Source organism: Fibrella rubiginis, assembly GCF_017353185.1.
GTDB lineage: Bacteria > Bacteroidota > Bacteroidia > Cytophagales > Spirosomataceae > Fibrella > Fibrella rubiginis.
The window spans coordinates 288358-403700 of sequence record NZ_JAFMYV010000004.1; the positions used below are offsets into that span (position 1 = coordinate 288358).

A 115343-nucleotide genomic window follows, 5' to 3' on the forward strand; every position below is an offset into this window, starting at 1 on the left:
GGTCGTAGTATTTACGGACGTAATAGCCGGTGGTTGAGGCGTTTTGCTTGCCAAACTCGTTCCGCGCATCGGTGTTGGCGGGGGTTGAACCGGGCTTGATGTAGATCGTGGTGGTGGTGCCATCGGCCTTTTTCCACTGGTAGCCGTCATACACAATCGTGGCCGTCAGGCGTGGGTCGCGGTTGGCGTAGGGCGTTTTTTCGCTGAAACCAGACCCCGCTTCCGTGATGGCTTTTCCGTTGGTGGTCAGGTAGCTATCCACCAGTTCCTGCGTAGGGGCAATGTTGTTTACCCGGTCGCCGATGCTGATGGGCACAAAGTCGCGAAAGTTGCCGTGGGTGCGTGTCTCCGGCGCAAAACCCAGGCTCAGGATACTCTCCTGACTGTTTTCGTTTTGCGGCAAAAACAGTCCTTCATAGCTTGGAAACAGGCCGTAGGTACCGTTGGCGGTGTTGTCGATCAGTTGCTCACAAGCCGTAGCCACCTCGGCCCAGCGACTTTCGTAGAGCAGTGCCCGCGCCTTGAGCGCAATGGCCGCTCCTTTGGTGATGCGCCCTTTGTCGGCGGCAGCATACTGCACGTTGGTAGGCAGGTTGGCCGCGGCAGCATCCAGTTCGGCCAGCACAAACGCCAGCACGTCGGCGCGGGGAGTGCGGGCCACCGTGCGCGATTCCTCGATGCTGATGTCTTTGGTAAACAGGGGCACGTCGCCATACCAGGTCATCAGCTGGAAGTAATGAAATGCCCGAATAAACCGCGTTTCGGCAATAATCCGTGCTTTCAGTGCCGCATCGATACTCGGAATCCGGTCGATGTTACCGAGCAGGATGTGGGTGGTTTTGATGCCGCCGTAGTGAAAATCCCATTCGCCTTTGATGCGCCCCAGGGCCGGGTCATAGCTGCCGCGCGCAATGGAGTTGGCCCCCTGGAAATCGCCCAGTTGGTTGTAGGCATTGTCGGAGAGGGCGTCGTTGGCAAAAAACAGATCGGCCGTAAACATGCCCGAATAAGCCGTGTTCAGCACCGTCAGCGCCCGGTCGGCGCTGGTCCAGTAGGTGGCTTCGGTAAAGCGGTCGGTGGGTGCCAGATCAAGGTCTTTGCACCCCCCCAGCCACAGCGCCGCCGCCAGTAGGGTTATGTAGGTTGGTTTCATATAGTTTAATGCACAATGTATAATGAACAATGTACAATGGCTGGCGCAAGCCTACTCTCTAGTTAACCATTGTACATTGTTCATTATACATTGTTCATTTAGTTAAAAGGATATATCCACGCCCAGGCCGTTGAACTTTGGGTTGGGGTATACCCGGCCCGAGTTGACGTTGCCTCTGGTGCTGTTTAAACTGTTATCAAATTCGGTGGCTTCGGGGTCGATGCCCACCTGCATTCGGGTCAGCGTGATCAGGTTTTGACCCGTGTAGTAGATGCGGAACCGGCTCACGCCCAGCTTGTTGGTCAACCGACCGGGTAGGGTGTAGCCTATTTGCAGGTTCTTCAAACGGGCGTAGGCGGCATCCTGCAAAAACCGGTCTGATCCCACGCCCCAGTTGTTGCGCGACGCCCCACCCAGCGTGAGGCGCGGGTAGGTGGCGTTGGGGTTGGTGGGGGTCCAATAATCGGTTTGGTGCTTGAAAATGGCATCCTGATACGGCCCGTGGAAGGCTTCAACGGCCTCACCCCGCAAAAACAGCGACCGCTGCCCTACGCCCTGCACAAACACGTTGACGTCGAACCCTTTCCAGCCCACGTTGTAGGTGATGCCGTAGGTGTAGCGCGGAAACGGGTTACCCAGCACCACGCGGTCGGCCTCGTCAATAACGCCGTCGCCGTTTTGGTCTTTGTAGCGCACGTCGCCGGGGCGCAGGTCGCTTTGCGACACAAACGAGTGGCGCGGCTCGGTCTGGATCTGCTCCAGGTTCTGGAGGTAGCCGTTGCTCTGGTAGCCGTAGTACGACCGCACCGGCAACCCTTCGCGCAGGATGATAGCCAGTTCACCGATGTAGTTGATATTGGTTTTCCCATCCACCGACACCACCCGGTTTTTGCTGTCGGCCAGGTTGAGCGTCAGCGTGTGGCGCACCGGGCCGGTATTCTGGCGTAGCGTGGCGGCTAACTCCCACCCCTCGTTGCGCACCTGCGCTGCGTTGTAGTTGGGCACCGACCCGCCATATAGCCCCGGCACCGACGGCGTGATGAGGATATCTTTGGTCAGCTTGTTGAAATAATCGAGCGAGAACGTGACCCGGTTGCGCCACACCGACGCGTCGAGGCCGAGGTTAAACGTCTGTGCCCGTTCCCAGGTAATGTTCGAATTGGCCAGCGTCACGCCCGTACCGGCCACGCCTGCGTTGTTGAAGGCATAGGCGTTGGCGTAGTTGAAGTAGGTGCTCTGGTACTGGAAATCACCCACGTTCTGGTTGCCCAGCACACCGTAAGACGTTCGCAGTTTCCAGTCGCCAAACTGATCGCGGAAGCCACGGGCGAAAGGCTCTTCGGTAATGCGCCACGCCAGGGCTGCCGAGGGGAAGAAGCCCCAGCGGTTGGCCTTCGCAAACCGCGACGACCCGTCGTAGCGGAAGTTTACTTCGGCAATGTACTTATCGGCGAAACTGTAGTTGACCCGCCCAAACAGGCTGGAAAGAGCATTTTGGGCGGTACGCTGGTTTGAGTTGTAGGAGAAAGGCTGCACAATGGTCCGCGAGATATCGGTGCCCAAATCGTTATCAACATCCTTTTTGAAGAGGCCGTTTGCTTCCGATGTGAATCCTTCGTTGGATGCACCCACCAAGGCGGCGATGTTGCTTTTCCCAAACGTAGCGTCGTAGTTGGCAATAAGCTGCACGTTGGTAAACAGCGACTTGTAGGTCTCGTCTTTCACCGTGGCGGTGTTGTCGGTGCCCCCCACATAGGGCAGGTAGTTCACCGCCCGCCGGAACTCATACTGGTGGTTGCTGTTCAGTTCGCCGCCGAAAATGCCCCGTAGCTGGAAGCCCTTCGCCACTTCCCATTCCGCCGACACGTTGCCGTAAACATTGTCGTTGTCATATTTCCGGTAGCCACCCTGCTCCAGCCGCCCCAGCGGGTTGCTTTCCGACAAAATCGGCGAGAGCACGTAGCGACCCAGCGAATCGGTGATGGGGTAGGTCCGTGGCATCCGGGCGGCGTCCACAATCAGTACATCAGTGTTGAAAGCGTGTTCCTTGATCTCGTTGCGGGCGTAAGACAAAATGCCCGTGAACTTCACCCTGTCGATCTGATGCGTCAGGTTCATGCGGTAATTGTAGCGCTTCAGGCCGTAGTCGGGGCCTTTAAACAGGCTGTTCTGGTTCAGAAACCCCGCCGACACGTGGTAGGTTGTCTGCGCATTACCGCCCGACACGCTCAGGTTGTGGTTCTGCTGCGGAGCCTGATTTTTCAGGATTTCGGTTAAAAACCACGGGTAAGAACCCCGCTGCTGGAAAGCGGCAATCTGGTCGGGGGCAAACTGCGGGGGCAGGCCCGAATTTACCAGTGCCTCGTTTTTCAGCATCGCATATTCCCAGGCCTCTACCGACTTGCGTAGCAGCGTGGGGGTTTGGGCGCCATACGTTCCGTTGTAAGTGACGATGGTGCGGCCTGTTTTCGAGCCTTTCTTGGTCGTAATTAAAATTACCCCGTTGGCCGACCGCGACCCATAGATAGCGGCTGAACCGGCATCTTTCAACACCGATATGCTCTCAATATCCGACGGGTTAAGCACGTCGAGCGAGCCCGGAATACCGTCTACGATCACCAGCGGGCTGTTGTTGCCCAGCGTGCTGATACCCCGAATGTTGATGTTGAGCGGCGCCCCCGGCTCACCCGACCCCTGCTGCACAATCAGGTTGGGCGACACCCCCTGCAACGCCTGCGACATGTTGGTCACCGGTCGGCCTTCAATGGCCTGCTGCCCTACCTGATCCACTGCACCCGTGACCGAGGCACGGCGTTGGGTGCCGTAGCCTACCACCACCACTTCGCTCAGGGCTTTGGTGTCGGGAACCAGTTTCAGGTCGAAGGTGGTGCGGCTGCCTACTTCCAGTTCCTGCCTCACGTAGCCGATGAAGCTAAACACCAGCACCGACTGTGGCCCGGCCACGCTGAGCGAAAACCGGCCCTGATCGTTGGTGGTAGTGCCGTTGCTCGTGCCGCGCTCAATCACGCTCACCCCCACCAGCGGCCCGCCGTTTTCGTCAATTACACTACCCATTACGGTCTGCACCAGCCGGTCGGCGGCCACCGTCATGGTTGCCACGTCGCGTTCGGCAAGGCCAAACGTACCCGTAGTGCGCAACGACGACACGCCCCCGTCGATCAGCCGCTGCGGCAATTCGGTGGTGGGACGACTGTGGTCGGGCAGGATCGAATAATACTTGTCCGAGACCCGTTCCGAGCGCAGGCTCACGGGCTGTAGCAACCGCCGGAGCGTTTCGTCGAGATTGTTGGTCTGAGGCAGGTCGGCGCTGACCAGCTTGTTACGCACCAGGCGGCTTTCGTAGGTAAAGAAAACCTTGTGTTTTCGCTCTAAATCGGCCAGTACGTCGCCCAGTGGCCGTTGTCGACCCGCGCCGGGTCGTTCGAGCCGGTGCCGGGTGGAGGCCGTTTCCTGGCAAAACCCAGCTGTTTGCTGGCATAGTATCAGCGCAAACAAGCTGTAACTCAGTTGTCGATGGAGATATGGTTTCATACGCTTTTCGGAAGGGAGTCTTCTGTTCAGGGGTTTTCAGTTGGCTTTGCGCGTTGGCGTAACCCCCCGCCCTGAAGGGGGCCTGCTGGCGCAAGATCATGCCTGCGGCGAAGCTACAGATGCGCCAGCAGGCTCCCTTCAGGGCGGGGGGTTACGCCAACTGAAAACCCCTGAACGGAAAACTCCTTTTATTGCGGTTTCAAAATGACCCGGCCGGGCTGCCGCTCTACGGCGAGGTTATAGGATAGTGAAAGTGTGCGGAGTACTACGTTGAGGTCGTTGTTGGGCAGGGTGCCGGTCAGCTCACGGCGGGCCAGTTCGCGGTTAGGCACAATCACCCGCACACCGTAGAAATCCTGAATCCGTTCGGCTACCTGACTCAGCGGCGTGTCGGCGAAGACGAGGCGGCTTTGGCGGTAGGCGCCGGCGGCTTCAGGCACCGTGACCACCTTTCGTCGGATGGCCGTGTCGCCTTCGGCCAGGGTAGCCTGCTCACCGGGTTTCATCAGGAGTGGGTTGGCGGGCTGTCGGGGGCGAACCAGTTGCACCGACCCTTCGCTGAGCACCACTTCGGTACGGCGGCTGCGGGCGCTAACGTTGAATTTGGTGCCCAGCACCCGCACGTCGAGGTCGATGGTGTGGACCGTGAATTTATGGTCGCTGGTGGTGTGGCGTACGCTGAAATAGCCTTCGCCATCCAGCCACACCTCGCGGTCGCCGTTACCAAAGCCAAAGCGGGGCACGCGCAGCACCGAGTGGGCGTTGAGCGTCACGTCCGACCCATCGGCCAGTTGCAGGGTTTTGGTTTGGCCGTAAGGCGTTTCATAGCGGTCATAAGCCCAGCGGCCCCGCGTGAGGTAGCCCAGGCCAAGTACCAGCAACAGCGAGGCCGCAATGCTCAGCAACCACCGCGGCTGCCGCCAGACCGAGTTCTCACTAACCGTAAACACCGGTGCCGGACGGTGACGCGGATACGGCTGCCCCTGCATAAACTGCTCATACTGAGCCGTTGCTGTCTGCGTATCGGGTTCATATTGACCATGATCGGCTTCAAAGCGGGCCAGCAGCTGGTAATACACTTCCATGTTGCCGTCGGTACGGAGCCAGTCTTCTACCGCCTTTTTCTGGAGCGGTGTGGCCCGACCCGCAAACAGGTCATAGAGTGTACGTTCGATAGAGGGTCCGTTCATAAACAAACGATTGAGTAGCAGGCAGTGAAAAAGTCGGGAAGTTGATTAGAAGACAAGGCTGGGCAGGAAGACCCTATATCAGTTTTTAGTTTAGAGTTTTCAGTTGGCTGACGCGTGGCCCTTCGACAGGCTCAGGGTGACGGCGACGTTGAATTAACTCGAGAAGATTGTTCTATTGGCCTGTCACCCTGAGCCTGTCGAAGGGCCACGCGTCAGCCCCTAGGACGCGAAGCCAACAGAAGACTCCAAACTGAAAACTATAAACTGCCCTACGATCAGCGCCATCACAAATTCGGACCGGAGCATGTGGCGGAGGGTGTTGAGGGCGCGGCTGATGTTGGCTTCCACGGCTTTGACCGAAATACCCATTTCGGCGGCAATGTCGCGGTAAGGTTTTTGTTCGAAGCGCGACATCAGAAACGTGCGGCGGCATTGCGGGGGCAGGTCGGCAATGGTCTCGTTTATTTTCTGGTACAGCTCGTCGAACTGCACCATGTCGGCGGGCGTCTGGGTTTCGCTCGAAAACACGGGCGTGACCGAGTCGGGCAGGGCTTCGTCGGAATCGTTCTTGCGGCTCAGCTCCCAGCGCAGGTAGTTGTAGGACCGGTTGCGGACGGCCATAAACAGGTAGGCGCGGTAGGAGGTCGTAATTTTCTCGTATCCCTTGTCCGTCCAGAGCGCGCAAAACACCTCACCCACAATGTCTTCGGCCACTTCGCGCGAATACACAAACCGCAGGGCGTGGTTGCACAACAGCCGGTAATAACGCCGGAACAGCCAGGCACAGCCCGCCGAGGGGTCTGTCTGAAACAATTGGCGGGCCAGTACCTCATCGTCGAGCATAATGGGTGGCGGTGCGTCAGGGGCCAGTGCGCCGACAGGTAGTCGGTCGGGTAGCGGTTGGGGCATAACGAAGACTTGAGAGCGTAGTACAATTTACAGACAAGTTTGCACAGAACTACCCTACATCAGCAGTACGACAGAAGTTGAACAGGGAGGTTCTTTCAGGCGTGGGGCTACCCCGCTCTGTATAGGGTAGTGCCTCACCGTTTAATAAAGTAGCAGGGTCTGTGTTAGACAAATAGGTAACATTATCGCTGGTAATCAGCCTCCTAAACACCTATACCCTATGGCATCAGCAGCCGTGTTACCCCGATTTATTAACGCCGGCGAGGAGGTTGTCGCCGATTTGAACGAAGATCTACGGAAGAAAAACCAGAAGGCATTTTACGTATCAGACGTTACCGACCCCACCGGGAAATATCAGTATGTAGACCTGGTGCAGGAGGGGGGCGGGGTGCTGGGCATTGCCCTGCTGGGTTACACCTACGTACTGGAACGAATGGGCATCCGATTTCTGCATCTGGCTGGCACCAGTGCCGGAGCCATTAATACCATGATGCTCGCCGCCATTCAGTCTGAGTCTATCGACGAGATTAAATCACCGGTGGTACTCCATTACCTGAGCAGCAAAAAACTGTTCGATTTTGTCGACGGCCATCCAATTACCCGCTGGCTGATCCGCAACATTGTTGGTTACAAGGACTACGCCGCCAAGACCATCAATTCCATCCTATTTAGCCTGGTGGCAGGACTGTCTCTACTATTGGTGAGCAGTATGTTGCTTTGGCAAAGTTCAAAAAGTGTGCTCTGGCTATTGGTATGGGTGGTACTGGCCGTGGTATCGGGCTTAATCATATATGGTAAGAACCGCATCAGCGACGGCATCCTGAAGCAGTTTATGCAAAGCAAAGACTTTGTAAAAATGCTGTTGGGTACGTTGCTGCTCATTCTAACCTGCTCAGCTCTCCAGTTTTCGTTGGTATTAACCTATCACATTGCGTTGGAGGGGACCATACTGTTTGTGGTACTCGCCTTGTCTTTCTGGCGAACATTTACCGGTAAACACCTGCCTTTCATCCAGAACGCTATGGGGGGCGTGTTAACCATCGTGTTTATCCTCTGGGCCTTGAATCGCGCGGGAATAACCTTGACCCTGCTCTCTACCGCCGACACGCCCGGTACCCTGGCCCCCTATACCTTTTTATCTATAGCCGGGGTGTCGTTGTGTCTGTTCTTTATCTTGTTTATCGGCAGTGTGGTACTGTTTCTACTGGCCCGGTTCAACGGGAGTCAGTTTGGGGTTAATCCGGGCGAAAATTTCCGCGATTGGGTTACTGACCTGCTGCGCGACGGGGCCATTGAACAAACCGAGATCCGGGCCGACACTGGCACTACGGTAGTAATTCGCAACAACCCTAATCAGGTGGAAACCATGCGCGATTTTGAGCGTGTGATGAGCCAGCGCCCTACGTTGGTGTATCGGGGTAGCGACCCTACCATCAGCATCGACGACCTGATGAAGTACGACCCGGCCAACCCACCCGTCACGTTCATCACCGCCGAAATTGCCACCGAAAACAAGATTGAGCTACCCCGCATGTGGCCCCTGTTCTGGGCGTCGGAAAATAACGTCTGCCCCGCCGACTTTGTGCGGGCTTCTATGTCAATTCCGGTTTTCTTCGAAGCCTTTCGGGTGAAAAACATTCCCAAACGGCAAGGCCTCTGGCGCGATCTACTGGGCTATGACCGGTGTCTGCCCGACGACGCCGTGTTTATGGATGGGGGTATTCTGTCCAACTTTCCTATTAACATCTTCTACCGCCCCGACGTGAAAACGGCCCGCCTGCCAACCTTCGGTATCCGCCTCGACGACCGCGCCGCCACCACCAAATCATCCTTCGATTCGCTGGGGAGCCTGGTCATGAGCATGTTCAATACCTCGCGGTACTACTACGACAGAGACTTCCTGATCAAACACCCACAATATGCCAACTGCATTGGTGTAATCGACGTTCGTGAGTTCGACTGGCTAAATTTCAACCTCAGCAACGACGACAAGCTCAAGCTCTTCCGCAAAGGAGCAGAAACCGCTGCCCAATTCCTGCGCACATTCGATTGGAACGATTACAAAGCCAAACGCCAGGATTTCCAGAATGGTAAGGTGACGCCCCCCGCCACGCCCTTTACCATGCCCGCCCAGTATACGGCCACCGACGCCCGCCGCATATGGCCGAAGGAAACAGCAGTAAGTAATGGCAATAAGCAGTAGGTAGTGCCCACCCACACGCCCCCTCTCATCAACACACCCGCACAGCCACTAGATTGATTACCGCGTTGATGCACAGAGCCAGCCCAAACGACAGCCCGACGGAGAATTCGCGGAGGAAAAACGCTTGTAGAAACAGAAAAGTGGTAAACCCAAACAGGCCAATCATGATGCCACGCAGGCTCACAATGGCCCCGTTGCTTCCCTGCGACACGTGCGTAAACACCGCCAGAATAGACGTGATAATGGGAAACGGCGTGAGAATACCACTCCAGGTTGGCCCCAGCAAACGGGCCAGGGCAGTGATCGTGAGCATAAACAGCGTAGCCACCACCATCCTGATAACCAGATTATAAGGCAGTCGCCGGGGTTGTACCGACTGGTTGGTGGGCACGGGAAACAAGCGCAACGTCAGGGCCACGCAGGCCAGGACAATACCATAAACAACGGGCAGGCTCAGGTGGGTCTGGGTGAACAGCAGGGCTACCGACACGTAGACGGCATAAGCCATGGGCAAGGTCAGCCACCAGCTAAACCGGCGCGACAGCAGCGCGTAGCTGAGGCAGAACGCAATTAAGGACAGGATGCCCGTGAGAACGCCCGGCGCCGCCCGAATGCCGAAGGCCTTGCCCTGTTCCAGAATAAAAAATAAGAGAATCGGCCCGGCAATCCACGGCATGCTGGCAATGACGCCACCCACCTTATTGCCCCACCGCCGCCCCGCCAACGTAACCACCGCCATCACCAGCGGCATCAGGAGTAGCTTGGTGAGGAGAAGGGACATTGTGATTTACGACTTACGATTGACGAATTACGATTTTTGCTTTCGCCAGAGCAAGTTTGTGCGAAAGCAAAAATCGTAATTCGTCAATCGTAAGTCGTAAATCACATAATTCGATCCGCATTTTCGCTCGCAAACGCCCCCCAGGCACCTTTCTTGGTCGTTTTCGACGACCGGACGGGCAGGGCGTTTTCGTGGAAATGGTGGCAGACGGCGATGGCCAGCGCGTCGGTGGCGTCGAAGAATTCGGGGTTGAGGTCTACCTGCAACAGGTGCGCTACCATGTGCGAGACCTGCTCTTTGGCGGCATTACCGTTGCCCGTTACGGACTGTTTCACCCGGCGGGGGGCGTATTCCACGATGGGAATGCCCCGCGAAAGAGCAGCGGCCATCACCACCCCCTGCGCCCGGCCCAGCTTGAGCATCACCTGCACGTTTTTGCCAAAAAACGGATCTTCGATGGCCATCTCGTCGGGCTTGTGCTCTTCGATGAGGCGCACCATCGTTTCGTGCAGTTTCTGAAGCTTCTGCTGGTGGGTGGTATATTTGATGAGGTTGATCACCCCGTATTGCAACATCCGCATCACGCCCGCCCGAATCGAGATCACGCCGTAGCCCGCAATGCGGGTGCCGGGGTCGATGCCGAGAATGATTTTCTCCGGTACTTCAGGTTTGAGGACGTTTTTTTGCAGGGCCATGTATGCAAGGTAACGTTATCCAAACGCATTCGATGCCCGGACTAGCCAAAAAAACCACTTTCTGGGCCAAAACAGGCATCTTTTGTCTTCTTCTGGGCTTCATTGCCTACACACTTAAACACCAGGTTGTCGACTGGTCGGCCCTCGGCAGGCAGTTGCGCCACACCACCTGGACCTCGCCCTACGCGCTGACGCTACTGGTACTGGTGCCGCTAAACTGGACGCTGGAGGCCTTAAAATGGCAGTGGCTGGCCCGGCGTGTAGCGCCTTTGTCGTTTTCCGAAGCACTGGGTGGCGTACTGGCGGGACTATCGCTCGGCATGGCACTACCCGGCCTGGGCGACACCGCCGGACGGGTGCTGTCTATCAGAGGTACCACCGGAAACGGCAGCGAAGAAACACCCAACCGGGCGGGTGCCGTGGGGGCAGCCATGGTGTCGGGCGGGATGCAGTTTTATGTGGCCGTGGTAGTTGGGGCGGTAGCCTGGGCGGTACATCTGGCAAAAACCCCCGTTCGAAACACGCCCGGTGGGCAGGCCCTGCTGGCGCTGCTTGTAGTACTCAGTGCGGCGGGTGTGGTGCTCAATTTTTACCGAAACCGCTTTGTCGACTGGTCGGTGCGGTGGCCAAAAATAGGGCGTTACAACGCCTATTGGGCCATTATTGGACACTATAGCCATGCTGATATGGCCGTCACGTTCGGGCTGGCACTGCTGCGCAACGTCACGTTTTCGGCCCAGCTTTTTGCCGCCTTTCGGTTATATGGCATCACTCTCCAGCCGCTGGATCTGGCGGCGGGCGTGGGGGTTATTTTTCTGGTGAAAACCGTAACGCCTGCCTTCAACTGGCTGAGCGATCTGGGAGTACGTGAAGCCGCAGCCCTCTGGGTGCTCGCCCCCTATGCCCTGCCCGCCCCCCTGCTGCTCACGGCCACGCTTACGCTCTGGATCGTCAACATTCTGCTGCCCGTGGGGGTTGGGCTTTTAGTTATCAGCCAGGGAGTGATAAAGAAGTCGTAAGTGGGTTGTATAGGAGTGGCTTGGCGTGGGTTGGCCCTTCGACAGGCTCAGGGTGACAACGAACTTGAATCAACTCAGGAAAATTGTTCAATTGGCCTGTCACCCTGAGCCTGTCGAAGGGCACGACGCGCCAAGCCACTAAAGCGCCAAGCCACCAAAGCGCGAAGCCAATCCGCGCAACTCCTGTACAACTCCCCTAAACCCTATGATTGCACATTTGCTTCTTTTCCTGGCTGCTTTGTTGGGTGGCGGACTTAACGCCATTGCCGGTGGTGGCACCTTCCTCACGTTTCCGTCACTTACGTTTGCCGGGGTACCTCTGCTACAGGCCAACGCTACGAGTACAGTTGCCCTATGGCCGGGCTCAGTGTCGAGCGCCATTGCCCTGCGTCACGACTGGGCCACGTACAAAAATCGGCTGGTGGTGTGGCTGCTTATCAGCTTGCTGGGCGGACTAGCCGGGGCCTTACTGCTGCTCCGCCTCTCGCCCGATGCGCTGGGTAGAATCTTTCCTTATCTATTGCTGTCGGCCACGCTGCTCTTTGCGTTTCGGTCACGGCTGGAGAAGCGGGCCGCGGCCCCTAAACCGGTAGCAGGCTGGGTGCAGGGCATAGTACTGTTTATAGTTGCCGTGTATGGCGGCTTCTTCGGTGGGGGTATTGGTATCCTGTTTATGGCGGCGTTCAGCCTGCTGGGTATGCGTGACATTCACCATGCCAATGCACTTAAAACACTGCTGGTCAGCGTCATCAACGGCATTTCCATCGTCACCTTCATCATATCAGGTGTAGTGGTCTGGCCATTGGCACTCATTATGGTGGGCGGTTCCATCATTGGCGGCTACCTGGGTGCCCGCTTCGCCCGACGTATTCCCGCTGCCGCCCTCCGCATCGCCGTCATCACCATTGGGCTGGGGCTGACGGTGTATTTCTTTTTAAAATAGTGTGTAGGGAGTGGTGTGTGGCTTTGTGTGGGAGTGGCTTCGCGCATCGGGCCCTTCGACAAGCTCAGGGTGACAGGGCACTAAAACAATCATCCTAATTTGATTCAACGTCCCTGTCACCCTGAGCTTGTCGAAGGGCCCGATGCGCGAAGCCACTACAGCGCGAAGCCACTCCCTACCACTTACTTCGGTTCATCACCGAATTTCTCATTGCGGCCGGTTTTGTCCTGTTCGCCGGTGAGGGCTCCTTTCGCCATTTCAAAGAGCTTCATCATCTTACCACCCGGACGGTCCCAGTATTCACCACCATGCGGCGCCACTTTCACCAGACAAATGCGCGGATCTTCTTTGCCGCCGGGAAACCAGGTTTTCAGAAAATCGTCCCAAAGCTGATCGATTTTGGCCCGGTCTTTCACCACTTCGGCACGCCCCTGCACCGACACGTAGGTTTCAGAGCCGGGATCGGCGAAGCCAAGGGCTACGTTGTTATTGTTTTGAATCTCGGCAATCTTGTTGGAATCGTCGTAGGTGAAAAACCACATCGTACCGTCAGGGTCCATCTGGTGCGTAGCCATGGGGCGCGTGTGGAAATCACCATCGAGTTCCTGAGAGGTCATCATCGTGATCCGGATGTCTTTAATCTTGTCGCGAAGGAGATCGAGTTCCTGCGCTTTGAGGCCTGCGGTTTGTTGGGCTTGCATAAACTATAGTTTGTTTGACAATACCCTACCTAAACTGTGGATCAGTATACATCGCTGACAAAGACTGATTCAGCGGGAAAAGCAGGATTAATGTACAATGTTGCTTACGCCAGTGTACCAGAGACGCGTAAGCAACATTGTACATTGTACATTGCTCATTGTACATTAACCCTCCCCTATCTTGCCCGCATGATTTGGATACTCTGGGCCCTGGCCATTGCCTACGCTGCCATGACGCTGCTGCTTTGGCAAACCTGGCTGCGCATACCCCGCTACGTACCCACGCCGTTGCCAGACGCCCCCCTCCCCCGCCTGACAGTAGTTATTCCCGTCCGGAACGAAGCCACTACCTTACCCCATCTGCTTACCGACCTAAACGGACAGGATTACCCTCATTTTGAGGTTATTGTGGCCGACGACGCCTCGACCGATGCAACCGCTGACCTGGCCCGTACCTACGCCCAAACGGCCCGATACCCGCTCTCGGTGCTGTCGCTGCACGATGACCCGCTGGTGGCTTCACCCAAAAAACGGGCTATTGCCCAGAGCATCGCGCAGGCAACGGGGCAGCTCATTGTTACTACCGACGGCGACTGCCGGGTGGGGCCGCACTGGCTGGGGCTACTGGCTCGTTTTCAGGCCGAAACCGGGGCCAAACTCATCAGCGGTCCGGTAACGTTTACAACCAACCGTACTGTTTTTGGTCAACTGCAAACGGTAGAATTTGCCAGTCTGATTGGTGCGGGAGCGGCCACGATGGTGCTGAAAAATCCGACCATGTGCAACGGCGCTAACCTTTGCTACAGTAAATCGGTTTTTGAGGAAGTGAAGGGGTTTGCGGGTATCGACCAGGTGGCATCGGGCGACGATGAACTCCTGATGCACAAGATTGCGGCCAAATTTCCGGGGAGTGTACGGTTTTTGAAACACCCCGACGCGATTGTTGAAACAGGCCCCCACGCGTCGCTAAAGGCGTTTTATCAGCAACGCAAGCGGTGGGCGGGCAAGTGGCGGGCCTATTCGTCGCCCTTCCCGACGCTGCTGGCGGTGTTTGTTTTTCTGTGTAATCTGACGCCCGTCGCCGCGTTGGTGGGTGGACTGCTGGGCTATTTCCCGGCGAAAGCCGTGCTGGGCATTGTGGTGTTGAAATGGGTGCCCGAAGCCTTATTTTTGGGCGCGGTACTGCTCTTTCTGGGTAAGCGAAAGGCGCTGTGCTGGATTCCGCTTACCCAGTGGTTATATCCCTTTTACGTCGTCTTTTTCGGCCTCGCCGCCCAACGCCGCGGCTTTGTCTGGAAAGGACGGAAACTAAACTGATTTACGATTTGGGATTTACGAATTACGATTTATTGCTTACGCCAGAGCAGTCATTCGCTGGCGTAAGCAATAAATCGTAATTCGTAAATCCCAAATCGTAAATTCCTTCTCATGCCCCTATTCCTGCACAAGTCTAACTTCCTGTTTCGCACCGTGTATCCCGATTTCTGGTGGCGAATACCCGTGACCGACGGGCAGGACCCCACCATCTACCTCACCTTCGACGATGGGCCGATTCCGGGGGTGACAGAGTTTGTGCTGGGGCTGTTGGAGGAATACGCCGCGCAGGCCACGTTTTTCTGCATCGGCGACAACGTGCGCAAACACCGCGACGTGTTTTACAAGGTCATTGAGGCAGGGCACATGGTGGGCAATCACACCTTCAATCACCTCAACGGCTGGAAAACCCACGACGAGGTCTATTGGGCCAATATCCGCAAGTGCGAACGGCAAATGAACGTACCCACGCCGCTGTTCCGGCCACCCTACGGACGCATCAACAAAAGTCAGGCGGAGGGTATCCAGAATGACTACTCGGTAGTCATGTGGGATGTACTGACCGGCGATTTCGACCAGAGTTTATCACCCCAAACGGTGCTGCAAAAAAGCATCCAGTACACCGAGCCGGGGTCTATCGTGGTGTTTCACGATAGCGTTAAGGCCTGGCCAAATTTGCAGTATGTGCTGCCCCGCTACCTGGCCTATTTTGCCGAACTGGGCTACCAGTTTCGGGCGTTGCCGGTGAAGAAAAACGCCAGCCGCCCCCTCATTCTGCCGCGTTATGCCTGACCGGCCACAGGTGTCTGTTTTGGTGGCCGCACGAAACGAGGCCGCAACCATCGAAGCCTGTCTGCATGCCCTGACCGCGTTGAACGGCCCTGCTGGTGGTTATGAAGTTCTCATTGGCAACGACGCATCAACCGACGAAACGGCCCCAATTGTAGCCCATTTTATTGCCGACAAACCCCGTTTCCAGCTCCTGGACATTCCCCCCGGCGATACGACGCGCCTGAACGGCAAAGCCCGCGTACTGGCCGAACTTGCCCGCCACGCCACGGGCGAATTTCTGTTCATCACCGACGCCGACGTGCGCGTACCACCCACCTGGCTTACGGGTATGCTGGCCGAATTTGGACCGGAAACGGGCATTGTCACGGGCACTACGCTCGTGGCGGGACGGTCGATCTGGGCGCGGCTACAGGCGTTGGACTGGCTACTGGCATTTGGCCTCATCGAGGTAGCCACCAACCTGAAATGGCCCATCACCGGGTCGGGTAATAACATGGCCGTACGGCGTACCGCCTATGATGCCGTGGGTGGCTTCGGGGGACTGCCGTTTTCGGTGGTTGAAGACTACACGCTGTTCCAGGCCATCGCGGCAAGGGACTTCGGGTTTGGCCACCGCCTCCGGCCCGACGTTCTGGCCGAGACCTTGCCCCCACCAGACGCGGGGACCTTTTTACAACAGCGCAAGCGCTGGATGCGTGGGGCGTTTGCACTGCCGCCGTTGCTGTTGGGTGGCGTGCTGTTTCAGTACCTGCTTGTGCCTTTCCTGCTCCTGTTGGCCCTTTTTGCCCCGAAACTGGCCGCGCTGATCTACCTCGGCAAGCTGCTTTTCCAGACCGTAATCCTGTTCTGGACACTGGCCCGCACCAACCAGCAACGCCGCTGGCCCGACGTATTTTTATTCGAGCCGTACCAGGTTATTTCAGGCATTGCGTGCATGGTGTATTACCTGTTGCCGGGTCCGGTGCGGTGGAAAGGGCGAACGTATACATAGCGTGAAAGGTGGCTGCGCTAGTGTATAGAGGGCACGGGTTGGCTTCGCGTTGTGGTGTGGCTTCGCGCGTCGGGCCCTTCGACAGGCTCAGGGTGACAGCCCATCCTATGCAGTTCAGGTATGTTGATTCAAGTTCGTTGTCACCCTGAGCCTGTCGAAGGGCCCGCCGCGCGAAGCCACACCACAACGCGAAGCCACACCACAACGCGAAGCCACACCACAACGCGAAGCCACACCACAACGCGAAGCTACCCCATCAATTTAACCAACGAATCCCCTCAACTGCCGGGCAGCAGTACCCGGTCAATGACGTGCACAACGCCGTTGGTGGTCAGGATGTTAGCGCGGGTGATGGTGGCGGCATCGGTGCCGTTACCAAGTCCGGTGAGGCGCAGATCACCGCTGACGTCAATGGCTTTTCCACCCAGCGTCGGGATCTTACCCGGCTTTTTGGCGTCGCTCGATACCACGATACCCCCCGAAACAGGGTATGCTTCGGGCACGAAATTGGTCGAGAATACCCGCCCCTGCGTTACGTGATACTGCAGAATAGCGGCCAGTGCCGCTGGCGTGGCAGCATTGATGTCGGCGAGGGTTTTGTAGGGCGTAGTCGTTTTGAATGCATCGTCGGTGGGCGCGAACACGGTGAGTGGTCCGGCCCCCGACAATGCCCCTGCCAGGTTGGCGCGGGTAACGGCCGCCAGCAGGAAGGTGAAGTTGGGATTACCCTTTACGGCATCGACGATGGTACCCGTAGCCGGCACGAGCACATTATCAATTATGTGCATGACCCCGTTGGTGGCGCCGATGTCGGGCAGGGTCACGCGGACACCATTGACCGCCACGGCGGGCTGCCCAAAATCGAACTTCGAGACATAGGCCGTTCCGTTGAGCGTGGCCGTTTCGCGGTTGATACCCACCGGCACATCGGCTGAACGCACCACCGTACTGAGTACGTGGTAGCGCAACACGCCGCCCAGCACGGCGGGGTCCATTTTGGCGATAGCCGCCGAATCGATGCCCGCCGCCGCAAACGCCGCGTTGTTGGGGGCAAACAGGGTCAGGTTGGCTCCCGACAATGCCTGCGTGAGGTTGGCCCGCGTAACGGCCTGCGCCAGCCGACTAAAATTCTTGTCGGACGTGACAATCTCGACCAGGCTTTTGGTGCCCGGCGTGGGCGACGGACTGCCAAACGGTTCCTGTTTATTACAGCCAGCCAACACCAAGCCGACCAATAAACTACTGTATATCAATGCGTTGATTTTCATAATCTGCGAAGAATGGGCTTGAAAGCAGCCTGCTTAAGTAGCAGGCTGCACATGGCAATTAATAACCCGGATTCTGGGTCAGGCGGGCGTTCAGGTCGATTTCGTTTTGCGGAATGGGCAGCAGTTCGTGTTTGCCCACCACAAACTTGGTCCCCAGCACATCGCGGGCGATACCCCAGCGCACGATGTCCTCGCGGCGGCACTGCTCAAACGACAGTTCCAGGCGGCGTTCGTTGATGATCGACTGAAAAAGCTGCGCCCCCGTCGACGCTGTCAGGGCAGGCAGTTTTACCCGCGCACGCACCTGATTGACCGCCGCCACGGCTTCGGGCGAGAACGTGGTACCCTGCTGATTAAGCGCTTCGGCATACATCAGCAGCACGTCGGCATAGCGAATCACGCGGATGTTGATCGACGACCCCTGATACTGACCGATATCGTCGCCGGTACCGCCGGGCGTCAGGTTCGAGTATTTACGGTGCTGCCAGTCGGTGCGGGGGTAGGGCGTAGCTTTTTTCTCCGGGTACCAGGTGTCGCCGGGGCCGAACATAACCAGCCGTTTGCGGAGGTCGTTGTCGGGGTAGGCCGCCACAATAGCCGTTGACGGGCTGGTGTTCTGAAATGCCGTGATGCCGTATTCAATGGCCCGGAAGGTGCCCTCGCCAATGCCTGTTCCGTCGTTACCCCAGTTGCCGGTGCCACCCGTGCGGTCCTGCCCGGCAAAAGACACCTCGAAGAGCGACTCTCTGTTGAACTCCACGTATTCACCCGCCGCATTGGTTTCCACGAAATTATCGCTATAGTCGGGCATCAAACCCAGCTTGGTCGGGTTGGCCGTGGCGTAGTCGACCAGTTCTTTCAACTTGCCGGCGGCCTCGGTAAATTTCTTTTGAAACAAATACGATTTACCCAGCAACGCCTTGGCCGACAGGCGCGTTGCCCGGCCCAGGTCATTGCCCGTATAGGCTTCGGGAAGGGCCGCCTCAGCGGCTTTCAGGTCGGTTTCTATCTGTGTCCAGACGGCTGCTGGCGTGGCCCGTTCTTTCCCACCCGATTCGGTCGAAAACGTTTTGAGTTGCAGCGGAACGCCGCCATAGTTGACTACCAGATCGAAATAATACAGTGCCCGCAGAAACTGGGCTTCGGCAGCCAGCCGCTTGGTGGTGGCCGAAGCGGGCAGACGCACCAGATTGTCGAGCACGAAGTTGCTGCGCTGAATACCCCGATACAGCCCCCGCCACAACGACAGTACCGTATCGCTGCTGGCATTGAAACTGTAGGCCGTCAGCGTTTGCCCGTCGGCATAGAGGGGGTCATTACCCCGGATGTCGTCGCTGAGGAGGTCGAAGAGGAAGAAGTATTTGCGCTTGTAGGTGTCCTCCTGTTGCAGGGCTGCATAGATGGAATTGGTGGCGTTGATGGCGTCATTTTCGCTCGTAAAGAACGTACCCACCGACAGCTGATTGGGATTGGTGGCGTCGAGGAACGTGTCTTTGCAGCTCTGGAACGTACCCAGCACCAGCAGGGCCGCCAGCCCCAAATGAGTGATTATCTTTTTCATCGCTGAGGTGTTTAGAAAGCCAGTTGAATGCCCGCCAGGAACGACCGGGCTACGGGGTAGTTGGCGTTGTCGATGTTGCGGTTCAGGTTCGAGCCGTAGCTGGGGTCGCCCGCGTTGGGGTCCTGCCGGTAGCCCGACCCAATTTCGGGGTCATAGCCGGTGTAGTGCGTGAACGTGAGCAGGTTAGTCGCCGTGGCATAGACCCGCAGGTTGCTCATGTTGCCCAGTTTCGACCGGATGGCCGCCGGAAAATTGTAGCCCACCGTGAGGTTGCGGAGCCGCAAAAACGAGCCGTCTTCAATGTACCGGTTCGATACCTGCCCGTTGTTGGCGTCGTTGGAATTGGCGCGGGGCACCTTGCCATTACCCGGATTTGTCTCTGACACCCAACGGTTTAGCGTGTTGGCGTCGTAATTGAAATTCCGCTGCATGCCCTCCGTCCAGTAGCGGGCGGCGTTGTAAATCTGCGACCCGTAGACCCCGTTAAACTGCACCTGCACGTCGAAGCCCCGGTAGCCCGCCCGGCCGTAGAAGCCGTAGGTGAACTTGGGAATCGGGCTGCCAATCACGGTCTGGTCGGCGTCGTTGATGATGCCGTCGCCGTTGAGGTCTTTGTATTTGATGTCGCCGGGACGCAGGCCACCGCCATAGGTCGAGGCAGAGTTACCGTCGGCGGCGTTGGCGTAGTACAGGTCCGAGTTGTTCTGGATGATCCGGTCGACCACCAGGCCGTAGAACACGCCCACGGGTTGGCCCACGGCGGCGCGGGTCAGAAACCGGTTCGAGTTGGAGTTGTCGGCCCCGCCGGGCAGAAACGCCGTCTGGTCACCGTTGAGGTTGAGCGACAGCACCCGGTTGTTGACAAACGAGATGTTGCCACCCAGGCTCCAGTCTATGCCGCCGCTGTTTTGCTGATACTGCGCGGCCAGTTCAAGCCCCTGGTTCTTCACCCGCCCCACGTTGAGCGTTGGCCGCCCGTCGATCCCCGTCGAGGCCTCGATGGGTGCCTGAAGCAGGATGTCGCTGGTGACTTTATCATACAGGTCGATGGACCCCGACAGCCGGTTGCTGAAGAAACCGAAGTCCAGGCCCACGTTGGTCTGGGCGGTGGTTTCCCACTTCAGGTTGGCCGTGGCGGCGTCAGACACCGTGCCCCCGCCCGACACGTAATTCTGTCCAAAGAGGTAGCGGGCGTTGATGTTGATCGTTTGCTGGTAGCGGTAATCGCCAATGTTCTGGTTGCCGATCTGGCCCCAGCCCGCCCGTAGCTTCAGTTCGCTCAGGGCCGGGATGCGGTTTTTCATGAACGGCTCCTCGCTCACCCGCCAGCCCAGCGAGGCCGACGGGAACACACCGTAGCGGTAGTCGCGGGCAAACCGGCTCGACCCGTCGCGCCGCACATTGACGGTGAGCAGGTAGCGGTCGTTGTACTCATAATTGATCCGGCCCAGCAACCCCACCTGCCGCGTTTGGCCGTTATTGCCGTTGTAGAGCGTAACGGTACCACCCGCGTCGGCCACCCGGATGCGGTCGCCGTCGGGGAAGCCGAGTTTTTGCGCCTCGAAATAGGTGCGGTTTTCGCTCCGCGCCACGTAGCCACCCAGGACTGTGAAGTAGTGCTTGTCGATGCGTTTTTCGTAGCTAACCGTGTTTTCCACCAGCCAGCCTACGCTTCGGTAGTCATTCTGATACAGCGAGTTCTGCCCCGGTGCGCGGAAATCATACGAGCTGGAATAGTAGACGGGGTTGTAGTTGGTGGTGGTGCCCAAATACAGGTTCACCCCGGTATTGAGCCGGTATTTCAGGCCCGGAATAAATTCGTATTCCAGAAAGGCGGTGCCGTAGCCGGTGTAGGCCAGATTGCGGTTGTCATTGATGATCAGGTCGCGGAGGGGGTTGCCGGCATCCTGCCCGTCGCGACTACGTTCGTTGCCGTTGAAACCCAGCGTGTATTTGGGGTTCAGGTTGTAGATAGCCAGTGCCGGTGAGGCCTTGGTGATGGAGGCCGTGGTGCCGCTGGTGCCGCCGATGTTTTGCAGGCGATTTTCTTGAGCAAAATAAATGGTCGAGCCAATTTTAAGCCGCTTGTAGGTAACGTCGCCGTTGATCCGGGCCGAAATACGCTCAAAATCGGACCCCTGCACAATGCCGTCCTGCTTCAAATACCCCACCGACGCCAGGATACGGGCGTTTTCGCTGCCCCCGGCCACCGTCAGGTTGATGTTGCGCAGGGGAGCCGCCCGGTACACCGCCCGCTGCCAGTCGGTGTCGATGCGCTGGCCCCGGCGGGTCGAATCGTAGGCGTCGTAGAGGGGCAGGTTATCCAGGTTGGCCAGCGACGGCACCCGCTCCGACCCCACCTGCAAAATATTGCCCGGCCTGCCCGACAGCCACGCGCTGCTGTTGTTATCGGCCGTGCCGTTGTCTTTGGCGTTGTTGCTGACGGTAGCAAAATCGCGGGTACCCAGCAGGGGCAGGAATTTGATGGCCGACTGTGAGCCATAATAGCTGTCCAGTGTAATAGTGGGTTTGCCTGCCTTGGCCCGCTTGGTGGTTACGATCACCACGCCGTTGGCACCCAATACCCCGTAAATGGCCGTGGCCGACGCGTCTTTCAGCACGTCGATACTGGCAATGTCGTTGGGGTTGATGTTGTTGATGCTGCCGGGATAAAATCCGTCGATGACGTAGAGCGGGTCTGAGTTGTTGATCGTACCCGTGCCCCGCACGTTGACCTTCACACCGTTGCCGGGCACCCCCGAATTGCTTTGCACGTCGACCCCCGCAATACGCCCCTGCAGGGCCTGATCGGCGGTTTGGATGGGTACGTTCTGAATGGTTCTGATATCAACCGAGCCGATGGCCCCCGTCACGTCGCGGCGTTTTTGTTCGCCATACCCCACCGATACCACCTGCACTTCGTTGAGCGTACGGGTATCGGGCAGCAACTGCACGTCGATGGTGCTTCGGTTGCCCACGGCGATTTCCTGGCTGGCGTAGCCCACGAAACTGTAGATCAGGGTGGCCGTTTCGGGCGCGTTGAGGGTGTATTCGCCGTTGGCGTTGGTGGTGGTGCCGCGGGTGGTGCCCTTAATCGACACGGTTACGCCCGCCAGACCCAGCCCACCTTCGTCGGTGATGCGGCCTTTGATGGGAATGTCAGCTTGTTGATACATCCGACCAAGCGGATCGGGACGTGGTGTGGCCGAGAGGGACACAGGCCTGAGCACAACTAGCCCAAGCAGCGCAAGCGGTACCAGGTACTGCTTCGTTTGCATAGCGTTGACAGTTTAGGGTAAGGAACTGACTACCACAGAATATACCGGCGAGCAGGCCAATCAACGGGCGGTACACGAGGCACGCTCGCAGCTATCTGATTTCAGGTAAAGGGTGGCTTAACTCTGCTTTTCCCATAAATTTTGTTGAATAAAGCACATTTGACTAAAAAATTTGAATTAATGAACTGTTTATCAGCCATATACATACGATAAAAATAGCCAGCTAAGCCATCCGCCGTGTTTGCTGTTTGGTCTAGTTCATTCTTATAAGATGAAGGGAGATTGTAGTGTAGCTAGGCGCTTTGGTGGCTTCGCGCTACGGGCCCTTCGACAAGCTCAGGGTGACAGGGCACTAAAACAATCATCCTAAGTTGATTCAACGTCCCTGTCACCCTGAGCTTGTCGAAGGGCCCGTATCGCGAAGCCATCAACAGCGCGAAGCCATCAACAGCGCGAAGCCACCAACAGCGCGAAGCCACCACAACCTTCATTCATTTTATAAACAGGCTCCTCAGCCCGACCTTACCGGGCATTGCCGTTTCTTTGCAGCATGTTAACCTTCATCGACACACACGCCCACGCTTACGACGATAAATTTGAGGCCGACAAACTCACCGACGGCCAACCCCACGGTACCCGCGACGACATGCTACAGCGGGCCTTCGCGGCGGGTGTTTCGGAAATCTGGATGCCCAACTGCGCCGCCGACACCATACCCGGCATGATGGCCCTCGCCACGCAATACCCCGACCGCTGCCGACCCATGATGGGCCTCCACCCCACCTACGTGAACGAAACCGTTGACTCGGAACTGGCTGAGGTAGAAAAACAGCTAAACGCGCATCCGTTTCTGGCCGTGGGCGAAATCGGGCTGGATTTTTACTGGGACATGACCTTCGTCGATCAGCAGTTTATGGCCTTCGAAACGCAGTTACGCTGGGCCGCTGAACGGGGCATGTTCGTCTCGCTCCACACCCGCTCCGGCCACGACCGCAACGCCATGATGGAAGCCGCTGATCTAATTCAGAAATTAGCCTTGCCAGCCCCAAAAAGTGGCATACGGGGCATCTTTCACTGTTTTGTCGGCACCCTCGACGAAGCCCGCCGCGCCATCGACATGGGCTTTATGCTCGGCATCGGCGGGGTAGCTACTTATAAAAACGGTGGCCTCGACAAGGTCATTCCCCACATCGGCCTCGATCATCTCGTACTCGAAACCGACGCTCCCTACCTCGCTCCCGTCCCTTTTCGCGGCAAACGCAACGAACCCGCCTACGTCCCCTACATCGCCGCCCGCCTCGCCGACATGACCGGAAAGAGCGTAGACGAAGTGGCGGAGGTGACAACGCGAAATGCCAAATTAATGTACAATGTATAATGAACAATGAACAATGTTGCTTACGCTAGAGCAGTTACGCTTGCGTAAGCAACATTGTTCATTGTTCATTATACATTGTACATTCTCTTCTCTTCCTCCCCCATGTTCCAACTCAACAAAGCCGAAAACCCTGTGGGGTCTGTGCTGGTGATCTACACCGGTGGCACGCTCGGCATGGTCTACGATTACCGCGCCGGACCCGACAAAGCCGGGCAATTGCGCCCGTTTGATTTCAGTCAGGTGATGGACCGCGTGCCCGAAATTCAGCGGCTCGACTTCGACGTGTCGCTCATCACGCTCGACCCCATCATCGACTCGTCGGATATGAAACCGGCGGTGTGGGTGCGGCTGGCGCAGGCCATTGAGGCGCACTACAACGAGTTCGACAGTTTCGTGATCCTACACGGCACCGACACGATGGCCTATACGGCTTCGGCGTTGAGTTTCATGCTCGAAAACCTGGGCAAGCCCGTGATCCTGACCGGCGCGCAACTGCCCATCGGCGTGGCCCGGACCGACGCCCGCGAAAACCTGCTGACCGCCCTCGAAATCGCCGCCGACCGGCCCGACGGTCGCCCCGCCGTACCCGAAGTGTGCATCTATTTCAACTCGCTGCTGCTGCGGGGCAACCGGGCCAAAAAGCGCGAGAGCGTCCATTTCAACGCCTTTCACTCCGAAAACTACCCCCACCTGGCCATGGCCGGGGTACGCATCGAGTACAACCGCCCGTTCATCGCCCCCGCCGACGTGTCGCACCCGTTCAGCATCCACACGGTGATCGACGCCAACGTGACGGTGCTGAAGCTATTCCCCGGCATCACGCCCGCCGTAGTCAACGCCATTTTGGCCATTCCGGGGCTGCGGGGGCTGGTGCTGGAAACGTTCGGGTCAGGCAACGCCCCCACCGATGCGTGGCTATCCGAGGCTCTCAGCGCGGCCATTGGGCGGGGCTTAGTGGTGGTCAACGTGTCGCAGTGCGAGGGCGGGCGCGTGACGCAGGGGCAGTACCAGACCAGTTCGCGCCTCCAGGAAATCGGCGTGGTGAGCGGGGCTGACATGACCACCGAAGCCGCCATTACCAAGCTGATGGTGCTACTCGGCCAGTTCCCCTATCCCGGCACCGTAGCCCAGCAACTAGGCACGTCGCTGCGAGGCGAAATGGCTAATTAGGCACCTTAGTTAGAGTACGTTTCAATCTTGTGTAGCTGCTTATCCCGTAGGGATTTAACAGCGTAGCGTCGGTAGAAAAATGGCCCTGAAGCGCGTCTGCGTGCCGTAGGTACGCCACTGGTAGCGTACCGATGGGACGAGCAGCTACGCAAGATTGACATCTACCCCCTTAGTTAGGTAGGCTGGGCCGCTGTCGCAGAATCCGTTAATGTCTCACAACCGTTCAATTACTTTGACCTGAATAATCGAAACATTTTTTGCCATAGCGTTGCGTAAGACAGACCAGAAAGGTATGATTGTAGCACCGTCAGCCACTGGTCGAATCAGGAAGTAAAGGTATTGGCAAAACACCTGCACTTAATGCTCTACCCGCTGATAATCAGTGCGATCAACGTTAAGCTAAGTTTCGTACTCTAACATGTTGAGTGTTTGCTTGTCAAGTGCTTGCAAATTAGCGTCTTGGCGACTGTTCGTTCGGCAGGTTTCGGCTGACAGCGTGAATATCAAAATAAAATTCACATCAACACTTGCTTAGTCAATGGAAATCGTAATTTTTATAGTTATTGTCGGTGTTTTAAGCTATCTGTACCTAGAAGAAGAAAAGCGAAAAGAAAGGCAAAGATGGGCAGAGTGGTGGGAGGAAGAACGAGAAAGGCAAAGACTTCAAACAGAACGCGAAAAGCAAAAAGCTGAATGTTTGCGCCAACGAAGAATAGATGAGGAAAAAGAGCGAGTAAGGCAGCAGGCCGAACAGGAGCGTAGAGTTCAGCAGGATGAAACCGCAGAAAGAGAACGCGAGGCTGCACAAAGATCTAAACAAGAAGTAGAAGCCCGTAGAAAGCGGGAAGCCGAACAACAAATACAAGCCCAAATCCAGGCTACAGAAAGAGCGAGAGTAGAGAAAGAAAAAACCCAAAGAGCAGAGCGTCAACTTTTACAACTCAACCTTTCCTCTGAACGAAAAAACAATTACGAAAAATTCGCGCAGGTTTTACAAGAAAACAGTATATTGACTTTGTATCATTTTACAGATAGGGCTAACATCTCATCAATCAAAGAGAATGGAGCCTTGCTATCTTGGTGGTACTGTGAACAAAATGACATTAATATTCTTAAACCAGGTAGCGATGAGACTTCTAAAAGTTTAGATCGGCATTATAACCTTCAAGATTACGTCCGGTTAAGTTTCACACCTAACCACCCGATGATGTATGTAGCCAAGTTGCAAGGTAGAATACAAGACCCAGTTGTGCTGAAAATCAATCCAGAGATATGTTTTTTTCAAGAAACGAAGTTCTCTGATATGAATGCCACCAAGACAGGCCACAAGTGCGGCCCGACTATAGAAGACCTAATGCGGATCAGATTTGCAGTTGTCAAACAAAATACGCATTTTAACCTGTCCGATGAGGATAAACCGCACTATCAAGCCGAAGTATTGGTTAAGACTCGTCTACCAATAGAATGGATTACGAACATTAATGCTTTTTGAGATGATATTCGTTGACAGCAAAAAAAAGTCGGAAAAAACATTGCAGAAGCTGTACCCTAACGCAGTTATCGCCGACGTAACTTCTAAAGCTCCCACTGCTTTGGTAAGACTTAGTCCCTTCTATCCACACGGTAATATTCCTGTTCCGTTCTCCAACGGATTAACCTCACAATCCGTAGAAGGAGTTTGGCAAGGTCTGAAAGTATTTCAGGGTGCAGATATAGACATTGCAATGTTTCACAACAGTTCAATGAAAAATATCAAACGAACTGTAAGAACATTTGGTATTCCTTTAGGCCACCGAAAAGGAGTGAACAGCACAGAGCTTCTGCCATACCTCGAAGCACGTATCCAAATCTACTTACCAACATATCGTTGGGTTTTAGAAAATAAGGTAAAGGTTATCATTGATAAACTTAGGGTAGCGAGTCAAGAAAAGGATATTGTATTATTGGATTATGATACCAATGAAGATGTTTTTAATCCTAAAAAACCGCTTTCTCACGCCCAACTGATAAAGATGTATGTTGAAGGTAATTATCCTTCGACTGATGTACTACTTTCAAAGTTGAAGGCGCAATCAAAAAAGCTGGAACCCAAAGTTGAAAGAGCCGAGTTAGCAGTAAAAACGAAATCAAAACAGAAGCCGGTTTCTAAGAAGCCACGTGCCAGCAGCGTGAAGACCCCTAAAACGAAAGCTGACGAGCAAATTGCTATTCCTTTCTAAGTCGTTCGCTCCGAGTGAGCAGGTCACGGGCGACAGTCAGCAGGCCGCAAAGTCAGGTTTTTCAGCCCAATGCCCCCATGCGTAAATATCTCGCTACGCTCGACATCAACTCATGGGGGCGTTGGGTGGACAGTAGAAGCAGTAGTTCGGTCGCTCCGGCGACAGGCCGCACGTCTCGATAGGTAGGCTTTAATTCGTTCGGTGGGTTGCGGCTGATAAGTCGCACTTTAGCGTTATGGAGTTCTAACACAGCAAGTTCAAATGCCCAGTGACCAAGAGGTATCATTTTTTGAAGTATTTATGGAAAAACTTTTCGATGACAAAGTAAGGGTTAATCTTGAATACGCCCATCACCAACAGGATACTTATGAGTTCTATGATAATTCAGCTCTCGAGGAATTTGCAACAGTTAGAAACAGACTGAATCATTGGTTCTCAAAATATCCCGATGGTGCAAAAAAGCAACTAAAGCGTGATTTGCAATCAAACTTTGATTCTGCTTTCTTTGAACTTTTCGTACACGAGCTTTTTACAGAGCAGGGATTTTGTTTAACTACTCATCCTATAGTGCCAAATTCTACCAAGAATCCTGACTTCTTAGCCAAGAAAGGTGAATTAGAAATATATCTAGAAGCAAAGGTGGCCACTGACGAATCAAATGAGGAAAGGGCGCTAAAGGCTAAACAGAACATAATCTATGATGCTATCAATCAAATAAACTGCCCTGACTACTGGATTAGCATCAGAGAAATAACCTTCTTATCTAAGAAGCAAGCTAAGCTTGGCAGAATTAGGCAATCATTTGAAGAAAATATAAGTAAGTACGGTGCGCTTCTGTCTACTGAAAGAGAAGATACCTACTCTGAACGACAGGAGAAATACATAACCTACGCAGATGAAAATATTAAAATCGTCATCTCGTTATGGCCATGTTCGATTAAAAAGAGCCGCCCCATCGGTTCGTATCTCGGCGGCAGTTATATGGGTGGTTGTGAAGAATCTATAAGAAGTGCGATAAAGGCGAAAGGCTACCGGTATGGGAACCTTGATAAACCTTACATCGTCTGCATAAATTCTTTAAGCTATAAGCACACCCGTACCGAAGATGTCTATGATGCCTTATTTGGCCGCCAAAGAGTTAAATTATTTGAGGATTTAAACAACCTAAATCAGGAGCTAACGGGCAGCAACGACGGGATTTTTGATCAATCTTCTAAACACTCATATTCCTCAGTTTCAGGAGTATTTGTAACGAGAGTGTTTCCATCTAATATACACCTGGCTAATCACTGGCTGGTTAAACATCCATTCTCAAACAATGAGTTTGACTTTAATAATCTTGCGCTAAGTTTTATTCAAGTCAGTGGGAATAGCCTTAAAGAAGTGCCAAAAATGACAATAGCCGATATTATGCAGTAGGGCGACTGTCTGACAACAGACCGTACATCCCGAAGGAGTGTTCGCAGCCAACCTAGCCAGTATGTAAAGGTTCAGGTACGTTAGTTTTAGTGAGTTGTGCGCCTATCATCAACGCCTGCGGTCGTTGGGGCAGGCGCACAACATCCATTTCCAGTCTGCGAACGAACGGGCCGTTTAGGTGGGTTTGGCGCTTGACCGCGTAGAAAGCGCTTTGGCTGTATCTTTGAAAAGGGTTGTTAGCTCCAGACCACCTGTTCATCGTTATTCCATTCATCATGCGCCTTCTGCTGCTCAGTTTACTCATCGTTTGCCTTTGTGCCCTCACCATTCGTAGCCTCCATGCTCAGCAAAAGCCCGCCGACGCGCCTTTGGGTTTTGAAGAATATGACCCCGTTTCAACGCTGAAAGTGCCTGAGCACAAGATCACACGGGCCAAATACCCGTTCATCGACGTGCACAACCACCAGTGGAACATGGACGACGCCAGTCTGAAACCGCTGCTGAGCCAGATGGATAGCCTCAATATGGGCATCATGGTCAACCTGAGCGGGCGGGCCTGGGGGTCAGAGGCGGAATCGGACAAGTTTTTTACAAAGTCGCTGGCCAATATCAAGCAGACCAACACGCCCCGGCTCATCTTGTTTACCAACATTCTGTTCGACGGCATCGGCACGCCGGGCTGGACGGAAGCCTCGGTGAAACGCCTGGAGGCCGACGTGAAAGCGGGTGCCCACGGCCTGAAAATCTACAAGAATCTGGGGATGGATATCAAAGATGCGGGCGGCAAGCTGGTGGCCATCGACGACCCACGCCTGGACCCCATCTGGGCCAAATGTGGCGAACTGGGCATTCCGGTACTGATTCACACCGCCGACCCGAAGTCGTTCTGGGACCCGATGGACCGCTACAACGAACGCTGGCTGGAACTGAAACTGCACCCCAGCCGGAAGCGGGGAGCCAACTCGGTAAACTGGGCCAAACTGCTTGACGAACAGCACCATATCTTTCAAAAGCACCCCAAAACCACGTTCATCAACGCCCACATGGGCTGGTACCCCAACAACCTCGGCAAGCTCGACAGCCTCATGCGGGTATATCCCAATATGATGCTCGAAATTGGCGCGGTCATTGCCGAACTAGGCCGTCAGCCCCGCGCGGCGCACGCCTTTTTTGTGAAGCATCAGGACCGCATCGTGTTCGGTAAAGACAGTTGGGTACCCTCGGAATACGCGACGTATTTCCGCGTGCTGGAAACCGCCGACGAATATTTTCCCTACCACAAAAAGTACCACGCCTTCTGGCGCATGTATGGCATGGCCCTCCCCGACGAGGTGCTGAAAAAAGTGTACTACAAAAACGCCCTCCGCATCATTCCGGGGCTTGATAAGCGCTTGTTTCCGAATTAAGTTTAAAGTTTAAGCTGTAAGGTTGCTGACGCATGGCCGGAACGCCGGACCGCCTTACACCTTGAACTCTCCCTCTCCTATGCGATACCTCATCCTCCTTCTCCTCCTCGCCACCTCGCCCGTTTTTGCGCAGCATGAGCCACCCGTGCGGGTTATTTTCGATACCGACATGGGGCCTGACTACGACGACGTGGGGGCCATTACCATGCTCCACCACTATGCCGACGCGGGCAAGGCCGAGATCCTGGCTACGGTAGCGTCGAGCAAATACCCGCGTGTGGGGCCGGTGCTGAGTGTGCTGAACACCTATTTGGGTCGGCCCAACATACCCATCGGCGTGCCCAAAGGCTGGGCCGTGACCGATGCCGATAAGCAGCACTGGTCCGACACGCTGGTGGCCCGCTACCCGCACGCGCTGAAGTCCAACGACGACGCGCCTGACGCCGTGGCCCTTTACCGGCAGATTCTGGCCAAACAGCCCGACCGCAGCGTAACGGTGCTCACGGTGGGTTTTCTGACCAACCTAGCCAACCTGCTCAACTCGAAACCGGATCAGTATTCCAAACTGACGGGCCGCGAACTGGTAATACAGAAGGTACGGAATCTGGTGAGCATGGCGGGCAAATTTCCGTCGGGCTACGAATACAATGTTATGCGTGATTCTACCGCCTCGAAAACGGTCTATACCCAATGGCCCACGCCGATGCTGCTGAGTGGTTTCGAGATTGGCGAGGCGATCAAAACGGGGCTGCCCCTGGCCCGGAACACGGCCATCAAAAACAGCCCTATCCGCGACGTGTTTCGCATTAGTATTCCGCTGGACCCTAACGATAAAGCCGGGCGCATGAGCTGGGACCAAACCGCCGTGCTGGTAGCCATTGAAGGCCCCGAACCCTACTACAGCACCCAACAGGGCCGGTTAGTGATGGGGCCGGGCGGCAGCAATACCTGGGACAGCACCGGCAAAGGCCATGCCCATCTGGTCGTGAAACGCCCCCCCGCCGACGTGCAGGCCCTGATCAATGGGATGATGATGCGGTAAGGTGAAGGGGGTTCAACGTTTAAAGTCCAATGTCTAAAGTTGCTCCGCGATCTGTGTAACTCGCGGAGCAACTTTAGACATTGGACTTTAAACGTTGAACTACCTCCTATTATCCCCCCCCTCCATCATGCTCAGGTAGCTGTAGTAGCGGCTTTCGGCGATGTCGCCATCCTCTACGGCGGCTTTAATGGCGCAGCCGGGCTCGTTGATATGCAGGCAGTTATGAAACCGGCACTGGTTCAGGCGGTCTCGCATTTCGGGGAAATAATGAGCAATCTCCTCCTTCGACGTTTCGACCAGACCCAGTTCTTTGATGCCCGGTGTGTCGATGATAAACGTGTCGGGCGTCAGTTCAAACATCTCGGCGAAGGTGGTGGTGTGAACGCCCTTGTTGGCAAACGTCGACACTTCGTTGGTGCGCAGGTCGAGCGTGGGGGCAATGGCATTTACCAGCGATGATTTGCCCACGCCCGAATGCCCCGACAGCAGGGTGATTTTTCCGTTCAGCAAGTCCCGGAACGCTTCGACGCCATCGCCCTTCGTGGCCGACGTAGCCAGGGTGTTGTAGCCGATTTTTTCGTACATATCCTGAATTTCGCGCTGATGATCAAGCCCTTCGTCGTTCAGAATGTCGGTTTTATTGAAGACTACCGTGGTCGAAATACGAAACGATTCGGCGGCCACCAGAAACCGGTCGATGAAGCCGAGCGAGGTGCGGGGCAGGGTAAGCGTAGCCAGCAAAACGGCCTGATCGAGGTTGGCGGCCAGGATATGCCCATGCGCCGTTTTGTGCACCGACTGCCGGATGATGTAGTTCTCGCGGGGTTCGATGTCGTAGATAATCGCCGTATTTTCGGCTTCGTCTTCCACGTCATACTGCACCCGGTCGCCCACGGCAATGGGGTTGGTAACCTTCAAATCTTTTATTTTGAATTTTCCTTTGAGCCGGGCATGGTAAATATGTCCGTCTTCACTGCGGAGGTCGTACCAGGAACCGGTCGAGCGTATGATTAAGCCTATAGACAAGGGTTGCGAGCGTTACTGTAGATGACTGCTGCCACTGGCAAATCCCCGGCAACAACCAGTATGGGGGTAACTCATTCTGGTAAGGCAATGGTTTCCGGCACCCTAAATACTACACGTTTGCCCGCCTGAATAGCACCTTTCCTGACTAAAAAAAATACGCAACCAACCAGCCAGATATACTTAGTATGTCATAAGAATTAGTTTATATTTGTTACCCCACGCTATTATGCGATAACACCTATGTCAGTCGAAAAGACGAGTACCCGCTGTGTTTGGTTGGTTGACGATGATGATGAAGATCTGTTGCTCATGCGGGCAGCGTTTAATAGTGTGGACCCCGGCATCGAGATTAGGACCATGGCGGATGGCGACGAATTACTGCCACAATTGCAGCGCACTCAGCCGTTTCCAGACCTGATTTTAATTGACCTCAACATGATTTATGTTGACGGATTTGAAGCGCTCAGGCAAGTACGGGCTTTATCACAGTTCAGTCATTTACCGGTTGTTGTGCTCACAACGTCCAGCAACGTAGCTGACCGGCAGAAGTCAACCGCGCTGGGGGCCGATGATTTTCATACCAAACCTGACAGTTTCACCGATTTAGCCCAGCTGGCGCGCGACTTAACGCGCCAATGGTTGCCCGAACCACTCGCTTAGCTATGCTCACTACGCCATTATCAGCCACAAGCCAGTCTGTTGTTGACCGGTATAATGTTACCATCACTGGCCAGGGCACCCAGCCCATGCTATTTGCCCATGGCTTTGGCTGTGACCAGAGCATGTGGCGGTTTGTGGCCCCTGCTTTCGAGGCCAGTTATCAGGTGATTTGTTTCGACTACATCGGCCACGGACGCACCAGCATGGACGCCTACAACCGCGAACGCTACGCCAGCCTGCACGGCTACGCGCAGGACGTACTCGATATCTGTCATGCACTGGACCTGCACGATGTCATCCTCGTGGGGCACTCGGTGAGCGGCATGATCGGTGCTTTGGCGGCCATTAACGAACCGGACCGATTTAGCCGGCTGGTTATGGTAAGCCCGTCGCCCCGGTACATGAATGACGAGGGCTACCATGGTGGTTTTGAACGGGAAGACATCGAAGAGCTTCTCGATACCATGGACGGCAATTTTTTTGGCTGGGCCACCTCTACTGCCCCGGCCATTATGGCCAACAGCGAACGGCCTGAGCTGGGCAACGAACTGGGGCTTACGTTTTGCCATACCGACCTGGAAGTAGCCCTGCAATTTGCCAAAGTCGTTTTCTATGGCGATAACCGCAAAGACTTGCCGAAGCTGCAAACACCTTCGCTTATTATTCAAACGCTGGAAGACATCATTGCGCCGGTTGAAGTGGGCGACTATATGGCCAACCACACGCCCAACAGCACACTGCATGTGATCGACGCCACCGGCCATTGCCCCCACATGAGCGCTCCCAACGAAACCATCCAGTCTATCGAGCAGTACCTTCGTCAACTTAATTAGGGAACTACGCTTAGGTCATGCACGAAATAACGGCTCTTCTTCCATGTGGCATATTCGTAATGGATGCAGAGAGCAGATTCGTATCGGTCAACCCATTTGCTTGTGAACTGACAGGCTACCATGCCGATGAATTAATTGGCAAGCGAATGGACATTCTATTGAGTGTGGCCAGCCGGATTTATTTCCAAACCCACATTTACCCCCTGGTTACCCTATACAATAGTGCCAACGAATTGTATGTGACGATCCAGACCCGGCAGCGGGTGCCCATCCCGGTACTGCTCAACGCTGCTGCACATACACATGAGGGTCAATTGCTGATCTACTTCACGTTTATACCCGTACACCAGCGGCGGTTGTATGAAAAAGAAATACTGGCCGCTAAAAAAGCCGCCGAAGATGCCCTGCTGCGCAACGATGAGTTGCTGAAATTACAACAGCGGCTGGAACAGCATCAGGCCGAACAGGACCGGCAACTGAGCCAGCTTCAGCAACGCAATAACGAACTGGAGCAGTTCAGCAAAATCATCACGCACGACCTCCAGGAACCACTCCGCAAGATCAACGTCTTTGCCGGTTTGCTGGATAACGAACAGCCCGACGCGCTAACGTCTATGGGCAATACGGCCCTGACCGGCATTGGTAAAGCCAGCAGTCGGCTGCGTACGCTGATCGGCGATCTGCAACTCTATTTTACCCTGACAAGTCAGCAGGCTGAAATTGAGTCTATTGACCTTCAACCTGTTATAGAAGATATCAGTCAGGAGTACGAATCAATGGGGGTGCACTTCGACCTGAAACCGCTGCCAACGGTGGTCGGTAACAGAGAGGGGCTGACTAGTCTGTTCAGGCATTTGGTCGACAATGCAGTGAAGTTCCGGCAGGTGGGTGATACCCCCGCCATGGTGCGCGTGAGTGGCACGGTGGTAGGCCATAACAGTTTCCGCACCACGCCAGACAAATACAACTATGTGGATTACGCCCGCATTACGGTCAGCGACAACGGCATTGGGTTCGATAATCAGCAGCGCGACGAGGTGTTTAGAATCTTGAAAAAGCTGCACCCCCGCACGCCGGGTATGGGCCTGGGGCTGGCTGTGTCAAAAAAAATCGTCGAGTTGCATAATGGTCAGATTTCGGCGGAATCGGCCGTGGGGAAGGGTACCAAAATTACGGTGTTGCTGCCGATAGCGTAGCTTTACATCATGAAATTCCTGCGCATCCTGCTCAAAGGGTTACTTGGGCTGCTGGCCCTTGTCGTGCTGTTTCTGGCCGTCAGCCTATCGCCCAACGACCATACCCCCTACCAGCAAACCGAGTTCTACCGCCAGACCAAGGCCCGGCTCGACAGCCTGCCTGCGCTGCCCACACCCAAAACGGGTATCCGGGCGGGCTGGGCAAAGGCGAACCTCACCCCCGCCTACACCACCCCCACGGGCGGCTACGGAGCGCGGCAGGGCAAGCACTGGACCACCGTGGCTGATTCGGTCTGGGTGCGGGCCATCGTCCTCGACAACGGCAACGGCCCCGTAGCCATCGTGGCGTCGGATCTGCTCATTACCCCACCCAGCGTGAGCGAGCAATTGCGCAAACGCCTGCCGGAGGTGGGCCTGCGCTGGGAGTCGGTTTATTTCGGCACCACCCACAGCCATAACAGCCTCGGCGGCTGGGCACCGGGTCTGGTGGGTAATCTCTTTTCGGGTAGCTACGACGGGCGCGTTGTCGACCACATCACCAACACCATTCTGGCCGCTTTAAAAAAGGCAAAAGCCGTTTTGCAGCCCGTCAGCGTGGGTTTCCGGGCTGTAGATGCACCTCAATTTGTGTACAACCGCCTCGATGAGACCAAGCCCGTTGACCCGTTTTTCCGGCTGGTGCAACTAAAGCAAACGGGTGGCGCGGGCCAAACCGCCACGCTCTGCACCTATTCGGCCCACGCCACCATGATGGACATGTTCAGCTACCAGTACCTCACCCGCGACTGGCCGGGGCAGGTGGTAGACGGTCTTGAGCGCGAAACAGGTGGCTTTGCCCTGTTCATGGCCGGGGCCGTGGGCAGCATGGGTCCCAAAGGACCACCCACGGGCAAGGATTTTCCGCTGGTGAAACAGTACGCGTCGGAGATGATGACCCGCCTGAAACCCGAACTGACGCAGTTCCAAACGGGCACCGACAGCACCATGGGCCTGCTTACACTACCCCTTACCCTGCGCGACCCCGCCCCCCGTATCATCGGCGACTGGCGCATCCGGCCCTGGCTGTTCCATGCTATCTACGGCCGCTACCCGTCTGATCTGAAAGCCCTGCGCCTCGGCCCGGTTCTGCTGCTCGGCACCCCCTGCGACTTTTCCGGCGAACTGCTGCCTCCCCTGGTAAAAGCCGCTCAGCAACAGGGGCTTAACCTGATCGTGACCAGCTTCAACGGCGGCTACGTGGGCTACATCACCCCCGACGCTTATTACGAAAAAGATGCCTACGAAACCCGCGTCATGAACTGGTTTGGCCCCCAGAACGGCGCTTACTTCTCTGAGATGATGGGGAAAATGATAGAGAAGGAGAAGTGAATTATTGTTTGATTAACAGCATCTTAACTCAGATTTATAAGCCGCTTAATGTCTACAGTTGTTACAGTCTATACTTTTCAACGCACAAACGATGTAAGCGCTATGAAACTGACATTACTCCTGCTATTCGTCTGCCCTCTTCAACTATGGGCACAAGCCGACAGTGTGCAAACCCTGCGGCGGGAAGACCTCAAACTCATTGAAAGCGAGCTGCAGCCAGCCTACTACGGTCGGTATGGTACTACGGTTCGGTCGCAGTATATGTATGACGGGCTGGACATCAAGGCCAAGCAACTAGCTCCCTATATCATGGCCTCCGGTGAACCCACGGCCATTCAGGAATTCAACAAGTATATCAGCAACCGGCACACCGGCGGCTGGCTCATTGCTGGCGGCATCACAGCCATGCTCGTAGGTACGATAGTTGGCACGTCCAACAGCCCCGTCAACGTTCAAAAGCCTATAATATGCCCAACAGGCATGGTATGCTATGGAACTAGTTCAGGATCATCGGGACCAGTCTACGCCGGGGGCATTGTTGGCTACCAAAATGGTGTTGATTCGCAACGTGAAGCGGCCGTAAGTGCAGGATTACTTACCGCTTTGACCGGATGTATCCTGACGGGCATCGGCTGGGGATTGTATACTCCCGGCAAGCACGTCCGGAAGGCGGTACAGTTTTATAACCGGGCATTGAAGCAACGGCAGGGCATTTCGTGGCAGTTGCAGCCCTATTCATCCTACAGCAGTGCAGGGGTTGGATTGGCAGGGCGGTTTTGAATCTATGTCTAGCGGAGCGTTGCTCCACTGTGTGAACGAGTATAGCTAATATTCACACAGCGGAGCAACGCTCCGCTAGACATAGACCTTTACCCCTATTTTCTTCCGAAAAACGTCCGCCAATGCCCGCAAGCCCCATCCTTCCGTGCGGCGGTGGCCGATGGCGATGACCGCCATGCCCGTTTCATCGACAGCGGCCTGCGTGCCTTTTCGGTATTCGCCGGTGAGGTACAGACCTACGCCGCGCTCATGCGCTTCCTGTACCAGGGCCGGGTTCATGGCTCCCACCACCGCCACTTTTTCCGGCACCCGCACCGACCCAAATTCGGCCCGGTCGTAGCCACCAAACAGGCTGTCTATCAACTCGGTCCAGTTAGTAAACGAACGGGACGGAACCGTTCCCATCATGCCGATGGGGCGCGGCGGCAGGTGGGCATCGGCAAGGTCGGGAGCCGTTTTATAGCCCAACGTTTCCAGCTCAAAAAGGCCCAATGCAGCCGCCATTGGCTTGTTATAGCCCGTCGTCAGGGTTTCGTCGAAGGGCAGGTGATGATACAAAACGCCCACGTTGGGCGGCAGCGCAGCCTGATTGAGCTGCCACGGACGGTGGAGCCATAGCGCATCCAGGTTATTTTTTTGCACCCAGTTACCCACCTGCGGCGGGGGTTCCAATGCCAGACCAATTCGCTCAACAGGTCGGTCTGAGGGCACGTAGATTCCTCCCTGCTCACTGACCGGAAATTTATCAGCGCCGAGTTCTGTTCTCAGCCAATCGTCAATATCGTGTAGGGTCATCTGGTTAAGCTATGAGGGCGCCTTTACATCAAACGGATTATTAGCTAACCTGTCAAGAAAAGTCACTAAGTGGCCATCAGGAACGGCTAGCAATACGGGCGCGGTCCGGGTTCGATTCCCGTATCGGTCACCTACCGTTTCCTCAATCGGGCTGGTAATCACCAAACTATTCCTGTACGTTTGTATCGTTAATTGCACCGCGCCCTGCGGTCGCCAACGCCGATGAAGCTCACCTGCTAATTGCCTTCGGGCAATCTCTTCCTGCCAGAACCTGCCGCCCTCCGGGCCGCGCTGGCTATGTCTATCCATTCATGTATCATCGGTAGCTGCCCGTGGGCGGCTCAATTTCCTCTTGTCTCCAATGACCAGAATCATCCGGTTATTACTGGCTGCGTTGCGCGGCACAGAAACCAATTTTACGTCCGGCAACATCAACCGGGCTATTTTCATGCTGTCGGTACCCATGATCCTCGAAATGGTCATGGAAGCCCTCTTTGCCATTGTCGACGTATTTTTCGTGGCTAAAATTGGCACCGAAGCCGTGGCTACTGTGGGCCTGACCGAGTCGGTACTCACGCTGGTGTACTCCATTGCCATTGGCCTAAGCACCGCCGCTACGGCGCTCGTGGCGCGGCGCATCGGCGAAGAAAACCCCGACGGAGCCAGCAAAGCCGTAGGACAGGTGATCTTTATTTCGCTCACCTTCGCGGTGCTCATGGGCGTTCCCGGCCTGGTTTTCGCCGACGACCTGCTTCGGCTCATGGGGGGCGATGCGCAGCTTATTGCCAACGGCAGCGGCTACACGCGCGTGATTTTCATGTCGGCACCGGCGATCATCCTGCTCCATACCCTCAGCGGATGCCTGCGCGGCGCGGGCGACGCCTCTGTAGCGATGCGGTCGTTATGGCTGGCCAATGGCATCAACATTGTGCTGTGTCCGGTGTTCATTTTCGGGCTGGGGCCGTTTCCCGAACTGGGCGTGATGGGGTCGGCGGTGGCGACTACGCTGGGGCGGTCGGCTGGGGTGCTGTACCAGTTTTATGCCCTGGCAAAGATGAATGGCCGTGTTTCAATCAGCCTGACCTCGTTCGTGCCCGATTTTGGCGTGGTGAAAACCTTGCTTGGTCTGGCGGCGGGCAGCACCGGTCAATTCCTGATCGGGTCGGCAAGCTGGGTGTTTCTGACCCGGATCGTATCGACGTTTGGCGCTGACGTGGTAGCGGGCTATACCGTGGCTATCCGCATCTTCGTCTTCACGATTTTGCCCTCATGGGGCATGGCCAACGCGGCGGCTACGCTGGTGGGGCAGAACCTGGGCGCGGGCCAACCCGACCGTGCCGAAACGTCGGTGTGGCGGGCGGCGTTCTGCAACCTGCTGTTCCTGCTGCCCATCGGCCTGTTGCTGTACCTATTCGCCGAAAACGTGGTCGGCTTTTTCAGTCATGACACGGCTGTGCTGACCATCGGCGCGCAAAGTCTGCGGGTCTTCTGTCTGGGTTTTGTGTTCATGGCCTACGGTATGGTGGTGACGCAGGCCCTCAACGGCGCGGGCGACACCCGTTCGCCGATGCTCATCAACATCCTTTGCTTTTGGGTAATCGAGATACCGCTGGCCTACGCCCTGGCCAACTGGCTGAACTGGGGGCCTTCGGGCGTATTCTGGTCGGTGGCTATTTCCGAATCGCTGCTGGCCCTGGCAGCGGTCTGGGTGTTTCGGCGGGGCCACTGGCGCACCGTAGCCGTCTGAGTGGAGGAGAGGAGTGTGCGGAGTGCTTCGCGCTATAGACCTGATTCGGCTGGCACTTCAACTACGCTCCGGCTCAAAGCCAGTCGTTGCCACGTTGTCTTTTGGCCGCCGATGTTGCTTGACTCTGCCGTTGTATGCCGTTGTCGCCGTTGTCGCCGTTGTCGCTTGGCTCCAGCCGGGGGCGCCCAGCCGAGTGACAACAAAGTTGATTCAAGTTCCCTGTCACCCTGAGCTTGTCGAAGGGCACCGAGCGCGAAGCACTCCGCACACTCCTCTGGCCAAACTCAAACTGAAAATTCAAAACCCTTGTTAATTAACTATATGATCGACAACCATAAAAACCCTGAAACCGCTGTGCTCGTTGCCGTGGCTACGCAAAAGCAGACGGCTGCACAGACGCGTGAATACCTCGCCGAATTGGCCTTCCTGGCCGAAACGTCGGGGATTATAACGAAGAAAACGTTTACCCAAAAGCTCGAACACCCCGACCACCGGACGTTTGTGGGTAAGGGTAAGCTGGACGAAATAAAGACCTACATCCTGGCCGAACCCGTCGACACGATCATCTTCGATGATGACCTCTCACCCGCGCAGGTGCGGAACCTGGAGGCCGAGTTTACGGATGTGAAGGTGCTGGACCGGAGCCTGTTGATTCTGAACATTTTCTCGATGCGGGCGCAAACGGCCCAGTCACGGGTGCAGGTAGAACTGGCTCAGTACCAGTATCTCTATCCACGCCTGACCAAGATGTGGTCGCACTTAACGAACCAGAAAGGGGGCGTTGGGATGCGCGGTCCGGGTGAGACCGAACTGGAAACCGACCGTCGGATTGTGAAAGACCGGATTGCGTTTTTGAAAGAAAAGCTGGAGAAAATAGACCGGCAGAGCATGACCCGCCGCAAAGAGCGTGACCGCCTCGTGCGTGTGGCCCTGGTGGGCTATACCAACGTGGGCAAGTCGACGCTGATGCGGGCTTTGGCTAAGGCCGATGTGTTTGCCGAAAACAAGCTCTTCGCCACGGTTGACTCGACCGTGCGGAAGGTGGTATTGGGCAACATCCCGTTCCTGCTGACTGACACCGTTGGGTTCATCCGCAAGCTGCCCACGATGCTCATTGAGTCCTTCAAATCGACCCTCGATGAGGTGCGCGAAGCTGATATTCTGCTGCACGTAGTCGACGTGTCGCACTCGTCGTTCGAGGAGCATATTGAGGTTGTCAACAAGACCCTGGCTGATCTGGGCGTGGCCGACAAGCCGACGGTGCTGGTATTCAACAAAGTAGATGCGTTTGTGCCGAAGGAAGAGTGGGCACCGGAGTTTGACGAAGACACCGAAGGCGAAGTGCCCGTAGAAACGCGCCGCAAGACGGCCCTGGAGTACCTGAAGCGCACGTACCTGACCAAACAGGCTGAGCACGTGGTGTTTGTGTCGGCCCAAACCCGCGAGAACATCGACGAGTTGCGTGTGTTGCTCCACGATATGGTGAAACCGCAGCACTTCCAGATTTACCCCAACTGGCTCGACGTACCCCTCCTCGAATCAGCCACCCTCGGCGGCGACAATCAGACCAAAGAGGAATTGCCAACAAAGCAGGAAAGTTAATCGTACGTGGCTACGCGCGGGTTGGCTTCGCGCTCTAGGCTACGCGCCGCGGGCCCTTCGACAGGCTCAGGGTGACAGCCCATCTGATGCAGTTCAGTCAACTTGACTCCATTTCCCTGTCACCCTGAGCCTGTCGAAGGGCCCGCGGCGCGTAGCCTAGAGCGCGAAGCCAACCCACACGAAGCCGCACTATTTTTATGGTTGCTCTGACTACCCCATTCGGAACAACCCCACTTTTTTCGCATTTTTGCACCCGCGTCGGGTCAACCACCCGGCGTTTTTGTTGCCACATTGGCAATCAGGCACTGTAGTTCAACGGATAGAACCGCAGCGGCGGACCGAGGCGTTTCCTAAACGCTAGATCCGGGTTTGTTAAGTGTAGAGAGTAACCAGGCACTGTAGTTCAACGGATAGAATAGGCGTTTCCTAAACGCTAGATCCGAGTTCGATTCTCGGCAGAGCCACGAATGAAAAAGCCCCTCAGCTTGTGATGAGGGGCTTTTTTATTTGCCTAGATGTTTAGCCATTATTATGATATGCTCGACTATGGCGCTTTAATTCTTGCACTGCTTCCTCTTTCGTTAGAAGCCCTAAGTTCTCAACGTAATCATTGATTACAACTTGTAGCATCTCATCGGCCTCCGACGCTGTATTGCCGTAAGCAGTCAGATTGAGTGACGGTATGAATACTACATATTGGTTTCCAGATAGGAAAAGCAATCGGCTCAAACCAGCATAGGTGTCTTTCCGTATTGGATCGAATTGGGACAATTCTTCTTGCCAGTTCTCCATATGTCAACAGTCAGGGCTCTAAGATTTTTGTCATCCCGACGACAGGAGGGATCTACTTTCCTAATGCGTAGTTGTGAATCGGGAAAGTAGATCCCTCCTGTCGTCGGATGACAAAATAAAATGACAAAAAACGCTTGAAAGGCCGCAAAACCCACCCCTAATCCGCTACAGCAATCGCCACCATGTTCACAATTTCGCGGACGGTGCTGCCGAGTTGGAGGACGTGGACGGGCTTGCGGATGCCCATGAGCACGGGGCCGATTTTTTCGATACGGCCAATCTCTTTCAGCAGGTTATAGGCAATGTTGGAGGCCGCCAGGCTGGGAAAAATCAGGACGTTGGCGGGCTGCTCGGCGAAGGGCGAGAACGCGTATGATTCGCGCATAAGCTCCTGATTGAACGGTAAGTGCGCCTGCATTTCACCATCCACAACCCAGTCGGGGTGGCGGGCCTGCAAGATGGCTGTGGCCGCCTGCATCTTCTCGGCATCGTCGCCGGTGGCGCTGCCGAAGGTGGAGTACGACAGCAGCGCAATGCGGGGCTCAATGCCCAGCCGGCGCACGGCATGGGCGGTGGTTTCGGCAATCTCCACGATCTCGTCGGTGGTGGGGTTCATGTTCACCGTGGTATCCGATAGGAACAACGGCCCGAACCGCGACAGCAGCACATACATACCCGACACCTTACGGATACCCGGCTGCCGACCAATCACCTGCAGGGCGGGCCGGAGCGTTTGGGGGTAGTTGCGCGTGAGACCCGAAATGAGCACGTCGGCCTCACCAATTTCCAGCAGCACGGTGCCGAAATAGTTGCGGTCGCGCATGAGGTTATGGGCTTCAACCAGGGTCAGACCCTTACGCTTGCGTTTTTCGTAGAGCAACTGCGCGTACTTCTCCCGCACTTTATCCTGCTTCGGCGACCGGTGGTCGATGATCCGCGTGTCGCCAAGGTTCATGTTGTGTTCGGCGAGCATCTTGTTGATTGTCTGTGGGTTACCAAGCAAAATGGGGATGGCCATTTTCTGTTCGCGCACCTCAGCCACAGCCCGGAGCACACTCAGGTTTTCGCCGTCGGTGAAGACTACGCGCTTGGGCGACTGCTGGGCCTGCCGCGTCAGGCGACGGATAAACGAGTTATCGAGACCCTGCCGCCTCGAGAGTTGCATGTCGTAGTCGGCCCAGTCGGTGATGTATTTCCGCGCCACGCCCGAGTCCATGGCGGCCTTCGCTACGGCGGGGGCTACGATGGTCAACAACCGCGGATCGGTGGGTTTGGGCAGGATGTACGTCCGGCCAAACACCAGGCCATCAGTGCCGTAGCTGCGACTAACCGCCTCTGGAACAGGCAGTTTAGCCAGTTTCGCCAGGGCACGTACGGCGGCGAGTTTCATGGCTTCGTTGATTTCGGTAGCCCGCACATCGAGCGCACCGCGGAAGATGTAGGGGAAGCCCAATACGTTGTTTACCTGATTCGGGAAGTCGGACCGGCCCGTAGCCATAATGATGTCGGGGCGGGCGGCGGTGGCGGCTTCGTATGTGATTTCGGGGTTGGGGTTAGCCATCGCAAACACGATAGCACCGGGGGCCATACTCCGAATCATGTCTTGCGAAACGACCCCGCCCACGCTCAGGCCCAGAAACACGTCGGCCCCCACCATGGCGTCGGCTAAGGTGTAGCCCTCCGGGTGGCGGTCGGTGGTGTATTTGTACTGATTGCCTACCAGGTTGGTACGGTCTTTGGTCAGCAAACCGTCTTTATCGAATACTGTAATATTCTCCGGCGAGACCCCCAGATCAACGTAGAGGTCGAGGCAGGCAGTGGCCGCAGCACCGGCACCGTTGACCACCAGTTTGATTGTATTGATCTGTTTACCAGCTATTTCCAGGGCGTTCAGCAGGGCCGCGCCAGACGTAATGGCCGTGCCGTGCTGATCGTCGTGCATGACGGGAATGTTCAGTTCGGCCCGCAGTCGCCGCTCGATTTCGAAGCATTCGGGGGCTTTGATATCCTCCAGGTTAACCCCGCCAAAGGTGGGTTCCAGGATCTTCACGGTGCGAATAAACTCCTCTACGTCGGTGGTATCCAGTTCAATATCGAACGCGTCGATGTCGGCGTATATTTTGAAGAGCAGGCTTTTACCCTCCATCACCGGCTTAGACGCCACCGCACCGATGTTGCCTAAACCCAGCACGGCAGTACCATTACTGATGACGGCCACGAGGTTGCCTTTGGCCGTATAATCATAGGCCCGTTCGGGTTGATCGGCGATGGCGAGGCAGGGTTCGGCTACCCCCGGCGAATAAGCCAGTGACAGATCGCGCTGATTCTCCGTCTCTTTGGTGGGGGTAATTTCAATCTTTCCGGGACGGCCCTTGGCGTGGTAATGCAGGGCGTCTTCGCGGAGTTTATTAGCTGAAGAAGTGTTCATAAAGGCAGTTCAACGTTCAATGTCTAATGTCCAACGTTGCGCTGCTGTCACACAGTTTGGGGCCGAGCCGACGCACATTGGACGTTAGACATTAAACATTGAACAATAATGTACTGTCAAAATTACACCCTTCCCGGCCTTAAACGACCACTTTTTCAAGTTTCTCTACCTCGCCGAAGGCGCGGGTCATGGCGGTACGGTCGAAGGCTTTTTCGTTGTTGGCGAGCCAGATGGTGGCCACACCGTTGCCGATAAAGTTGGTGATGCTGCGCGCCTCCGACATAAACCGGTCTACCCCCAGCAGCAGGGCCAGGCCTTCTACGGGGATCACGTTGATGGCCGTAAGCGTACTGGCCAGGACCACAAAACCACTGCCCGTAACACCTGCGGCCCCTTTTGAGGTCACCATCAGGATGCCGATGATCGTGGCCAGCTGTTCCCAACTCAGCTGAACGTTGAAGACCTGCGCCAGAAAGATCGTGGCCATGGAGAGATAAATCGTGGTGCCGTCGAGGTTGAACGAATAACCCGCCGGAACCACCAGCCCCACTACTGATTTAGCGCAACCCATGCGTTCGAGTTTTTCCATCAGCGAGGGCAACCCCGCCTCTGAGGACGACGTACCCAGCACGATCAGCAGTTCTTCACGGATGTAGCGCAGGAAGCCCAGCAGGGGCACTTGGCACGAGCGCAGAATAAGACCCAGCACCCCGAAAATGAACAGGGCCATGGTGGTATACACCGTGCCCATGAGCTTAGCAAGGGGTAGCAACGTACCCAAACCGAACTTGCCGATAGTGTAGGCCATACCGCCAAAGGCACCGATGGGAGCCAGCAGCATTACCTTGTGCAACCCCGCGAAAATGACCTTCAACAGCCGATTCATCACGGTCACAATACGCTCACGGCCACCGTATTGACTTAAAATAATACCGATCACGATGGCCGCAATCAATACCTGCAGCGTAACGTTGTCCATCAGAAATTTCCACCAGCTGAACGCCTGGGCGGTCTTGGTGTACTTGGAAATATCACCTCCCTTTAGTGCCGACGTCACCACGCCATTGCCGGGGCGGATGACATTGGCCACGACCACGCCGATGAGCAGGGCCACGGTGGTCACGACTTCGAAATAAAGCAGGGCCTTAGCTCCTACTTTGCCCACCTTTTTCAGGTCGCCCATGCTGACGATGCCGAGCGTGATGGTGAGGAAGATGATGGGGCTGATGAAGAGCTTGACGAGGCTAATGAAACAGCCACTCAGAAACTCACTGATGGTAGCTCCGATGGTGAGTTCCTGCCCCATGAACCGGCCTTTGATGGGCGCATCCAATATGGGCAGCAGGGCCAGATCAGGCCGAAAATGACCCAGCAACACGCCCAGCGTGATGGCCGTGAGTACCCAGAACGTGAGGTTCGTGACGAGTTTTTTCATAAGAGACAGGACGGGTTTTTTGACAGGATGATCAGGATTTCAGGATTGGCAGGATTGGCAGGATTGGCAGTCGTTGTCGCTTGGCTCCGCCGGGGGCGCCCAGCCGAGTGACGTGTATCTGAGGGCCTCCGGCCCGTAGCTTGACGTTGAGTCCCGTTAGCCCAACTGTTCTAAAATCTGAGTACGGGCCGGAGGCCCTCAGATATACGTCACTCGGCTGGGCGCCCCCGGCGGAGCCAAGCGACAACGAAGGACAGGAAGGAGTTTTGACAGGATGATCAGGATTTCGGGATTTACAGGATTTTCTCTTTGCTGCACAGCAGTTAGCGGTAGTAAAAGAGAAACTCTGTAAATCCTGAAATCCTGGTCATCCTGTCAAAAAAATAATCCCGCAAAAGTCATAGCAAATAATAGATCAAGTAGATACCTAAGAATGAAAGCGGAATGCCGAGGCCGACCATTTGGGCAGCCAGGGACGGGTTAAGGTTGTATTGCGTGGCCAGCACGGCGGCGGTGTTCATTGGCCCAAGCGCGGATCCCAGCACACAGAGGTCGGGCATCCAGCCGCGTTGACCAAGCAGCAACTTGTAGACAACGAACACCAGCAACGGAGCCAGCAGCAATTTATAGCCTAAACCCAGCAACAGGGCGTTTTTATGCTGCTTTGGCACTCGAAATCGGATTTGCATGCCTACCGACAGCAAGGCAATAACGGTAAACGGGCTACTCAGTTTAGTCAGCAGATCACGCACAAAAAGTGGATGAACGTAGCCCAGGCCGTTAGCCAGCAGGGCCACCACAAACGCCAGAAACGGCGGAAACCGGACCATATCACGCAGCATTATTCGTACCGAAGGTTCCTTTGCCGCCAGCCAGGAGGCCAGACCCACGCCGAAGGTAACGCAGATCACAAATGTCCCCGCCTGACTCATCAGGATACCCGCCTCCAGCCCCGCCCGGCCGTAGAGCCACTCGAAAATGGGGAAACCCACAAACGATATACTACTGATACCGCCCGTGAGCAGCAACGCCCCCAGCGTGGCCCGGTCGAAACCAAGCCGATTGCCGATAGTCCAGATGAACGCGCAACCACAACCAAAAACAAGGTATGGAGCCAGTATGGGCAGTAATAACCGACTAGCGAAGTGCAACTCGGCCACGTACAGCAGCGTCAACGCAGGAATGAACACCCCCACCAGCAGCCTGTTCAGCACCAGCGGCGCTGTATCAGGCAACCACCGCCGCAGTGCAACACCAAGAAGGAGGCAAGTCAGCAGGAGAGCGAGGGAAGTCATGTTTTAGTGGGTGAATAGCTTTGCGCTGAAGGCTTGGTGCTGGTGTGGGCTTCGCGCTGGTTGCCCTTCGACAAGCTCAGGGTGACAGCCCATCTAAAGCAGTTCAGTGAACCTGACTCTGGTATCCTGTCACCCTGAGCTTGTCGAAGCGCAACCAGCGCGAAGCCCACACCAGCACCAAGCCTTCAGCGCAAAGCTATCCACTCATTAAAATGTTATCGTGGCGTTGGCGTAGTAGTAGGCCCCATTGAAGCCGAACTGGCTGACGTTGCGGCTGTAGGGAATTTCGCCGTTGGAATAAGCGGCCGAGGTGGCAATGACTTTGTCGGGGTAGACGTCGAAGATGTTGTTGCCGCCGAGTGAGATCGACAGCGTTTTGATGGGATTGTAGATCAGCGTCAGGTCGATCAGGTTTTTGCCGCCGAAGGTTTGGCTTACGTGGGGCTTACCCGCGGGTTTTTCCCAGGCCGTTACCTCACCGAAGTACGACGAGCGCACGTTCAGGCCCACTTTGCCGTAGCTGTAACCCAGGGAAAGCAGGATTTTCTGGCGGGGCTGTGCCGTTTCGATCAGGCCAATGCTCACCGTGTCGATTAATAGAATCGGCTTGGGCGTATCCAGTTGCAGGGCCGCAGGAGTGGCTTTAGTGCTCGTGATCTTGGTCTGGTTCAGCGTGAAAGCCAGGCTGGCGTTGAACCGGCTGCGGGGACTGAAATTGTGCTTATAGCTCGTTACGAAGTCGATGCCTTTGGTGGTCGTGTTGATTGCGTTGGTGAAAAACCGAATCTCACTCAGCCCCGTAAACCGCGTTTTCAGGGCCGCAATGTCCTTTATAATTAGCCGCTCACTCTCGATTATCCGGTCGGTGATGTCGATCTGGTAGGCGTCGAGGGTCACGATAAAATCATTGCCAGCTTTGGCAGTCAGGCCCAGGTTGTAGTTCCACGACGTTTCGGCCTTGGGGTTGTCAATGCCAATTTGTGCCAGGCGAGTGTCGGTGCTGGGCAGTTGTTTGGTTTGCACAATAGCCCCCGACTGCACCGTAGAGGTGGTTTGGCTGTTGAACGTCTGCTGCAGCGACGGTGCCCGGAAGCCCTTGTTAATCGACCCGCGGAGCGACACGCTTTCGCTTAGTTTGACCCGCGCCGCCAGCTTGCCCGACACGTTTGAGCCAAAGTCGCTATAGTTTTCGTAACGCAGGGCAGCGGCTACGAGCAGGCGGTCGCTGAGGTCGCTTTCCACGTCGGCATACAGGCCCAGGTTGCTGCGGGTGGTGTTGGTCTGGTCTTCGGGCGCAATGCCGGGGCGGCCACTCGAACCAGGCGCTTTACCCTTCGTTTTCGCCAGCGGTCCCACGCTATACGACTCGGCACTACCCTGCGCCAGTTCAAACTGATCCACGCGATATTGTCCACCCAGGGCCAGGTTCAACGATTTTGTACCGAAAAGACCCGTGTAGTTCTTCGACAGGTTAGCTTCCGTGGTACTCTGCCCAAACGCCGACCGGCCCACGTAGAAATTAGTGGGCGAGGCGGCCCCCAACGATGGATTGGTGGTGTTATTGGCCCACATGTCGAGGTAGTTGTAGCCGTAGCCGGTGCTGAAATCGAGGTTCCAGCCCGCGCCTACTTTCCGGTTCAGACCCACCACGGTCGAGTAGTCGACGCTGGTGCCGGGCAGTTGGGGTACATACCCATCCGGATAAATTTCGGGCGTCGAGTTGGCGTTGCTGGGCGTAGCATTACGGAAAAACCCGTAGGCCAGAATGTCTTTCCGCGAATAGCCGCCGAAACTGTAGATCGACCAGCCCCGGCTCAGCGGCATGCCCAGGTTATAAAATCCCTGCAACGCTTTGGTCTGGTTGCTGCCATACACGCCCACCGTAAACGGCGACCCCACCGGCCACACACCCCGCAGCCGCCGGATGCTGTCTTCTTTGGCTTTCGTAGCATTGTAGATGTTACCCAGATACGGGTCCGACCGGTTAGTGCCACCCGTATACTGATAATGCATGGTCAGGTTCAGGTAGCTGTTGGGTTTGCCCAGCCGAAAACCGTAATTAACCGCCGCCAGGTAGCCCGCGCCGTCGCCTTTGCTGGTCTGGCCGTACTGCGTTTTCAGGGTACCCACACCGACACTCTTGTTCAGCACCAGGTTTACAATACCCGCAATGGCGTCGGAGCCGTACTGGGCAGCAGCACCGTCGCGCAGGATTTCCATGCGGTCCAGCGCCAGCGAAGGAATGGAGTTCAGGTCGGTGACAACCGTGCCAAGGCCTACCGTCTGATTCAGGTTCAGGGCCGAAAACTGGTGGCGGCGTTTTCCGTCCACCAACACCAGCACTTGGTCTGGCGAAAGGCCGCGGAGGGTGGCGGGGTCGGCGTAGTTGGCCACGCCATTGACGCCCGTCTTGGCCGAGTTGAACGAAGGCGAATTATACTGCACCATCTGCCCCAGGTCTACCTGCCCCGTAGCCTGCAACTCCTTGCTGCTCACCACATCGACGGGCACAGGACGTTCTACATCCGTCCGCGGACGACCCCGTGAGCCAATCACCGTCACTTCCTGCAACAGGTCCGACGATTCGACCATGCGGATCTGCAAGTCGAGTTGATCACCCAGCGTTACCTGCTGATTGGCGTAGCCGATGAACGAGAAAATGAGCACGTCGCCGGGGTTAGCGGCGATTCTGAACTTGCCTTCGCCATCGGTCGTAGCCCCGCGGTTGGTACCTTTAACGGCCACGTTCACGCCCGGCAGGCCTTCATTGCCGGTAGCCGTCACCACGCGGCCGGTATAGGATTGTTCCAATGGGGCGGCGTTGGCTTCGTTTTTTGGCTCCCCTGCCGAGGTAGCCGGGTGAACGCTTAGCAGAATCTGCCCCGCCACCACCGAATAGTCAATAGCCAGGGGCGTCAGCAGCCGGTCGAGCACTACCGACAGCCGTTCGTGACGCGCCGTCAACGACACCCGGCGACTTACCTGAATGGCCGTGGGGCTGTGAATAAACCGCACCTCGGTCTGGTTTTCCAGTCCGGCCAACACATCGCGCAGCTGAACGTTTTCGAGCGTTAGGGTTACGGGTTTGTTCAGCACGTCCTGACTTAAACCGGGCCGTGCCGTAGCAACGGTGATGGCCAGCAATGCCAGCACAAACGGCGCAACGCTCCGCTTCAGGGTGCTTTGCAGCCACAAACGGAAGGGTAAAAAATGATTCATGGTCTTGTTAGTCAACAGGTTAGTAAAGGATTAAAGGTTACAACCGCGTCCGCTGATGAGGATGCGGGTGCCGCGAACGGCGTAATCGGCACCCACGGCGCGGCAGATGAGATCGAGTTGGGTATAGAGGGGCAGGTTGCTGATGTTGCCCGAAAAGGTGCAGGCCGATAGTCCCCCATTGGCCAGATCCATGTCGATGCCGTAGATGTTACTCAGCCGGTCGAGCACGGTAGACAAGGGCACCTCATCAAAGGACAACGCAACAACCGGGGCGGGGGCGTCGGGCACATCGGGTCGGATGGGTTCAGGTTTGGCCACGAGGCCCGTTTGCCAGAGATCATCGCCAAAAACGGTCACTTTCTGGTTGGGCGTCAGCACTACACCAGGGCTGGCCTGCTTGGCCGTGGGGGCGTTGGCAGCTGGCTTTCGGGCAAATACAGAGACTTTACCCGTAATCACGTCAACGTCCACACGGTCAGCGTCGGGGGTGGTTTTCATCCAGAAACTCGTGCCCAGCACCTGCGTCACCACCCGGTCGGTCGATACCCGGAAGGGTCGTTGCGGGTCTTTCGACACGCTAAAAAAAGCACTGCCCGTCAGGTACACGTCGCGGTGGTCAGCGGCAAAGCGGGCGGGATAGCGCACGGCACTGTTGGGCGTCAGCACCACCGAACTGCCGTCGGAAAGGATTAGCCGGAGGGCATGGCTGGTTGTGTTATTTCGTTCAACCAAGCCTGCCGATACGGTTGCCAGCTCGCCCCTGAACTGTCCCGGCGGCACCACAGGCGTGTGGATTGCCCGCCAGCCAAGCCAGCCACCTACGAGCAACGCTGCCGCTGCCGCTGCAACGGTCCAGGACCTGCGCCAGAACGGCGTTCGGCTACCGGTGTTCAGTGGCCGAACGGGCGTTTCGACCAGGGCGTCTGTTGTCGTTTTGGCCTCAATAGTAGCCCACATCCGGGCTTTGATCCGGGATTGTTCATCGGCCGAGAATTGGTAAGCAACCGATTCATTGAGTGAATCATACCATCGGTCAATCAGGCGGAGTTCCTCGTCGGAAGCCTGCCCATCGAGGTAGCGGCGTAACAGTTGTTTGACTTGTGACTGCGTCATTATACAGACCGAATAGCAGGTAAGAGCCATTCATAACCAAGTCGTTTTTGGCGGCAGTTAACCCTAAATAAAAAAGAATATTCGTTGAATAGTTATACAAATGAGCAAGAATATAGAGTTTTTACTTAGAAAAGGATAAGGGGGGATAGTTAGCTACGGTTTTGCTTCGCGCTGTGGTGGCTTCGCGCTCTAGGCTACGCGCCGCGGGCCCTTCGACTAGGCGTCCCCGACAGGCTCAGGGTGACAGGACACTAGAATAATTTCACTGAGTTGACTCAACGTTGGTGTCACCCTGAGCCTGTCGGGGACGCCTAGTCGAAGGGCCCGCGGCGCGTAGCCTAGAGCGCGAAGCCACCACAGCGCGAAGCTGATACTAAACCCAATCTCTACCACTCCCATAGCACCGCCAGCACGACACCATAGGTGCGGAGGTAATTGCGCATGGCCCGGAGCGCATTACCCAGATGATACTCCACTACCTTCTCCGACACGTTGAGGCGGGCGGCAATTTCCGGGATGGTGAGGTGCTCGAACCGGCTGAGGCGGAAAACCTGCTGCGTTTTGTCGGGGAGCGTTTGCAGACCCTGTTCAATAGAGCGAGTCAGGTCCTGAAGGGCCAGCGCATCTTCGGGTTGGGTGGCGGGGTCAGCCATAGACAGGTAGTAGTCTACAAATCGCTCGTGCACCTGCTGCGTCCTGATGTGGTCAATAACGGCGAATTTCAGGGCCGAAAATAAATAGCGGTTTACCTGCGTAATGGCCAGCGTGTCGCGGCGTTGCCAGAGGCTAATAAACAGGTCCTGCACCAGTTCTTCTGCCAGTTCAGGCGAGGCCAGTTTGCGGGCAGCCACCTGAAATAAGTCGGCCCAATACCGGTCATAGAGCTGGGCAAACGCCTGCCGGTCACCGTGTTGCAATGCCGCTACCAATTGTTCATCTGTCTGGACAGATACACTCGTTGGTGCGTTGGGCTTGTTGGCAGGCATAGATCAAAATTACGACGAAATAGGCCTACTTTTTATCCAAAAAAGCCAACACCATCCGAACTGCGAATTGGAGTGCAGGCCGAGTGCCCGGCCTGCACTCCATGGCTAAAACTGACCCTGTAACTCCGGGTACGATTGCGGGGCCAATACGCCGGGTACGTTGCTGTCTTCGGTGCGCGAGGTGATCAACTTGCTGATCGTGTGGCTCTGCATCTGTTTTGCCGGATACGGCTCATGCAGCAGTTGCAGCGCCTCTTTTTCGGTCAGGTTTTCGTGCAGCCAGGCCCGTTCCTGATCGCGGGTAAGCACGCAGGGTTGCCGTTTTTTGGTATTGTGAATAGCGGCCAGTAGCGGATTGGCGTCGGTTGTCAGCAGCGAAAAGGTGGTTAGCACCTCGCCGGTTTCGGGGTCGGCCCAGTCATCCCAAATCCCGGCGATACTGGCAATCGGCTGATCGGTAGTGTTGATGTAGAACGGATATTTTTGTTTGCGCCCATCGGTATGCCATTCGAAGAAGCCTGTAACCGGAATGAGGCAGCGTTGGCCCCGCCCTGCCGCCTGCCGGTACGACGGCTTTTCGTAGATCGTTTCTGAGCGGGCATTGATGGTCTGTGCCCGTAGTTTGTCAGCATCGGTTTTCGATTTTACCCAGTGCGGAATCAGCCCCCAGCGAATGCCCTGAAACCCGTCGGGCTGTTGGCGCGTGATAATCGGGTAGCGCGGAAACGCATAGGCGTTAACGTGGTATTGCGGCCCGGTATGCAGATCGGGCGGCATGGTGGCGCTGAACCTTGTTTCCAGTTCAGGAGCACTTACGGCGAGGGATGTATGGTAACACATATCGGAGCAGTAGACAATGGAGAATGTACAATGAACAATGTACAATGAACAATGGCTGCGCGCACTACACTCAATACGCGCAGCCATTGTTCATTGTACATTCTCCATTGTACATTCTTCATTGTTCACTCCCCACTAGCACCATTTCGGTATTCTACTGTTACTTTGATATGGGAACGCAACCCCTTCCCATATCTTTATAAAGTATGCCTTCAACCGTTCGCGACCTAACCCCCCGGCAAATTGTTGCCGAACTAGATCAATATATCATCGGCCAGCATGAGGCCAAACGCAATGTGGCTATTGCCCTGCGCAACCGCTGGCGGCGTATGAATGCCCCCGCCGACATGCAGCGTGAGATTACGCCTAATAACATCCTGATGATTGGGGCCACGGGCGTGGGTAAGACCGAAATTGCCCGTCGCCTCGCCAAGCTCGCCGACGCCCCGTTTGTGAAAGTAGAGGCGTCGAAATTTACCGAAGTAGGCTACGTAGGGCGCGATGTAGAGAGTATGGTGCGTGACCTGGTCGAGCAGGCCGTGAATATGGTACGGGCGGCCAAAAAAGAGGCCGTGCAGATCCGGGCGCAGCAGATCGTGGAAGACATGATCCTCGACATGCTGATTCCGTCGGTGAAAAGCCCCGGTGTCACCGGCGGCAATCACCTGGGGCTCGAACACCAGGACCAGCAACTTAGCAACGGTGATGCTGACGCGATCACCGACTCAGACGCGGAACTCAACGAGCGTACCCGCGAACGGTTTCGGAAGAAAATTCAGTCGGGCGAACTCGACGACCGCAAGGTAGATATCGACGTACACCAGAACTCGGCTCCCAGCATTGGGGTCATGGGCGGCTCTATTGACGAGTTGTCGATGATGAATATCCAGGAAATGATTGGCGGCATGATGCCCAAAAAGGGTAAAAAGCGCAAGGTGACCATTGCCGAAGCCCGCAAGATTTTGCTGGAAGAAGAAGCCGCCAAGCTCATCGACATGGACGAGGTAAAGGAAGAAGCCATCAGGAAAGCGCAGGACTCGGGCATTATTTTCATCGATGAAATCGACAAGATCGCCACCAACCGGTCGGGCGGCGGGGGTGGTCCCGACGTAAGCCGCGAGGGGGTTCAACGCGATTTGCTGCCCATCGTGGAAGGCTCATCGGTCAATACCAAATACGGCGTCATCCAGACCGACCATATCCTGTTTGTGGCGGCGGGGGCGTTCCACGTCTCGAAACCCAGCGACCTGATTCCCGAATTGCAGGGCCGTTTCCCCATCCGGGTGGAGCTACAGAGTTTGTCGGAGGAGAATTTCTATCAGATCCTGAAAGAACCCCGAAATGCCCTCACCAAGCAATACGAGGCCATGCTGATGGCCGAAGGCGTCACGCTCACTTTCGACGACGACGCCCTGCGCGAACTGGCCAAAATTGCGTTTGAGGTAAACGCCGAAGTAGAAAACATTGGCGCGCGACGCCTGCAAACGGTACTAAGCCAATTGCTCAACGAGTTCATGTTCGACATCCCCGACACCATTCTCAGCGGTTCAACCGTCAGCGTGACGCGGGCATTGGTCCAGGAACGCCTCAACGGCATGGTGAAGAACCGGGATTTGAGCCAGTATATTTTGTAGAGTAAGTCGATACTTGATGTATATCGCACATGGAAAAGAATCGGATAGACCAAATGTGGCGGTATGCTCAGCTGGCTAGGTACAGCAGCCAATCAAACACAGTATCCCAAAGATGAGGCTTAGGCTACGGCCAGCCCCACTAGGCACGGTCACGCAAACTAGTCGACGAGGTAGCTGCAGAGGGTAGGTAACTGTCCCTGCATGACTGGTAAGCGATGGTCATATCTGAGCAGAAGTACGGTATGTTGTACAGACGTGCAACCTAGTCGTTACCAACTACATAGCCTAATATACCTGCTTCGTTAAAATCTATTCAATCAGTTTCCGCTAACAATCGACGTATATACCTGTTCGATGAACAACACCGGGCCGACTACCCAACCGGCCCGGTGTTGAATACCCATGCTGGCAGAACGACGACAGGTTGCCGACGAAGGCAGTACCACCCCTCATCTTTTCGATTCCCCCGCCCCCGCTCCTTCTCTGCGCCTAACGGTCATTGTGCCCGTGCGCAACGAGGAGGCCATTATTGCTCAAACGCTCGACGCCCTACGCAACCAACGCACCCTTGCCGGCCAACCCCTAGACCCTACGCTCTATGAGGTGCTGGTGCTCACAAACAACTGCACCGACAGTTCCTATGCCCGCGTTCGGCAATACCAGCGTGAATACCCCGGTTTTGCTCTGCGCGTGGCCAATATCAAGCTCGAAACCGACCGGGCGCATATCGGCACGGTACGACGGCTGCTCATGGACGAGGCCTGCCGACGGCTTCTGCTGGCGGGTCATCCCCGCGGCATCATTGCTTCAACCGACGGCGACACGCTGGTAGATGCCTACTGGGTGAGCCAGACCATTGCCGAAATAGACGCCGGGACGGATGCCGTGGGCGGGCGAATTCTTACCCATCCAGAACGCAGCCCGGCTCGTCTGCCTCATCTCCGCGACGCTACCTATCGCCATTTGCTGGCCCAGGCCGAAGCCCGAATCGACCCCTGCCCTTATGACCCCTGGCCGCGTCATTTTCAGCATTTTGGGGCCAGTCTGGCCGTTACCTGTCAGGCCTATATCCGGGCGGGACGGCTGCCGGTGGTGCGCTATCTGGAAGACGACGCCTTTGTGAAAGCCCTTTGCCGCATCGATGCCAAAGTGCGCCGTAGCCCGGCCGTACGGGTATATACGTCGGCGCGGTTGCAGGGCCGGGTGGAAGTGGGCTTGTCGTGGCAGCTACAACAGTGGACTTGCCAGAGCAACTCAGGTCTATGTCAGCAGGTCGAGAACCCGGTTATTTCCCTGAGCCGCTTTCGGCTGCGGCACCAGCTACGCCAGGCCTGGTCCTGGCGTTACGACGCTACCTGCACCGCGCAGCTACGCCCCGCCGCCGCTCAACTAGGTGTATCGACAGGGTGGTTGTTGGCGCAAATGGCCACCAGCACCTATTTCGGTCAGTTTTGGGAGATCGCCGAGCGGCAGTTTACGTTGCATAATGAGCAAAACCCGACATCCTGCGTGTCGATCACTGAGGCGATTGTTACGCTGCGGGCGGTGGTGGGGCGGTAAACAAATCCAGCCGGTACTTGTCTTCCCGCCGATGAAACAGGTGCTGGAGAGGCTGACCGTCGCCGGTTTTAGCCATAAACGCATCGTGCACCTGATCGCCGGTAAGGGGGTAATCGTGCACCTGCGGTGTCCAGTGAACCAGCAGCAGGTGCCCACCGGGCTGGAGGTGATCAATTAGTTTCGTCTGTGCCTTCAGCAGGTCTTCCATCGACCAGTAATAACCGACCTCCGACAGCAGGATCAGATCGAATGACTCGTCGGGAAACTCGCCGGGCAATACCATCTGCTCCAGGCGCACCTGAGGCTGATCGGCCAGGCGCTGGCGGGCCTGCTTCAGCGCCGCCTCGCTCACGTCGACGGCCAGTAACCTGCGACAGCGGGGGGCTAACTGCTGCGTGAGCACGCCAATAGAACAGCCAATTTCAAAGCCCGACTCGTAGACAGGCCTGGGCATAGCGGCCAGCGTGGCGGCGTACTTGTCGCGTTCGTAGGGGCTGGTGGCAAACTGCCAGGGGTCTTCGTTGGCGCGGTAAACAGCGTCGAAATAATCGGGGGTGAGGGTGTCTTTGGGCGGGTTCATAGGCGTAGTTTTTCCACGAAAAGCTCGTAGGGCGTATCGAAATGGTTCAGCAGTTCGGGCGATAGGTAAAACGCGGTGGGGTCATCATCAATCATGCGCGTCACCTGCGACCGATGGGCGTTGATGGCGCGTTTTTTCTGAGCTACCACCGCATCTATGGCTACCTGCAGCACCAGCCGTTCGCCGGGTTTGGGCAAATCGTCGGGGCGGCCCAGTTCCCAGAGCCAGATCAGGTATTCCAGTACGCGGGGGCGTTCGTCTTCCGCTAATCGATCAAGCGAAGCGGCCAGCAGCGCATAGGTAGCCCGGTGGTCTGGGTGCGGGTCGCGCTCATACGGCACCAGTATTGTAGTGGGGTTAAACTGCTGAATTATAGCCAGTAGTTGCCCAACGGCCTCATCAAAACCAGCGTCGGACGGCATCGGTACCTGCCGGTCCTTTAAGCGCATAAAGGTGGCATCTTTGTCTGACATGCGTAGCTCACGGAGAGCTTCGCGGGCCTCGGTTTCGCGCAGGTCGCGCAGCCGTTCGGGCGGGTAGCTTGGCGAGTTGGGGTGCGACAGGGTGCCATCACTCACGAAAACGACGTGAACGGGATACCCCGCCTGCCGCAGCAGGGCCAATGTGCCGCCGCACCCCAGCGACTCATCGTCGGGGTGTGGGGCCAGCACCAGCGTGCGGTCCAGCGACCGGGCATCCAGCGGAACGGGATCTTCGCGCAGGACGTTGGCCAGGCTTTTGGGCAGTTGATTAGGTCCAGAGGTCATGCGTTGCCGTGGTTTGGTGGCCCACCCACCGGCCAATATCCACGAGTGTGGCATCGGGAGCGGGTTGACGGAGGTACATAGTCAGGTCGCGGTGAATACGCTCAAACGGCAGCGGACGTAATAGTCCCCGCGCGCCCACGGCCTTTTCGCAGAGGTGCATGACGCGCAGACAGATTTCTTCAATGGCAGTGCGGGTCATGTTGGCATAGGCCACAATCTTGGCCGGGTCGGTCCCGTCGCGAAGCCAGGTGTCGTTGTTGTGCCCCGCCTGCGACAGCCACAAATTTCCCGACTCCAGGCGGTAGGCCATTTCGGCCAGGCGCGTTTGCTGAAACACATCATCGGCCCGCCCCATCGACCGTAGCATGAGCCGCGTGGCTTCCAGCAGCGATTCGGCACCGCCCAACTGCACGGCGGCAAACCGGATGGCTCCGCCGCTGAAATAAGGTTGCTGAAAGTAGTTGCCAGGCTTACCCAGCAGGTCGTTTTCGTCGATAACGATACCCGTAAAATTGAGCTTGAAACTAGCCGACGCCCGCATGCCCAGCGGTTTCCAGAAGCGCTTATCGGCATCAATGACGTCGACCCGTTCGGTGGGGATAATGCACATTTGCCAGCCTGCTTTCTGCCCCTGCCGCATCAGCTCGCCCGTTATCAGGGGGCGACTCACCCAGTTGGCTCCGGAACAAAACGTCTTATAACCCTCCAGTTCGTATCGTCCGCCACCCAGTTCGTGAATGCGAATGCCATCGTCGGCCTGCGTATTCCAGACGCTGAACAGATGATTTTGCCGAACATCGTCCTGCCATTGCTTTTGTTGGTCGGCGGTGCCAAAAAGCTGGGCCAGCAACAGCGCGTTGATGTGGCCTTCATACACCCGTCCCACCGCCAGATTGGCCGCACCAATGCGTTTAAGCAGGGTGAGCAGTTGGGCGGTATGGTTCTGGGCATTATCGAGTGGCTGTCCGGGGAGGGTTATAGCCAGCAAACCCGCGTCGGCCAGCAGTTGAAACGCTTCCTCAGGAAAATTCCCTTCGTCGTCGGTTTCGGGGGCCAGGTCGGCTACGTGGGCCAACACCCCTGCCAATGCTTCGGGGTCCGTATACGCCGATTGCTGCGTAGACTGATTGTGCGTTATCATAGAGGGTTGTTGCCACTACCGGCGCGACAAAAGGTCGCGTTGCGGTGTGTACAGACCTAACTCAGTAGGGAGGAACGTATCCCTGAAAAATGAGGGAGAGGGCAGTCTGGCGCAGCGCTGTTCCGCTATGTGCTGACAATAAGCAGTCTTATAGCGGAGCAACGCTCCGCCAGAGAGCCCTCTCCCTCAGTAACCGTAAACCCAACCAGCCTATGCGTGTTGTCTGGCTAACAGGTTTAAACAAATAGATCAACCAGACATGAAAGTAGGACTTTGGGCATTGCTGGGCGTGGGTGCCGTGGTGGCCCTTCGCAGTGCACAACGCCGCAACCGGCGTATGAGCTTTCTGGGTAAGACGGTGGTCATCACGGGCGGTTCGCGGGGGTTAGGCCTGGTCATGGCCCGGCAACTGGCGCGCGAAGGGGCCAAACTGGCTATCTGCGCCCGTACCCAGTCTCAATTAATTAACGCCGAAGGCGAACTCCGATCATTGGGGGCGCCCGTGTACGCCCACCGCTGCGACCTCACCAACGCCGATGAACTGCGTGATTTCTTCGCGGCGGTGCGGCAGGAATTTGGGCATATAGACGTGCTCATCAACAACGCGGGCATCATTCTGGCAGGACCCTACGCCAACACCACCGATGCCGATTTCCACGACGCCATGAACATCAACTTCTGGGCTGCCTACCACGCCACCAACGCCGTTTTGCCCGATATGCAGGCGCGGCGATCAGGCCGGATCGTGAACGTGGCTTCGTTTGGTGGTAAGGTGTCGGTACCCCATTTACTCCCCTACTCCACCAGCAAATTTGCTCTGGTGGGTTACTCAGAAGGTCTTCGCGCCGAGGTAGCCCGCGACGGGGTGTTTGTAACGACTATCTGCCCCGGCCTTATCCGCACAGGTAGTCCCCGGCAGGCGATGGTGCGGGGGCAGCACGAAAAAGAATATGCCTGGTTTAAAATCGGCGATTCGCTGCCCGGTCTTTCAGCCAGCGCCGAATACGTGGCGAATGAAATCATCGAAGCGGCCCGCTACGGCGAATCGGAACGGATTGTATCGCTGCCCGCCAAATTTGCCGGGGCGGTGCATGGCCTCTTTCCTGGCCTGATGACCGACGTGCTTTCGCTGATCAACACGCTCCTGCCCAACCCTGACCAATCGGGTCACAATAGCCCACTAAAAGTAGGGAAAGACCTGGAAACGAGGGTTTCACAGAATTTCCTCACCACGCTGACCGAGCAGGCAGCCGTGGCGAATAACGAAATGTAGTTTCGTGTTAGGGTATGGCTTCGCGCTGGAGTGCGCGAAGCCATACCCTAACACGTCAGTTGCTACCCACTGCATACCAAACTAGCCTGCTCTACTGCCCTATTCACATCCTGGCGTTTGGTAGCGGGAGGATCGAAGCGGTTGAAGGGGCGCAGTTCCAGCACGAACGTTTCGTCAATGTCGTCCTCACCGACGGGCGTGAAGAGCTTGTAGCCAACCACCGTGACGGGCATAAGGCCATGACGGGTTTTAAACCGATTGAGCAATCCACCCAGCCAGGATTCCACGGTCTCAACGGCTACGCCATCGGCGGGCACAAACCGTACCTCGGCGTGATTGCGGTCGCGGAGGGTCTGGTCTTTAGGGTCGAAGTGACCTTCACAGCTTGAAAACGTGCGCACTAAACCCGTTTTGTTCAGTGCCTCAACCAGAGACAAAATGCCGGGTTCGATGTCAGTTTGCGCTGCCACCCAATGATGTTTTGCGGCTCACAATGCGGCCGGGACCACTGTGGCTGATAGTGCCGCCGGTAGACGCTTTCAGGAAAAACTCGTTGTCAGCGTAAACCCGTACCGTAGCTCCGCTCGACGCCTCGGCCTGACAGGTGTTGGTCTTCAGATCATTAGCCCGCACCGTGGCCCCACCCGATGCACTGGCCGCGACGGTGGTGGCCGATCCTGCTACGTTGGCCGTTGCTCCGGCACCCGCGCTTAGCTCCACATCGGTAGCGGCCACGTCGAGTGTTATTTCCGCGCCCGATTTGCTGTGGATAGCCAGCCGGTCGGCCTTGAACGTACCCTCGCCGGTGAGCTGTGCCCCCGATGCTACCGTAATGTCTGTCAGGTGTTTGGCGGTCAGGTAAGCCTTCACATAACGGCTGGTATTGCGGTCGGCCCGGTCGCGACCCAGCCACCCCTGCAACCGGATACTAAGCTTCAACTCGCCGCCGTCAACCTCGGCGATAATGTCTTCTTTGGTAAAACCACGAGATTCGATACGAACCGACTCGGTATCGCCCTGAGTCAGGAACACCTGCACGCCTGAGCTTACTTTTAGGGTCGAAAAGCCCGAAACGCGGGGCTTTAAAGTCAACTCCTGCGCCTGTAGCCGGACCGTTACCAGCAACAAAAAGGCCGTTACAAGGCCAACAATGTACTTTTTCATACTTGATTTAGTCATTTCGTCCGTTAATATCGCCGCCACCCGACGTTTGTCGACTCACCACCTGCCCTGGTCCGCTGTAGTCGATATCGCCGCCACCGCTGGCCTGCATCCGCAATTCCTTCCGGGCATATACCTTCGCGTCGGCACCACCGCTGGCCTGCACCTGACAAACGTCGGCAATGAGCTTCTGCGCGTGCAGATCGGCCCCACCCGACGATTTAGCCACCAGCCGCTCGGTCGATCCGCTCAGCGTAGCATCGGCTCCGCTGCTCACCGACACTGTCATGTCGCGGGCTTTCACATGCATAGTCAGGTCGGCACCACTGCTCACATTGATGGCTAACTGGTCGGCGGTGAAATCAGTTTGCCCGTGCACATCGGCCCCCGACGAGACATTGATTGCCGACAGGTTTTTCACCGTCAGATAAGCCTTCACATACGAATTGCGGCCCATGCCATGCCAGATTCCTTTCCTGTCAACGCCTATTTTTAAGATCCCATTGTTCATGTCGACCACAATCTCATCTTCGTCAAAGCCTTTGGCATCAATCCGGAGCGATTCGGTGTTGCCCTGCGTCAGAAACACGTCGACGCCGTTGCGGGCACTCAGGGCATTGATATTGGCCACCGCGGGGGTCAGCGAAAGGGTTTGGGCCAGCGTTGCCGAACTGACCAGTGCGCAAAGCGCAGCCGAGAGTAGCAGGGGCATTTTCATACGAAGGGAGTTAATGGTTTAGTGAAAGATGCAGGGGCGGCGCAAAAGGTTGCGTGGCAGGTATAATCGTTTCCCGTTTTACCTTTGCGGCCAGCTTCTGCGCACCCGGCCCGCCACTTATTCATCCGGCCCGCCACCGCACAGCCTACTGCTCTATGACACTCTCCCGTAACGCCAAAATCGGCATCTACATCGCCTTCACCGTCCTGTTTGTGTCGTTTACGTTTTATGCCTGGCAACTGGTGAAAACGCCGAACCTGAACACCCGGGATCCAGACGACAAGCCCTTTTCACTCTATATTCCGAAAGGAGCCACCTACGAATCGGTGCTCGACACGCTCAAAAAGCACCAGATCGTGGAGAACGAAACGGCGTTTCGGTTTGTGGCCAAGCTGATGAAATACCCCCAGCGGGTGAAGGCCGGGCACTATCTGATCAAAGCGGGCATGGGCAACTACGACGCCATCAGTAAGCTCCGCAGCGGTAGTCAGGACCCTATCCAGCTTACGTTCAATAGCAGCATCCGCCTGAAAAGTGAACTGATCGACAAGGTGGGCAACAAGTTTGCCTTTGGTCCTGAAGGCCTGCGCCCACTGCTCAACAGCCCCGATTCATGCAAAAAATATGGCTTCGACACCACCACGGTGATCTGCCTGTTCATCCCCAACACCTACGAACTGTTCTGGACGGTGAAGCCCACGGCCCTGATGGAACGAATGGCGGCTGAATACAAGAAATTCTGGAACGCCGACCGCAAGGCCAAAGCCGCCGCCCTGAACCTCTCGCAAACGCAGGTGCAAACGCTGGCTTCTATCGTACGGGCCGAAACCATTAAAGCTGATGAGCAACCCCGCGTGGCGGGTGTGTACCTGAACCGCCTCAAGCGCGGTATCAAGCTCGAAGCCGACCCTACCGTGATCTTCGCCAACAACGACTTCACCATCCGGCGGGTGCTCAACCGGCACCTTTCCTTCGACAGCCCGTATAACACGTACCGGTACAGTGGCCTGCCCCCCGGCCCCATCAACCTGCCACCCCCCGGCGCCATCGACGCCGTGCTCAATCCCGAGCAGCACGACTACCTCTTTTTCGTGGCCAAAGCCGACTTCTCCGGCTACCATACCTTCTCGCGCAACATGGCCGAACACATGGCCAACGCCCGCATCTACCAGCAAGCGCTGAACCAGCGGAAAATCATGAAATGAAATTAATGTACAATGTATAATGTACAATGAACAATGTTGCTTACGCCAGAGTAGGCTAGCGCATAAGCAACATTGTTCATTGTACATTATACATTGTACATTATACATTCCCAGTAATATGTTCCGCTTCACCGCCGCCCCTTTTCGCGTTCGTTATGCCGACACTGACCAGATGGGGTATGTGTACTACGGCAACTATGGCCGGTTTTATGAAATTGGGCGGGTAGAGGCGTTGCGAAGTCTGGGGTTTCTGTACCGCGAGATGGAGGCCTCAGGGGTGCAGATGCCGGTATACGAGAACACGTCCCGTTATCACAAGCCCGCCCGCTACGACGACCTGCTTACCGTTGAGGTAACTATTCCTGAGATGCCCCGCGCCCGGATTGTGTTTCAATATGCCATCCGGAATGAGGTGGGCGAGTTGCTGAACACCGGCCAGACAACACTCGTTTTCCAACGCATAGACACCGGACGGTTGTGTGGTGCACCAGTAGCCCTGTTAGAACGACTCAAACCTTTCTTTGACCATGAAGTTGGTACGGTATAAGCAACGTAACTCAGCGAACATGTTTGAGAAATTAATGAGCCTCAAGGCGTTATCTGGTGCCCGGGTGTGGCTCCGCGATCACAATGCCTTTCATTCCAAACGTGACTGGTATACGTTTCTTAAGAAAATAACCGATGTTCTGACCGATAATGACCTCAGCGAACGGGCGGCATCGGTGGCCTACAACCTCATTCTGGCCATATTCCCTACCATCATTTTCCTTTTCACGCTCATCCCGTATATACCCAGCGTAAACGAGAATGCGATCATGGATTTCTTTGCCCGCGTGCTCCCCGGCGGTTCATTTGAAACGGTTGGCCCAACGCTCAAAGACATTATCAGTCGGCCAAGGGGTGGGGTGCTGTCGGTTGGCTTTTTGCTGGCGCTCTATTCAGCTACCAGCGGCATGGGTGCGCTGATGAACGCTTTCAACTCGTCGCACGAGGTTTCGGAACAGCGTACGTTTGTGTACAAAAAAGGGGTGGCGGTGGGGCTAACGGTAGCCCTGGCGCTGTCGTTGTTTCTGGCCATCACGCTGCTGGTGGTGGGGGGCGTCGTAATCGACTACCTGGCCCGCTTCGGCGTGTTCAACAACGTCGTTGTTTATTTTACCCTCAAAGTGGCCCGGTATCTGCTGGTGTTCGGCGTATTTGTGGGCGTAGTCTCGGTACTCTACCGCTACGGGCCCGACGTGAACATGAAGTGGACCTTTGTTACGCCGGGGTCGATTACGGCTTCGGTGCTGATTGTGCTGACTACGCTGGCATTTTCTTATTACGTCTCCAACTTCGGCTCGTATAACAAAGTGTACGGGTCAATTGGCACGTTGATCGCCCTAATGATCTGGACAAACCTGGTGTCACTGCTGCTTATCCTTGGCTTTGAGATCAATGTAAATCTGTTCGATCTGGAGGGCGAAAAGAACCCGTCGGTTGCCGCAAAAACAACAAACGCCACCTCCAACAAGTGAAGTGGCGTTTGCAAACCCTAACCCATAAATGTGATACAGAGTTAGGCAGGATACCAAGCTGGCCGTCCTGCCCGCGTCCTGTACCCATTACAGAGTAAAAATTGTGCCAGAAATGGCCGTACCGTCAAAATAATCCTAGTTTTTTCCGATGGCTCAAATCAATAGGGGTACCTGGTATTTTCTGCGTAAGTTTCGTTGTATATAAAAGCGCACCAAGTTGAACGTTGTGAATCGCCAGTCCGTCACCGTGCCTCGTCCGCTGCTGCCTATGGACCCGTTCCTGAATCAGCATCGTCCCTGGGTGTCGGTGATCTGCACCTGCTACAATCAAGCCGATTATGTAGTAGACAGCCTGCAATCAGTTATTAGTCAGCACTATGCCAACATCGAACTGGTCGTTATTGACAACGCCAGTACCGACGATTCTGCCGCCCGGATCGGCGATTTTTGCCAGCAGCACCCCGCCATTCGTTTCGTTCAGAATACGACCAATCTGGGCCTGTGCCGCGCCTTTAATCAGGGCCTGGCGCTCACCACGGGCGATTTTGTCATTGATCTGGCTGCCGACGACGTGCTGATGCCCAACCGCATAGCCCGGCAGGTAGAGCGCTTTTTATCGCTGCCTCACTTCTACGGCGTAGTCTTCAGCAATGCGGCGCTGATCAATGCCGGTGGTCAGGTGCTGGGACATCATTTTCCGCTGAATGCCGCCGGGCATTCAAGCGTGCCCGTACCCAGCGGCGATGTGTTTAAGGCCGTTCTGGACCGTTATTTCATCTGCACGCCCACCATGATGATGCGCCGCAGCATGCTCGACGAGCTGGGAGGTTACGATGAAGATCTGGCTTTTGAGGATTTCGACCTCTGGGTGCGGTCTTCACGCGAGTACCGCTATGCCTACATCGATGAGGTACTAACGCAAAAACGTCGCCTGCCGCACTCGTTAGGGCAGCAAATAAGCCTGCCCGGAAACGCCCTGCTGGAGTCGACGTTACGGGTATGTTACAAAGCCAAAAGCCTCTGCCAGACCCCCGACGAACGGCACATTTTAGCCAACCGGGTGCGGCAGTTTATCCGTAAATGTTTTTACGCCGAACAGCGCGAACTGGCTGATAAATTTGGGCGGCTACTACGCGAAATAGAAACACCAGATTTTGCTACCCGCCTGATTCTCAGGCTAGGACACCTCAAGCTGCCCATCAATGGCGTCTATCGGTACTACCTCACCCGCCGTGCGTTCAAAGCAGGCGCAGGAAGTGAGTTTAAAGTCCAGGGTTTAACGTTTAATGCTTAAAGGTCAAAGTTGCCCCGCGTCAGTATATTCGCGCCTTTAAGCGTTAAACGTTAAACCCTGGACTTTAAACTCACTTCCCGTGCCTGCTGAACTTGTCAAATTATATCCGGAAAACCCTGACCCACAACGGGTGCGTGAGGTGGCGAGGGCACTGCGCGAAGGGGCGGTAGTTATCTACCCGACTGATACGATCTATGGCCTCGGTTGCGACATTCATAATGCCCGGTCCGTAGAGCGCGTGGCCCGGATCAAGGGGATCAAACCGCAGAAGAATGATTTTTCTTTCATCTGCTACGACCTCAGCCACATTGCCGATTATGCGCGGGTAAGCAACCAGGCGTTCAAGCTCATGAAACGGCTGTTGCCAGGCCCTTATACGTTCATTCTCGATGCCACAAATAACGTGCCTAAGTTGTTGAACACCAACAAAAAAACGGTAGGTATTCGCGTTCCCGACAACAACATTCCCCGGCAGCTGGTGCAGGAATTGGGCAACCCCATCATCACGACGACCCTGCGCGACGAGACACCGGACACCGTAGAATACAGCACCGATCCTGAGTTGATTTTTGAGAAATATTACCACGATGTCGACATCATTATCGACGGGGGCATTGGCGGCTATGAACCCTCAACCATAGTCGATGCCACCACCGACGAGTTCAGGGTTGTCCGGCAGGGGTTGGGCGAAGTTGATTGGGAATGAATCTTTTCTCAACTTGAGCCATAGCCTGACCTGTCCCTGTTTTTCATGAAAAAAGCCGTACTGCTGGTTGCGTTTATTGCCATCACGCTAGCCTCCTGTGCCCAAAACAAATCATCCGACAAGTACTTTTTCGCAAAGCCGTACCTGCAGATTGGCCATCAACCCTCTCCTACCTCACTTCAACTGATCTGGCACACCACCGACGTCGATGCTGACTGGGTGGTTGAGTACCGCACCAGCGGCACCAGTGCCTGGACCCGAAGCTCCACGCCGACCCATCGGCGTGTGGCGGTGCGGAGCGTACGGTCGCACCGAATTTATCAGGCCGCGCTAACAGGCCTCAGACCGGGCACCCCGTTCGATTATCAGGTCCTAAAAGCTGGAAACGTCGTTTTTTCGGCTACGGGCCACGCGCCAAAAGCCGTTGATCAGCCGTACCGCTTCGTCGCTTTCGCCGACATTGGGGCCGAAACAACGGATCAGAAGCGGCTGGCTTATCAGGCCTACAGGGCCAATCCGGACCTGGTTGTGGTGCCCGGCGACATTGTGTATGACTACGGTCTGGTGTCGGAATACCGGTATAAATTCTGGCCCATCTACAACGCCGACAAGGCCGACAAGCATGGTGCGCCCCTGCTCCGGTCGGTGGCAATGGTGACGGCCCCCGGCAACCACGACACGGAAACCCGCAACCTGAACGACAAACCCGACGCCCTGGCTTATTACTACTACTGGAACCAACCACTCAACGGCCCGGTGGGCAATGAAGGTGGGCCACTGGTGCCGGTACTTACAGCCTCGAACCGCAACCGGTCGGCCTTTACGCAGGCCGCAGGCAACAATTACCCCCGCATGACCAACTATTCGTTCAATTTTGGTAATGCCCACTGGATCGTCATCGACTCGAACCCCTACGTCGATCTCGCCGATTCCACGCTACGGAACTGGGTGCGAAACGATCTGGCCGCCGCGCAGGGAGCAACCTGGCGCTTTGTCATGTATCATCACCCCGGCTTCAGTTCGTCGCGTACCCACTTCGAGCAGCAGCACATGCGCATGTTAAGTCCCCTGTTTGAAGCCGGCAACGTCGATGTAGTGTTCAATGGGCATGTGCACAACTACCAGCGCACGTTTCCATTGCGGTTTGTTCCCGACCCGGGTGGTGTGCAGATCGTGGCTGGTATGGGCAACCGAATGGCGCGCGGCCGGGCTGTAAACGGCCAGTTGACGCTCGATAAGGTCTTTGACGGAAAGACGCACACCACACCCAAAGGCATTGTTTATCTCATCACAGGCGCGGGAGGACAACTACTCTATGACCCGGAACAAAATGACGACCCCAGTTCTTACCAACCGTTTACTGATAAATTTGCCTCCAGCATTCACTCGCTGACCGTAGCCGACGTGAACGGTAAAACACTGATTATTAACCAACTCGACGTAAACGGTAAGACGATCGATTCGTTTACAATGACAAAATAGTGGCGTGACCGGCGCTTTTTGGTGTGTCAGCATATCGAAAAACACCGATCACCACGTCATTACACCACGCTATGAACCGCTCTTTTTCGCTTAAATCAGGCTGTGCATTACTGCTGTTGCTTTGCCTCACCGGCTCGTCTTTTGGCTGGAACAAGCCCACACACATGGCTATTGGCGCGATTGCTTACCGCGATATGCTGGCTAAATCGCCTAAACAACTGGTGCGGGTGCTGGCCATTTTGCGGCAACACCCCGACATGACTACCCGGTGGGCACCTATGCTCCGCGATTCGTCGCTGACCGAAAACGAAAAAAACGAGTATCTGTTTATGCTCGCCGCCCGCTGGCCCGACGACATTCGGGGGCAGAAAAACCCCAATGATCACCCCTCCTGGCACTACATTAACTACGTTTACAACCCCACACAGGGCGTGGCCCGCACCGATACTACCCTGGCTACGGGTGAAAACATCCTGCAGGCTTTTGCCCTAAACCGGCAGATACTTACCAGCAACGCTCCCGACAGCACCAAGGCCATTGCCCTTTGCTGGCTGTTTCACCTCGCTGGCGACGTACACATGCCCCTGCACACGGCGGCCCTCGTCAGCCCGCAATTTCCCGATGGCGACCGGGGCGGTAATCTGTTCAAAATCAAAGTGAGCATGAGCAACCCCACGTTGAACCTTCATGCCTTCTGGGACGGGATGTTGCTGGGTACCGACACCTACCGTGCCGCCGACCAACTGGCTATTCAACTGGGGCAGGCCCATACGCGGCGGCAGGTACCCCACCGGCGCAGTACGGACATCGGCGAATGGTCTCGCGAGAGCTTTGATCTAGCGCGGAACCTGGCCTATAAACAAGGCACCCTCACCGCAGGCACGGGAGACAACGGCGTGGTCCTCCCCTCCGACTATGTCTCGACCGTAAAGCCCATTGCTGAGCAGCAGGTAGCCTTTTCCGGCCATCGACTCGCCACAGTGCTCCGACAGGAAGTAAGGGAATGATGAGTGATGAGCGGTCCGCCGCCGCGGTGATGAATTGGCTGACGCCAGCAGATACTGTTGCGTCAGCCAATTCATCACCGCGGCGGCGGACCGCTTATCACTCATCATTCCCTTACTTAGGTGGTTTGGTGCGAATGACGGTTAGCTTTTTGATCAGTTCTTTGCGGCCCGTCGGCTGAATGTCGAGCGTGATTTTGCCATCTGAAAAAATCAGGCTGTTGTCTTTTAGCTGCTTCACGTGGCTGAGGTTGACTACGTAGGAACGTGACAGCCGGAAAAACGTGGCCCCCCGAAAGTACTGAGCTACTGTGTTCAGGTTTGTTGTTACCAGGTGCTTTGAGGCGTCGGCTAACACAATGTGAGCGTATGATTTGGCAGCCTCGATGTAGAGTACATCAGCCACGGTCACTTTTTCGTACCCATCCTTGATCGGTACCCACACATAGGTAGCCATCAGCGCATCGACCGTCTCGCTCTGGGTCGACTGGAAGTTGTGGTAGGCCAGGTCGATGTTCATAAGCAGTTCGTCGGTTCGAAAGGGCTTCAGCAGGTAGGCCGCCGGCATGGTTTCAATGGCCGACTGGTAGGTGGCCAGTTCAGGATCGGCGGTCAGGAAAATGATCGGCATGTGGTGTTGCTCCAGCAACTCACGGGCGGTGGCAATGCCGTTGCCCGTCGATTTTTCGTCGAGCTGAATGTCAATCAGGGCCAGGTCAGGACGTTGTGTTTTCACGGCCGTCACCGCTGACTGAAGCGTTCGCGCCATGCCCGTAACCGTGTGCCCCGCTTTCTCCAGCGTTTGACGCAGGTGCATGGCCGTGATGGTGTTGTCTTCAACAATGAGGATGGCTAAAGGAGTCATGGTGCGGATCAGGCGTTGAATTCGAGAGAAAATACGGTGCCTTGCCCCAACCCTTTCCCTCCCGAATCGAAGTGCCCCCGACCGTTTAGCTGCGTAACCTGTGCCTCGATGAGCATAAGGCCAAACGTGCGTTTTTTAGCTACCAGCAAATTGTCGGTCTGAAGTTGCGACACGTCTACCTCCGTCAGACCGGGTCCGTTGTCGGCCACATCGAGCAGCACCAGCCGGCCTTTGCGACGGCAGTGAATCCAAAGCTGAGGATTTGCATTACCGGGAAAGGCATACTTGCAGGCATTTGTCGTTAACTCGTTCATAATCAACCCTAAAGGCGTTGCCTTGTCGGCCGATAGGTAGATGGTATCGATGGAAAAACGAACGGAAGCAGACTGGCAGCCAAACGTAATCAACACCCCATTCACCAGTTCACGAATAAATTCGTCGAGGTCAACAAGGGCCAGTTGTTCGCCATCGTAGAGGCGGCGGTGCAAAATGGCCATCGACTGCACACGGAGCTGGCTCTCTTCCACAGCCTGTTTGGCGGCCTCGTCTGTCAGTCGGCTGGCCTGCAGGCTAAGCAGACTCGACACCACCTGCAGGTTATTCTTTACCCGGTGATTTTGTTCTTTCACCAGTTCGGCATTCTGGCGGCTGATGCGCTCATTTTTTTGGTTCAACCGGAAAAAAGTAGCCAGCAGGCCAATAGCCATCAGTAGCAGTCCAACCATAGCCAGGGTAAGCCATTGCTGGGTTCTGAGGTTTGTTGCCCGCAAACCCAGTTCGCGTTTCTGCGTGGCCAGCAGGGCTTCTTTTTTCTCGGTGTCGTACTCAATGTTCAGGCGGCTGATGGCTCCGTCGCGGTCGGCCAGGATCTGGCTTCGCTCCAGCTCATGCTGCCGTTTTAGCCGGTCGAAGGCGGCCTGCCACTGGCCAGTGGCGGTGTAGTAGTTTACAAAACTGGTCTCCAGCCCTAATCGCAGGTCATATTCATTCAGTTTATGGCTGATATAGAACTGTTCGGCCTGTTGTAGGGCCTGGTAGGCTAATGCCGGTTTGCCAAACGTCACGTAGGCACCTGCCAGCTGCAACATGGCATTTACCCGGATGCCTTCTTTATGTTTAAGTGCAAACAAACGCAGGGCCTCTTTCAGATACACAATAGCCTGTTTGTCAAGCCTTTTGACCAGCAAAGCACCAATATTCATGTTGCATTCGGCAATACCCAGTGTGTCATTCAGCTTATAACAGAACGCTTCAGCCTGCCGAAAATAGGTCAGCACCTGGGCAAACTTGGTGGTGTCGGTGCGCAGTTGGCCCGCCCAGTGATCCTGGTAAAGCAGGGCCATGTTGCCATAGGCGCGTACCAGCGCCCTGTCTTTGTCTGACCGACTCTGCTGCGCCACTAGCATTGCCCGCTTCGCATAGGTCAGCGCCTCGTCAAATCGGCCCAGCTTGTTTTCGGTTTCGCTAAGCCGCACATACAGCCGGCTTAGTTCAAAAGAGGCGCCGCGGGGTTCGTGGACGTGCAATGCTTTCAGGAAATATGCCTGTGCTGTGGGGAGGTCACCCGCGAAAACGTAGGTTTTGCCGAAGAGGTACCAGGCTTCGGCCAACTGCAGCGAGTCTTTTTCCCGTATAGCTTTCTGCTCCAGGGCGCGGGCCTTGGCCAGCCGTTCGGGGCGTAGTTTCAGGTGAATAGGTGCCTGCGTTAATCCTACAGTAGACGTTAATAGCCAGAGCAGGATGCCCAGACAGACAATCAGGGTAGAGCGAATCATCTCGGTGAGGCCAGGTAACGAGAGGCACAATCAGGTAGCTTACCAAATGTACTGATTGACACGGTTTTAGTGCAAAGGTTTTTCGTTCGTTTGAAAAAAACACCCGCCCGCAAGAAAAAACGCCACCCTGGTAACATTGCCCTTGACGCCACTGCCAGAAAACTGCAGTTTGGTCTTCCAGACAGGCTAATCAATCCGGATTGTCTGTCCAGCCAGTATGCTTTCCGCCTATATCAACGCCAGCGAGACAGACATCTCACCCATGACATGTGCCCTTAGTTAACCCCGGCAATCGTCGCGAAATCGGCCCAGAACGACGGGTATGATTTCGCGACTACGCCGGGTTCTTCAATGACAACAGGGCGAAGCATGGCAATTGGAGCAAAGGCCATGGCCATGCGGTGGTCATCGTAGGTATCAACCCTAACCAGCTCTCTGTCAGCTACATAGTTAGAGGACTGTATTTCATAACGGCTATTCGTTTCTACCTCCACCATGTCGGCTCCGAACTTGCGGAGTTCAGTCTGAATGGCCAGTACACGGTCTGTTTCTTTGATTTTCAGGCTTTCAATACCCGTAAACGTGGCTGAAATTCCTTTCATGGCGCAACATACGGCCACTGTCTGCGCCAGGTCGGGGCAGTTGGTAAAATCGACGGTTATGTGGTTGGCAGCGGGCTTTTTAGTGAGCCGGAAACCCTGCCCTGTATACGTTGCCTGTACGCCCAGTTGGTCCATAATGCCCACAATGGCACTGTCGCCTTGTAATGATTGCTCCTTGAGGCCCAATAAGTCCAGTTCGGCGTCGGTCGCCAGGGCCACCACACTAAACCAGTAGCTTGCCCCTGACCAGTCCGACTCAATAGCGTAGGTGGTGGGCTGGTACGTACCGGCCGGAATGCGAATGGTTTGGGCGGTCCAGTCGGCTTCGGTTTCCACGCCAAACGCGGCCATCTGCTGCAGGGTCATGGTCATGTAGGGCACTGATCCCAGCGCTCCCGTTAAATGCATCGTCAGGCCGTTGGGCAGGTAAGGCGCCAGCATCGCCAGCGCCGAAATATACTGACTGCTCACGTCGCCCCGGATGCTGAGGTCGCTCACCCCCGTTGCCTTGAACCCGCGCGTCTGAATGGGTGGGTAACCTTCTTTACCCAGGTAGGCTACGTCGGCGCCTAACGTACGCAGTGCATCGACCAGCAGGCCAATGGGCCGTTCGCACATGCGGGGCGTGCCGGTCATGGTTTTGGTCTGTCCAGTCAGCGCAAAATAAGCCGTCAGAAAGCGCATAGTCGTGCCCGCGTCGAGTACGTCGGCGGTGGAGTCGCTGGCGCGAAGCAGCCGGATCATGGTCTGGGTATCGCGGGCAGAAGCGAGGTTCTGAAGGTCGCAGCGAAAGCCCGTCAGTGCGTCGATGATCAGGGCGCGGTTACTTTCACTTTTCGACGAGGCGAGGGCAATGGTGGCCCGGACGGGCTGGGTAGGGGGAGTCAGCAAAACGGCATTCATGCCGCAAAACAACGCAATTTTGCTTAACTGTCAGCAGCATTACCCGTTTGAGAGGGGCGTGGCAACTGGGCAATATTGAGCCAGAACTGCTCTAGCTGCTGCACCGTGCGCAGTAAATCGGCGTACTGGTGCGGCTTGGTGATGAATGAATTGGCGCCCATTTCATAGGCCCGCTGTACATCGCTGTGCTGGTTGGACGTGGTGAGAATCACCACAGGGAGGGTTTCGTAGGCGGTTTGACTACGCAGTTGAGCCAGGGTCTGGAACCCGTCCAGAATAGGCATGTTCAGATCGAGCAGCACCAGTGTGGGCGGTTCAACGGCTATAGTGAGTTGTCTCAGCAGTTGTTCTCCGTTTCCAAAAAATTTAAGCTGGCAACCCAAACCAGTTGACGCAAACGCGGTCTGGAGCAGAAACTGGTCGTCTTCATCATCATCGGCAATGTAAATGGTATGTGGAGTCATAGTGAGTGATTGTGGCTCACAAATGTCCTATTATTAGCTAAAAAATCAACGGCATTGTCAAAGAAACTCAGTGGCAGCACGTAAGTCGCTGCTTAGCGGGTCCAGAGAATTTTTAGCTGGTTTCGGCCACTGGTGCTGTATGACCGGTGCGAAAACGCGTAACAAATGCCACCGCCCAGAACCAGTAGTCCCGCCGGCACCAGGTTGCGATGGTCCAGATGAACGGCGAGCCTGTTGTTGTCATCGCGCCCATTAACAAAATCAGCGACCAGGTACACCACTGCCGCCACGGGCAGAATGTACGCTGCCTGACTCACAAACGGAATGCGCCGATTGATATACACCCGCCGCACGTCGGCTACGGCAAACGAAAGCGGCTGAGGCTGTTCGTAAAGTTCATTCTGGAAAGCAATCGTAAACGAGGTATCGTTGATGCTGGTGAGGGGCGACCGGTAGTGCGTTCTTTCGGTTTTGTTTTTAAAGGAAATCACCTCACCGGGAAAGATGCGGTACCGCCGAAACCGCCCCATCATACCCGTCACGTCGAGGGCCAGGTAGCGCCTTTTCAGCATAGCCCGTTTGGTCGAATCGGTAACGGGGAGCCCCTGCGCATCGAGGGTAGGCTGCAAACGGGCAGGCGATTCGGGCCGGTTGGGTGGTTCGGCCAGTTGCACGCCCGGCACCGTACCCGGCTGCGCCAGGGCCACCTGCGCCACCCAACTCAGCCACACCCCCACCACAAACACAATTCCAGTTTTCATAAACACACCGTTATACGCCCATAACCCGAAGCCACGAGGAAAGGTTGGAAGAAGGAGATTTACGAATGACGATGTACGAATTATGATTTATTGCTTTCGCCGGAGTACACCGGCTTTAGCCTGTTCGCGAAAGTAATAAATCGTAATTCGTACATCGTCATTCGTAAATCTCCTTCACTTCCCACTCACTCCGCCCGACACGATGAGCTTCATGACGTCGGCACTGGGCAGGTTGAGGAGTTTGACGTTTTCGGCGGGGACGATGTAGAGTTCACCCGAAAACGCATAGGAATGCGGCAGGTAGACCATGATGGCGTCGGTGATGCCCAGGCGCGAGAGGTCGGTCTGAGTGATGAAGCCAATCTTGCGAACGCCCGCCTCTCGGTTCATCATGACAAGTACGGGCTGATTGAATTTTTTCTTGTCACCCACAAAGGCCGAAATCAGGTCTTTAACGGAGAAATAAATCAGGCTCACCAGCGGCAAATGCCGGATAGACCCTTCCACCAACCCCGCAAAGGATTTGGGTAACACGGTGGAAATCAGCACACCCGACCCCAGAATGATGCCGAACATGATCAGAAAGCCAACACCGGGCATGTCGATAGGTACCAGTCCGTCGACCCAGATAAACACGCTGTAGATGATGTAGATGGTGAGCCCCAGCGGAGTGACGCCCAACAGCCCCCGCCCGAAATAAGTGACCAGGCGATTAATGATTTTTCTGTACACGGTGAAGAAAGTCGATAGTCGTAAGTCGATAGTCAATAGTCGGTTGCGGCCCGATGCCTCGGCGCGAAGCTACTCACGCGCCAGCCGACTATTGACTATCGACTTACGACTATCGCCTATTTTTGCTTCATGATTCATGCCAAGCCGCTGCGCTCGTTTACCGAGCAAATTTTCAGGGCCATCGGGTGTTCCGATACCGATGCCCAACTCGCCGCTGATGTACTGATTGCTGCCGATTTACGGGGCGTCGACTCCCACGGCGTAGCGCGCCTCCCTGGGTACGTGCGGCTGTTTGACCACGGTCGGCTTAACCCCACGCCCACGATTCGGGTGGTGCACGAAACGCCCTCCACGGCCGTAGTCGACGGGGACCGGGGGCTGGGACTGGTGGTGGGCCCATGGGCTATGCGCGTGGCTATCGAAAAGGCCCGCATGGCGGGTACGGGCTGGGTGGCGGTGCGCAACTCCAACCATTTCGGCATTGCGGGCTATCATGCTCTGCTGGCCGTAGACCACGATATGATCGGGCAGGCCATGACTCATGCCGCGCCGCTGGTAGCCCCCACCTTTTCGCTCGATAAACTACTGGGCACCAACCCGATAGCTGTAGCCATTCCCGCCGCTACGGAGCCGCCTTTTCTGGCCGATTTTGCCTCCACCGCCGTGGCCTACGGCAAGCTCGAGATTCTGCAACGCAAGGGTCAGCCCATTCCCGAAGGCTGGGCACAGGATGCCGACGGTCGGCCCACTACTGATGCCTACGCCGTGAAAAATGGCGGCGCCCTGCTGCCACTGGGGTCCGACCGCGAACATGGCAGCCACAAAGGCTACGGGCTGGGGGCCATTGTCGATATTTTTTCGGGCGTACTCTCCGGGGCAAATTACGGGCCGTGGGTGCCCCCGTTTGCCACGGCGGGGTTCATGACTGCCGACGAGGGCGTGGGCGTGGGAACGGGCCATTTTTTCGGGGCCATGCGCGTTGATGCTTTCCGCCCTGCCGACGATTTCAAGAACCATATGGACACCTGGATTCAGCGGTTCCGGTCGGCCAAAGCCGTAGAGGGTCAGCGTGTGCTCGTCCCCGGCGACCCGGAGCGCGAGATGGAAGCGCAACGGCTGGTTGAGGGGATTCCCGTGCACGAAACGGTGCTCAAAAGTTTGGAGGAACTCGGTGAACGGTTTGGGGTAACGTTATGAAGGGGTAGTTTCAGCAGGATAGTTTCAGCCCAAACTGCCTTTGCCAAGAGACGCTAACACATCCCGTTATGAAACACGTTGTCTTACTCCTGCTTGCCTGCCTCATCACGCTGTCGTCAATGGCACAGCGCACCTTCACAAACCCGCTGAAACCGTCGGGACCCGACCCGTGGGTGCTGCAAACGGGAGGCTGGTATTACTACATGAACACCACGGGGCGTGATCTGACCCTCTGGCGAACGCACAACCTCGCCGACCTGGGCACTGCCGAAAAGAAAGTCATCTTCACGCCCCCCACCGGCACCGGCTATTCCAGGGACCTGTGGGCGCCTGAAATTCATTTTCTGGACAACAAGTGGTATGTCTACTTCGCCGCTGATTCACTCAACAACCTTACCCACCGAATATGGGTACTCGAAAACACCGCCGCCGACCCCTTTACGGGTACCTGGACCGTGCGGGGCAAAATCGGCGACCGCGACGACCACTGGGCCATTGACCTGTCGGTGTTCGATTTTGGGGGAAAACGCTACGCTGTCTGGTCGGGCTGGGAAGGCACCAAAAATGGGCAGCAGGACATCTATATTAGCCGGATGACCAATCCCTGGACGCTGAAAAAAGGGAAGCGCACCAGAATTTCGTCGCCTACGTATGCCTGGGAGCAGCACGGCGACATGTCGGCAGAGGGGATCAAAAACGGGGAGCCAGTACGGATTCTGGTCAATGAAGGTCCCGAAGCCCTGCAACATGACGGCCGGTTGTTTGTGGTGTATTCGGCCAACGCCTGCTGGCTCGACTACTGCCTGGGTCTGCTCACCTATCGGGGCAAAGGCAATTTGCTGAAGGCCAAAAACTGGATCAAATCGCCCACGCCCGTATTTACGCAGGCGCCTGAAAATGGCGTATATGCACCCGGCCACGGTGGCTTTTTCGTCGATGGCAAAGGCCAGAACTGGATGATCTACCACGCCAACCCCACCGGCACCGACGGCTGCGGCAACAAACGCGCGCCCCACATACAGCCCTTTGCCTGGAACGCCGATGGCTCACCAAACTTTGGTAAACCTATCCCGAAAACGCCAATGGCCGGGCCGCAGTAACCTATGCCAACATACCTGACATTCCTGCTGCTCTTTATCAGCCTCGGCCTCCACGCCCAGCCAACGATGTCGCTGGGTGCGTTGCCCGACGGGCAGACCGTGCGGTTTATACAGAACAAGGATAAAACATACGGCATTGCCATTGGACCGCGCTTTCGGCAACCCCAACCAGTAGACTGGCTGGTCATACTACGCGACTCAACCAACCAGGCGGGGGCCGTCAGCAATGCGTATGGGTACACTACCGTTCGCGTGACGGGCAGGAAAGCCGTGTGCCGGGCAGTAGACACCCCTGACCCGGCAGAACAAGCTATGCTGGTGGAGGACGAATGGACACTCGCGGGCGACGAACTGCGCGTGGTCCGGACACTTCGCATCTTAAAAGACCCCGCCAAAGGCTACCAGTCGTGGATCAATACGGAGTTGCACTTGCGGCAGGATACACCCAATAGCACACGAACGGATTATGACCTGTTTGTGCCTGGTATGGTCTACGGCACCCTGCAGAACCTGCCACCCAAAGCAATTGGCGGGCCTCTGTCCTATCCAAACACCGCTGAAGGGGGCCTGATGATTCGCGAAGATCGCCTGCCCCTGCCAATGGTGAGCCTGCGGTGGGCCGACGGCTCGTCGGTTCTGGTGCTCAATCCACAGCCCAACGGCGCAACAACCCTACAGGACAGCGAAGACTTCCGGCAGGTAGACGGGGCAACTCAACAACAAACAGAACCAGTGTGGCTGGCCGATGAACGCTTTGGGTTCGGCTCACTGCTGGCCGGCCACGACAGCAAAGGCATTACGTTTGGCTATACCTACCCCGGCTCAGAAGCGCCCGTTACCTACCGGGGTAACACCTACCCCGACGTGGGCGTATCCGCGCAGCGGCTGCGCTTTTTTCCGCTGAAAAAAGGCCTGACAAAATCATTCAGCCTTGTCTTTCGCTTCACCAAAACGCCCGACTTCCCGACGCTGATGCGCGAAAGCTGGCGGTGGGCGTGGCAGCGACTCAACCCGGCGGTTCACCTGCACGACCTTACTGTGGCGCGGCAGGCGCTGATCGCGCAGTTGAGCAGTCAGGTGGAGGAACGCACCTTGCCTGATGGCTCGCGGCTGACGGGTATTCCTAACTGGCGACCGGCGGTGTCATCTGACAAACGCAACCGCGACGCCATGTGCATAATGGGTTTTACGGGTAAAGCCCTCGAATCGGCGGAGTTTCTGCTCTGGGCGGCCGACCACCTGCGCGGGCAGGTCCCCGCCGATTCCCTGGCTGCTTATCGCCGAAAAGGGACAGGACTGTTCAACACGTTTGTAAAGCGCGTAAAACTAGGCCCACCCAACGCTGAGGGCTACAACATGGACACCGGCACCCTCGGCGACGCCTACCCCAACGATGGTGTGGGCTACCTGCGCTCCTACAGCGACGACCTAAAGGCTACCCTCCGGGCCATCCGCCGCGAGGCCAAAGCCGGTCGGCAGCACCCCGACTGGCTGGCCTGGGTCCGCTCCTTCGGCGACTGGCTCCTGACCCAACAACGCCCCGACGGCGGCATTCCCCGTTCCTGGAAAACCGGTTCTGGTGTCGTGCAGGATACGTCTACTACGTCGGGCTACAATGCCATTCCGATGCTGGTGCTGTTGAGTCAACAAACTGGCAACGATAGTTACCGAAAAGCGGCCATCCGGGCGGGTGAGTTTGCCTGGCAACGCAGCGGACAGCGGTTCGGGCGGTTTACGGGCGGGACAATTGACAACCCCAACGTGGTTGATAAAGAGGCCGGCACCCTTTCGCTGGAAGCGTACCTGGCCCTGTACGAAGCCACCAAAGAAGCGAAATGGCTCGACCGCGCCAAAGCCGCCGCCGATTTCGCCGCCACCTGGATCTACGGCTGGAACGTGCCCATGCCCGTAGATGCCCCCGACTCGTCGCTGGCCTGGAAACGCGGTGTATCTACGGTTGGCGTTCAGCTTATCGCCACTGGTCACTCGCTCGTTGACCACTACATGGCCTTCGACGCCGACGAATACGCTCGCCTCTACCGCTACACCAACGACCCGTTCTACCGCGACATCGCCCGGCTGATGCTCCATAATTCGCTCAACATGACCGCCCTGCCCGGAAGCGTCTACGACCTGCGCGGTCCCGGCTGGCAACAGGAACACTGGAGCCTGGCCCCGTGGCGAGGGCATGGATTTCATCGGGGCTGGCTACCCTGGGTATCGTGCAGCCACCTGAACGGCCTGATCGGTTTGGAAGAATTCGACGCAGCACTATACCAACGGTTGAAGTAACGGGTTGGCATATGAATCAATTTAGATAACATTTGCCCCTGTTGTTTCGTCTTTATAGTATGACTCAACGCACCATTCTGACATTAGGAGCCAGCCTGCTTTCGGCGGCAACCTTGTTTACGCATTGCAACCAAAAGCCAAAACCCGACGATGTGGCGCTGCATCTCCGCGCGGCCCGGCACATGGCCGATTCTCTGGGTATCGACACCACACGCTATGCATCGACAAACCCGGAGACGCTGGAAAAGCTGCTAACCGAGATCAGGTACGGGCAGAAACCGACTGACCAATCGTTTAGCAAACTGCCCGAAAAAATAGATACGGCCGTGATTGGCTCAGCCATGCGCACGGCGGATCCAGTGGCGGCGTTACAGGCTAAAAACCCCGTTTTCGCACCATACAAGGCCCTGCTTACGCAGTATAACCAGGTGAAGAAAACGGCCACGCCCACGCAGCTGGCCGAGATCAGGCAGACGCTCAATTTCTACCGCTACCTCAACCGGTTTGCTACCGACAAGTTTATTGTGGTTAACATCCCCGCAGCCCGCTTGGCGGTGTATGACAAAGCCGGAAACCGCGAATTACCGATGGCCGTGATTGTGGGGAAGGCCGACAAATCGACGCCCCGGTTCAATTGCTACCTGACCGATATTGTGGCCTACCCTTACTGGAATGTGCCCCAGGGCATTGCAATGAAGGAGATTGTGCCAAAAGTGCAGGCAAACGCCAGCTACCTCGACAGTCAGAACATGGAAATACTGGACAGCCATGATCAGCCCGTCGATCCTGAATCCATCGATTGGGCAAGCGTATCGACGTCAAATTTTCCGTATCGGTTCCGGCAAACGTCGGGTTGCCATAACTCACTGGGACTGATCAAGTTCACCCTCAACGGTCCGCCTGCCATTTATTTCCACGACACCAACGCCCGTCAGCTTTTCGACCAGACCACCGACCACTGGCGTAGTCACGGTTGCGTACGGGTAGAGAAACCCGTGGAACTGGCCAACTTCGTGCTGGGTGCCCCCAAATTTGATCAGGGTTTCTACGATCGCTGCCTCACCGACCAAACGCCAAGTACGTTTAAACTACCCAAACCCTTTGCCGTATTCGTAACCTACAACCTCGCCGACGTTGACGAAACGGGTAAGCTGGTGTATTACAAAGACGTATACGGCTTGGGAAAGGCAGGTTCAATCGCAAGGCGCTAGTAGAATTGTGCTAAGGCTACGCGGCAGCAACCCAGCACGCGTAGCCTACGACTTGCAGAACGTTGACCGTTTCAGATACTGCTGGTCGGGGGAATAGATAAACAGGCATGAACCGCCTGCGATGGCTCGCACAATGGGTGAACATTCGGAGGTAGACACAGCGGGGCACCCCTGGCTGCGACCTAACCGACCGGTTTGGCGGATAACGGATTCGCTCACATAGGGCGCACCGTGCATCACAATGGCGCGGGAGAAGGCGTTATCGTTAATGCCTTTTTCCAGCCCCTGCAACTGCATCGACAGGCCATGTTTGCCCTGATACAGACCCAGCGTTTTGTAGAACCCCAGGCTGGATTGAAACGACGAATTTAGGTTAGAGAACCGCTTCGCCAGCAACTCGCCTGAGTTGCGGCCGTGGGCTACGTACGTGTGAAACAACAATTTCTGCTTTGCCAAGTCAATAATATACAGTCGCTTGTGACTCGACGGCTGACTCATGTCTACAATAGACAACAGAGGCTTTGCGCCGGTCACCTGTTGCATACCCCGAACAGCCAGGTCAAATACGTCGCGACTCAAGCCACTGGAAGCCAGATTCAGTTGGTCATAAACCAGCAGAAACGGATGAGTGGGTGGGGCAACGTGCGCTATAACGGCGGCAGCGGGGCGGTGGGTTGTTGGGGCCTTTTCAGAGCTGGTCATGGCCAGGCAGGATACTGACAGAGCGGCGAACAACAATCGATTCATGCAGACGAAGGGGTTTCGTTTGTACCGGAAACACAATAACGAATAGTCTACCGGTTTGATTCGGTAATGGGCGTTAAAAAGGGCTAAAACCCAGAGACACCCGGAGGTCCGCGAAGCTACACAGAGTTGTTACTTCCTGATAAAAATCTCTGTGTAGCTCCGCGGACCTCCGGGTGTCTCTGGGTTTTAGCCCTTTTTAACCTTACTGGCTAGCCAGTAACCGAGGTACCGGGTTCACAAACGTCGACTGGGCCAGATAGCGCTTGTCGGGGTAGTAGATAAACAGCGTGGCCCCGCCTTCTACAGCGTCAATGATGGGCGTACAGACCTTGTTGGGCACGGCGGGGCACCCTTGACTGCGACCCAGCATACCCGTGTAGCGAATGGTGTCTTCACACACATAATCGGCCCCGTGAAGCACGATGTTCCGGGCAAAAACCTTGTCATTGATTCCCGGCTCAAGGCCTTTGAGTTTCATTGACCAGCCGTGCTTACCCCAGTACCGACCCATAGCCCGGTAGAAACCCAGGCTCGACTGCATGGATGACCCTTCATTAGAAAACCGACTTGGCCGTAATGCCCCTGACCCCTGCCCGTGGGCTACGTAGGTATTGAACAGGAGCTTTCTTTTCGACAGGTCAATGACATAGAGCCGCTTATGATTTGATGGCAGGCTCATGTCGGCTACCAGCAGGATCGGCTTGGGCTTGGGCACATACTTCATGCCTCCCAAAGCCAGTTCGTAGGCCACCCGCGACAGGCCACTGTCTTCCAGCAACAGGTCGTCATAAACATGAAACAGCGGATTGGCCGACGTGGTACAGGTGCGCACCTTTGGCACACGCCCAGCCCACCGCAACGGCGCAGCAGCGAGGCAGATCAGGGCCAGCAGACACAGTAAAAGAATACGCATACGCTTGATGGGTGGCTGCACCGACTGGCTTAGCCCGGTGGGTGAATTACGTCTATAAAATTACTCGACAGTTGGCGAATGCGCAACACATACCCTACTCAAAAGGCCCCCAGCCATGCGGCTTAAATCCTGCTTTTCGCTCCCGTTGCTACCGGCTAAAAATAATTTGGATCAAACTACTTGATTATGAGAAGGAATATCCATTTACTTTGTTTTTCAAAGTACTTTTAAAACCAGCAAGTGATGAATCCTCCTCCCTACCAATCCGACTCGTTCTTCGACCGGGTCAACCTGTGGTTGCGTACCTCAACCATGATTAAACTAGCCATCGTTGGCATACTGGTTCTGGTTTTACTCATCCCGACGTTTATGCTCGAAGGCCTTATCCGTGAGCGTGAATCCACCCGGGCCATGGCCATTCGTGAAGTGAGTGAAAAATGGGGGGCCACCCAAACCGTCAGTGGACCCATCCTGAGCGTTCCGTATCTGATGCATACCAAAGGGGCTGACGGCAAAGCCGAAACCTCCATCGCCTACGCCCACGTTCTACCCGACAACCTGACCATCACAGGCACTATACAGCCCGAAAAGCGTAACCGGGGCCTGTTTCAGGTCATGCTCTACAACACACGCCTCACTATCCGGGGCAGCCTTCCCCGTCCGTCGGCTGAGCGGTTGGGTATTGCCCCCGCCGATATGCAGTGGGATAAAGCGTTTGTGTCGCTGGGCGTGACTGACATGAAAGGCATCAAAGACCAGATCAATTTGCGGGTAGACGGCAAGGCGCTGACCGTTGAACCGGGTATACCCACCACCGACATTCTGGCGTCGGGCGTGAGTGCGCGCACACCCCTCGGCGACTCCATCACCTTCGACTGCGCCCTGAACATAAATGGCAGTTCAGACCTGTATTTCCTGCCCTTTGGCAAGCAGACCATCGTTTCGCTTACCTCGCCCTGGACCACGCCCAGCTTCGTGGGAGCCTCGCTGCCTGACCGCCGCACCCTGAATGCGAAGGGATTTACGGCCAACTGGAAGGTGCTGCAATACAACCGAAACTACCCGCAGCAGGGCACCGGCGCGTTTTTGAACAGACCAATCAGCAACAGCCCCGACAGCCATGAGTCAGTAGCGGCCAGTTCAGCTTTTGGGGTAAAGCTGCTGTTGCCGGTCGATGAGTACCAGAAAACGATGCGGTCGGCGAAGTACGCGGTGATGTTTATTATCATCACGTTCACGGCGTTTTTCTTCGTCGAAATTCTGAACAAGCAGCGCATTCACCCCATCCAGTACCTGCTGGTGGGCTTTGCAGTCTGCCTGTTTTACCTGCTGCTACTGGCTATTTCGGAGCACGTCGCATTCAATGTTGCTTACCTGATCAGTGCCGCAGTAACGCTGGCCATGATCTCGTTCTACGTCCGTCATGTCTTCAAAAACGGTCGGCTCACCATCCTGTTCAGCAGCGTATTAGCCCTGCTCTACGGCTTCTTTTTTTCACTGCTCCAACTCGAAGATTATTCCCTGCTGCTGGGCAGCCTTGGTTTGGCGCTGATCCTCGGCATCATCATGTACCTCACCCGCAATGTGAACTGGTACCGGGCCTATGAAACGACGTAGAGATGGCGTAAGTCAGTACGAATCGGTCTTGCAGACTTACAATTAACGCTACCAACTGATTGAGTGGCCCCAACTTCAACGGGCTTAGACCGGTTGTAGTGGTAGTATGAGACTATATCACTTTATGATCGGGCTCACTGCTGCGCCCATTACTCTGGTTCATGTTGGCTTTTCGGGACTGGCCTTAGTGACGGGTACCTGGGTGGTACTAAACCCCAAAGGAACCCGCCGCCATCGTTGGCTGGGATACGCTTACGTGGCCAGTATGAGTGTGGTGCTGACCACTGCGTTTGGCATCTACCATTTGTTTGGCCGGTTTGGTATTGTGCACTGGGGAGCCGTAGGCAGCTGGCTGGTTTTAGTTGGCGGCTTGTGGCCAGTCTGGTTACGCTCCCGGATGCCTTCCTGGCTGTTTTGGCATCAACTCAGTATGGGGCTGTCGGTGGCGGGCTTATACGCTACGTTCTTAGTTGAATCAACGTACCGACTCTTTCCTGCCCGATATTTCTGGTTCACAACCGTCGGCACATCTACGCTGGTGTTGTTAGCAGCGATCTGGTTGTTATATAAGCAGTTAGCACCGCAACTGACCAGGCGGTATTCCCTACCGGAGCGGTAGCTGGCCTGTTGCCAACGTTAACCCTCCCGAATCATATTCCTATGTGGCTTTTTTACGCGCTCCTCTCTGCCGTTTTCGCGTCGCTGACGGCTATTCTGGCAAAAATCGGGATCAAAAATGTAGACAGTAACCTGGCTACGGCAGTGCGCACGGTGGTGGTCACGTTACTGGCCTGGGGGATTGTTCTCTTCCGAAAATCGGCGTCGGGTGTTGGTCTGGCAGAACAGGTATCGGCCCTGTCGGCTACCAACTGGACGTTTCTGGTGCTGTCGGGCATCGCTACGGGCCTGTCGTGGCTGTGTTATTTCAAGGCACTGCAACTGGGCAATGTATCGCAGGTGGCCCCGGTCGACAAGCTTAGCCTGGCGCTCACGATTCTGTTGTCGGTGGTGTTTCTGGGCGAAGTGCTCACCTGGAAAATTGCCCTCGGTGCAGCCATGATTGTGGGCGGAACATTGGTATTAATCCTCTAGAAAAGACTGGCCTATTAAACTTACCTTAAAAGGAGCCATTCAATAGGGGAGGCAGAAACCCCGGTACATGCGGTGTGTTATGTGAATGTATCAACGAAATGCAACTCAACACATTCATGAACCGATTACTTTCTTCTGCCGTCAGTGGTCTGCTGACGCTGACAATTATGGCCACCTTTGCTGGTCAGTCTTTTGCTCAGAACCGTACCAGCGGCAACAACAATGCACCAGCCGCCGGCACGCCAAGTGGCTCACAACTAGGCAATTACCGCAACGAACGCGCCGACGGGTGGATACCGCTGGAGCCCGAAAAGCGGCAGGCCATCAACACTGATCTGCAAGCCACGGTGGTTGAGTTAATTGAGCTTTTCCACGATGCCAAACAAAGTCACTGGAACCTGCGTGGTCCGTTATATTTTCCGCTTCATGAGAACCTACAGGAATATGCCGAGACGTACCTGAAGTACTCCGACCTGCTGGCCGAACGGCAATTACAAATTGGACAGCCTGCCGATGGCCGTACCGAAACGGTGGTGAACACGGCCAACCTACCCAAGTTTCCGGGCGGATTCTTGTCAGACCGTCAGGTGCTCGACATCATGACCGAACGCATCTATACCGTTGCCAAGCGGGTGCGGGCGCGAATAGAAAGTACCGGGAAAAATGGCGATGAAGTAACGTCCAACAAACTGCAGGACCTGAGCTACGAGCTCGACAAGCAGGTGTGGCAGTTCCGCGTACACATGCAGTAAGCTGTTTTTCAACACAAAAAAGGGCCGTGAGAATTAATTCTCACGGCCCTTTTTTGTGTGCAGACGAGTAGCGACTTATTGCCGCTCGAAGTTGTAGTAGCCTAATGACCCCGCTCCAGTGCTAATACTCAACCGTTTGCTATCTACAGCAACGAGATCGAAGACCCGCCCCGACAACGACGACATACAGACGGCCTGAATCCGAATCTGTTTGTCAGTAAGCTCGTAGCTGCCCGGACCGCAGCCTAAAAACGCATACTCAACGGGACGGGTATTCGAATAGGTTTCGTTGAAGGTGCCGTCGCTGGCAAAAGTGACCAACACGGTCTTATCGGACGGAACACTAACCGGCGCGCTGCTGGTTAAGGCGTTTCTGACGTACCCCACCAATCGCCAGTTGCCCACCAGATCACTGGCTGGTGTAGGGTCCGTTTTCGTGCAGGCGGTGATGGATACGAGAAAAATGAACGTGAGTAGGTGTTTGTTCATGAGCGAAGTAGGTGTTTTATATACGGCAGGACCCTCGTTAGACCGAAACCGTTGGCATGGCGCTGCCCAGAGAGGGACTACCTGACGAGCCCACTGGCCGTGTTTCCCTCAAACCACTGCCGAAAGGCTGTTGCTTTCTCTTTGCTGATGGCCAGTTCCAGCCGGTTGTTGGGGGCCTTCAGCCGAATGATCAGTTTGCCCGTATAATGCGTTTCATAGCCGCTGATCGCTTCCAGGCCAATCAGGTACTGCCGGTTGGCACGGAAAAATTGAGCCGGGTCGGCCAGTTCTTCCACTTCATCCAGCGTTCGGTAGTCCGTCACCAGTTTCTGCCCGTCGGCGGTATGCAGAAAGATGAGTTCGTCGCGGCAAAAACAGGCCACCTGCTCCTGGGGTATCGGCACGATCTGCCGGAGATGATGGGCCATAAACCGGCGTTTGTACGTTGGTGTAGGCGATACGCCCGCTACCTGATTCAGAAACACCCGAAACTGATCGGCGAAGTCGGCACCGCTGGGTTGCCAGCGGTGGAACTTGGCTAGGGCAGCCCGCAGTTCGTCGGGGTCGATGGGCTTGAGCAGGTAGTCGATGCTGTTAAGTTTAAACGCCCGGATAGCGTATTCGTCGTAGGCGGTCGTGAAAATAACCGGCGTGTTCAGCCCCACCTGCCGGAATGCCTCGAAGCTCACGCCGTCGGCCAGCTGGATGTCGGCAATGACGAGGTCGGGGCGGTGGTGGGTCAGGTACTCAACCACCTGCTGTACGCTCGTCAACGGCCCAACAAGGGTGGCAGCCGGCTCTAGCTGGCTCACCAGTTTCAGCAGTTGTTTGCCCACCAGTGGCTCATCTTCAATGAGTAAGATCGTCATGACAGCAGCGGAATACGCACCTGAAAAAACGAGCCATTATTCTGTATGTCAACGGGTTGCTCGCTCAAAAACGCGTAGAGTTGTTGCAGGTTTTGCAGGCCCTGCCCGTTGGACGTGGTGACTTGTTTCTTGCCCTGGATCGGGTTCGACACAGTCAGGTAGTCGGTTTCGGCGGTAAGCTCCACCACCAACGGATGGGCTTCGCTGATGACGTTGTGCTTGATGGCGTTTTCGATCAGGATCTGGAGCGTGACGGGGGCAATCAGCCGGTCGCGGGCTTCATCGGGGATGTGGTACCGCACCTGAAATTCGCCGTTGAACCGCGTCTGTAACAACGACACATACTGGTTGATGAACACCAGTTCGGTACGCAGCGGCACCAGCTCGCGGCTTTTGTGCTGCAACACGTAGCGAAACACCTTGGAGAGTTGCTGCAAAAACTGCCGGGCCAGGGCGGGGTCGTCGTCGATCAGGCTATCGAGCGAGGAGAGGCTGTTGAACAGAAAATGCGGGTTAAGCTGGTTGCGGAGGTTGTCGTACTGTACCTGTGCTTTTTCCTTTTCCAACCGCGCCGCCCGTGTAAAGTTTTCCTGCCAGCGGACAAACAGGTGGTGCGCAATGAAGCCCAGCCCCACCACAATGTTGGCCATAAACGCCCCCCAGCTGATGGTGATGAACATCAGGCGGTTGAGCAGGTGGCTGAGGGCGGGCAGGATGTAGTGGAGAATGAACAGGCTGCAAAAAAATAGCACCGTCTTTACGATGGCCCAACCGCCCAGCAACTGAATGACAAGGCGTTTCCGTACGTTTTTTTCAAACGGAAACCGCCGGTTCAGCCAGTCGTTGAAGCCGTAGTGAAATGCCCACACGCCGTTGAGCATGGTCAGGGTCATCACAAACAGAATGGCCTGCTGCTGCCAGCTAATGTCGGGCAGCACCCACTTCCGCCCCACAATACCCAGCAGAGACATGCCCAGAAATAAGGCCTCAACCCGCCTGTCGAACCTGATTTTCATGGCCGCTGATGATTTGGCCGTCGCTCATTTCGATAATGCGGTCGGTGCCCGCCGCAAAATCGGGGTCGTGTGTGACGGTGATGATGGTCTGCCCTTTCGAGGCCAGTTCCTTAAAGATATGGAACACATTCTCCGAATTGGCTCTGTCTAAATTGCCCGTTGGTTCGTCGCCCATGATAATCGTCGGGTCGTTGATGAGCGCCCGGGCAATGGCCACGCGCTGCTGCTGCCCACCCGATAGCTTGCTGGCGGGTTTGCGGGCGTAGTCGGCCATACCAATGAGGCGGAGTTTCTCCATAGCGCGTTCTTCGATCTCATGGGCGGGGTATTTGCCCAGTTTTTGACCCGGTAACATCACGTTTTGCAGGGCCGAGAACTCCGGCAGCAGAAAATGAAACTGGAACACAAACCCCAGGTGTTCGTTTCGGAAATGGGCCAGAAAATCCTGACTGCGGCCCGTCAGGTTCGTACCGGCCATTTCAATCTGCCCCTCATAGTCGGTGTCCATGGTCGAGAGCAGATACAGCAGCGTGCTCTTCCCACAGCCCGACTTACCCACAATAGCCATAAACTCACCGGCCTGCACGTCGAACGTGATGTCGCGCAACACCTGGAATGTATCAGGGTCGTAGAAGTACTTGTTCAGATGCCGGGCCGAAAGAACCATACTACTAGTGATAAGTGGTGAACGATAAGTTATCCTCTCAGGATGGCTACGGGGTCTACTTTCGAGGCTTTGCGGGAGGGGAAATACCCCGCGAGCAGGGTGGTGATAACCCCAAAGAGCAGACCCATAATGTAGTACTTCGCCGCGAAGATGACGGGGAAGGTTTTGAGGCTGATCATATTGCCCGTGTCGAAGGGGGTAATGGAGAGCAGGTAGCTCAGCCCAAAACCGATGCCCAGGCCCAGCAGCCCACCCGAAATGCCAATGAAGACCGCCTGAAGCAGAAAAATGGCGACGATGTCGCGGCCATCGAAGCCTGTTGCTTTCAGAATCGCGATGTCTTTGATCTTGTTGACTACGGTCATGTTCATGATGTTGTAGATACCAAACCCGGCCACCACCAGCAGCGTAAACGACACCACGAAGGTCATGACGTTGCGGATCTTTTCGCCTGCCAAAATCGCCGTGTTGGCCGTGGCCCAGTCTTCGGTATGGTAGCCGAACATGGCCTGAAGTTGCTTGCCAAGCGGAATGGCCTGCAGGGGGTCGGTCATCTTTACGTGGATGTCGGTGATGTAGCTGGGGTCTTTTTGCAGAATCTCCTGCACGGTGGCGAGGTTGGCGTAGCTGCGGGTATTGTCGACGGTGCTGATGCCGAAGCCGAACGTACCCGCCACCCGTAGCACGCGGGTGCCGCCGGTTGGGGTGGTCACGGTCACCTTGTCGCCCACGCGCACGTTCAGGTCCCTGGCTAACCCAGACCCCATAATCAGCGCGTCGGGGTTGGTTTTCAGGGCGTTCAGGTTGCCCGACTGCAGGCGCGTTGTCAGCCGGTAAAGCTGGTTCTCCCGGTCGATTTCGACACCCGCGATGGTGCCCGATAGCTGGATGGGACCGTTGTTGTAGAACACCTGGGTGCTTAACTGCGGCGAGACACCCAGCACGCCGGGCTGCCGCCCGATGCGGTTGGCGATGATCAGGCCGTTTTTAAGTCGCGCCGACTCCGCCTTGGGCTTCTGATGGTACACCACGTTGAACCCACCCGGATGGGCTTCATCAATCAGGCTCGACCGCTGGGTGTTGACTTTGTTGTAGACCCGGATGTGCGGGCTGGCGTCGAGGGCCGAGTCTTCCAGAAACTGGTTGACACCCTGCATAAACGAGATCATCGTGATGAACATGGCAATGCCAAACGTAACGCCGAGCATGGCCACCAGGGTCTGCCGCTTCTTAGCCAGCAGATGCGTCCGGGCAATTTGGGAGGCAATGGTCAGGTCCATGAGGAAGGGAGTGACTAATGATGAATTTGTTGACGCGAGAGCAGGTACGCTGGCGGAAGCAAATTCATCATCCACCATTCATCATTGCCCTCATCATTCATCACTCACCACTACTTTAGTTTGTTCGGTGAGGCCGCCGCGCACTTCAACGAGGTCGAAGTTTTCGGTGCCTTTCTGGAAGCGGATCTTTTGTTTCTGGCCGTTCTGCTCCACCCAGACACTATCCATGCCAACGACGTAGGCTTTCGGGATCGTCAGCACGCGGGGCCGCTGCCGGATGATGATGTTGGCCTCAACCGTCAGGCCGTAGTACGCATCGGGGTTGTTGCCGACAAACTCCGCATCGACCCGGAACGACTGATCGGTGCGGTTCAGCTTGGGGTACGTTTTCGTGATCCGGGCGTTGAACGTCTTGTCGGGGTAGGCATCGGCTTTGAGCGTCACCGATTGCCCTACCCGCACCCGGCCAAAATCGCTTTCATCCACCGCAAGCTGGGCGTAAAGCCGCCGCCCGCTGCCCACCAGCGCCAGCGCGTCGCCGGGGCGTACCAGTTCGCCGGGGTCTTTATACACCTCATACACCTTGCCATCGACGAAACTGCGGACGCGGGTATTCTGCCCCGCCACCTCCGAGGTCACCAGCTGGCTGCGGTTGTTGGCCACCTCGACCCGAAGCTGATTGCGGCTGCGCTGCAGGGTATTCTGCTGCGCCCGAAGCGTGTTGCGCGCTAGCGTGTAGGCCAGTTCGGCGCGTTCGAGTTCAGCGCGGGAGGTAGCATTCTGGGCATACAGTTCGCGGAACCGGGCATAGTTGAGCGAGTCGTTGCTCAGGCGGGTGCGGGCGTTGCGTACCTGCGCGTCGAGTTCGGCCAGTACGGGCGAGTTGGCGTTCAGGTTCGCCTGCGATTGCCGCAGCACCGCTGCCGCCGCCTGCTGCCGGGCCGATTCCGTCGTGCTTTCCAGCACAAACAGCAACTGACGCGGCCGCACCGAGTCGCCCTCGTTCACCAGCCGCTGCTGAATCAGACCGGTAGCCTCGGCGGTCACCGTATACTCCTGCCGCGGGTAGACGTTGCCCGACGCATAAACGGCCTCCGTCAGTTCACGGTAAGCGGGCGAAATGCCTTCGGGGGTCTTCTTGCAGGCGGCCATCGTGAGCAGCGTAAACAGGTAGAGGTAAGGTGTGGTTTTCATTGTCCGCTGCGGATTTGGAGGAGCGTCTGGTTAATAAACACGTTCGAGAGGGTGTTCAGGAAGCGATTTTGCGCCGCCAGGGCGTCGTTGAACACGTTCAGGTACTGGTCGTAGGCAAACAGTCCCGACCGGTATTTGACCAGGGCGATCTGCACGTTCTGGTTGCTGAGTTCGTAATGCTGCCGGTTCAGGTCGAGCGACCGGACAGCCTGAGCATACGCGTTTTGCAGGTCGTCGGTGTCGGTTTGCTGGCGATTTTGTTCGTAGGCCAACTGCGCCTCGGCCAGTTTTAACTGCCCCTGGGCGCGGGCAATGCTGCTGTTTCGCAAGCCACCGCCATAGAGCGGGAAATTAAACTGCAGGCCCGCCACGCCAATCGTAAACCAGCGCTCGCTGGGGTTCAGAAAATTGAACTCGTTGCGTTGCGCCTGTTGGCTGTAGCGTCCGTAGGCCGAGAGCGTGGGCCACCGCAGGAGCCGCTCCCGGTCGAGCTGCAACCGGGCCAGTTCCACCTGCGTTTCCCGCAACGTGATCTGAGGCCGCGTCAACGTACCGGGTCCAACCGCCGCCACAGTGGGGGGCACGTCGAGGGTTTCGGTGAGTACGAGGCTATCGGCGGGGGCAAGTCCCAGTAGCAGTTTAAGCTGATTCTGGTTTCTGGACAATTGCAACTCGTTCTGAGCCAGCACATCGGCAGTGGTCAGCTGCACAGCTTTGATCCGGTTGTATTCGAGGGGTTCGATCAACCCTTTGTCCAGCCGCTGACGGGCAATCTGCACCAGCGTATCCGCAGCCAGCAGGTTGCGGCGGGTGATGTCGATGGCCGAGCGGGTCAGCAGCACGGCATGGTACACGCGGGCCGTTTGGGTGGCGATGTCGTCCTGCAACACCAATGCCTGCTCGTCGATAATCTGTAGATTCTGCTTCACAATGCCCAGATCGGCGTGGGCGGGGCGGTTCAGAATGGGTACGGTGGCTTCTACCCCCGCCGTCAGGAACAAGGGCAAACCAAACCGAAACTCGCGAAACTCGCCGGGTCGTCCACCGGGCAAAAACTCGGCGGGTACCAGCGAGACGGGCAGGGCGTAGTTATAGTCAAAATTGGTGTAGAACCGCGCCGTGGGTAGCCAGCCGGCGCGGGCAATGGTGCGCTGCTGCTCCTGCGCCGTTCGGTTCAGCCGGGCGTTGACCAGCTCCGGGTTACTGCGCCGGGCCATGGTCAGGGCCTCCCGCACCGACGGCACAACGGTCTGTGCCGGGGCACTGAATGAAGCAAATAGGATAAAAACAAAAACAGACCGATTCATGGGCGTCGTGAAGGAACGCTCAAAACAAGCGGGCTAGACCCTGTTCACCGCACGTTTGCCGACGAACCGGGCGGAACGCCCCACGAAGCCGACGTTTTTTGGCATTAAACAGAAACGTTACCATAGCCCCTGTATTCTTTCGTCCACAGGTAGGCCCCCTGCGCGGCAATGAAGCAGAACAGAAAATACTCTACCGACACAAGTTTCACCCCCTTCACGTAATACACGTAGGTCAGGATCAGATCCACACCGAGCCAGACATACCAGCATTCCACCCGCTTCTGAATCATCAGAAACGTAGCCACAATACTCATCACCGTCGTGAACGAGTCGAGGTACGGGAAGGCACTTGGCTGGCTAAACAGCACCGGCAGCAGTGTGTGCAGGTGCTGCGCAAACGTGCCCAGTCCCACCGTAGCCAACGTACCCAGCACCAACCAGAGAACCAACTGCTGCACAGGCATCTGACTGATTTTCAGTTCATGCTGCACAGTCTCTTCGCCCGGTTTGGGGTGGGTCCAACGCCACCAGCCCTGCAGGTTGGTCACGAAAAAGAACACCTGCAAACCCATGTCGGGATACAGCTGAATCTGGTAGAAGAGAAAGAAAAACAGCACCACGCTCACCGCCCCAATAGGCCAGCTCCAGACGTTGGCCCGTGCGCTCAGCCAGACAGCCACGGCCCCGCTTACCACCCCGGCAAACTCCAGGTAGCTCATGGGATAGCCCCAGAGCGTGAAAAAGATAGTCTTGATGTTGAGTATGTCGGGCAAGGGGAAGTTTAGAGTTTAAAGTTTAAGGGTTAAGCGGGTTGGCTTCGCGCTCTAGGCGCTTCGACTAGGCCGGTCCGCCGACAGGCTCAGGGTGTTTTTTTGTCATCCCGACGCAGGAGGGATCTACTTTCCTTCAGACATATTGTGAGACAGGAAACTAGATCCCTCCTGCGTCGGGATGACAAAAAAACATTACCCCCTCATCCTGAGCCTGTCGAAGGGCACGTAGCGCGAAGCCAATCAGCGCGTAGCACACCCATGCGCATAGCCAGTGGCAACCTCAGTAACCAATTCGTTTAACGCCTGAGCATACTGTCGTTGCGGGGTCAAAATTGCGCAGCCGGGTTGAGAAACTAAGTATGCAGCGCAACTTTAGACCTTAGCCATTAAACTTCAGACTCTAAAAAATGCAACACATTGCCATGCTCGGCGGCGGCTTCATTGGCCGTTTCTACGCCGAATCACTCCAGGGACAGCGCAGCCGCGACAAGGTGGTGGCCATCTACGCCCGCCGCGAAGAAACCGCCCAGAAATTCGCCGCCGACTACGGTTGCTCGTTTCAATCCACGGACATGGAGGCGGTCATTGCCCACCCAGACGTAACCATGGTGTGCATTGCCCTGCCCAATAACCTGCACGCGCCGGCGGTGGCCCTTTGCGCCAAACACAAGAAAAACGTGATCTGCACCAAACCCCTAGGCCGCACCGCCGCCGAAGCTCTACAGATGATGCAGCAGGTAGAGGAGGCGGGTATTTTCGGGGGGTATCTGGAAGACCTGTGCTATTCACCCAAGTTTCTGAAAGCTCTTGAAACGGTCAAATCTGGCTCGTTGGGACGTATTTTGTGGGCCAAGTCGCGCGAGACTCACCCCGGCCCCCACTCCGACTGGTTCTGGGATAAAGAGCAGGCTGGCGGCGGCTGCATGCTCGATCTGGGCTGTCACTGCGTGGAAATTGCCCGGAATTTCATCGGCAAAGACGTGCGCCCCGTGGAGGTGATGTGCTGGGCGGACACGCAGGTGAAACCTATCGACGCCGAAGACCACGCCATTGCGCTCGTCAAATACGAAAACGGAGCCATCGGGCAGTTTGAGGTAAGCTGGACGTTCCGCGGGGGCATGGACCTGCGCGACGAGGTGATGGGCACCGAAGGCACCATCTGGATCAACAATTTTCTGCGCACGGGTTTCGAGATGTTCACCACCGGCACAGCGGGCGACTACGTGGCCGAAAAGGCCGAATCCAACGCGGGCTGGCTCTTTCCCGTCGGTGATGAGGTAAACGACCTGGGCTATAATCACATGTTTACCGACATGTTCCGGGCGGTGGAAGAAGGCCGCGACGCCGCCGAAACGTTCTACGACGGCTACGTGGTCAACGCCATTCTGGACGCCGCCTACCAATCAGCCGAAACCAAGCAGTGGGAGCCCGTTCAGCTCCCGGTCTGGCGCGGTCAGGAGGGCCTATCCCAAGTCAGTGGCGCCGTGGAGTACGACGCGGATCATTACCTGATCAAAGAAGAAATGACCCACTACGGCAAAAAGAAGCTCATCCTAAAAGAAAAAGCAAGCGGGAAGATTATAGAGCGGGAGGTGTAGTGTACACCAAAAAAGCCCGCCCAGCAGGTCTGGACGGGCTTTTTTGGTACGGTCTGACAAATCGGATCTACCTAAACAGATAACCCAAATCTAATTCAATACCAGTCACCGGGTCACGCAGAATGCCGGTTGACCAGGTTTGAATGGAGCCGTCGGGGAGCAACGTTTGCACAATGCGAGTTGTGGGAATGATGATCCAGACAACTTGAACCCCTGCCGGAAAATACTGCTTCAGCGCTTTATCCGTCAAATCGGTCAGGCCCTGTTTCGGCGAAAGTACTTCGACCGCAATGATGGGGGCTTGGGTGAAATAGATGACATCATTGAACCAGTCGACGGGTAAATTTTTATATACGGCTACGTCGGGTTTACACTTACCTGTGGTTAGTTCAAGCTCTAACTCTGGAAACGTTTCATACTCGTCTTCATACCGGCTTAATGCAACGCTGACCCGATTGATGATTCGGGAGTGATTTAATGACATGATATCTTCTGACTCGTAGGTTTCGATTAAGTCAAATGCGTTGGTTTCCATATCAGCCTGAGTTTTCTCAAATATAGCCAAAACCCTATTGATAGACCACCCACTACCGTTTTCCAACCCTTTGCCGTCGCATTGGTTGAGTGATGAAAGACCAACTCAACGTAATCATGACACCACAACGGCAGGACGATAATACCGTCGAAAAGAAAATTGCGATTCTGTTAACGGATGGCTTCGAGGAAGTCGAGATGACCGAGCCACGGAAGGCGCTGGAGGCGGAAGGTTTTCAAACGCACCTGATTTCGCCCAAAAACGGCGAAGTGCGCGGCTGGGACGAAACCGAATGGGGCAACACCTTCCCTACCGATCTTCCGCTGGCGGGAGCAGACCCCGCCCAGTACGATGCGCTGCTGCTGCCCGGCGGCGTTATGAACCCCGATACGCTCCGGCAGGATCAGCAGGCGGTGCGGTTCATTCAGCATTTTTTCGAGACCAGAAAGCCCGTAGCGGCCATTTGCCACGCGCCTATTCTGCTGATCGAAGCTGACGTGGTGCGGGGCAAAGAATTGACTTCCTTCCCCAGCATCCAGACCGACCTTCGCAACGCGGGGGCCAACTGGGTAGACCGCGAAGTGGTCACCGACGGCAACCTCATCACCAGCCGTAATCCCCACGATATCCCCGCGTTCAACCAGGCGTTTATCAACGTGCTGAAAGAAGGCAAGCGCGTGGGCAGCACAGTAGCCTGACGGTTACAGTAACCTCGCTTAACGGGGCCACAATGGCAGCGGCGGCACGGTCTGTATCACCTGTCCCCCTGCCTTTTGTGGTATCAGCAATACCGTAAAAGCCGTTTTGGTGTTAGCGGGCATGGTTACCTCAAACCCCACCCGCACCGTACCCGGATTGGGCGCGTCATAGTCGTGCGGCGGGGTGGTCGACCAGGTTTTTAGGGTGATGGCGGCGGGTTCCTGCACCTGAAGCAGCAGCGTTTTACCTCCCTGTGTTAGTTCTGCCTTTGTGGTGCCAACCAGTTTAACCGTTGCCGGGGTAAGCATGGTCCAGCGTACGGTGGCTTCGGTGCTGGGGGTCTGGAGTTCATCCCGAACCACCACATAGGCCTTGTCGACAATGGCGATACCCCGATTGGCTTTGGCTAGTCCATCGCTATACAGAGTAGTGAGGTCGGTGGTAGCATTCATAAACAGCGGCGTGGCCGACGAACTAGTGATGAGGGCTTTACCCGAAACACGCTGCAAACTATCGTTGACAGTCAGCGTGTTATGTACCGAGTTGCCGTAGCGAAACACCTGCCAGCGTTGCGAATGCTGCTTCATATTCCACAAATCCACGCCCTTCGACTCCAGCGATTCATACTGCTGCATCCCGAAGTCCATAGCCCAGCGTACGCCATCGGCATCCATCACAAACGAGCCAACGTCCATGTGGGCGTGGTTGGTACTGGGGGTACCGCCTTTGATGGCCACATAAATCGCCGCCGGGTCGGTCCAGGAGCTACGCAGGAAGGCCACCGGCGTTTTACCTTCGCCTACCCACAAGGTATTTTTGGGCGGCGTCAACCTGCTGATCTTAAGTCCATTACTCCAGAGCAGGGTAGCCGGCAGCAGCCGATTGCGAACCTGCTGCCTGGCAAGGGTGGGGTCGGTCAGGTATGGGCGTTCCTGCCAGAGCAGCGACGGATCGTTGAGTTTGTTGGCAAACCAGAACATGGCCGGTTGCAGTTCGCCTTTCACGCCGGCATCCGAAAAGTTGAACGAAGCCCCCGTGGGGCCAGTCATGTTCTCCATAAAACCCGCCGTTTTCAGAAAACCCGGCTGTTGCGATAACCCGAAATCGGTTTTGAACAGTTTGTCCAGCGCGCTGACTAACAGCACATTGAAGCTTGTGCCGTACCCCCAGTAACCGTAGCCTTCGGGGTAACTACCGTCCGGACCGTAGTCGTTCATAGGCAGGGTGATGGTGTTAACAGACCGGTTGATAATCTGCCTGGCCAGCGCGGGATGGTCCTCGAAAATAGCCATTGCCCCGTAGGCCATGCTCGCGTTGCACACCTGGTTCCAGTTATGGCTTGCCTTCAGCCAGCCGTTGTATTGGCTGTCAAGCGATGGTTGTATGCCTTTGGTTACTATTGCTTCCCGGATAGCGGAACGGGATTCAGGCGAGAGGTCATCGTAGAGCCAGTCGTAGCCAATGGCGGCGGCCATGGTCATTTCGGCCACATCTAAAAAATGAGTCGGGTTCCAGTCGCTGAAGGCAGCGATGGCCAGGAGTTCTTTTTCAGCGCGTTTCAGGTACGCGCCCTGATGCGTCATTCGCCAGGCGTAGCACAGGAAAAAAACGCGACGCAGCGCCTCCCTGGATTTGTCGAGCAGTCGCCTGCCAATCTTAATGCGTTCCAGCTGAGGCAGTTCCATCATTGTGTTGCATTCTGCCAAAATGGTCTGATGCAACTGCGACCAGGTTTTGTCGCCGTCGATGGTCTGTTTGATGGCTACTTCCTGGCCTTTCAGCAGCAGAATACGCGGGTGGTCAGCCAGTTTCGTCACGGAGCCAACGTAGTCGGTTTGCGCCATGGCCACTTGAACCATCAAACAGAATAGCAGCAGGAGAAAGCGGTTGACTTTCATGGTTTCGTTGCTCTTGGCTGACCAGTTGATACAGTAGTCACAGGCACTAAAGCTGTTTCAATCAGAAACATACGCCTTTCGCTATTCGCCAGTCATTCGCCTATGCTATCACTACGCAGATTACTCTTCTTCGGGGCCATGGTTTACTGCCTGTTTACCCTGACCGGCTGGAGGGCGCCCGGTGGCAAACCCCGAAAACAGGCCTCTGCGCCCGCCCCCGCCCTCAAACGCTACCTGTATGTGATCACGCCGGGTGTGCGCAACTACCTTGGCTACGGCGGTCATGGCATCCAGGTATTCGACATCGACAACGGGCACCGGTTTGTCAAATTCATTCCGGGAAAAGGCGGGCTACGAAAAGACGGCACCCCCTCAAACGTGAAGGGCGTAGCCGTTAGCCTGGCCACCAACTGCCTGTATATCAGCACCCTGGAAGCCATACAATGCCTCGACCTGACCACCGAAAAACTGGTTTGGGAACGCACCTACGAAGGCGGCGCTGACCGGATCGCCATCTCCCCCGACGGCACCACCCTCTACGTGCCGTCGCTGGAAAAGGAGTTCTGGACGGTGGTTAATGCCAAAACCGGCGACGTGATCAGTAAGATCGTTACCAACTCAGGCGCCCACAATACCATCTACGGGCCAGATGGCAAACACGTTTACCTGGCCGGGCTTAAGTCGACGATGCTCAACGTGGCCGATACCAAAACGCATACCGTAACGAAGCAGGTTGGCCCGTTCGGGGCCGATATCCGGCCCTTCACCATCAATGGAGCACAAACGCGCGTTTACGTCAACGTGAACGGACTGCTGGGCTTTGAAGTGGGCGACCTGGTTACGGGCAAAAAACTTCACCGCGTTGAAGTACAGGGATTTAACATCGGCGAGGTAAAGCGGCACGGTTGCCCCAGCCACGGCATTGGCCTCACGCCCGATGAGCGCGAACTATGGCTCTGCGATGGCGCCAACAACCGGATTCATGTGTTCGATAACACGGTGATGCCGCCCGCGCAGAGAACGGCCATCCTGGTGCGCGACATGCCGGGGTGGATTTCGTTCAGTGCGGATGGCCACTATGCTTATCCCTCAACGGGCGACGTGATCGACGTGAAAACGCGGCGGATTGTAGCCACGCTGGAAGACGACCACTATAACGCCGTGCAAAGCGAGAAGATGGTGGAAATCCACTTTCGCGACAATAAACCCGTTTTCGCCGGAAACCAGTTTGGTATCGGGCAGGTAGGGGCTAAAACCAGCCACTAATTACCCGCCAATGGTCGACATGGACTCGGTTACTTCGGGGCGGTGGGCTTCGGCCTCAAACCCGTTTTTGGGGCGGTGGGCAAACGCTTTCAGGAAGGCCGCCGTGAGATCGTCGTTGGTGGCGCCGCTTCTGAGTAAGGCCCGTACGTCGAGTACGCCGTTGTCGTAGAGGCAGGTTTTCAGCGTACCCTGCGCCGTGAGGCGAATACGATTGCAACTCCCGCAGAACGTGCGTGTGTAGGCCGCAATAATGCCCATAGTACCCACATGGCCGGGGGCCTGCCAGGTGGTGGCGGTGGCATGGGGGGCGGCGGGGCGCGGTTGCAGATCAGGGTAGAACGACTTCAGTTCAGCCAAAATGCGCTGGTGCGTCCAGGTCAGAACAGGGTAGTGGTTGCCCTCACCATTGAACGGCATCTCCTCAATAAATCGCACGTCAATGGGCTGATTACGAGCCAGCTCAGCCAGCGCAAACAAATCCTGCGTATTCTGTCCATCCATCACCACGGCGTTGATTTTCACGCGGATATTGTGCGCCAGCAGTTCGTCGAGGGTAGTCAAGACGGCGGGGAGTTCATCGCGGCGGGTGATCTGATGGAACCGGGCGCGGTCGAGGGTGTCGAGGCTGAGGTTCACCGATTTGATGCCCAGCCGCGCCATATCGGCCACGTGCGGGGCGGTGAGTACGCCGTTGGTGGTCATGTGCAGTTCGTCCATGCCGGGAATGACCGACAGTCGTTCCAGAAAGCCCATCAGCCCCGCCCGCACAAAGGGTTCGCCCCCCGTAAGCCGCAGTTTCGACACACCCATGCGGGCGAGCACCGCCACCAGCCGCTCCATTTCTTCGTAGGTAAGCAACTGCTGTTTGGGCAGATACCTGATCCCCGCTTCGGGCATGCAATAGAAGCACCGCAGGTTGCAGCGGTCCGTTACGGCCAGACGCAGGTAGGTAATGGGACGGTTGTGGTTGTCGAAAAGCATCAGATGCAGAACAGTTCAGCGGGTGGTATCGTTGCGATAACGGTAAATATGGCCCGGAAAAGTAAGACTTTTGCAATGACTACGCCACCCCGGTCATCTAACCTCAACTAACGACGCAGCCCATGCTCGACACACAACCCATTTTCGATACACTTATTCCGACTACGCCAACGGATCAGCCCGACTGGAACCGCTTCCTGGCCCAGACCCTGCAAACATTTGATTGCACCACGGGTACGCTCCACCGCCTCGACCCCGATTCGGGTCTGCTCACGCTGGTAGCCTACGCGGGTTTGCCGCCGTTTATCGTGCCCAAAATTGAAAAGATACCCGTGGGCAAAGGCATGGCGGGCATCGCCGCCGAACGCCGTGAGGCCGTGCAGCTCTGCAACCTGCAAACCGACGAGTCGGGCGTGGCGCGGCCGGCCGCGCGGGATACTAAAGTGGAGGGGTCCATTGCCGTACCTGTTCTGTTCAACGGTCAGCTCTACGGCACCCTCGGCATTGCCAAGCCCGTGCCCTACGATTTTACGGACGAAGAAGTCGAGGCCCTCATGAACATCGGCGAGGCCGTAAGTCAGGTGTTGGTGTAGCCCCCCCTACCGTAGCTGCTGACGCCTGTAGGTATTTCGTCCCGTAGGGACGAAATAGCGCAGCGTCGGTAGCAAACCGGGAAAAACCGGTACCCCGTTACGGCCATTGACCTATTCATGCGCTACTACCCCACAAAACGGCAAAACCGGCTCATTTGAGCCGGTTTTGCCGTTTTGTGTTAAAAAAGAGGAGGTACGCGTACTACAATTACAGACTAAACTCAACCCGCTCACCTGACAGTGGTTCGAAATTATCCAGTACTACGTCGGTAGTCGTGGTAGCCATATTTACGTTCCAGGTGGCATTAAACCGGCTTAGCTTGCTCGGTGCTGACTTACCGAAATTCATCGTCAGCGCCGTGATGGAAATAGCCCCACCGTAGTAGGCAACCTGCCCGCCAATGGTAGCATACCAGCCGCCGCTGTAAGAAGCACCCTGATCATCGGTGGCTACGACAGTGCCATTCGGCGAAAACACCAGCTTGTAGCCTGTATAATCGGTGGTCTTGTCGGAGAAGGCCCGGTAGTAGGATTTCACCGTCCAGGTACCGGTTGGCATGATGGGGCCAAGGTTGTTGATAGGCGTTGGATTGGGCGTAAGCACAGGCAGCGCTCCCGTTGGCGTTGGCGTCGGGGTGGTGCCCCCGCCACCAGAAGACCCCTGACGGGCGTTGGCAGCTGGATTAACCACCTCCTGCGAATGGTTGCACGAGAGCGTGCTGATGGCAAGTAGGGCAATGGCGGATGCGATACTAATTTTCATATTACACTTGTTTGGTTAAAGAGTACAGTGGCAATACGGACTAGGTAGATTTCGGGTTGCGCAAGAATTGAAAACAATTTTTGGCACCCGGCTAACTACCGTCTAATCAATATCATTACTTACGGGTAAGGATGGAATGGATTTCATTTTTCCGCGGGAAAACGAAACGGCCGCCGCCGCCAGCACCAGCGCAGTCATGACCAGATAGGTGTAGCGCATGCCCGTCAATTGGGCGGCGGGGCTCATGGGGCCGGTGTGGTAAGTTTGGGCGTAGTAGTTGCGGGTGCTGTACCAGATGGCCGCCGAGAGCGCAATACCCACCACCAGGCCCATGTTCCGCATGAAGGCAATAATGCTGCTGGCTACCCCGCGCTGCGCCAACGGGGCCGCATTGAGGGCACTGCTGCTATTGGGCGACTGGAACAGGGCGAACCCCAGGCTGGTGAGCGCGCTCCGCCAAACCACGTTGTGCCAGCTCCAGTCGGCCTGCAAAAACGAAAACGAAAAGTAGCCCCCCGCCGCCAGCACCAACCCCGTACTGGCCAGCCAGCGCGTACTGACCCGGCTCGACAGGTAGCCGCCAATGGGAGCCACGATGCTGAGTGTGAGCGGACCGGAAAGCAACACAAGGCCTGCTTTTTCGGGCGTAAAACCGAGCAGTTGCTGCAGGAAAAACGGGATGATAAACAGGTTTCCCCCCGACGCCACAAACGCCAGCCAGGCCGCCACAATGGCCGACGTGTAGGGCCGCACCCGAAACAGACTCAGTTGCAGCATGGGCACGGGTGTGCGGCTTTCCCACCAGAAAAACCAGCCCAGCAGCACAAAACCGGTGCCCAGCAACCCCAGCACCAGCGGATGCTGCCAGCCGTAGTCGGGTTCCGGGCCGAAGTCGAGGCCCGTCAGCAGCGTGGTGACGCCCACCAGAAACAGCCCCGCCCCCACCAGGTCGAAGGTGCGCCGAATGTCCTGACTAGGTAGCGTGGGACTTTTGGGCAGTACCACCCACGCCCGCCAGATGGCAATAAGGCCGATGGGCAGGTTAACGAAAAAGATGCTGCTCCAGCCGAATTTCCCCAGCAGCAGTCCGCCCACCACCGGCCCCGTGCTGGACCCCGCCGCCACAATGGCCCCCATCAGCCCCAGGGCCTGCCCCCGTTCGGCGGGCGTGAAGGTGTCGGAGATAATGGCCGGGGCGATGGCAAAAATGATGGCCGCCCCCAGCCCCTGCACCACCCGAAACCCCACCAGCGACACCAGGTTCCAGGCCAGCCCGCACAACACCGACCCCAGCACGAAGATGGCGAACCCCGCAATGTACATGGTACGCCGCCCCAGCCAGTCAGAGAGTTTGCCCATGATGAGCAGGGTGCTGGTGGTGGTCAGCAGGTAGCTCAGCACCACCCATTCCACACTGTCGCCCGCGCCGAGTTCACGGCGGATGGTGGGCAGGGCAATGTTGACAATGCTGCTGTCGAGGGTGGCCATGAACGTGCCGAAGGCCAGCGTAGCCAGCACAAGCCATTTGTTGGGGGTGGCGGGTGCTGAAAGCGTTTGGTTAGAGAGCACGGGCGGGCGATTAGAAAGACACGGTCGTAACGCCCCAGGCCGTGCCGTTGTTTGGGCAGGTGGCCACTGGGCACGCCCCTACCTACTTCGTCTGCCGCGCGTGGATTTCCTCGAAATCACCTTTTGTCCAGCGCGGATTTTGAAAGCCGTAGGGGTCTACAATAAATCGCCCCGTTTTCGTGTCCAGAATAGTCACGCCGCGCTCACCCGTCACAGCCTGATAGCGGCGCACCTCATCTACTGGCTGTTGGACGGCCTGCGGCGCGGGTTTGTTGGCCATCAATAGCAGGCCACCCATCAAGCCAGCACCCAGGAATACCGATTTCAGATCAATCGTAAGCGTTTTCATAGTCGTATCGGAGTTATGTTGTCTTGCTTAGACCCGCCCACAAGGCAATCTGTTTAACAGGACCGATGCTTTATGTCGACTTTGATGAATGAGTAACAGTTGGTCACGCTCCCGAAGCCGACGGCTACTGGCTCCGCAAAGACGTGCAGGTGTGTAGCCTACAAACCATCTGGAAACTAACGGAACCCCTGAATGTGCTGCTGTAGATTGCTTGCTACGAACGATCTTATTCACCAACTCAGCCGACAGACGCGCCAACCTGTTTAAATTCGTGAATGATTTACCCCGATAATATTGCTACTTAATTATTAAGGACATACTGTGATGAGGACACTATTAATAACAGAAGCCGAATATGTGGGCGATCACATGCTACAACTGACCTTTTCTGATGGCACCTCACAAACGGTTGACTTCGGACCTTTTTTGTTGGATCACCCTCATCCTCAACATAATAAGTATCGCCGACTAGCCAAGTTCAAACGTTTCCGCATCGAACGCGGCAACGTAGTATGGGGCAAAGACTGGGATCTTATCTTTCCAGTGACCCAATTACACCAAGGGTATATAGCCCCGGCTGTCTACTGACCTTCCTCGTTCGGAAACTGTTGCTCAAAATCAGCCAATTCCGTTTCCACGTGCGCTCGTTCGCGGGCGTCTAACTGGCTCAATTCGTGGCGAATTACCTCGGCATCATAAGCTGATTTGAGTTCGTCAAGGGGTATTTCCAGTTCCCACGTACAGGTGCGGCTATGTACTTCGGGCCTGTGGCCCAGCCGAAATACCTCCGTCATACGCCCCTCCCGAAAGCGGGCTTTGAAGCAAAACCAGTGATCATCAACAACCGTGTAGAACACAATGTACCCATGTGCATCGACCAGACGGACCTCGTGCCAGCGCGTTTTGCTCTCCCATCCTTTAGCGGACATAGCGGCTACCGTTTCCAGGTACCCCTCGCTCGTAATGTTGTATACCCCGTATTTGTCCTCCAATGATTTCGTCTGGAACATAATCACACCGGCTCCCAATCGCTCAACGTCTGCGGGCGTGAGTGGCAACTGAGCCGAATCAATGCGGATGTTGTCGTAGAAACTCATAGTAAGGGCTGATAATCAGCACAAAAATAGCTAATGCATTGGTTAGTAGCCTTGTAGTTATATTACGTTTGCCTCATCTTTACAACCATGAGCAAACGCCCGCTTAACGACACGCTCGTAGCTTTATTTAAAGACAAGACCGATTTCCTGTTGGCCCGTGACGAGGGTTGGTATCGCATTCCAACCAGTTCACGCGTTCCGGCTATGGTGGAGGATGGTAGCCTGCGCTATATCTCGTTCTACTTCAAAAAAAGCTTTGGCGAATGGAAGTATTCGATTCGCCATGTGGCTGTGGTGACAAGCATTAACGTAATGCGGAGGCGGTTCTTATTTCCCGATGAGACGCTAAACAGCAAATCAGATAAGACATACTATAAAATCAGTTTCGGGCCACTGGAGGCACTTCCCAAACCCATTATCAGCCATCGGGGCAGGCAATTACTATTCATTCCAACGACCTTCGACAAACTGCAACACGCCGACGAGATCAACGATATTTTCGCCGACAGCCCTTTGGAAGATCGTTTATGGGCGGAATTGAAGAGGCATAATCTGCCCGCCGAGAGGCAGTTTTTTTTACAGACTAATGAACAGAACTGGATTTGCGATTTTGCATTTTTCTGTAAAAATGGCAATATCAATGTTGAGTGTGACGGTGACGAATACCATATGAAGCCAGAGCAGGTCATATATGACAAAAACCGCAATAATCAGATTTCTGCTGTAGCTAATTGGGCACCCTTGCGCTTCACCACCAAACACCTTATGAACGAGATGGACAATACCATCCGCACAATCAAGCGCAAGATTGACAAGTTCGGTGGCCTGCACTATGCTCAAGAAGACACGTTTAGGTACGTATCCAAGCAAGACGGGCAGTTAGGCTTGTTTGAGTAGAAAATTTTATATAGTTTGCAAGGCTCTGTTATCTGGCGCTATCGGCAAGTAACATTTAAAATATTTGTCTATTAATGAACAATGTCCATAGTTCATTAATAGACAAATATTTTAATTGATTTCAAGGCTTGATTGTAATTTTATTTAGTTAAAGTTTGGATCATAACACTCACGGTCCCAAGCTATCTTAATAGAGAAATTTCACCGAAAATTGATTACTACAACAAACATAATTTTAAGATGGGACTTTATATACAAACTTTAGCTGGGGTACCCGACGCAAAACGAAGTTACTACATATATCTTCTTGACTATGGCTGGTATGAGCCTTTAGGACATGCGCTGAGTAGCAATTTTCTCAAAATGGCTGAAATCGCTAGCCAACATGATGCCGTTGTTATTGGAAGTATAGGCAACAGAGTCCATTTCTGCGACAGCGTATTTTCATACCATAATATCAATGGCGAAAATGCAGATGAAGTACTACCAGCAATTCTGATAACTAACCGTCACCCAAATGAATTCAGAGAGAGTTTTGACGGAAGACAAGGTGACATAAATAGAGATGATTACAAAATTATTTTATTTCCTTTAAAGAAGTACTGTACAAGTACGACAGATGTTGTCAATTATGTTGACAGAATATTTAAAGACATTGTTGAGAACAAGGACTTGTCTGATTTTAAGATAGCAAAAGAAATGAAAAAAGGCCTTGGAAGAGCCTTAATAGACGGCATACTGCTTGAGCCAAATATTGCGGGAATGGGTTATAGTTTTAAACCTCTTTTAGACTACTTTCGAGATAGAAACGATTCTAAAATTTAGCTATTCCTATTTGCCGACGTACGATTTTAGATTAGTTTAAGCAGAATATGATCTATCTCCTAAACTTTTCCCGCAAATGCCACTCAAACGCTTCCCTATTTGGGTAATGCTGCTTGCCTAGAGGTGGGCGGAGGGATTGCCCGGCGAATTGATGGAGGTTGTAGGGGCTGGCGGGGTTGTCGGTGAGGGCGGGGGAGATCAGGACGCGGTATTGGGCGTCGATGCCGATCATGCCCCGGTCAAAGGCGGTGTGCAGGGTTGGGCAGAGGGCAATGCCGTTGCTCACGTGGTCGTTGCCCGATACGCTGATCGGTACGATATGGCACGCCTCCACCAGCGACGTGCCCCCGGTGGTAATCACCCGCATTCCGGAAATGGCGCAGGTAAAATCGTAGACCTGCGGCACTAGGCGTTTAAATAGTCCACCGCGCACAAAGCGCGTTTCTTCATCGTCGGCGGTCAGGGCGGGTTGGTAGGTGCCTGTGGGTTCGTTGAGCAGGTACGTTTCCAGGTCGCCCAGGTAGCTGCGTCCGGCGTTTTTGATGCGCAGAAACTCCGCTTTGCGGGCGGGGAAATAGGTGTCCAGCAGGGTGTTTCTCAGCAGCAGGCGCGGGTACGTATCCGTTAGCAGCGCGTAGAGGTCGTTGGCGAAATGGGCGTAATCGAGGCGCTCGCTCAGGGTGTTCACGCTACGGATATAAACGTCGATCTGGTAGCCGGGTTTGGGTTGCAGGAACCAGAAGCCTTCGTTTTTCAGGTAAAAAAAGGGTTGCGTGAAATCATCATTAGGACCCGCCTCGGCCAGCAGCGCAAAGTTTTCTTTGAATGTCGCCACCAGTTCCGGCGTCACACCCACGCGGTTATCGGTGATGATACCTTTCTCCAGTAACTCAATGATTGTCAGCAGCAAAACGGGCTTATGTGGGGCCTTGCCGTACTTGGTGCCACCCTGTTTCAGGCGGCTAAACTGGCGGACGTAATGGGCTAAGCGGGGTGCGTCGGGCGGGGTCATAACGAGCGGTGTGGTAGTAGGCAAAGATGTAATGTGGCATTGACTACCGGGGCTGTGGGGTAAATTGGTATTTTTAGGGATTGGCGTATACCTTCATACGTCTTTACCAGACAATTTTCTCATCGTCTTGCCGTGGTGTTTTTGTCATCCCGACGACAGGAGGGATCTACTTTCCCACAACCGAATTGTCCATTAGGGCACTAGATCCCTCCTGTCGTCGGGATGACAAAAGAAGGCGGGATGACAAAAACACCATGGCGAGATGCTGAGGAATCAAAAGCAACCCAATACAACCCACATGACCAAACAACTCCTCGTCTCCCTCCTGCTGCTGCCCGCGCTGGCATTTGCCCAGGCGAAGAAAGCCGCGCCAAAATCAACCTCACCTGATCGCGACAAGCAGGCCATCATCGCCGACCTCGACAAGCGGTTTGCCGAATACGCGGGCCTTTCCAAACAGATCTGGGACTTTGCCGAACTGGGCTATCAGGAAGAAAAAAGCTCGCTGCTGCTGCAGGAACAGCTAAAGAAGGAAGGCTTCGACGTGAAAGCGGGCGTGGCGGGCATCCCCACGGCCTTTGTGGCCACCTACGGGTCGGGCAAACCCGTCATCGGCATCCTGGGCGAATATGACGCCCTGCCGGGCCTCGCCACGGAGGCCAAACCCGATTTCACGCCCATTCCCAACCAGAAAGGCGGGCACGGCTGCGGGCATAACCTCTTCGGCACGGCCTCGGTGGCGGCGGCGGTCGAGGTGAAAAACTGGCTCAAGGCCGGTCACGCGGGCACGGTCAGAATCTACGGCTGCCCCGCCGAAGAGGGCGGCGCGGGTAAGGTGTACATGGTGCGCGAAGGGCTGTTTAACGACGTCGACGTAGTACTGCATTGGCATCCGGGTGCCCAAAACGCGGCCGATGCGGGCACGTCGCTGGCCAACAAAAACGCCAAGTTCCGGTTTCGGGGCATTGCCGCCCACGCCGCCGCCTCGCCCGAACGGGGCCGGTCGGCACTCGACGGCGTAGAGGCGATGGATATGATGGTCAACATGATGCGCGAACACGTGCCGTCGGATACGCGGATACATTACGTGATCACGAAGGGTGGCGAGGCTCCCAACGTGGTGCCCGCCTATGCCGAGGTGTACTATTACGCCCGCCACAAAGACCGCGACATTCTGCAAAGCGTCTGGAAACGAATTGAAAACGCCGCCGAAGGGGCTGCCAAAGGCACCGGTACGAAGGTGGAGTGGGAAGTGCTGGGGGGTGTGTTTAACCTGCTGCCCAACGTGACCCTGGCCGAGGCTATGCATACCAACCTGAAAACGGTGGGCGGCATCACCTACACGCCGGAAGAAACGGCCTTCGCCGAGAAAATCCGCAACACCTTCCCCGACGATCAGCGCGTACCCATCACCAACGCCGCCCAGATTAAAGACTTCCGCGACGCCTCGGAAAGCGCCACGAGCGGCGGCTCCACCGACGTGGGCGACGTGAGCTGGACGGTGCCGACGGTGGGCCTGCAGACGGCAACGTGGGTGCCCGGTTCCAGCGCCCATAGCTGGCAGTCGACGGCGGCAAGCGGCATGAGCATCGGCCAGAAAGGCATGATCGTGGCGGCTAAAACCCTGGCGCTGACAGCCTTGGATTTATATAACAACCCCGCCCTGATCGAAAAAGCCCGCGCCGAATGGCTCCAGAAACGCGGTGCCAACTTCAAGTACGAAGCCTTATTGGGTGATCGCAAACCCGCATTGGATTATAGGAAGTAGTGGGCAGTGGCAGTAGGCAGTGCTTCGCGTGCGGCTCACCTCACCCCCAGCCCCTCTCCTCCAACCAGGAGAGGGGAGACGAGTTAGGAAATTCTGCAACCAAGGGTAAGCCTAATTAAGTACTTTATTTTGGTAAGACTCCCCTCTCCTGGTTGGAGGAGAGGGGCGGGGGTGAGGTGAGCCGCACGCGAAGCTTACCCACTGCATACTGTAGAACTGCATACTGTAAAATGAACTCGACCCTCCCCTTCTCGGCCTTTGCTACCGACATTGATCTTCACGCGCAACTGGCTGCCGACGTGCTGCCGGCCTATGTCAACACCTGCCGGTGGTTTGCCGGAAAAGCCCGTCAGCAAACCGGTGTGCGGGTGCAGTCGGTGCTGACGCTGGCAGACCAACCGGCTGACGGTCAGCCGTTTTACCTGCTTATTCTGGAAGCCACCTATGCCGATGGGGAGCCGGAGCAGTACCAGTTGCCCCTGGCGTTTGTACCCGACGGCACCACTACCGACGCCATTCCTGACAAGGGTATCCTGACCACCGCCACGTTTGCCGACATGCCGGGACACCTGGTCGATGCCATCTACGTGGCCCGGTTTCGCGAGGCACTGTTCCGGCATCTGGCCGCCAGCGACGTGGTGACGCAACCAGTAGACGGGGCGGGGCAACTCCTGTTTAGTCGGGGGCTGGGCCTGGCCGATGGCGCTCCCGGCGATGCGCTGATTTCGCGGGTGCTGCCCGTGGATTCGAGCAATTCGGCGCTGGTGTTTGGCTATGCATCGCAGGGGGAATTGCTGTTTATGAAACTGTACCGGAAGTTGTTTGCGCAGACGAACCCGGAGGTGGAGATGGTGGCGTTTTTGACCGAAACGGGTGGTTTCGGGGCTATTCCGGCCTATGCGGGGCAATTTACCTGGCAGCAGCCCGGCACCGAACCCATCACGCTGGGCATGATGCAGCGCATGGTTGCGGACAACAAAGACAGTTGGGACATGACCGGCGACTACCTCAACGATTTCCTCTACGCGGTGCCCAACCGGCTTTTTGCCGTGAAGGAAGACGTCTTCGAGAAAGTGGCCCTGCTGGGCCGGCGCACCGCCGAAATGCACCTGGCCCTGTACAAAAAAACCGACGACCCGGCCTTTTTCTCCGAACCCTTCACCGACGACTACCGCACCTTCCTCACGGGCCGCTTCACCGACCTGCTTAACCGCCGCTACGACCTGCTGGTCAACAACTACGACCGCCTCGACCCGCAGGCGCAACGGCTGGCGTGGGTGTTTATGGAGGCCAAAGAGATGATCGACGATTTTGTGGCCGATTTCCAGACGCGCCCGCTCGGCTCGTGCCGCATCCGCATCCACGGCGACTACCACCTGGGGCAGGTGCTGGCCCTCCCCGACGATTATGTGATCATCGACTTTGAGGGTGAACCCGAAAGCACTATCGCCGACCGCAAGATCAAGCATTCGCCCCTGAAAGACGTGGCGGGCATGATCCGGTCGTACCACTACGCGGTGAGTGCCAAGCTCTTCAACGCCGCCGAAACGGAGGGTATCTCGCCCGAAAAGCTACAGGTGGTATCTGACCGCTGGTACAAACTCATCCGCGACACCTACCTCGACGCGTACCTCGACACCTTCGGCTCACCCCACCCGATGTTCTACGACAACGGTGAGATCAACTACCTGTTGCTCATCTACTTACTCGAAAAAGCCGTCTACGAACTGGGTTACGAAATCAGCTACCGCCCCACTTGGGTGAAAATCCCCCTCAAAGGCATCGTCGACGTAATCCGCGAAATCGAAAAGCTCCAGCCCGGCGGTCAGCACCGGCAAATGGCAAGCGCGCCATTACATTTGGTGTAGGTTTTTAATGTAAAATGCGGTCCGACGGGTCGGCTTCGCGCGGATTGCCCTTCGACAGGCTCAGGGTGACAGCCCATCTAAATCAGTTCAGGTACGTTGATTCAAGTTCCCTGTCACCCTGAGCCTGTCGAAGGGTCCACAGCGCGTAGCCGACCCGCGCGAAGCCATTTTACATTCTCCCTTCCTCTTCTATGAACACCCTACTCATCACCGGCGCAGGTTCCGGCATTGGGCGCGAACTGGCGCGGCAGGCGGCCCTGACGGGGGCAACCGTCATGGCTACCGACATCAACGAAGCGACCCTCGCCGAGACAAACCAGCTGGCGGGCGGCAAGCTGCAGACCCACCGCCTCGACGTGGCTGATGCGGCGGCAATCGAGGCATTTGCGGCAATGATCATTCCCACGCTACACCCCGAAAAACCCCTGATTTTGATCAACAACGCCGGTGTTGCCCTGGGCAGCGGCCCCTTCGCCACCACCGATCTCGCTGATTTTGAGTGGCTGCTGAACATCAATCTCTGGGGTGTTATCCGGATGACGAAAGCGTTTTTGCCTTATATGCAACAGCACAACCGGGGACAGATCGTCAACATCAGCAGCGTCTTCGGGTTGGCGGGGGTAGAAAACCAGTCGGCCTACTGCACGGCTAAATTCGGCGTACGCGGCTTTTCTGATGTGCTACGGATGGAGCTGCTGGGTACGGGCATCAGCGTTACCTGCGTACATCCGGGGGGCATCAAAACCAACATCGCCGCTGCCGCCCGCATTGGTAAAGGCGGGTTTGTCACCGAAACCATGCACAAACAGGGAGCCGCCTCGTTCGCCGCGGCCGCCAAAACCACACCCGCCCGCGCCGCCGAAATCATCCTGGCTGGTGTGGCCCGCCGCAAAGCCCGCGTCCTCATTGGCAACGACGCCCGCCAAATAGAATGGATAACGCGCTTATTTCCAACGCGCTACGTTTCCATCATCAAGAGCCAGATTCAGAAAGCATTCAATTTTAGTGATGAACGTTGAGTGGTACGTGCGTAGTGGCTTCGCGATAAGTGCCCTTCGACTAGGCTAGTTCGCCGTGGTCCGGCATACTGGTGCAGTCCCCGACGTACCACTGCCCACTGCTACTTCCTCCTCTACTTTATCCAGCTAAACTCGTAGGCCAGGTTGGGTATGCGGGTGCGGTCGGCGAGGCGGGTGAGGCGGGCGGGGAGCGCCATGAGGTAGTCGCGGGCGCGCTGGGCATCGTCGGAGAGGTCGGCGAAAGCGTCTATTTTCCAGTCGTTTAGCAGTGATTCCAGGATCTGTATGTAGTCACGGACCGTGTATACGCCAATGCGCTGGGCGGCGTCGGAGAAGTGCGAATAGGTGTTGCCCAGGTTCACGCCGCTCTCGCGGAGCATGTGGGCGGGCATGACAATCTTCTTGCGCATCATGTCTTCAAACGCCAGCATCATGCCGGAGGCGTCGTGGGTGAAGATTTCGGCAACAAACGCTTTGTACGCCTTCGCATGGCGCATCTCGTCGGCGGCAATCACCCCACAAATCTGCGACAGCAACGTATTGCCCGACTGCTTGGCCTGCGTGGCGGTGCGGCGGTGCGAAATGTTGGTGGCCAGTTCCTGAAACGACGTGTAGACGAAATTCCGGTAGGGGTCACGCCCGGTCTGAATATCGTAGCCGTCGGCGATCAGGTATTGCGTTGAGGTCTCCATGGCCCGCATGTTTACCCGGCCCGACAGGTACAAAAACTTGTTGAGCAGGTCGCCGTGGCGGTTTTCTTCGGCCGTCCAGCCGCGCACCCACTGCGACCAGCCCTTGGGGTTTGTCTGGTCAACACCATCAACGTCCATGAGCCACGCCTCGTAGGTAGGCAGGGCTTCTTCGGTAATCGTGTCACCTACCAGTACGGCCAGGTAATCATAAGGCAATGCCTGCGCCTGCTCCTGTAACACCCGAACTTCGTCTAAAAATGTGGGGCGGGTGGAATCAGGCAACAAATCGGCGGGTTGCCAGTTGGTCTCAATAGGTTTTAAATACTCGGCAATCAGGGCATCCATCTTGGCCCCGATATATTGCATTACTTCGATCCTGAAGGTCACGGTGAGGGTTGATTTACAGGCGTTTCGCCTTAACAATAGCACATAATACAGGGCAAGAATCGCCTTGTGCCTATACAAAAGTAAAGCATAATAATTGGCTTGTTACCTATTTTTGGGCGCTATTGCATTGATTTTAACCTCAACGGTCCCATGAAGAAGCTAATTGATTACTTACTCACGCCGCTGTACCTGCTCTATTTTGGCCTAACCCTCCTGCTTTTTCACCTGGCCCAGTTAATAGCCTACTGGTTGGGTGGTCGTCCGGCCCAAAAAAAGGTAGCCGACTGGCTCAACGCCTCAATAGTCTATGGCTGGTGGCTAACCGGTTCGTCGTTCCGGTTTCAATATGACGCTCCCCTGCCAACCAACCGCCCCCTGCTCTTCGTAGCTAACCACCAAAGCCTCTTCGACATCTCGCCAATTCTTTGGTTTCTGCGCCGCCAGAATCCGGTTTTTGTTGCCAAAGTCGAGCTGTCGCGGGGCATTCCAAGCATATCGTATAACCTGCGCCAAAGCGGAGCAGCCCTTATTGACCGGAAAGACGTTCGGCAGTCGATGGGGCAGCTAAGTCGGCTGGGGCAAGAACTGAACAAGCGGCGGTGCTCGGTCGTGATTTTTCCCGAAGGCACCCGCAGCGCTTCCAACGAACCCCGCGAATTTGCCCCTGCCGGACTGGCTATTTTGCTCAGAAAAGCCCCCGACGCGCTGGTGGTGCCCATTGCCATTGCCAACACGGGCCATTTCAACCCACGTGGCCTGTTTCCTCTCCGGTCATTCACCCGGATGTCGTGGACGGTACTCCCCCCCATCGACCCCACCGACGCCAGCATCGAACACGTAGCCGAACGCGCCCGAACCGCTATTGTTGAAAAGTTGAGCGCATTGTAGGGGCGGGCCATCGTGCCCGCCCGCTTTCGGACACGTCAGTGCCCGCCCGCTTGTCAGATTCATATCATTGATACCCTTATTTTTGCGCTACCATTTTGCTACGGAGCAAGCGGCCACCAATGTGTCCGAAAGCGGGCGGGCACGATGGCCCGCCCCTACAAACCCCACCCTATGCAGGCTTATCACGACTTACTGCGGCATATTCTGGCCAACGGCACCCGCAAAACCGACCGTACCGGCACCGGCACCCTCAGCGTATTTGGTTACCAGATGCGGTTCAACCTTCAGGAAGGCTTTCCGTTGCTGACCACCAAAAAAGTACATACCAAGTCCATCATCCACGAATTGCTGTGGTTTATCCGGGGCGAAACAAACATTAAGTACCTGACCGACAACGGGGTGACGATCTGGAACGAATGGGCCGACGAAAACGGTAACCTTGGCGACGTCTACGGCAAGCAGTGGCGAAGCTGGGCCGCGCCCGATGGCCGTGTGATCGACCAACTGAGCGACGTGCTCCGCCAACTGAAACAATCGCCCGACTCGCGGCGGATGATCGTCTCGGCCTGGAACCCCGCCGACGTGCCCAGTATGGCCCTGCCCCCCTGCCACCTGCTGTTTCAATTCTACGTGGCTCCCCCCGACGAAGCAAAAGGACAGACGAAACCACAACTCTCGTGTCAGCTCTATCAGCGGTCGGCCGATGTGTTTTTAGGCGTACCGTTCAACATTGCGTCGTATGCCCTGCTCACGATGATGATCGCGCAGGAATGCGGTTACGAAGCCCATGAATTTATCTGGACAGGTGGCGATACGCACTTGTACGTCAACCACTTAGAGCAGGTCGACACGCAGTTGTCGCGCTCATTTCGCCCCCTGC

At 56.0% G+C, this 115343-nt stretch carries 100 protein-coding genes and 1 tRNA gene (2 of these 101 only partly in view); 51 read left to right on the forward strand and 50 right to left on the reverse strand.

The genetic code is table 11. The features are described from left to right. The 4 genes from J2I47_RS10530 to J2I47_RS10545 all read right to left on the reverse strand — a co-directional run. Positions 1–1153: the 5' portion of a RagB/SusD family nutrient uptake outer membrane protein gene (locus J2I47_RS10530; RefSeq protein WP_207364535.1), read on the reverse strand. The gene continues 467 nt to the left of window position 1, outside the view; 1153 of the gene's 1620 nt are visible here — the first part of the coding sequence; the start codon lies at positions 1151–1153; its stop codon lies off the left edge, out of view. A 102-nt stretch (positions 1154–1255) separates the two neighbouring features. Then, positions 1256–4705: a SusC/RagA family TonB-linked outer membrane protein gene (locus tag J2I47_RS10535; protein ID WP_207364536.1), complete on the reverse strand. Its 3450-nt coding sequence runs from the start codon at positions 4703–4705 to the stop codon at positions 1256–1258. Between the two features lie 188 nt (positions 4706–4893). Then, positions 4894–5895 (reverse strand): FecR family protein, encoded by a 1002-nt coding sequence (locus tag J2I47_RS10540; RefSeq protein ID WP_207364537.1) that lies wholly within the window; start codon positions 5893–5895, stop codon positions 4894–4896. A gap of 219 nt (positions 5896–6114) precedes the next feature. Beyond that, positions 6115–6804 carry an RNA polymerase sigma-70 factor gene (locus J2I47_RS10545; protein ID WP_207364538.1) on the reverse strand — a complete coding sequence of 230 codons (690 nt, stop codon included), beginning with the start codon at positions 6802–6804 and terminating at the stop codon, positions 6115–6117. 220 nt (positions 6805–7024) lie between these two features. On the opposite strand from J2I47_RS10545, the gene J2I47_RS10550 reads away from it, so the two are divergent. Continuing rightward, positions 7025–9007, forward strand: a complete 1983-nt coding sequence (locus J2I47_RS10550; RefSeq protein ID WP_207364539.1) for a patatin-like phospholipase family protein — start codon at positions 7025–7027, stop codon at positions 9005–9007. Between the two features lie 28 nt (positions 9008–9035). Here J2I47_RS10550 and J2I47_RS10555 read toward each other — a convergent pair whose 3' ends face one another. Then, a complete protein-coding gene (locus J2I47_RS10555; protein WP_207364540.1) occupies positions 9036–9788 on the reverse strand; it encodes a hypothetical protein in 753 nt (250 codons plus the stop codon). A 101-nt stretch (positions 9789–9889) separates the two neighbouring features. Then, positions 9890–10483 (reverse strand): crossover junction endodeoxyribonuclease RuvC, encoded by a 594-nt coding sequence (gene ruvC / locus J2I47_RS10560; protein ID WP_207364541.1) that lies wholly within the window; start codon positions 10481–10483, stop codon positions 9890–9892. 32 nt (positions 10484–10515) lie between these two features. Between ruvC and J2I47_RS10565 the strand changes: the two genes are divergently transcribed. Together J2I47_RS10565 and J2I47_RS10570 are read left to right on the forward strand one after the other, a co-directional pair. Beyond that, positions 10516–11502 (forward strand): lysylphosphatidylglycerol synthase domain-containing protein, encoded by a 987-nt coding sequence (locus J2I47_RS10565; protein WP_207364542.1) that lies wholly within the window; start codon positions 10516–10518, stop codon positions 11500–11502. Between the two features lie 205 nt (positions 11503–11707). Further along, positions 11708–12445 (forward strand): sulfite exporter TauE/SafE family protein, encoded by a 738-nt coding sequence (locus J2I47_RS10570; RefSeq protein ID WP_207364543.1) that lies wholly within the window; start codon positions 11708–11710, stop codon positions 12443–12445. A gap of 182 nt (positions 12446–12627) precedes the next feature. On the opposite strand, the gene J2I47_RS10575 is transcribed toward J2I47_RS10570, so the two are convergent. Continuing rightward, positions 12628–13146 carry a pyridoxamine 5'-phosphate oxidase family protein gene (locus J2I47_RS10575; RefSeq protein ID WP_207364544.1) on the reverse strand — a complete coding sequence of 173 codons (519 nt, stop codon included), beginning with the start codon at positions 13144–13146 and terminating at the stop codon, positions 12628–12630. A gap of 189 nt (positions 13147–13335) precedes the next feature. Between J2I47_RS10575 and J2I47_RS10580 the strand changes: the two genes are divergently transcribed. The 3 genes from J2I47_RS10580 to J2I47_RS10590 all read left to right on the forward strand — a co-directional run bounded on the left by J2I47_RS10580 (position 13336) and on the right by J2I47_RS10590 (position 16243). Continuing rightward, complete coding sequence (locus J2I47_RS10580; RefSeq protein WP_207364545.1) at positions 13336–14463, forward strand: glycosyltransferase family 2 protein; 1128 nt, start codon at positions 13336–13338, stop codon at positions 14461–14463. A gap of 111 nt (positions 14464–14574) precedes the next feature. Next, on the forward strand, positions 14575–15252 hold the full coding sequence (locus J2I47_RS10585; RefSeq protein ID WP_207364546.1) for a polysaccharide deacetylase family protein: 678 nt from the start codon (positions 14575–14577) through the stop codon (positions 15250–15252). Next, positions 15245–16243 (forward strand): glycosyltransferase, encoded by a 999-nt coding sequence (locus J2I47_RS10590; RefSeq protein ID WP_207364547.1) that lies wholly within the window; start codon positions 15245–15247, stop codon positions 16241–16243. Before J2I47_RS10585 ends, J2I47_RS10590 begins: the two co-directional genes overlap by 8 nt. 278 nt (positions 16244–16521) lie before the next feature. On the opposite strand, the gene J2I47_RS10595 is transcribed toward J2I47_RS10590, so the two are convergent. From J2I47_RS10595 to J2I47_RS10605, 3 genes are read right to left on the reverse strand one after another with little or no spacing between them, the layout of a single operon-like run. Then, positions 16522–17511: a fasciclin domain-containing protein gene (locus tag J2I47_RS10595; protein ID WP_207364548.1), complete on the reverse strand. Its 990-nt coding sequence runs from the start codon at positions 17509–17511 to the stop codon at positions 16522–16524. A 58-nt stretch (positions 17512–17569) separates the two neighbouring features. After that, entirely contained in the window at positions 17570–19072 is a 1503-nt protein-coding gene (locus tag J2I47_RS10600) for a RagB/SusD family nutrient uptake outer membrane protein (RefSeq protein WP_207364549.1), read from the reverse strand. Positions 19073–19083: 11 nt separating this feature from the next. Beyond that, on the reverse strand, positions 19084–22350 hold the full coding sequence (locus tag J2I47_RS10605; RefSeq protein WP_207364550.1) for a SusC/RagA family TonB-linked outer membrane protein: 3267 nt from the start codon (positions 22348–22350) through the stop codon (positions 19084–19086). Positions 22351–22900: 550 nt separating this feature from the next. On the opposite strand from J2I47_RS10605, the gene J2I47_RS10610 reads away from it, so the two are divergent. The 7 genes from J2I47_RS10610 (at position 22901) to J2I47_RS10640 (ending at position 30984) form a co-directional block, all read left to right on the forward strand. Further along, the gene (locus J2I47_RS10610) at positions 22901–23728 is read left to right on the forward strand and encodes a TatD family hydrolase (protein WP_207364551.1); all 828 of its coding nucleotides are present in this window, start codon (positions 22901–22903) and stop codon (positions 23726–23728) included. A 102-nt stretch (positions 23729–23830) separates the two neighbouring features. Next, positions 23831–24898 carry an asparaginase gene (locus J2I47_RS10615; protein WP_207364552.1) on the forward strand — a complete coding sequence of 356 codons (1068 nt, stop codon included), beginning with the start codon at positions 23831–23833 and terminating at the stop codon, positions 24896–24898. A gap of 538 nt (positions 24899–25436) precedes the next feature. Continuing rightward, the gene (locus J2I47_RS10620) at positions 25437–26390 is read left to right on the forward strand and encodes a DUF4433 domain-containing protein (RefSeq protein ID WP_207364553.1); all 954 of its coding nucleotides are present in this window, start codon (positions 25437–25439) and stop codon (positions 26388–26390) included. 1 nt (position 26391) lies between these two features. Further along, entirely contained in the window at positions 26392–27117 is a 726-nt protein-coding gene (locus J2I47_RS10625; protein WP_207364554.1) for a DUF6939 family protein, read from the forward strand. A 300-nt stretch (positions 27118–27417) separates the two neighbouring features. After that, positions 27418–28536, forward strand: coding sequence for a hypothetical protein (locus J2I47_RS10630; RefSeq protein ID WP_207364555.1), 1119 nt, complete (start codon positions 27418–27420; stop codon positions 28534–28536). Between the two features lie 275 nt (positions 28537–28811). Further along, the gene (locus tag J2I47_RS10635; protein ID WP_207364556.1) at positions 28812–29942 is read left to right on the forward strand and encodes an amidohydrolase family protein; all 1131 of its coding nucleotides are present in this window, start codon (positions 28812–28814) and stop codon (positions 29940–29942) included. A 79-nt stretch (positions 29943–30021) separates the two neighbouring features. Further along, a complete protein-coding gene (locus J2I47_RS10640; RefSeq protein WP_207364557.1) occupies positions 30022–30984 on the forward strand; it encodes a nucleoside hydrolase in 963 nt (320 codons plus the stop codon). A gap of 99 nt (positions 30985–31083) precedes the next feature. Here J2I47_RS10640 and rsgA read toward each other — a convergent pair whose 3' ends face one another. Beyond that, a complete protein-coding gene (gene rsgA, locus J2I47_RS10645) occupies positions 31084–32010 on the reverse strand; it encodes a ribosome small subunit-dependent GTPase A (RefSeq protein WP_207364558.1) in 927 nt (308 codons plus the stop codon). A gap of 240 nt (positions 32011–32250) precedes the next feature. Between rsgA and J2I47_RS10650 the strand changes: the two genes are divergently transcribed. From J2I47_RS10650 to J2I47_RS10670, 5 genes are all read left to right on the forward strand, one after another. After that, positions 32251–32670, forward strand: coding sequence for a response regulator (locus J2I47_RS10650; RefSeq protein WP_207364559.1), 420 nt, complete (start codon positions 32251–32253; stop codon positions 32668–32670). A 2-nt stretch (positions 32671–32672) separates the two neighbouring features. Then, complete coding sequence (locus J2I47_RS10655; RefSeq protein ID WP_229374489.1) at positions 32673–33503, forward strand: alpha/beta fold hydrolase; 831 nt, start codon at positions 32673–32675, stop codon at positions 33501–33503. A 59-nt stretch (positions 33504–33562) separates the two neighbouring features. Continuing rightward, on the forward strand, positions 33563–34699 hold the full coding sequence (locus J2I47_RS10660) for a PAS domain-containing sensor histidine kinase (RefSeq protein WP_229374491.1): 1137 nt from the start codon (positions 33563–33565) through the stop codon (positions 34697–34699). A gap of 9 nt (positions 34700–34708) precedes the next feature. Beyond that, positions 34709–36067 carry a hypothetical protein gene (locus tag J2I47_RS10665; RefSeq protein WP_207364561.1) on the forward strand — a complete coding sequence of 453 codons (1359 nt, stop codon included), beginning with the start codon at positions 34709–34711 and terminating at the stop codon, positions 36065–36067. Positions 36068–36169: 102 nt separating this feature from the next. Further along, a complete protein-coding gene (locus J2I47_RS10670) occupies positions 36170–36847 on the forward strand; it encodes a hypothetical protein (protein WP_229374493.1) in 678 nt (225 codons plus the stop codon). A 75-nt stretch (positions 36848–36922) separates the two neighbouring features. Here J2I47_RS10670 and J2I47_RS10675 read toward each other — a convergent pair whose 3' ends face one another. Next, positions 36923–37642 carry a Nif3-like dinuclear metal center hexameric protein gene (locus tag J2I47_RS10675; RefSeq protein ID WP_207364563.1) on the reverse strand — a complete coding sequence of 240 codons (720 nt, stop codon included), beginning with the start codon at positions 37640–37642 and terminating at the stop codon, positions 36923–36925. Between the two features lie 361 nt (positions 37643–38003). On the opposite strand from J2I47_RS10675, the gene J2I47_RS10680 reads away from it, so the two are divergent. From J2I47_RS10680 to J2I47_RS10690, 3 genes are all read left to right on the forward strand, one after another. Beyond that, positions 38004–39389 (forward strand): MATE family efflux transporter, encoded by a 1386-nt coding sequence (locus J2I47_RS10680; protein ID WP_207364564.1) that lies wholly within the window; start codon positions 38004–38006, stop codon positions 39387–39389. Positions 39390–39710: 321 nt separating this feature from the next. Next, positions 39711–40991, forward strand: a complete 1281-nt coding sequence (gene hflX, locus J2I47_RS10685; RefSeq protein WP_207364565.1) for a GTPase HflX — start codon at positions 39711–39713, stop codon at positions 40989–40991. Positions 40992–41383: 392 nt separating this feature from the next. Further along, positions 41384–41455 (forward strand) — tRNA-Arg (locus J2I47_RS10690). Between the two features lie 485 nt (positions 41456–41940). On the opposite strand, the gene J2I47_RS10695 is transcribed toward J2I47_RS10690, so the two are convergent. The 7 genes from J2I47_RS10695 to J2I47_RS10725 form a co-directional block, all read right to left on the reverse strand. Then, positions 41941–44211, reverse strand: a complete 2271-nt coding sequence (locus tag J2I47_RS10695; RefSeq protein ID WP_207364566.1) for an NADP-dependent malic enzyme — start codon at positions 44209–44211, stop codon at positions 41941–41943. Between the two features lie 139 nt (positions 44212–44350). Next, positions 44351–45646: a cation:dicarboxylate symporter family transporter gene (locus J2I47_RS10700; RefSeq protein WP_207364567.1), complete on the reverse strand. Its 1296-nt coding sequence runs from the start codon at positions 45644–45646 to the stop codon at positions 44351–44353. Between the two features lie 398 nt (positions 45647–46044). After that, a complete protein-coding gene (locus tag J2I47_RS10705) occupies positions 46045–46941 on the reverse strand; it encodes an AEC family transporter (RefSeq protein WP_207364568.1) in 897 nt (298 codons plus the stop codon). Positions 46942–47148: 207 nt separating this feature from the next. Next, the gene (locus J2I47_RS10710) at positions 47149–50160 is read right to left on the reverse strand and encodes a TonB-dependent receptor (RefSeq protein ID WP_207364569.1); all 3012 of its coding nucleotides are present in this window, start codon (positions 50158–50160) and stop codon (positions 47149–47151) included. A gap of 30 nt (positions 50161–50190) precedes the next feature. After that, complete coding sequence (locus J2I47_RS10715; protein ID WP_207364570.1) at positions 50191–51273, reverse strand: FecR family protein; 1083 nt, start codon at positions 51271–51273, stop codon at positions 50191–50193. Positions 51274–51659: 386 nt separating this feature from the next. After that, positions 51660–52259 (reverse strand): RNA polymerase sigma-70 factor, encoded by a 600-nt coding sequence (locus J2I47_RS10720; RefSeq protein WP_207364571.1) that lies wholly within the window; start codon positions 52257–52259, stop codon positions 51660–51662. A 105-nt stretch (positions 52260–52364) separates the two neighbouring features. Continuing rightward, positions 52365–53099 (reverse strand): SOS response-associated peptidase, encoded by a 735-nt coding sequence (locus J2I47_RS10725; protein WP_207364572.1) that lies wholly within the window; start codon positions 53097–53099, stop codon positions 52365–52367. Positions 53100–53305: 206 nt separating this feature from the next. On the opposite strand from J2I47_RS10725, the gene hslU reads away from it, so the two are divergent. Together hslU and J2I47_RS10735 are read left to right on the forward strand one after the other, a co-directional pair. Further along, positions 53306–54733: an ATP-dependent protease ATPase subunit HslU gene (gene hslU, locus J2I47_RS10730; protein WP_207364573.1), complete on the forward strand. Its 1428-nt coding sequence runs from the start codon at positions 53306–53308 to the stop codon at positions 54731–54733. Between the two features lie 402 nt (positions 54734–55135). Continuing rightward, positions 55136–56293: a glycosyltransferase family 2 protein gene (locus J2I47_RS10735; protein ID WP_207364574.1), complete on the forward strand. Its 1158-nt coding sequence runs from the start codon at positions 55136–55138 to the stop codon at positions 56291–56293. On the opposite strand, the gene J2I47_RS10740 is transcribed toward J2I47_RS10735, so the two are convergent. The 3 genes from J2I47_RS10740 to J2I47_RS10750 are packed head-to-tail and all read right to left on the reverse strand — an operon-like array spanning position 56265 to position 58781. Then, a complete protein-coding gene (locus tag J2I47_RS10740) occupies positions 56265–56873 on the reverse strand; it encodes a class I SAM-dependent DNA methyltransferase (RefSeq protein ID WP_207364575.1) in 609 nt (202 codons plus the stop codon). The genes J2I47_RS10735 and J2I47_RS10740 overlap by 29 nt on opposite strands. Continuing rightward, the gene (locus J2I47_RS10745) at positions 56870–57640 is read right to left on the reverse strand and encodes a PIG-L deacetylase family protein (RefSeq protein WP_207364576.1); all 771 of its coding nucleotides are present in this window, start codon (positions 57638–57640) and stop codon (positions 56870–56872) included. The genes J2I47_RS10740 and J2I47_RS10745 overlap by 4 nt, the downstream gene beginning before the upstream one ends. After that, on the reverse strand, positions 57624–58781 hold the full coding sequence (locus J2I47_RS10750; protein ID WP_207364577.1) for an acyl-CoA dehydrogenase family protein: 1158 nt from the start codon (positions 58779–58781) through the stop codon (positions 57624–57626). Before J2I47_RS10750 ends, J2I47_RS10745 begins: the two co-directional genes overlap by 17 nt. Positions 58782–59040: 259 nt before the next feature. On the opposite strand from J2I47_RS10750, the gene J2I47_RS10755 reads away from it, so the two are divergent. Further along, a complete protein-coding gene (locus J2I47_RS10755; protein WP_207364578.1) occupies positions 59041–60054 on the forward strand; it encodes an SDR family NAD(P)-dependent oxidoreductase in 1014 nt (337 codons plus the stop codon). A gap of 62 nt (positions 60055–60116) precedes the next feature. Here J2I47_RS10755 and J2I47_RS10760 read toward each other — a convergent pair whose 3' ends face one another. The 3 genes from J2I47_RS10760 to J2I47_RS10770 are packed head-to-tail and all read right to left on the reverse strand — an operon-like array spanning position 60117 to position 61933. Next, complete coding sequence (locus J2I47_RS10760) at positions 60117–60524, reverse strand: hypothetical protein (protein WP_207364579.1); 408 nt, start codon at positions 60522–60524, stop codon at positions 60117–60119. Then, entirely contained in the window at positions 60508–61218 is a 711-nt protein-coding gene (locus tag J2I47_RS10765; protein WP_207364580.1) for a head GIN domain-containing protein, read from the reverse strand. The genes J2I47_RS10760 and J2I47_RS10765 overlap by 17 nt, the downstream gene beginning before the upstream one ends. 7 nt (positions 61219–61225) lie before the next feature. After that, positions 61226–61933, reverse strand: coding sequence for a head GIN domain-containing protein (locus tag J2I47_RS10770; protein ID WP_207364581.1), 708 nt, complete (start codon positions 61931–61933; stop codon positions 61226–61228). Between the two features lie 155 nt (positions 61934–62088). Between J2I47_RS10770 and mltG the strand changes: the two genes are divergently transcribed. From mltG to J2I47_RS10805, 7 genes are all read left to right on the forward strand, one after another. Next, the gene (gene mltG, locus J2I47_RS10775) at positions 62089–63138 is read left to right on the forward strand and encodes an endolytic transglycosylase MltG (protein WP_207364582.1); all 1050 of its coding nucleotides are present in this window, start codon (positions 62089–62091) and stop codon (positions 63136–63138) included. Positions 63139–63256: 118 nt separating this feature from the next. Beyond that, positions 63257–63685, forward strand: a complete 429-nt coding sequence (locus J2I47_RS10780; protein ID WP_207364583.1) for an acyl-CoA thioesterase — start codon at positions 63257–63259, stop codon at positions 63683–63685. A 19-nt stretch (positions 63686–63704) separates the two neighbouring features. Next, positions 63705–64655 carry a YihY/virulence factor BrkB family protein gene (locus J2I47_RS10785; RefSeq protein ID WP_207364584.1) on the forward strand — a complete coding sequence of 317 codons (951 nt, stop codon included), beginning with the start codon at positions 63705–63707 and terminating at the stop codon, positions 64653–64655. A gap of 226 nt (positions 64656–64881) precedes the next feature. Continuing rightward, entirely contained in the window at positions 64882–65949 is a 1068-nt protein-coding gene (locus J2I47_RS10790) for a glycosyltransferase (protein WP_310587656.1), read from the forward strand. Between the two features lie 79 nt (positions 65950–66028). Continuing rightward, entirely contained in the window at positions 66029–66655 is a 627-nt protein-coding gene (locus J2I47_RS10795; protein WP_207364585.1) for an L-threonylcarbamoyladenylate synthase, read from the forward strand. A gap of 45 nt (positions 66656–66700) precedes the next feature. Next, positions 66701–68137: a purple acid phosphatase family protein gene (locus J2I47_RS10800; RefSeq protein WP_207364586.1), complete on the forward strand. Its 1437-nt coding sequence runs from the start codon at positions 66701–66703 to the stop codon at positions 68135–68137. Between the two features lie 71 nt (positions 68138–68208). Beyond that, a complete protein-coding gene (locus J2I47_RS10805; RefSeq protein WP_207364587.1) occupies positions 68209–69144 on the forward strand; it encodes a S1/P1 nuclease in 936 nt (311 codons plus the stop codon). Between the two features lie 112 nt (positions 69145–69256). Here the strand turns inward: J2I47_RS10805 and J2I47_RS10810 are convergent, their stop codons facing one another. From J2I47_RS10810 to J2I47_RS10835, 6 genes are all read right to left on the reverse strand, one after another. Further along, complete coding sequence (locus J2I47_RS10810; protein WP_207364588.1) at positions 69257–70006, reverse strand: LytR/AlgR family response regulator transcription factor; 750 nt, start codon at positions 70004–70006, stop codon at positions 69257–69259. An 8-nt stretch (positions 70007–70014) separates the two neighbouring features. Beyond that, positions 70015–71781 carry a histidine kinase dimerization/phosphoacceptor domain -containing protein gene (locus J2I47_RS10815; protein ID WP_207364589.1) on the reverse strand — a complete coding sequence of 589 codons (1767 nt, stop codon included), beginning with the start codon at positions 71779–71781 and terminating at the stop codon, positions 70015–70017. Between the two features lie 275 nt (positions 71782–72056). After that, positions 72057–73286: a 3-phosphoshikimate 1-carboxyvinyltransferase gene (locus J2I47_RS10820; protein WP_207364590.1), complete on the reverse strand. Its 1230-nt coding sequence runs from the start codon at positions 73284–73286 to the stop codon at positions 72057–72059. A gap of 23 nt (positions 73287–73309) precedes the next feature. Continuing rightward, positions 73310–73750 (reverse strand): response regulator, encoded by a 441-nt coding sequence (locus tag J2I47_RS10825; RefSeq protein ID WP_207364591.1) that lies wholly within the window; start codon positions 73748–73750, stop codon positions 73310–73312. A gap of 92 nt (positions 73751–73842) precedes the next feature. Then, positions 73843–74511 (reverse strand): hypothetical protein, encoded by a 669-nt coding sequence (locus J2I47_RS10830; protein WP_207364592.1) that lies wholly within the window; start codon positions 74509–74511, stop codon positions 73843–73845. Positions 74512–74685: 174 nt separating this feature from the next. Further along, entirely contained in the window at positions 74686–75243 is a 558-nt protein-coding gene (locus tag J2I47_RS10835; RefSeq protein ID WP_310587658.1) for a DUF502 domain-containing protein, read from the reverse strand. A gap of 129 nt (positions 75244–75372) precedes the next feature. Here J2I47_RS10835 and J2I47_RS10840 point away from each other — a divergent pair, with 129 nt between their 5' ends. The 4 genes from J2I47_RS10840 (at position 75373) to J2I47_RS10855 (ending at position 81043) form a co-directional block, all read left to right on the forward strand. Continuing rightward, entirely contained in the window at positions 75373–76440 is a 1068-nt protein-coding gene (locus tag J2I47_RS10840) for an Ldh family oxidoreductase (protein WP_207364593.1), read from the forward strand. Between the two features lie 68 nt (positions 76441–76508). Then, positions 76509–77540, forward strand: coding sequence for a glycoside hydrolase family 43 protein (locus J2I47_RS10845; RefSeq protein ID WP_207364594.1), 1032 nt, complete (start codon positions 76509–76511; stop codon positions 77538–77540). Positions 77541–77543: 3 nt separating this feature from the next. Then, the gene (locus tag J2I47_RS10850; RefSeq protein WP_207364595.1) at positions 77544–79832 is read left to right on the forward strand and encodes a hypothetical protein; all 2289 of its coding nucleotides are present in this window, start codon (positions 77544–77546) and stop codon (positions 79830–79832) included. 59 nt (positions 79833–79891) lie between these two features. Then, on the forward strand, positions 79892–81043 hold the full coding sequence (locus J2I47_RS10855) for a L,D-transpeptidase family protein (RefSeq protein WP_207364596.1): 1152 nt from the start codon (positions 79892–79894) through the stop codon (positions 81041–81043). Positions 81044–81088: 45 nt separating this feature from the next. Here J2I47_RS10855 and J2I47_RS10860 read toward each other — a convergent pair whose 3' ends face one another. Both J2I47_RS10860 and J2I47_RS10865 read right to left on the reverse strand, forming a co-directional pair. Beyond that, positions 81089–81790: a murein L,D-transpeptidase catalytic domain family protein gene (locus J2I47_RS10860; RefSeq protein ID WP_207364597.1), complete on the reverse strand. Its 702-nt coding sequence runs from the start codon at positions 81788–81790 to the stop codon at positions 81089–81091. Positions 81791–81992: 202 nt separating this feature from the next. After that, entirely contained in the window at positions 81993–82703 is a 711-nt protein-coding gene (locus J2I47_RS10865; RefSeq protein WP_207364598.1) for a murein L,D-transpeptidase catalytic domain family protein, read from the reverse strand. A gap of 243 nt (positions 82704–82946) precedes the next feature. Here J2I47_RS10865 and creD point away from each other — a divergent pair, with 243 nt between their 5' ends. The 4 genes from creD to J2I47_RS10885 all read left to right on the forward strand — a co-directional run bounded on the left by creD (position 82947) and on the right by J2I47_RS10885 (position 86164). Beyond that, entirely contained in the window at positions 82947–84320 is a 1374-nt protein-coding gene (gene creD / locus J2I47_RS10870; RefSeq protein WP_207364599.1) for a cell envelope integrity protein CreD, read from the forward strand. 124 nt (positions 84321–84444) lie between these two features. Further along, positions 84445–84939 (forward strand): DUF2306 domain-containing protein, encoded by a 495-nt coding sequence (locus J2I47_RS10875; RefSeq protein ID WP_207364600.1) that lies wholly within the window; start codon positions 84445–84447, stop codon positions 84937–84939. 41 nt (positions 84940–84980) lie between these two features. Then, positions 84981–85412, forward strand: a complete 432-nt coding sequence (locus J2I47_RS10880; protein ID WP_207364601.1) for an EamA family transporter — start codon at positions 84981–84983, stop codon at positions 85410–85412. Between the two features lie 116 nt (positions 85413–85528). After that, positions 85529–86164 carry a Dps family protein gene (locus J2I47_RS10885; RefSeq protein ID WP_207364602.1) on the forward strand — a complete coding sequence of 212 codons (636 nt, stop codon included), beginning with the start codon at positions 85529–85531 and terminating at the stop codon, positions 86162–86164. 75 nt (positions 86165–86239) lie between these two features. Here the strand turns inward: J2I47_RS10885 and J2I47_RS10890 are convergent, their stop codons facing one another. From J2I47_RS10890 to pnuC, 8 genes are all read right to left on the reverse strand, one after another. Continuing rightward, a complete protein-coding gene (locus tag J2I47_RS10890) occupies positions 86240–86653 on the reverse strand; it encodes a hypothetical protein (RefSeq protein ID WP_207364603.1) in 414 nt (137 codons plus the stop codon). A gap of 77 nt (positions 86654–86730) precedes the next feature. Further along, positions 86731–87522, reverse strand: a complete 792-nt coding sequence (locus tag J2I47_RS10895) for a LytR/AlgR family response regulator transcription factor (RefSeq protein WP_207364604.1) — start codon at positions 87520–87522, stop codon at positions 86731–86733. Beyond that, on the reverse strand, positions 87519–88538 hold the full coding sequence (locus J2I47_RS10900) for a sensor histidine kinase (RefSeq protein ID WP_207364605.1): 1020 nt from the start codon (positions 88536–88538) through the stop codon (positions 87519–87521). Before J2I47_RS10900 ends, J2I47_RS10895 begins: the two co-directional genes overlap by 4 nt. Then, positions 88510–89205 carry an ABC transporter ATP-binding protein gene (locus tag J2I47_RS10905; RefSeq protein WP_207364606.1) on the reverse strand — a complete coding sequence of 232 codons (696 nt, stop codon included), beginning with the start codon at positions 89203–89205 and terminating at the stop codon, positions 88510–88512. The genes J2I47_RS10900 and J2I47_RS10905 overlap by 29 nt, the downstream gene beginning before the upstream one ends. 29 nt (positions 89206–89234) lie before the next feature. Next, positions 89235–90485, reverse strand: a complete 1251-nt coding sequence (locus tag J2I47_RS10910; RefSeq protein ID WP_207364607.1) for an ABC transporter permease — start codon at positions 90483–90485, stop codon at positions 89235–89237. A 93-nt stretch (positions 90486–90578) separates the two neighbouring features. Beyond that, positions 90579–91679: an efflux RND transporter periplasmic adaptor subunit gene (locus J2I47_RS10915; protein ID WP_207364608.1), complete on the reverse strand. Its 1101-nt coding sequence runs from the start codon at positions 91677–91679 to the stop codon at positions 90579–90581. Then, a complete protein-coding gene (locus J2I47_RS10920; RefSeq protein WP_207364609.1) occupies positions 91676–92986 on the reverse strand; it encodes a TolC family protein in 1311 nt (436 codons plus the stop codon). Before J2I47_RS10920 ends, J2I47_RS10915 begins: the two co-directional genes overlap by 4 nt. Before the next feature lie 104 nt (positions 92987–93090). Next, on the reverse strand, positions 93091–93759 hold the full coding sequence (gene pnuC, locus J2I47_RS10925) for a nicotinamide riboside transporter PnuC (RefSeq protein ID WP_207364610.1): 669 nt from the start codon (positions 93757–93759) through the stop codon (positions 93091–93093). A gap of 407 nt (positions 93760–94166) precedes the next feature. Between pnuC and J2I47_RS10930 the strand changes: the two genes are divergently transcribed. Continuing rightward, positions 94167–95357: a Gfo/Idh/MocA family protein gene (locus tag J2I47_RS10930; protein ID WP_207364611.1), complete on the forward strand. Its 1191-nt coding sequence runs from the start codon at positions 94167–94169 to the stop codon at positions 95355–95357. Positions 95358–95424: 67 nt separating this feature from the next. Here the strand turns inward: J2I47_RS10930 and J2I47_RS10935 are convergent, their stop codons facing one another. Further along, positions 95425–95892: a Uma2 family endonuclease gene (locus J2I47_RS10935; RefSeq protein ID WP_207364612.1), complete on the reverse strand. Its 468-nt coding sequence runs from the start codon at positions 95890–95892 to the stop codon at positions 95425–95427. Between the two features lie 92 nt (positions 95893–95984). Between J2I47_RS10935 and J2I47_RS10940 the strand changes: the two genes are divergently transcribed. Beyond that, positions 95985–96590, forward strand: coding sequence for a type 1 glutamine amidotransferase domain-containing protein (locus tag J2I47_RS10940; protein ID WP_229374498.1), 606 nt, complete (start codon positions 95985–95987; stop codon positions 96588–96590). Positions 96591–96608: 18 nt separating this feature from the next. Here J2I47_RS10940 and J2I47_RS10945 read toward each other — a convergent pair whose 3' ends face one another. Then, positions 96609–98489: a heparinase II/III domain-containing protein gene (locus tag J2I47_RS10945; RefSeq protein WP_207364613.1), complete on the reverse strand. Its 1881-nt coding sequence runs from the start codon at positions 98487–98489 to the stop codon at positions 96609–96611. A gap of 102 nt (positions 98490–98591) precedes the next feature. Here J2I47_RS10945 and J2I47_RS10950 point away from each other — a divergent pair, with 102 nt between their 5' ends. After that, on the forward strand, positions 98592–99755 hold the full coding sequence (locus J2I47_RS10950; RefSeq protein ID WP_229374500.1) for a YncE family protein: 1164 nt from the start codon (positions 98592–98594) through the stop codon (positions 99753–99755). Here J2I47_RS10950 and moaA read toward each other — a convergent pair whose 3' ends face one another. Then, positions 99756–100736: a GTP 3',8-cyclase MoaA gene (gene moaA, locus J2I47_RS10955; RefSeq protein WP_207364614.1), complete on the reverse strand. Its 981-nt coding sequence runs from the start codon at positions 100734–100736 to the stop codon at positions 99756–99758. Between the two features lie 122 nt (positions 100737–100858). On the opposite strand from moaA, the gene J2I47_RS10960 reads away from it, so the two are divergent. Next, a complete protein-coding gene (locus J2I47_RS10960; protein WP_207364615.1) occupies positions 100859–101329 on the forward strand; it encodes a GAF domain-containing protein in 471 nt (156 codons plus the stop codon). A 208-nt stretch (positions 101330–101537) separates the two neighbouring features. On the opposite strand, the gene J2I47_RS10965 is transcribed toward J2I47_RS10960, so the two are convergent. The 3 genes from J2I47_RS10965 to J2I47_RS10975 form a co-directional block, all read right to left on the reverse strand. Continuing rightward, the gene (locus J2I47_RS10965; RefSeq protein ID WP_207364616.1) at positions 101538–102092 is read right to left on the reverse strand and encodes a hypothetical protein; all 555 of its coding nucleotides are present in this window, start codon (positions 102090–102092) and stop codon (positions 101538–101540) included. 102 nt (positions 102093–102194) lie between these two features. Further along, positions 102195–103661, reverse strand: a complete 1467-nt coding sequence (locus J2I47_RS10970) for an MFS transporter (RefSeq protein ID WP_207364617.1) — start codon at positions 103659–103661, stop codon at positions 102195–102197. 82 nt (positions 103662–103743) lie between these two features. Next, positions 103744–104010 carry a hypothetical protein gene (locus J2I47_RS10975; RefSeq protein ID WP_207364618.1) on the reverse strand — a complete coding sequence of 89 codons (267 nt, stop codon included), beginning with the start codon at positions 104008–104010 and terminating at the stop codon, positions 103744–103746. A gap of 324 nt (positions 104011–104334) precedes the next feature. Here J2I47_RS10975 and J2I47_RS10980 point away from each other — a divergent pair, with 324 nt between their 5' ends. Continuing rightward, on the forward strand, positions 104335–104598 hold the full coding sequence (locus J2I47_RS10980) for a DUF2442 domain-containing protein (protein WP_207364619.1): 264 nt from the start codon (positions 104335–104337) through the stop codon (positions 104596–104598). Here the strand turns inward: J2I47_RS10980 and J2I47_RS10985 are convergent. Beyond that, positions 104592–105107, reverse strand: coding sequence for a hypothetical protein (locus J2I47_RS10985; protein ID WP_207364620.1), 516 nt, complete (start codon positions 105105–105107; stop codon positions 104592–104594). The two genes, J2I47_RS10980 and J2I47_RS10985, sit on opposite strands and share 7 nt — an antisense overlap. 87 nt (positions 105108–105194) lie before the next feature. Here J2I47_RS10985 and J2I47_RS10990 point away from each other — a divergent pair, with 87 nt between their 5' ends. Continuing rightward, on the forward strand, positions 105195–106004 hold the full coding sequence (locus J2I47_RS10990) for an endonuclease domain-containing protein (RefSeq protein ID WP_207364621.1): 810 nt from the start codon (positions 105195–105197) through the stop codon (positions 106002–106004). A 240-nt stretch (positions 106005–106244) separates the two neighbouring features. Beyond that, positions 106245–106829: a hypothetical protein gene (locus tag J2I47_RS10995; RefSeq protein WP_207364622.1), complete on the forward strand. Its 585-nt coding sequence runs from the start codon at positions 106245–106247 to the stop codon at positions 106827–106829. A 52-nt stretch (positions 106830–106881) separates the two neighbouring features. Here J2I47_RS10995 and J2I47_RS11000 read toward each other — a convergent pair whose 3' ends face one another. Next, complete coding sequence (locus J2I47_RS11000; RefSeq protein ID WP_207364623.1) at positions 106882–107841, reverse strand: HNH endonuclease; 960 nt, start codon at positions 107839–107841, stop codon at positions 106882–106884. Between the two features lie 298 nt (positions 107842–108139). Between J2I47_RS11000 and J2I47_RS11005 the strand changes: the two genes are divergently transcribed. The 3 genes from J2I47_RS11005 to J2I47_RS11015 all read left to right on the forward strand — a co-directional run bounded on the left by J2I47_RS11005 (position 108140) and on the right by J2I47_RS11015 (position 112496). Further along, the gene (locus tag J2I47_RS11005; protein WP_207364624.1) at positions 108140–109609 is read left to right on the forward strand and encodes an amidohydrolase; all 1470 of its coding nucleotides are present in this window, start codon (positions 108140–108142) and stop codon (positions 109607–109609) included. 230 nt (positions 109610–109839) lie between these two features. Beyond that, entirely contained in the window at positions 109840–111477 is a 1638-nt protein-coding gene (locus J2I47_RS11010) for a putative maltokinase (protein ID WP_207364625.1), read from the forward strand. A 191-nt stretch (positions 111478–111668) separates the two neighbouring features. Then, on the forward strand, positions 111669–112496 hold the full coding sequence (locus J2I47_RS11015) for an SDR family NAD(P)-dependent oxidoreductase (RefSeq protein ID WP_207364626.1): 828 nt from the start codon (positions 111669–111671) through the stop codon (positions 112494–112496). A gap of 113 nt (positions 112497–112609) precedes the next feature. Here J2I47_RS11015 and J2I47_RS11020 read toward each other — a convergent pair whose 3' ends face one another. Then, the gene (locus tag J2I47_RS11020) at positions 112610–113554 is read right to left on the reverse strand and encodes an acyl-ACP desaturase (protein WP_207364651.1); all 945 of its coding nucleotides are present in this window, start codon (positions 113552–113554) and stop codon (positions 112610–112612) included. Positions 113555–113725: 171 nt separating this feature from the next. On the opposite strand from J2I47_RS11020, the gene J2I47_RS11025 reads away from it, so the two are divergent. Together J2I47_RS11025 and J2I47_RS11030 are read left to right on the forward strand one after the other, a co-directional pair. Then, the gene (locus J2I47_RS11025; protein ID WP_207364627.1) at positions 113726–114463 is read left to right on the forward strand and encodes a lysophospholipid acyltransferase family protein; all 738 of its coding nucleotides are present in this window, start codon (positions 113726–113728) and stop codon (positions 114461–114463) included. A gap of 171 nt (positions 114464–114634) precedes the next feature. Then, positions 114635–115343: the 5' portion of a thymidylate synthase gene (locus J2I47_RS11030; protein ID WP_207364628.1), read on the forward strand. 113 nt of this gene lie beyond the right edge of the window; only the first 709 of its 822 coding nucleotides appear in the window; it begins with the start codon at positions 114635–114637; its stop codon lies off the right edge, out of view.

Excerpts from the sequence above, each read along its gene's own strand:
- J2I47_RS10535 (WP_207364536.1), bottom strand. The coding sequence starts at position 4,705 with ATGAAACCATATCTCCATCGACAACTGAGTTACAGCTTGTTTGCGCTG.
- J2I47_RS10540 (WP_207364537.1), bottom strand. The coding sequence starts at position 5,895 with ATGAACGGACCCTCTATCGAACGTACACTCTATGACCTGTTTGCGGGT.
- J2I47_RS10545 (WP_207364538.1), bottom strand. The coding sequence starts at position 6,804 with ATGCCCCAACCGCTACCCGACCGACTACCTGTCGGCGCACTGGCCCCT.
- J2I47_RS10550 (WP_207364539.1), top strand. The coding sequence starts at position 7,025 with ATGGCATCAGCAGCCGTGTTACCCCGATTTATTAACGCCGGCGAGGAG.
- J2I47_RS10555 (WP_207364540.1), bottom strand. The coding sequence starts at position 9,788 with ATGTCCCTTCTCCTCACCAAGCTACTCCTGATGCCGCTGGTGATGGCG.
- ruvC (WP_207364541.1), bottom strand. The coding sequence starts at position 10,483 with ATGGCCCTGCAAAAAAACGTCCTCAAACCTGAAGTACCGGAGAAAATC.
- J2I47_RS10565 (WP_207364542.1), top strand. The coding sequence starts at position 10,516 with ATGCCCGGACTAGCCAAAAAAACCACTTTCTGGGCCAAAACAGGCATC.
- J2I47_RS10570 (WP_207364543.1), top strand. The coding sequence starts at position 11,708 with ATGATTGCACATTTGCTTCTTTTCCTGGCTGCTTTGTTGGGTGGCGGA.
- J2I47_RS10575 (WP_207364544.1), bottom strand. The coding sequence starts at position 13,146 with ATGCAAGCCCAACAAACCGCAGGCCTCAAAGCGCAGGAACTCGATCTC.
- J2I47_RS10580 (WP_207364545.1), top strand. The coding sequence starts at position 13,336 with ATGATTTGGATACTCTGGGCCCTGGCCATTGCCTACGCTGCCATGACG.
- J2I47_RS10585 (WP_207364546.1), top strand. The coding sequence starts at position 14,575 with ATGCCCCTATTCCTGCACAAGTCTAACTTCCTGTTTCGCACCGTGTAT.
- J2I47_RS10590 (WP_207364547.1), top strand. The coding sequence starts at position 15,245 with ATGCCTGACCGGCCACAGGTGTCTGTTTTGGTGGCCGCACGAAACGAG.
- J2I47_RS10595 (WP_207364548.1), bottom strand. The coding sequence starts at position 17,511 with ATGAAAATCAACGCATTGATATACAGTAGTTTATTGGTCGGCTTGGTG.
- J2I47_RS10600 (WP_207364549.1), bottom strand. The coding sequence starts at position 19,072 with ATGAAAAAGATAATCACTCATTTGGGGCTGGCGGCCCTGCTGGTGCTG.
- J2I47_RS10605 (WP_207364550.1), bottom strand. The coding sequence starts at position 22,350 with ATGCAAACGAAGCAGTACCTGGTACCGCTTGCGCTGCTTGGGCTAGTT.
- J2I47_RS10610 (WP_207364551.1), top strand. The coding sequence starts at position 22,901 with ATGTTAACCTTCATCGACACACACGCCCACGCTTACGACGATAAATTT.
- J2I47_RS10615 (WP_207364552.1), top strand. The coding sequence starts at position 23,831 with ATGTTCCAACTCAACAAAGCCGAAAACCCTGTGGGGTCTGTGCTGGTG.
- J2I47_RS10620 (WP_207364553.1), top strand. The coding sequence starts at position 25,437 with ATGGAAATCGTAATTTTTATAGTTATTGTCGGTGTTTTAAGCTATCTG.
- J2I47_RS10625 (WP_207364554.1), top strand. The coding sequence starts at position 26,392 with ATGATATTCGTTGACAGCAAAAAAAAGTCGGAAAAAACATTGCAGAAG.
- J2I47_RS10630 (WP_207364555.1), top strand. The coding sequence starts at position 27,418 with ATGGAAAAACTTTTCGATGACAAAGTAAGGGTTAATCTTGAATACGCC.
- J2I47_RS10635 (WP_207364556.1), top strand. The coding sequence starts at position 28,812 with ATGCGCCTTCTGCTGCTCAGTTTACTCATCGTTTGCCTTTGTGCCCTC.
- J2I47_RS10640 (WP_207364557.1), top strand. The coding sequence starts at position 30,022 with ATGCGATACCTCATCCTCCTTCTCCTCCTCGCCACCTCGCCCGTTTTT.
- J2I47_RS10650 (WP_207364559.1), top strand. The coding sequence starts at position 32,251 with ATGTCAGTCGAAAAGACGAGTACCCGCTGTGTTTGGTTGGTTGACGAT.
- J2I47_RS10655 (WP_229374489.1), top strand. The coding sequence starts at position 32,673 with ATGCTCACTACGCCATTATCAGCCACAAGCCAGTCTGTTGTTGACCGG.
- J2I47_RS10660 (WP_229374491.1), top strand. The coding sequence starts at position 33,563 with ATGGATGCAGAGAGCAGATTCGTATCGGTCAACCCATTTGCTTGTGAA.
- J2I47_RS10665 (WP_207364561.1), top strand. The coding sequence starts at position 34,709 with ATGAAATTCCTGCGCATCCTGCTCAAAGGGTTACTTGGGCTGCTGGCC.
- J2I47_RS10670 (WP_229374493.1), top strand. The coding sequence starts at position 36,170 with ATGAAACTGACATTACTCCTGCTATTCGTCTGCCCTCTTCAACTATGG.
- J2I47_RS10675 (WP_207364563.1), bottom strand. The coding sequence starts at position 37,642 with ATGACCCTACACGATATTGACGATTGGCTGAGAACAGAACTCGGCGCT.
- J2I47_RS10680 (WP_207364564.1), top strand. The coding sequence starts at position 38,004 with ATGACCAGAATCATCCGGTTATTACTGGCTGCGTTGCGCGGCACAGAA.
- hflX (WP_207364565.1), top strand. The coding sequence starts at position 39,711 with ATGATCGACAACCATAAAAACCCTGAAACCGCTGTGCTCGTTGCCGTG.
- J2I47_RS10695 (WP_207364566.1), bottom strand. The coding sequence starts at position 44,211 with ATGAACACTTCTTCAGCTAATAAACTCCGCGAAGACGCCCTGCATTAC.
- J2I47_RS10700 (WP_207364567.1), bottom strand. The coding sequence starts at position 45,646 with ATGAAAAAACTCGTCACGAACCTCACGTTCTGGGTACTCACGGCCATC.
- J2I47_RS10705 (WP_207364568.1), bottom strand. The coding sequence starts at position 46,941 with ATGACTTCCCTCGCTCTCCTGCTGACTTGCCTCCTTCTTGGTGTTGCA.
- J2I47_RS10710 (WP_207364569.1), bottom strand. The coding sequence starts at position 50,160 with ATGAATCATTTTTTACCCTTCCGTTTGTGGCTGCAAAGCACCCTGAAG.
- J2I47_RS10715 (WP_207364570.1), bottom strand. The coding sequence starts at position 51,273 with ATGACGCAGTCACAAGTCAAACAACTGTTACGCCGCTACCTCGATGGG.
- J2I47_RS10720 (WP_207364571.1), bottom strand. The coding sequence starts at position 52,259 with ATGCCTGCCAACAAGCCCAACGCACCAACGAGTGTATCTGTCCAGACA.
- J2I47_RS10725 (WP_207364572.1), bottom strand. The coding sequence starts at position 53,099 with ATGTGTTACCATACATCCCTCGCCGTAAGTGCTCCTGAACTGGAAACA.
- hslU (WP_207364573.1), top strand. The coding sequence starts at position 53,306 with ATGCCTTCAACCGTTCGCGACCTAACCCCCCGGCAAATTGTTGCCGAA.
- J2I47_RS10735 (WP_207364574.1), top strand. The coding sequence starts at position 55,136 with ATGCTGGCAGAACGACGACAGGTTGCCGACGAAGGCAGTACCACCCCT.
- J2I47_RS10740 (WP_207364575.1), bottom strand. The coding sequence starts at position 56,873 with ATGAACCCGCCCAAAGACACCCTCACCCCCGATTATTTCGACGCTGTT.
- J2I47_RS10745 (WP_207364576.1), bottom strand. The coding sequence starts at position 57,640 with ATGACCTCTGGACCTAATCAACTGCCCAAAAGCCTGGCCAACGTCCTG.
- J2I47_RS10750 (WP_207364577.1), bottom strand. The coding sequence starts at position 58,781 with ATGATAACGCACAATCAGTCTACGCAGCAATCGGCGTATACGGACCCC.
- J2I47_RS10755 (WP_207364578.1), top strand. The coding sequence starts at position 59,041 with ATGAAAGTAGGACTTTGGGCATTGCTGGGCGTGGGTGCCGTGGTGGCC.
- J2I47_RS10765 (WP_207364580.1), bottom strand. The coding sequence starts at position 61,218 with ATGAAAAAGTACATTGTTGGCCTTGTAACGGCCTTTTTGTTGCTGGTA.
- J2I47_RS10770 (WP_207364581.1), bottom strand. The coding sequence starts at position 61,933 with ATGAAAATGCCCCTGCTACTCTCGGCTGCGCTTTGCGCACTGGTCAGT.
- mltG (WP_207364582.1), top strand. The coding sequence starts at position 62,089 with ATGACACTCTCCCGTAACGCCAAAATCGGCATCTACATCGCCTTCACC.
- J2I47_RS10780 (WP_207364583.1), top strand. The coding sequence starts at position 63,257 with ATGTTCCGCTTCACCGCCGCCCCTTTTCGCGTTCGTTATGCCGACACT.
- J2I47_RS10785 (WP_207364584.1), top strand. The coding sequence starts at position 63,705 with ATGTTTGAGAAATTAATGAGCCTCAAGGCGTTATCTGGTGCCCGGGTG.
- J2I47_RS10800 (WP_207364586.1), top strand. The coding sequence starts at position 66,701 with ATGAAAAAAGCCGTACTGCTGGTTGCGTTTATTGCCATCACGCTAGCC.
- J2I47_RS10805 (WP_207364587.1), top strand. The coding sequence starts at position 68,209 with ATGAACCGCTCTTTTTCGCTTAAATCAGGCTGTGCATTACTGCTGTTG.
- J2I47_RS10810 (WP_207364588.1), bottom strand. The coding sequence starts at position 70,006 with ATGACTCCTTTAGCCATCCTCATTGTTGAAGACAACACCATCACGGCC.
- J2I47_RS10815 (WP_207364589.1), bottom strand. The coding sequence starts at position 71,781 with ATGATTCGCTCTACCCTGATTGTCTGTCTGGGCATCCTGCTCTGGCTA.
- J2I47_RS10820 (WP_207364590.1), bottom strand. The coding sequence starts at position 73,286 with ATGAATGCCGTTTTGCTGACTCCCCCTACCCAGCCCGTCCGGGCCACC.
- J2I47_RS10825 (WP_207364591.1), bottom strand. The coding sequence starts at position 73,750 with ATGACTCCACATACCATTTACATTGCCGATGATGATGAAGACGACCAG.
- J2I47_RS10830 (WP_207364592.1), bottom strand. The coding sequence starts at position 74,511 with ATGAAAACTGGAATTGTGTTTGTGGTGGGGGTGTGGCTGAGTTGGGTG.
- J2I47_RS10840 (WP_207364593.1), top strand. The coding sequence starts at position 75,373 with ATGATTCATGCCAAGCCGCTGCGCTCGTTTACCGAGCAAATTTTCAGG.
- J2I47_RS10845 (WP_207364594.1), top strand. The coding sequence starts at position 76,509 with ATGAAACACGTTGTCTTACTCCTGCTTGCCTGCCTCATCACGCTGTCG.
- J2I47_RS10850 (WP_207364595.1), top strand. The coding sequence starts at position 77,544 with ATGCCAACATACCTGACATTCCTGCTGCTCTTTATCAGCCTCGGCCTC.
- J2I47_RS10855 (WP_207364596.1), top strand. The coding sequence starts at position 79,892 with ATGACTCAACGCACCATTCTGACATTAGGAGCCAGCCTGCTTTCGGCG.
- J2I47_RS10860 (WP_207364597.1), bottom strand. The coding sequence starts at position 81,790 with ATGAATCGATTGTTGTTCGCCGCTCTGTCAGTATCCTGCCTGGCCATG.
- J2I47_RS10865 (WP_207364598.1), bottom strand. The coding sequence starts at position 82,703 with ATGCGTATTCTTTTACTGTGTCTGCTGGCCCTGATCTGCCTCGCTGCT.
- creD (WP_207364599.1), top strand. The coding sequence starts at position 82,947 with ATGAATCCTCCTCCCTACCAATCCGACTCGTTCTTCGACCGGGTCAAC.
- J2I47_RS10875 (WP_207364600.1), top strand. The coding sequence starts at position 84,445 with ATGATCGGGCTCACTGCTGCGCCCATTACTCTGGTTCATGTTGGCTTT.
- J2I47_RS10880 (WP_207364601.1), top strand. The coding sequence starts at position 84,981 with ATGTGGCTTTTTTACGCGCTCCTCTCTGCCGTTTTCGCGTCGCTGACG.
- J2I47_RS10885 (WP_207364602.1), top strand. The coding sequence starts at position 85,529 with ATGAACCGATTACTTTCTTCTGCCGTCAGTGGTCTGCTGACGCTGACA.
- J2I47_RS10890 (WP_207364603.1), bottom strand. The coding sequence starts at position 86,653 with ATGAACAAACACCTACTCACGTTCATTTTTCTCGTATCCATCACCGCC.
- J2I47_RS10895 (WP_207364604.1), bottom strand. The coding sequence starts at position 87,522 with ATGACGATCTTACTCATTGAAGATGAGCCACTGGTGGGCAAACAACTG.
- J2I47_RS10900 (WP_207364605.1), bottom strand. The coding sequence starts at position 88,538 with ATGAAAATCAGGTTCGACAGGCGGGTTGAGGCCTTATTTCTGGGCATG.
- J2I47_RS10905 (WP_207364606.1), bottom strand. The coding sequence starts at position 89,205 with ATGGTTCTTTCGGCCCGGCATCTGAACAAGTACTTCTACGACCCTGAT.
- J2I47_RS10910 (WP_207364607.1), bottom strand. The coding sequence starts at position 90,485 with ATGGACCTGACCATTGCCTCCCAAATTGCCCGGACGCATCTGCTGGCT.
- J2I47_RS10915 (WP_207364608.1), bottom strand. The coding sequence starts at position 91,679 with ATGAAAACCACACCTTACCTCTACCTGTTTACGCTGCTCACGATGGCC.
- J2I47_RS10920 (WP_207364609.1), bottom strand. The coding sequence starts at position 92,986 with ATGAATCGGTCTGTTTTTGTTTTTATCCTATTTGCTTCATTCAGTGCC.
- J2I47_RS10930 (WP_207364611.1), top strand. The coding sequence starts at position 94,167 with ATGCAACACATTGCCATGCTCGGCGGCGGCTTCATTGGCCGTTTCTAC.
- J2I47_RS10935 (WP_207364612.1), bottom strand. The coding sequence starts at position 95,892 with ATGGAAACCAACGCATTTGACTTAATCGAAACCTACGAGTCAGAAGAT.
- J2I47_RS10940 (WP_229374498.1), top strand. The coding sequence starts at position 95,985 with ATGAAAGACCAACTCAACGTAATCATGACACCACAACGGCAGGACGAT.
- J2I47_RS10945 (WP_207364613.1), bottom strand. The coding sequence starts at position 98,489 with ATGAAAGTCAACCGCTTTCTCCTGCTGCTATTCTGTTTGATGGTTCAA.
- J2I47_RS10950 (WP_229374500.1), top strand. The coding sequence starts at position 98,592 with ATGCTATCACTACGCAGATTACTCTTCTTCGGGGCCATGGTTTACTGC.
- moaA (WP_207364614.1), bottom strand. The coding sequence starts at position 100,736 with ATGCTTTTCGACAACCACAACCGTCCCATTACCTACCTGCGTCTGGCC.
- J2I47_RS10960 (WP_207364615.1), top strand. The coding sequence starts at position 100,859 with ATGCTCGACACACAACCCATTTTCGATACACTTATTCCGACTACGCCA.
- J2I47_RS10965 (WP_207364616.1), bottom strand. The coding sequence starts at position 102,092 with ATGAAAATTAGTATCGCATCCGCCATTGCCCTACTTGCCATCAGCACG.
- J2I47_RS10975 (WP_207364618.1), bottom strand. The coding sequence starts at position 104,010 with ATGAAAACGCTTACGATTGATCTGAAATCGGTATTCCTGGGTGCTGGC.
- J2I47_RS10980 (WP_207364619.1), top strand. The coding sequence starts at position 104,335 with ATGAGGACACTATTAATAACAGAAGCCGAATATGTGGGCGATCACATG.
- J2I47_RS10985 (WP_207364620.1), bottom strand. The coding sequence starts at position 105,107 with ATGAGTTTCTACGACAACATCCGCATTGATTCGGCTCAGTTGCCACTC.
- J2I47_RS10990 (WP_207364621.1), top strand. The coding sequence starts at position 105,195 with ATGAGCAAACGCCCGCTTAACGACACGCTCGTAGCTTTATTTAAAGAC.
- J2I47_RS10995 (WP_207364622.1), top strand. The coding sequence starts at position 106,245 with ATGGGACTTTATATACAAACTTTAGCTGGGGTACCCGACGCAAAACGA.
- J2I47_RS11000 (WP_207364623.1), bottom strand. The coding sequence starts at position 107,841 with ATGACCCCGCCCGACGCACCCCGCTTAGCCCATTACGTCCGCCAGTTT.
- J2I47_RS11005 (WP_207364624.1), top strand. The coding sequence starts at position 108,140 with ATGACCAAACAACTCCTCGTCTCCCTCCTGCTGCTGCCCGCGCTGGCA.
- J2I47_RS11010 (WP_207364625.1), top strand. The coding sequence starts at position 109,840 with ATGAACTCGACCCTCCCCTTCTCGGCCTTTGCTACCGACATTGATCTT.
- J2I47_RS11015 (WP_207364626.1), top strand. The coding sequence starts at position 111,669 with ATGAACACCCTACTCATCACCGGCGCAGGTTCCGGCATTGGGCGCGAA.
- J2I47_RS11020 (WP_207364651.1), bottom strand. The coding sequence starts at position 113,554 with ATGCAATATATCGGGGCCAAGATGGATGCCCTGATTGCCGAGTATTTA.
- J2I47_RS11025 (WP_207364627.1), top strand. The coding sequence starts at position 113,726 with ATGAAGAAGCTAATTGATTACTTACTCACGCCGCTGTACCTGCTCTAT.